Genomic DNA, 115343 nt, shown 5'->3' with positions numbered 1-115343 from the left:
AAGAAATCAACCATACTGTGAACGGCGGTTTCACTTTGACCAACACCAACCGTTTCAATGATGATGGTATCAAATCCGGCAGCTTCACAAAGAATAATAGTTTCACGGGTTTTTCTGGCAACGCCGCCCAACGTTTCTCCAGAAGCAGAAGGTCGAATGTAGGCGTTTTTATCTTTTACCAATTCTTCCATGCGGGTTTTGTCGCCCAAAATACTTCCGTGAGAAATAGTACTACTTGGGTCAACAGCCAAAACGGCTACTTTTTTTCCTAACGAAGTTAAGTGTTTTCCGAAAGCTTCAATAAACGTACTTTTTCCGACGCCTGGAACACCTGTAATTCCGATGCGAATGGATTTATTTGCGTGTGGTAAACATGCATTTATCACTTCATTCGCTTTAGCTAAATGTTCGGGATTTGTGCTTTCCACTAAGGTGATGGCACGGCTTAAATCAGAAATATTACCTTTTAAAATTCCATCAATTAACTCATTTGAAGAAGGTTGCACTTTTCGAAATTGCTTGATGTTTTTCACAACCAAATCACTAATGAATTCCGGTTGAGGAACACCTTCTTTTTCATTTAAAGCAGATTTATTTGGTTTTGATTTTTTCACAACACTTATTTCAAGTAGTAAAAGTAAGTAAAATCAATAAGAGTTTCAAGACAATAAAATAGAGGTTAAAAATAAATCGATAATTTTATATTGGTATTTTTGCACTCTATTTTCTATTATGGATAACATCATCTTAATTTTTCTTTGCTTAGCAATTGGTTTTGGATTGCAATTTCTCAAAAGTTTTCCCAAAAACGGATATGTGGCACTTAATCATTTTGTGATTTATATTTCATTGCCGGCGTTGGCTTTGTATTATATTCCAAAAATTGAAATTTCTTCAAAATTGTTGTTTCCAATCGGTGTGGCATGGCTCGGATTTGGGTTGTCATTTTTGTTTTTTTATAGCTTAGGAAAATGGCTCGGTTGGTCCAAAAAATTAATGGGATGTTTAATAATTACAGGGGGATTAGGAAATACTTCGTTTGTTGGATTTCCCGTAATTGAAGCGTTGTATGGTCAAGATGGATTGCAGACCGCAATCATTGTCGATCAGCCAGGTTCGTTTGTCGTGTTGGCTACTTTAGGGATAATTGTTGCTTCAGTTTTTTCAAAAGGAGAAGTTGATTCAAAACTAATCGTAAAGAAGATTTTGTTTTTTCCACCGTTTATTTCTTTTGTTATAGCTTGTTTACTGAATATTTTTAAAATTGATTTTCCTGAAATGATGCAATCTGTTTTTTATAAAGTGGGTGGAACTGTTTCAACAATTGCTTTGGTTTCTGTTGGATTACAATTAAAAATTGATAAAAGAAGTCAGCATTGGAATTTTTTAGCGTTAGGTTTGTTTTTTAAATTGATGTTAACACCATTGTTTTTCCTGATTTTATACAAGTTTATTTTTAAAGGTGAAGGTTTAGTGGTTGATGTTTCTATTATGGAATCGGCAATGGCTCCCATGATAACCGGAGCAATTTTGGCCTCAACCTATGGATTAAAACCAAAATTAAGCAGCATGATGATTGGTATCGGAATTCCGCTTTCATTTTTAACCTTAGCTTTTTGGTATTGGATACTTTCGTTGGTATAATTTTTTTACCTTTATTGGTTTAAAAATAAAGTATGCAGCTCAATTCTGAAATTCTTATTCAATTAGAAAATATCGTTGGTCAATCATTTGTTTTTACCGATGAAGAAACCCGAAATCACTACGGTCACGACGAAACCGAAGCGTATGTTTTTCCGCCAAATGTTGTAGTAAAACCATCCTCCGCTTTAGAAATTTCTGAAATTTTAAAAATTGCCAATCAATATAAAATTCCTGTAGTTCCAATTGGTGGAAGAACAGGTTTGAGTGGCGGAGCATTATCCGTTCAAGGTGGAATCGGACTTTCAATGGAACGATTTAATAAAATTTTATCCATAGACGAACAAAATTTGCAGGTGATTACCGAACCCGGTGTGATTACGCAAGTTTTACGTGAAGCCGTTTCTGAAAAAGGTCTTTTCTATCCGGTCGATCCAAGCAGTATGGGAAGTTGTTTTATCGGTGGAAATGTTGCCGAAAATTCAGGAGGTGCAAGAGCCGTAAAATATGGCGTAACCAAAGATTATGTTTTGAATTTAGAAGTGGTTTTGCCTACCGGAGATATTATTTGGACCGGAGCCAATACATTAAAAAATTCAACAGGATACAACTTGACACAATTGATGGTTGGGAGCGAAGGAACGTTGGGAATCGTTACAAAAATTGTTTTAAAATTACTTTCGAAAAACACACATAACGTATTGATGTTGGTTCCGTTTTACAAAGCCAATGAAGCTTGTGAAGCCGTTTCAGCCATTTTTAGAGCTGGAATTGTTCCGAGTGCGTTGGAATTTATGGAACGCGATGCCATTGATTGGGCTTTAGAATACATTGATGGATTGAATGTTCAAGTGAAAAATGAAATTCAAGCTCATTTATTAATTGAAGTGGATGGAAATTATCCCGAAATTTTGATGGCTGATGCCGAAAAAATCATGACAGTGGTAGAACAATTTCAAATAGATGACATCCTTTTTGCAGATACCGAAGACGAAAAAAATGCCTTATGGAAAATGCGTCGCAGCATAGCCGAAGCGGTGAAAGCCAATTCAATTTACAAAGAAGAAGATACTGTTGTTCCGCGATATGAATTGCCAACATTATTAGAAGGCATCAAATCAATTGGAAAAAAATATGGTTTTAAATCGGTTTGTTATGGTCACGCAGGCGATGGAAATTTACACGTCAATATTATCAAAGGAACACTTTCTGACTCAGAATGGAATACAGAAATTACCAAAGGAATTCGTGAAATTTTTGAATTAACCGTTTCTTTAAACGGAACTCTATCCGGCGAACACGGCATTGGCTATGTTCAAAAAGAATATATGGACATTGCTTTTTCTAAAACACATTTAGAATTAATGGAACGCATTAAGTTTGTGTTTGACCCGAATGGAATATTAAATCCTGGTAAAATTTTGCCTTAGGTAGATCTTTTGAAAGATTAATTTACTACTTTAGTGAAAACTTTTCGTGTTAAATGAATCTTAATGGAATTAGCGATTAAACGAATTCTAATTGATAATCAGCAAATTCTAATTACTAAGATAAATTTATTCGAAAAAATAATATATTTAAAGTTGATCCATCATTATGAAAAAATATCTACTCTTATTGTTTTTAGCTTCCTTTTCAGTAGAAGCTCAAATTGTAAACATTCCGGATGCAAATTTTAAAGCGAAGTTATTGCAGTCAAGTCCAAGCAATATTATAGCAGTTAATACAAGCAATCAAGCCTTTAAGATTGATGTTAATAATGATGGAGAGATTCAGGAAAGTGAAGCTGCCTTGGTTTATTCTTTGAACGTATCAAATTCCGGAATTTTAAGTTTAGAAGGAATTCAAAATTTTTCTAGTTTAAGAAATTTGAATTGTTCTAATAATTCAATTTCTGAGGTAAATGCAGTCATGTCCTTAAATTTAAGTAGTTTATTAGTGAATTCTAATAATATTAGTAATCTTGATTTTACTAATAACAATTTTCTGTCTGATAGCAGTTTTACTCTAGATTGTAGTAATAATCCATTGATTAATGTAAATCTGACAGGATTGATTTCTTTATCCTTTTTCGATATTAATAACACGACAGTAGAAGTGTTGGATTTTGGTAGTGTCAATAATATTGATTTTTTTCAATGCAATAATAATGATTCGTTAGCATTTTTAGATTTTGCAAATATAAATACAATATATGAATTTGAATGTAATGATAACGCATCATTACAATCGATAGATTTTGGCAGTGTAAATGAAATGTTTAATTTTCAATGTAAGAATAATAACTCATTAGAGGAAATTAATTTTCAGAATGTTTTTTTTGGTGGTGCAAGTAATGTTGATATAATTAACAATCCTAATTTAATAGGAATTAATATTAATATAGAGGATACTTCTTATCTAACTGTTGAAAACAACGGTTCTTTAATTAGTTTAACAGTAAATCTCTATAAAGATTTGAATACTTTTTATGTAGAAGATAACCAGAATTTGGAAAATATAACTATAAACAAGTTAGGTGAACAAGTTTTCTCTTTTTGTTGTTTAAATTTTTTTAATAACTTAAATTTAAATAATTTTTCAATTAACACAATTCCAAATGATAAACTTGAAATTGAATTTTTGAATCTGTGGGATGGTCAAATTCAATCATTGGATCTAAGTAATTTAGATTTTGGTTCACTTTCGATTTATGGATTTGGACAGTTAGAAACTTTAAATGTTAAAAATGGTAATACAAATGGATATTCATTTGCAGGTGTTCCAAATTTGAGATACATATGTGCAAATGAATGGGAGGTAGATTTTCTAAATAGTTACTTATACGACGAAGGAATATATGATGTAAATGTTAATTCCTACTGCTCCTTTAATCCTGGCGGAGAATTTTATATTATTCAAGGCAATTCTAAATTAGATTTATCCGGCACTGGTTGTGATGAAAGTGATATCGATTTTCCAAATATGAAGTTTAGTATCACCGATGGTACCATTTCAGGGAGTATTATTTCAAACACAAGTGGTGATTATTTTATTCCCGTTACTGAAGGAACTCACACCATAACTCCTGTTTTTGAAAACCCAACATATTTTAATATAAGTCCAGCTAATTTTGCTGTTACTTTTCCAACAGAAACTAGTCCGTTTACACAGAATTTTTGTATTACACCAAATGGCATTCATCAAGATGTTGAAGTGGTTATAGTGCCTTTAAATGCTGCAATTCCCGGTTTTGATGCGAGTTATAAATTAGTTTACAAAAACAAAGGGAATACAGTAGTTTCAGGATCATTATCATTAACTTTTACAGATAATGTAATGGATTTTGTTTCTTCCAATCCAATCCAATCAATGGTAGAACCCAATATTTTAAACTGGAATTACACCGATTTACAGCCATTTGAAACCAGAGAAATTGAAGTAGTTTTTAATTTAAATTCGCCACAAGAATCACCGGCTTTAAATAGTGGTGAAATTTTAGAATTTATTGCCATTATTGATCCACTGTCTGGAGATGAAATGCCATCCGATAATACATCAACTTTAAACCAAGAAGTCGTTAATTCCTACGATCCAAACGATAAAACGTGTTTAGAAGGTTCTGTTGTGAGTACTGAATTAATTGGTCAATACGTTCATTATGTCATCCGTTTTGAAAACACAGGAACTTTTTTCGCTCAAAATGTGGTGGTAAAAGATGAAATTGATTTATCCAAATTTGATTTGAACAGTTTGATTGTGCTAAATGCCAGTCACCAACAATGGACCAGAATCAACGGCAATAAAGTGGAATTTATTTTTGAAAATATCCAATTGCCTTTCCCGCCTTCAGAAGAAAGACATGGTTACATCGCTTTCAAAATCAAATTGAGAAATAACTTAGCTGTTGGCGACACTTTCTCCAATTTTGCGAGTATTTATTTTGATTATAATTTCCCAATTATAACCGAACCGGCAACTACTTCTATTGAAGCATTAAGTAATCCTGATTTTGAGTTTTCCAATTTTGTGAAATTGTATCCAAATCCGACGAATTCTATTTTGACTATTGAAAGTCAGTCAATCATCAATTTAAAATCGGTTGAGATTTTCAATAGTTTGGGTCAATTGATACAAGCAATTCCAAATGAAAATAATCAATTGAATGTTGATGTGTCTAACTTACAAGTCGGAACTTATTTTATAAAAGTATATTCGGATAAAGGAGTAGGGGTTTCAAAGTTTGTGAAACAATAAAATAGAAAAAGGGATTAAAAAATTAATCCCTTTTGTTTTTCTTCTCGCGTTTCTCTTCTTTTTTCTCTTTTGCCGTTTTTAAAGGCTCTTTCTTCACGTTTTTCTTTGCGTCCTGACTCTTTGCCATAATTTTTTGGTAATGCCATTAGAAGCATTAGAGTAAAGATAGTATTAATTTTTTAAATTATTGTAAACCCAATTGTTTTACGACATTTTCTCCTAAAACCATGTTTAGTAATTGTGGTTGACTTTTATCGTAATTAATCAATTTCCATTTGTTTTGGGTCGCTTCTTCCGAAACGGCAATCATGATATCTTTTCCATCGATATAAAATGCATTTCTATCTTTTTCAAACGTAATTTTTTTGGATGTCATTGTTGTTTTCAAAGATTCTTCCAAAGCATTTTTTTCTTCTTCAGAAAGTGGATTTTCAAATATCATTCGCATGGCTTGCGGATATTCTACCACACAAATTTTCTTTCCGTCAATTTCTTTAACTTCTGAAAAAGTAAACGTTGTTTTTGGATGAACTAACCGAATTCGCAATTTATCATTTTGAAAAGTTTCATCCAACACGGTTAGCATGGTTTCTTTATCAACTATATCAAAAACTTTCGGATGTGTGTAATCTAAAATTTTTTCAAAATCCATGTTGTATGTTGCATCATACATTTTTGCACAATCAGATTTTAATGTTTCAATGGATTGAGAAAAACTTAAATAATTTATCAGAAGAAAAAGGAATGTCAATTTAGATTTCATACGTATTTTTTTATCAAAAATATAAATCTTTCAGATATCTAAAATTAGTTTTTCTTCTTTTTTGCTTCTTCAGCTTTTCGTTCTTCTTCTTTTCTGATTTTTTCTCTTTTCTCTTCCGCTTTTTTCTTGGCCTTTAATTCTGCTTTTTCTTTTCGGTTAAAATAACCTCTCAATAGAAAATTTTCTTTAGCGGCTTCCATATTTTCGTTCAAACCTTTAGAACTTCGTTTAAGATTAACCATTGTCTGACTTAAATTTTCAGCAATAACCGTATCTTTAATTAATCTACCAAGCGTTCCTTCACCACTATTGATATTAATCATAATGTCTGCCAATTCATCTGAAATTATTTCCGCATTATCCGCTGTAGATTGTAAACTAGCCATAATTGCATCAATTTCAACCGGTTCAACAGATTTTAAATATTGACCGTCTTTTGCATACGAAGCATTGTAGGTTCCTTGGGTGATTTGAAGCATTTTATCACCAATTAATCCTTCTGAAGCAATGGCAACTTCGCTATTGGTTTTAATGAATTTCTGAACCTCTTTTCGGATAAATAGATTCACTTTAACGGTAGAATCATTTATAATTTGAATATTATCAACCGTTCCTACATCAATTCCTGAAAAACGAATTTTATTTCCAACTTGCAATCCGCTCACATTATAAAAAGTGGTGGTAAGAGAATATACCGGATTGAATAAGTTCTTTTGCTTTCCAATAATAAATATTGCAAAAACAAATAATGCTATACCTCCGGCTACGAATATCCCGAGTCTAATTTTGAAATTTTGAGAATGAGTTTCCATATTTTTTTAATTAAAAAATGATTGTAATGTTGTATCTGTTGATGTTTCGAATTCTTCTAAACTTCCTTCTTTATAAATTAATCCTTCGTCTAACATAATAATCCGGTTGGCTGTTTTTTGAGCACATTTGATATCGTGTGTAATAATGATAGATGATGTTTTATATTTTTTTTGAATTTCTAAAATAAGTAAACTAATTTCATTTGATGTAATCGGATCAAGTCCGGTTGTTGGTTCATCGTATAACATTATTTTGGGATCAATCACAAGTGTGCGAGCCAAACTGATTCTTTTTCGCATTCCACCCGAAAGCTCAGAAGGCATTTTGTCAATTGAATCGGCTAAGCCAACATTTTCCAAAACTTCTTTTACTTTTTCATCAATTTGTTGTTCGGTTAGGTCTTTTTTTATCCGTCGTAGCGGAAATTCAATGTTTTGTCTCACCGTCATCGAATCATACAAAGCTCCACTTTGAAAAAGAAATCCCATTTTTTCTCTGATAGAAGCTAATTCTTTTCCCGAAGCAGCTGTCATGTTTTCATCAAAAACCGAAATTGTTCCGCTGTCTGTTGGCAATAATCCCACCAAGCATTTAATTAAAACCGATTTTCCTGTACCGGATTTTCCCAGAACAACTAAATTTTCTCCTTCGAATAACGATAAAGTAACATCTTTTAAAATCACCTGATTGCCAAATGATTTTTTAAGATTGGTTATCTCAACCACTTTTTTTCTATTTGTTTGATCGGTCATCATATAAACATATCTGTAATTTGAACTGCAATCATATCGATTATAATCACTAATAATGAAGCTAAAACTACTGCAGAATTAGCTGCTTTTCCAACACTTTCCGTTCCTCTTCCGGCATGAAAACCTTTATAACAACCAACTAATCCAATAGCTGCTCCAAAAAAGAAAGTTTTGATTAAAGCTGGGAAAAAGTCAATAAATTCAACTGGTTTGAAAGCTTGTGAAAAGAATAGCACAAACGAAACATCACCTTTAATATTTGCTCCCATCCAACTGCCTAGAATCCCTAAACCATCTGCATATAAAACCAGTATTGGTATCATTAATGTTGTTGCCAATACACGAGTAACAATCAAAAATCGTATCGGGTTGGTAGATGAAACTTCCATGGCATCAATTTGCTCGGTTACTTTCATCGAACCTAATTCTGCTCCAATTCCTGAACCAATTTTTCCGGCACAAATTAATGCGGTGATGACCGGACCCATTTCCCTAATTATGGAAAGAGCAACCATACTGGGTAACATTGTTTCTGCACCAAATTTTATCAAAACAGGTCGTGATTGGATTGTAAGAACCAATCCCATAATAGTACCAGTAATCGAAATCAGCGGCAACGTTTTATAGCCAATTTGATAACATTGTTTCAAAAATTCTCTGAACTCAAAATCCCGAGAAAATGTTTCTTTGAAAATTTGTGTAATGAACAACGTTACATCAGCAGTTTTTGTTAAAAACGAATTTGCCTCTTCTTTCTTATGAAGTGTTTTATCACTCAATTTGATGATTTGTTCTTTGGTTTTATTAACCGACGGTATAATTTTTAAATTGGAGAATTTTTTCATAATAAATTAACCGGTTAATTATTTAGAGTATTGCTATTGTTCTTTCGTAAAAGAAAAGTAAGGTAGAACAATTTTCCTTATAATCTACAAATTTCTATTTTTGAGAAAAAATTATGTTATACAACTATCGCAAAACGTTATATAATTCACACATGAAAATATTTATAAAATAAAAAAATCCTCAAAAGTTTTATACTAATGAGGATTTAAATTTATTTATTTATGATTTCTAATGAACCAAAACCCATTCGCCGCTTGCAATCATGCTTTCGGCTTTTTTGTATTTCATTGTTTCTGTTTTTCCGCTCATTACATGTTTTAATGTAACGGTGTCATTTCGATTGATTTTTGGAGTTTCACGAACAATCGTTTCCGTAATTGGTTGACGTTGCGTTTGTCCCGCTTCACGATTTTGAGCTGTTAATGAATCACTGTTTGGAATTTCATCTTTCGAAGTTTTATAATTTTCTTTCTGACGAACTTCTTTTGCTTCCTGAATATTGGCAGTATTTTGATTTGGTAAATCACCTTTGAAAAGGAATGAAATCACTTCTTTATTCACTTTGTCCAACATCGCTCTGAACAAGTTAAACGCTTCAAATTTATAAATTAATAACGGATCTTTTTGCTCGTGAACAGCCAATTGAACCGATTGTTTCAATTCGTCCATTTTACGAAGGTGTTTCTTCCAAGCTTCATCAACAATAGCTAACGTGATGTTTTTTTCAAAATCGGCAACCAATTGTTTTCCTTCTGTTTCGTATGCTTTTTTAAGATTCGTAACCACATTCAATGTTTTTTGACCATCACTAAACGGAACGACGATTCGCTCATATTGGTTATTCGGATTTTCAAAAACATCTTTTATGATTGGGAAAGCTTCTCTGGCATCTCTGGCATTTTTTTCGTGATAATACGCTAAAGCTGCTTTGTAGATTTTTCCGGTAATTTCCATTTCCGTGAGTTTGTTAAACTCACTTTCGGTAATTGGAGAAGTAATTGAAAAATAACGAATTAATTCAAATTCAAAATTTTTGAAATTAACTACGGCTTTATTTTCGTTAGTGATGTTTTCACACGTATCATAAAGCATATTCGCAATATCCACTTTCAAACGTTCACCGTGTAAAGCGTGTCTTCTACGTTTGTATACCACTTCACGTTGCGAATTCATAACATCATCATATTCCAACAAACGTTTACGAACACCAAAGTTATTTTCCTCTACTTTTTTCTGAGCTCTTTCGATGGATTTGGTCATCATAGAATGTTGAATCACTTCACCTTCTTTCAATCCCATTCTATCCATTACTTTGGCCACTCTTTCCGAACCAAATAAACGCATTAAATTATCTTCCAACGAAACATAAAACTGCGAACTTCCCGGATCTCCTTGACGACCGGCACGACCTCGCAACTGTCTGTCAACACGACGAGAATCGTGACGTTCTGTTCCGATGATTGCTAAACCTCCTGCGGCTTTTACTTCCGGACTAAGTTTAATATCCGTTCCACGACCGGCCATATTGGTTGCAATGGTTACGATTCCGGCTTTTCCTGCTTCGGCAACAATCTCAGCTTCTCTTTTATGCATTTTTGCATTCAAAACGTTGTGTGGAATGTTTCTCATCTTCAACATTCTACTCAATAATTCTGAAATTTCAACTGAAGTTGTTCCAATCAAAACCGGTCTTCCGGCTAAGGATAATTTGGTTACATCTTCAATGACCGCATTAAATTTTTCTCGGGTAGTTTTATAAATTAAATCTTCTTGATCTTTTCTTGCCATCGGACGATTGGTTGGAATTTCCACCACATCCAATTTATAAATTTGCCAAAGTTCACCCGCTTCTGTTACAGCCGTTCCCGTCATACCCGCTAATTTGCTGTACATACGGAAATAATTTTGAAGTGTAACCGTTGCAAAAGTTTGCGTTGCTGCTTCAATTTTTACATTTTCTTTGGCTTCAATCGCTTGGTGTAATCCGTCAGAATAACGACGACCATCCATAATACGACCGGTTTGCTCATCTACAATCATGATTTTATCTTCCATGATTACATATTCCACATCTTTTTCAAAAAGGGTATAGGCTTTCAATAATTGAGTCAAGGTGTGAATACGTTCCGATTTAATCGAAAAATCCTGAAACAATTTCTCTTTTTCTTCGGCTTCAGCATCTTTAGCCAAATTCATTTTTTCAATTCGGGCAATTTCATAACCAATATCCGGCAAAACGAAGAAATTTTCATCGGTATCTTGTGATAAAAATTTCACACCATTATCGGTTAATTCAACTTGATTGTTTTTTTCTTCGATAACAAAATACAACGCTTCATCCACTTTTGGCATTTCGCGGTTGTTGTCTTGCATATATTGATTCTCCGTTTTTTGAAGTAATTGTTTGATACCTTCTTCACTCAAAAATTTAATCAATGCTTTATTTTTCGGCATCGAACGGTAAGCTCTCAACAATTGAAATCCGCCGTCTTTGGTGTTTCCTTCTTTGATTAAACGTTTAGCTTCGGTTAAAAATCCGGTAGCTAAATTTCGTTGTAAATTAACTAAATTATCAACTTTAGGCTTCAATTCATTAAACTCGTGTCTGTCACCTTGCGGAACCGGACCTGAAATAATTAATGGTGTTCTTGCATCATCAATCAAAACCGAATCGACCTCATCCACAATAGCAAAATTGTGTTTACGTTGCACCAAATCATTTGGCGAATGAGCCATGTTATCTCTCAAATAATCAAAACCAAATTCGTTATTTGTACCATATGTAATATCTGCTTCGTACGCTTTTCTTCTCGCATCCGTGTTTGGTTGATGATTATCAATACAATCAACAGTTATACCGTGAAATTCAAATAAAGGAGCTTTCCAAGTGCTGTCACGTTTTGCCAAGTAATCATTCACAGTAACCAAATGCACGCCGTTTCCTGTTAACGCATTCAAATAGAGAGGAAGAGTAGCCACCAACGTTTTTCCTTCACCGGTTTGCATCTCAGCAATTTTTCCTTGATGCAATACAACTCCACCAATCAACTGAACGTCGTAGTGAATCATATCCCAAGTGATTTCTTTTCCGGCAGCATTCCAAGAATTTGCCCAGATAGCATTATCACCTTCAATAGAAATATAGGATTTTGTAGCCGAAAGTTCAATGTCTTTCGGTGTTGCTTTTACCTTAATGTTGGTATTGTCTTTAAAACGTCTTGCTGTTTCTTTTACCACAGCAAACGCTTCAGGAAGAATATCATTTAATGTTTTTTCTGAAATTTCATAAGCTTCTTTCTCCAAAGCATCGATAGAAAGATAAATGTCTTCTCTTTTATCAATATCCGAAATTTGATCCACTTCAGCTTTTAGTGTAGCAATTTTTGCATCTTTTTCTGCACGAGCTTGCTTTATTTTTTCTTTGAAATAAGCAGTTTTAGCACGCAATTCATCATTGGAAAGAGATGAAAGACTGCTTTCAAACGATTTTACTTTAGTAATAAGAGGTTGTATTGCTTTGACATCTTTTTCGGATTTGTCGCCCACAAATGCTTTAAGAATACTATTAATGAAACTCATAATGGTTGTTTTTTTAAATGTGCAAATTTACACAAAAAAAAAGCCTCGTGTGAGACTTCTTTCTGGTGTTTTTTATTTTTGATTAATATTCGTCCTCGTTCCAAAGATAATCTTCGTCTGTAGGATAATCCGGCCAAATTTCCTCCATCGATTCGTAAATTTCGCCTTCGTCTTCTATAGATTGAAGGTTTTCCACTACTTCGAGGGGAGCTCCCGTTCTGATGGCATAGTCAATAAGCTCATCTTTGGTGGCTGGCCACGGTGCATCGCTTAAATAGGATGCTAATTCTAATGTCCAATACATCTTCTATCGATTTAATTTTATGCAAAAATAAATTTTCTACAGACATAGTCAAGTAAAAAGTGATTTATTTTACCAAAAAGTATTTTTTTTACTTTTTTAAAGGTAAGAACGTGGTTAAAATAGTGTTCAGTATTCAGTTTTTAAAGCTCAGTATTCAACAGAAAACTGACAACCGACAACTTCTTACTACTTCCTCGGAATCCATTTTACTTCATCCGCTTGCAGGTCAAATGACAACTTTCGTGCCAGCACAAAAAGGTAGTCAGAAAGTCGGTTTAAGTATTTTAAAACCTGCTCATCTGTCGGTTCTAACTCGTGAAGATGCACCGATAGACGTTCTGCTCTTCGACAAACACAACGAGCAATATGACAATATGACACAGTAGTGTGTCCGCCCGGAAGTACAAAATGAGTCATCGGAGGCAACGCATCGTTCATTGTATCAATTTCATTTTCCAATAATTGAATGTCTTCTTCCGAAATTCGATTAATGTTTAAACGCGGTTGACCATTTTTTAAAACTTCTTTTTCCGGAGGCGTGGCTAAAATGGCTCCAACAGTAAAAAGTCGGTCTTGCACTTCAATTAAAACATTTTTGTATAATTGATTGATGTTTTGGTCTCGAATTAATCCGATGTGCGAATTCAATTCGTCCACCGTTCCGTAACTTTCAATACGAATGTGGTGTTTGGGAACGCGTGTTCCGCCAAAAAGTGCTGTGGTTCCGCTGTCGCCGGTTTTTGTGTATATTTTCATTTTTGAGTAGCTGAGGTTCTGAGTTGCTAAGTAACTGAGTTTTTATTTTGCTAATTTACGAAGTTTTTTTTACTCAGTCGCTCAGTATTTCAGCGACTCAGTAACTCTTAAAAAAGCTTCAACAAATCTCTCTCTTGCTCCATCGGCCAAATCAAAATACAAATCGGGTTCAATTAGTTCGATTTCCATTAAATGAAGTTTATTATCGATGACAATTCCATCAACTCGAGCATAAAGCAATTTTTCAGGAATTTTTGATAAAACTAATTCAGCTTGTTGCAATAAATCATCGTTGGGTTGAATTAAAGTATATTTTCCACCGTATTGAATTTGAACTCTAAAGTCATTTTCGACTGGTTTTTTGTTGACAGCGTGTGAAAATTTTCCATCAAAAAAGATGAAGGATGTTTCGCCCAATTCTTTTATTTCCGGACGAAATTCTTGTAAAAGAAAATCTTTGGTTTCAAAATGTTGTTTGAATTCTGTTTGGATGGATTCTAATTCACTTAAGTCAATTAATTTCGTCAAATAACTTCCGGCTGAAAATGCAGGTTTAATGACAATTTTCTCCCAACTTTCAGGAATTAAATCTCGTAAATTTGAAGTTGAATTTTTTTCTAAAAAGATTGTCGGAAGTATTGAAATTCCTTCTTTTTCTAATTCTTTTAAATAAAATTTATGCTTGTTTTTTTTGATGATAGAAATCGGATTGAGTGTTTTAATACCTAACGATTCAATTTTATCCAACCATAAATTAAACGCAATTTCTTTTTGATAATAATCCCATGTATTTCTGAAAATAAGGTAATCAAATTCAGTCCAATCAACTAATTCATCATCCCAAATCACGGCTTTTGCATGAATAGAATGTTGAGCAAAAAGCGGAATTAATTTTTGATCCGATTCTAAAAGTTCAGGTAATCGGGTACAGGTAAGTATTCCAATTTTCATCAGATTATTTTTTCTTTTTGGAATAATAATTGGTTTTGAAGCTTCGATTTCTTCGATTTCCTCTTTGTTTGTTAGCCATTCTTGTGACAATAATAACGGCCACAAAAAGAATAATCATGACGATAATAAGGGTTTTCATATTTGTAAAACTTATAGAACAAAGTTACAAATTGTTTATTTTATCCGCTCGTCTTTCTCAATAATTCCGTCTCGCAAACGAATAATTCGGTGTGCATAGGCTGCAATTTCTTCTTCGTGCGTTACTAAAATTACAGTGTTTCCGTTTTTATGAATTTCGCCAAACAAAGCCATGATTTCTTCGGATGTTTTGGAATCTAAATTTCCGGTTGGCTCATCCGCCAAAATTATAGAAGGTTTGTTTACCAATGCTCTTCCAACTGCCACACGTTGACGTTGACCACCCGAAAGTTCGTTGGGTTTATGATCCATTCTATCGGCTAATCCCACTTGCGTGAGCACTTCTGTTGCTCGTACATTTCGTTCCGATTTTGAGTAACCAGCGTAAACCATTGGTAAAGCTACATTGTCCAAAGCAGTCGTTCTCGGCATTAAATTGAACGTTTGAAATACGAATCCAATTTCTTTATTTCTGATTTCGGCTAACTCATCATCGTGCATTTGACTTACGTCTTTTCCATTCAAAATATACGTTCCGGATGTTGGCGTATCCAAACAACCCAAAAGGTTCATCAAAGTTGATTTTCCTGATCCCGACGGACCCATCAAAGCCACATATTCACCTTTATTAATTTCTAAATCGATACCTTTTAGAACATAAATGGTTTCACTTCCTAAAATAAAATTTCGTTTTAGATCGGTTATTTTGATTAATGGATTTGCCATAGTTAATTGAGAATTTAGAAATCGGATATTGTAATTTTCTTATAAGTAGAAAAAAAACGGACTTTGTTACAAATTAAATCCTAATTCGTTCAAAAATATACGAACTGATGTTTTTATTTGGATTGATGATGAAATGTTCTTTCTCTTGTTCTTTTCTGAAAAAAACGATTCCCCATTGAAAAGTATCAATCGTAACGGTCACTTTTGAATGGTTTTTAATTATTTCCCAAGCTTCTTCCATATCTTTTGACCAATGAATATCATCAAAAATCCAAACCGAATTGTTTGAAATGGTTGGTAATAAAAGTTCAAAGTAGGTTAAAGTTGCTTTTTTAGAATGATTTCCGTCAAAGTAAATTAGTTGCGGGTTGCGAGTTGCGGGTTGAAGGTTTTTGAGGTAATTTGAAAATTCGGTATTTATAAATTCAATGTTTTCGTGATTCAACTTGAAACTTGAAACTTGAAACTTATTTTTTGCTATTGATAATGTGTTTGGACATCCTTCTAACGTAATTATTTTCGAATTTTTACTTCCTAATGAAAGAGCAATTGTAGCCAATCCCAACGAAGTTCCGATTTCTAAAATACTTTCCGGTTGAAAATAGTTCGTAATTCTAAATAACAATTCCGCTCTTTTTGGAGAAATTCCGGCATTTTTTGCAATAGCAGAAATTTTTCTTTGATTGGATTTAAAAACTCTTGAACCGGCACCAAAATCGGTTACTTCAATCGTATTTTTATTTTCTAAAAGAGATTTTCGGTATTCTTTTAAAATGGAATATTCAGGATATTTAGTTTTATCATAAAAACATTTTGTCACCAAATCAAATACAAATGGAGAGTGAACTCCGTGTTGGTTTTTGGAGTTCCATAGGAAATTAAGGTATGATTTTATAATTTGGATCATTTCTCGCAAAGTCGCAAAGACGCAGTTTTTCTTGGCGACTCTGCGTCTTTGCGAGCTAAATTACTCAATTTTCGAAGAAAGTTCAAACCACCGTTCTTCCTTTTCTTCCAATTTCTTTATAATCACTTGCAACTCATTCGCTTTTTTCTCAATAGCATCATCAGTTACTTTACCATCAGCAAATAATTGTTCGATTTGTTTTTTCTCAAATTCCAAATCTTTGATTTCACGTTCAATTTTTTGAAATTCTTTTTGTTCGTTAAACGATAAATTTCCGACCGGATTATTTTGTTTCCACGCTTTTTTATCGGCTTTGTTTTCTTCTTTTAAAGCCACATCAGCACTGTCTTCATACGCTCTAAAATCGGAATAATTACCCGGAAAATCTTCAATTTCACCTTCGCCTCTAAATACAAATAAGTGATCTACAATTTTATCCATAAAATAACGATCGTGGGAAACCACTAACAAACATCCGGGAAAATCTAATAAAAAGCTTTCCAAAACATTCAACGTTACAATATCTAAATCATTCGTAGGCTCATCCAAAATCAAAAAGTTCGGATTCTGAATCAAAACCGTACATAAATACAAGCGTTTCAATTCGCCACCACTTAATTTTTCTACAAAATCATATTGCTTTTTTGCATCAAAGAGAAAACGTTCCAGCAATTGCGAAGCCGAAATAATTTTCCCTTTCGTGAGCGGAATATATTCACCGTACTCCTTAATAATATCAATTACTTTCTGACCGGGTTTTGGGTTGATGCCGCTTTGCGTATAATAACCTACTTTAATCGTTTCACCAATCACAACTTTTCCGGCATCGGGCGACATCGTTTTGGTCAAAATATTCAAAAAAGTCGATTTTCCTGTTCCGTTTTTTCCGATAATTCCAATGCGTTCGCCACGCTGAAAATCATACGAAAAATTGTCAAGAATCACTCTGTCTTTGAATTTTTTATACAGTTTATGAAGCTCAATAATCTTGCTTCCCATTCTTTCCATATTGATTTCCAATTCCACCACATTTTCTTTTCGGCGACTTTCGGCTTTTTCCTTAATCACATAAAAATCATCCTGACGAGATTTCGATTTGGTCGTTCTCGCTTTCGGTTGGCGACGCATCCACGCCAATTCTTTCACAAAAAGATTCTGAGCTTTGTCGATACTCGCATTTTCAGAAGCGATTCTCTCTTCCTTTTTTTGCAAATAATACGAGTAGTTTCCTTTATATTGATATAATTTTCCGTTGTCCAATTCGATGATTTCATTGCAAACACGTTCCAAAAAGAAACGGTCGTGCGTTACCATAAACAACGTGATATTTTCTTTGGCAAAATAACTTTCCAACCATTCAATCATCTCTAAATCCAAGTGGTTAGTTGGCTCATCCAAAATCAATAAATCCGGACGGTTAATCAAAATTATCGCTAACGAAAGTCGCTTTTTTTGTCCACCCGAAAGACTTTTGACTTTCAATTTAAAATCTTCCAACTTCAATTTAAACAAAATTTGCTTGAATTGCGTTTCAAAATCCCACGCATTGTGCTGGTCCATCAAATCAAACGCTTTTTGATACGCTTCTTCATTTTCAGGGTTTTCCAACGCTTTTTCATATTGCTCAATCACTTTCAGCGTTTCATTATCACTGGCAAAAATGCTTTCTTCGATCGTCAATTCATCTTGCAATTCATTTTTTTGCGATAAAAAAGCCATTCGGATATTTTTTCGAACCACCACTTGACCCGTATCCGGTTCGTCAAAACCATTAATAATGTTCATAATGGTCGTTTTACCCGAACCATTTTTGGCAATAAAAGCAATTTTCTGGTCTTTGTTAATACCAAACGAAATGTTGTCAAACAACACGCGTTCGCCGAAGGATTTAGATATATTTTCTACTGAAAGATAGTTCATTTTTTAAATTTAGAATTCTGAAATTAGAATTTAGAAGTGCAAAAGTAATGCTTTATTTTTTCTGAAACGAATGGCTTGGTCTTTATCGGTTATTCATGTTCCCGCTTTTCATTGCAATCTGTCATTGCGAGGGACTAAACAATCTCCGAAACAAAATTTGAAGTCGCAATGCCAGGATTTCCATTGCAATCGGGGTTAGAAGGGAAATGTAATTGGGTTTTGCATTTCAAAAAAAATCCTTATATTTATTCTTTAATTTAATGTTATGAGCAAAAAGAACCCAAGCCACGAAAAAAAAGACATGAACAAAGTTGAAGAACCAATTACTGATTATAATTTAGATACAAAAGTCGTTCAAGAAGAAGAATTGCATCCAATTTTAGTTAAACTTCTGGAAAAATCGATTCAAGAAGCTAATGAAGGAAAATTAATTCCTCACGAAGAAGCGATGAGAAGAATAAAGGAAAGATATCCATTTCTAAAATGAGTTATCAAATAGATTGGACTTTTTCTGCACTAAATTCATATTATGAAGAAATTGAGTTCATTTACTTAAAATGGAATCAAAAAGAAGTTTTGAAATTTGAGAAATTAGTGGAAAAGGAATTAGAAAGACTTTCTAAAAATCCAACTTTAGGAAAAATAAATTTTAAAAATAATTACTCATTTATAATTTCAAAACAAACAACTTTACTTTATAGAATTAATGATAAAGCTAAATCAATTGAACTTCTTTTATTTTGGAACAATTCAAAAAATCCGGAAAATTTAAGTAAATTACTTTAATCAAAATCAAACGCCATATTATGCCAAAAAAATCAAACCCGAGCAACGAAAACAAACACATCAACAAAGTTGAAGAACCAATTATTGAATATAATGTAGAGAAAAATGTTGTTCAAGAAGAAGAATTGCATCCAATTTTGATTAAACTTTTGGAAAAATCGATTCAAGATTCTAAAGAAGGAAAAGGTATTTCGCACGAAGAAATGCAAAAAAGAATTAAGCTAAAATATCCTTTTTTGAAATGACATATAAGATAATTTGGCAGCCAAATTCTGAAATATCTTATTATGATGAAATCGATTTTATTTTCCGTAAATGGAACCATAAAGAGGTTCAAAAATTTCAGGATTTAGTATTCGAAAACTTGAACAGACTTTCAGAAAATCCATTAATTGGAAATTATGATAGTTCAAAAAAAATTTATACAATAATTATTTCTAAGCAAACTAAGCTTTTTTATAGTATTGATATGAAAAATAAAGTAATTGATTTGCTTTTATTTTGGAACAATCTAAAAAATCCGGAAGATTTAAATAAGTTGCTGTAAATTTGCCCTATGCAACTATCCGTCATCATCCTTAATTATAACGTTCGCTATTTTCTCGAACAATGTGTGCTCAGTGTGCAAGCCGCTTTGCAACATATTGACGGCGAAATAATTGTGATAGACAATAATTCATCCGACGATAGTTGTCAAATGATGAAAACCCGTTTTCCTCATATCAAACTCATTGAAAACAAAGAAAACACCGGTTTCCCAAAAGGAAATAACATTGGAGTCGCCGAAGCAAAAGGTGAATACCTCTGCATTCTCAATCCCGATACGGTTGTGGCAGAAGATACTTTCACAAAACTTCTGAACTCGCAACCCGCAACCCGCAACCCGCAACTCGGAATAATCGGTTGCAAACTCATCGACGGAACCGGAAATTTCCTCCCCGAAAGTAAACGTGGCATTCCAACACCTTGGGTGGCGTTTACAAAAATCTTTGGGTTGTATAAAATTTTTCCGAAAGTTCGACTTTTCAACCAATATTATGCTCAACATCTAACCGAAAGTCAATCCGGAAATACCGAAATTTTAGTAGGAGCGTTTATGCTAATGCAACGTAATTTATACAATGAAGTAGGCGGATTCGACGAAAATTGTTTTATGTATTCCGACGATATCGACTTGAGTTATACGGTTTTGAAAAAAGGAAAAATCAATTTTTATTTTGCCGAAACTACCGTCATTCATTACAAAGGTGAAAGTACAGTAAAAGACGGAACGTATATGAAACGTTTTCAAGAAGCAATGGATTATTTTTATTCCAAACATTTCAAAAAATCAGCCTTTTTTAGTGTTTTTATGAAAGTCGGGAGTTTCTTTTTTGCTTTTTTAAAGAAAAATAAAACAGCAATTTCTAATAGAAAAATCGACAATTATATTTTAATTTCTGAAAATGAGTTATTAAAAGAAAAACTCGAAAAATTGTTAGGAAAAAATGTAAAACGACTTTCAACTTCTTTTAAAAATGAATTACCTTCGCTTTTAAAAGGAATAAATTCAAACATTGAAATAGTTTTTGATCAGAACGATTTAACTTTTTCAACCATCATTTCCGCAATGGAATTGTATAAAAATGAAAAAGTAACATTCAAAATCATTCCCAATCAATGTGATTTTATGATTGGAAGCAACAGCAGTAACGACAGAGGAGAAGTTGTGATGATTAAAGATTGATGAATTTTGATTTTTGAAGTTTTAGAAGCTCTGTGGAATTTTTAATCCGTGTTAAATAAAATTATTGATAATTGCAAAAACCAATCCTTTTTTTAGTAATTTCGCAAACTGAAACAAAAAATAAACCGTTAGGTTAAAGATATGGCAAAATTTGAATTAAAATTGCCCAAAATGGGAGAAAGCGTTGCCGAAGCAACAATTACCAATTGGCTTAAAAAAGTTGGAGAAAAAATCGAAGCCGATGAAGCGGTCTTGGAAATCGCTACCGATAAAGTAGATAGCGAAGTTCCATCTGAAGTTTCAGGAACGCTAACCGAAATTCTTTTCAACGTTGACGATGTCGTTAAAGTGGGTCAAACCATCGCAATCATCGACACCGAAGGTGGAAGTGCTCCCGCAGAAAAACCTAATGAAGAAATTGCTCCAGCCATCGTTGAACTTGAAAAATCCATCGAAGTAGCACAAGAAGTTGTTCATTCTGCTACTCCGGTAGAGGTTGATTTTTCTACTTCAGAAAAATTCTTTTCACCATTAGTCAAAAATATTGCTAAAGAAGAAGGTGTTTCCATCTCCGAATTAGAAAAAATAAACGGTTCCGGCAAAGAAGGTCGTGTGACCAAAGATGATATTTTGTCTTACGTAAAAGACAGAGCAAACAAGCCTGCCGTTGCAGAAACTCCAAAAGCAGCTCAGGTTGTTGCAGAAACTCCAAAAACTGAAGTAAAAGTTGAAGTTCCAAAAGCAGAAACTCCAAAAGCAGAATCAACTCCAGAGAAAAAAATCCCTGTTTCCGTAAACGGTCAAGATGAAATCATCGAAATGGATCGTATGCGAAAACTGATTTCCGGATATATGACCACTTCCAAACAAACATCGGCTCACGTACAGTCGTTTATTGAAGTGGATGTAACTAATATCGTGAATTGGAGAAATAAAGTAAAAGATGCTTTTGAAAAAAGAGAAGGTGAGAAGCTAACGTTTACACCAATATTTATGGAAGCTGTGGCAAAAGCCATCAAAGACTTCCCGATGATCAACATTTCTGTAGAAGGTGATTACATCATCAAAAAGAAAAACATCAATTTAGGAATGGCCGCTGCATTACCAAACGGAAACTTAATTGTTCCCGTTATCAAAAATGCAGATATGCTTAACTTAGTCGGATTAACAAAAACTGTTAACGATTTAGCCAACCGTGCTCGAAATAATCAATTAAAACCAGACGAAATTCAAGGAGGAACTTACACAGTGACCAATGTGGGAACTTTCGGAAGCGTTTTCGGAACACCAATTATTAATCAACCGCAAGTAGCCATTTTAGCATTAGGAGCCATCAGAAAAGTTCCTGCTGTTATCGAAGCTCCAACCGGAGATTACATCGGAATTCGCCACAAAATGTTCTTATCGCACAGTTATGATCATAGAGTGGTAGATGGTTCATTAGGCGGACAATTCGTAAAACGAGTAGCTGATTATCTTGAAGGTTTCAGCGAAAACAGAGAATTCTAAAATTAAAAATTATTATAATTTCAACCCTTTCAGTCATCAAAAACTGAAAGGGTTTTTTGTTTTCAAATTTCAAAAATTTAGCCACGAATTACACGAATTTCCACAAATTAATTCGTGCCAATCCGTGTAATTCGTGGTAAAAATATCCGTAAACAGACTTTAGTCTGCAAAAATCAAATTATCTGCTTTTGTCCAAAAGAGTTTACTTTAAAACCTTAAAATACTACTAAAAAAACCACTTTCATCGTTAAAAGGTTATTTCAAACTCTTATCTTTGTTATCTAAAATTTTAAAATGGAACTCAAATTAAATCGTCCAATTTGCTTTTTCGACCTCGAAACAACCGGAGTAGATGTGGCAAAAGACCGAATTGTGGAAATCTCAATCTTCAAAGTTTATCCAAACGGAAATAAAGAAAGTAAAACGTGGTTGGTAAATCCGGAAATGAAAATCCCGTTTTTATCCACACAAGTTCACGGAATTACAGATGAAAAAGTAGCCAATGAACCCACTTTCAAAGAACTTTCCGGTCAGGTTTACAATATGATTAAAGATTCAGATTTAGCCGGATTTAATTCAGACCGATTTGATATTCCATTATTAGCCGAAGAATTATTGCGTGCCGGAGTAGATTTTGACATGAAAAACAGAGTTTCAGTTGATGTGCAAACCATTTTTCATAAAATGGAAGAACGAACATTGAGTGCGGCTTTCAAATTCTATTGCGGACAATCACTTGAAAATGCTCACTCCGCCGAAGCCGATACAATGGCAACGTACGAAATACTCAAAGCTCAACTAGAACGTTATCCCGAATTAGAAAACGATATGAAATCGCTCTCCGAATTCACAACCCGAAAAAAATCCGTCGATTTTGCCGGATTTATTGCGTTGAATGACAAAGGTGAAGAAATCTTTTCCTTCGGAAAACACAAAGGCGTTTTAGTCGAAAAAGTGCTAGAAGAAGAACCAGGCTATTTCGGTTGGATTCAAAATGCTGATTTTCCTTTATACACCAAAAAAGTCCTAACCGCCATCAAACTCAGAAAATTAAACAATAAATTAACTTAGATTCTCAGCAACTCAGCAACTCAGCAACTCAAAAAAAATGAAAATAATCTGCATCGGAAGAAATTACACCAAACACATCGAAGAACTCCAAAACGAGCGACCCGATGAACCGGTCGTTTTTCTAAAACCCGACAGTGCGGTTTTGCTAAAACAACACCCGTTTGTGATTCCCGAATTTAGCGACGACATTCACCACGAAGTCGAAATTTTAGTCAGAATCAACAAAGTTGGCAAATACATCGATGCCAAATTTGCTCCAAATTATTATGACGAAATCGGTCTCGGAATCGATTTTACCGCACGCGATTTGCAAGCAAAACTAAAAGAAAAAGGTTTGCCATGGGAAAAAGCCAAGGCTTTTGACGGTTCAGCGGTTATTGGTAGCTTTTTATCGAAAAAAGATTTCAGTTCCACAGAAAATATTAATTTTGAGCTGAAATCCAACGGAAATACCGTTCAAAAGGGGAATACCAGCCATATGTTGTGGAAAATTGACGAACTTATAGCCTATGTTTCTCAATACTTTACACTCAAAATTGGCGACATTATTTTTACCGGAACACCCGAGGGTGTGGCAAAAGTAAAACCGAACGACATCCTCGAAGGATTTATAGAAGACAAAAAACTATTCCGAATTCAAGTAAAATAAAAAAATGGCATTAAACTATAACTTAGCCAAAGTCTATGCACTTTCAGACAACGATCCCGAGTTCGTTCTCCAAATAATTACCCTTTTTGTGAGCGAAATTCCGGAGGATTTAAAGTTTGTGAAACAAGGCATCGAAGAAAAAGACCACAAATTGGCCTACAGCTATGCACACAAAATAAAACCCACGCTTGATTTATTGGGAATGAATGTGGCCTACGAAGAAATTCTTCAAGTAGAAGCTTGGACAAAACGCGAAGGAAAACGCAAAGAAATAAAAGAGATTTTCAAAAGTATCGAAGATCAAGTAGAAAAAGCCGTAAAAGAAATCAATAAAGATTTCGAATTATAAGAAGCTATTCCGGCTATCCGCTTCAACTCCTCGGTCTTCAAGCTATTTTTCTAATGCTTTATTCTAGCTTCCGTTGGTCGCCCCAAAAAGCAAAGAAAAATTAGCTTTCAGCCCTGTGGGGTTTCCGCTACTATCCGGGCTAGGGAATTCTGCTTCAAATGAACTAATTTCACACCATCCAAAAATCCAACAATCGATAAATCGAACAATCCAACAATCGAACCATCCAATTGAAAGCAACCATCATCACTATTGGCGACGAAATTCTCATCGGACAAATCACCGATACCAATTCCGGTTTCATTGCCAAAGCATTGAACAAAATCGGGGTAGAAGTACACGAAATGATTTCCATCAGTGATGATAAAACGCATATTCTAGAAACCTTCACCAAAGTGCAAAACCTAGTCGATTTTGTCATTATTACCGGCGGTTTAGGACCAACAAAAGACGACATCACCAAAATCACTTTTTGCGATTATTTCGAAGACACTTTACAACGAAATCAAGCCGTTGAAAATCACATCGTAGAATTATTTACAAAAATGAATTTTGTGGTTTCGCAAGTCAATCGCGACCAAGCGTTGGTTCCATCCAAATGCATCGTTTTGCAAAACAACTTCGGAACCGCTCCCGGAATGTGGATGCAAAAAGAAAATACCGTTTTTGTTTCGTTACCCGGTGTTCCCTATGAAATGAAAGCTATCGTAACCGACGAATTAATTCCCAAAATAGTAAACGAATATAAGCGACCATACATTTTACACAAAACCATTTTGACCTACGGTCAAGGCGAAAGCATCGTTGCAGAACGCATCGAAGAATGGGAAAATAATTTACCACCATTTGTAAAATTAGCCTATTTACCAAGTCCGGGACGCGTGCGTTTGCGACTATCTGCTCGTGGTTTAGACGAACAGTTTTTAAAAACCACAATAAGCGAATTAGTTGCTCAATTGCAAGAAATCATCAACGACATCATTGTTGGATTTGAAGAAGACGAAAGCATAGAATTCGTTTTAGGGAAATCATTAACCCAAAAGAAATTAACCCTTTCCACAGCTGAAAGTTGCACGGGAGGAAAAATAGCAGAAACAATTTCAGCAATTGCAGGTTCATCTTCCTATTTTCGTGGAGGAGTTGTAACTTATGCAACAGATACAAAAGTTTCTATACTAAAAGTAAATCAATCAACCATTGATAACTATTCGGTTGTGAGCAAAGAAGTAGCCGAAGAAATGGCTCTGGGAGCTCAGAAATTGCTTCAAACCGATTTTGCCATAGCAACCACAGGAAATGCCGGTCCAACCAAAGGCGATGCCGATGCAACGGTTGGAACAGTTTGTTTTGCGATTGCTACACCAAAAGGAGTTTTTTCAGAAGAGTTTAATTTTGGTCAACCGCGTCAAAAAGTGATAGACAGAGCAGTAAATAAAGGGCTTGAGCTGCTTTTAAAAGAAATTTTAAAAAACTACTAAAATTTGTTTGTGTAATACATTAGTTTTTTGTTTCTTTGCACCCTGATTTTGAATAACGATAAAAGATAAGCATAATGTCAAGAGTTTGTGACCTTACAGGTAAAAGAGCGATGGTAGGAAACAATGTTTCTCACGCGATGAACAAAACTAAGAGAAAGTTTTCTGTAAACTTAGTTAAAAAACGTTTCTATCTTGCTGAAGAAGACAGATGGATTTCGCTTAGAGTAGCAGCGTCTACTATTAAAACAATTAATAAAAAAGGGTTAGCCGCTGTATTGAAAGATGCAAAAGCTAAAGGATTTATTTCTTAATTCCACCTTATTAAATATACAGAAAAATGGCAAAGAAAGGCAATAGAATCCAAGTAATTTTAGAGTGTACAGAGCACAAAACTTCAGGTGTACCTGGAACGTCTCGTTATATCACAACTAAAAACAAAAAAAATACTCCAGATAGATTAGAGATTAAAAAATTTAATCCAATCTTGAAAAAAGTAACTGTTCATAAAGAAATTAAATAAGATAAGAAATGGCAAAGAAAACCGTAGCAACGTTACAAACAGCGTCAAAAAGATTAACTAAAGCCATTAAAATGGTAAAATCTCCAAAAACCGGAGCTTATACTTTTGTTGAATCTGTAATGGCTCCTGAACTAGTAGACAATTTCTTAACTAAGAAATAATTTACTTTACCGTATTATAGTTAAAGCTACTTTCATTGAGAGTAGCTTTTTTATTTTATCTTTGTACCCATAATATAGTATCAAAAATAATAAACCAGAATATGAGTTTTTTCAAACGAATATTTTCATCCGAAAAAAAAGAAACGTTAGACAAAGGTTTAGAACAAACCAAAACCTCTTTTTTTGCTAAGTTAACCAAAGCCGTTGCCGGAAAATCAACTGTTGACGAAGACGTTTTGGATAATTTAGAAGAAGTATTAGTTTCTTCTGATGTGGGTGTAAAAACCACATTAAAAATCATTGACCGAATCGAGGAACGTGTTGCCAAAGATAAATACCTTGGAACAGAAGAACTCAACAAAATTCTTCGCGAGGAAATTGCCGGACTTTTATCTGAAACTAATACAGGCGAAGCAACCGAATTTGATATTCCGGCCAACAAAAAACCGTATGTAATTATGGTTGTGGGTGTAAATGGTGTTGGTAAAACAACCACCATCGGAAAATTAGCGTATCAATTTAAAAAATCCGGACATAAAGTTGTTTTAGGTGCTGGCGATACTTTTAGAGCGGCTGCGATTGATCAATTGCAAATTTGGGCTGATCGAGTAGGTGTGCCAATCGTAAAACAACAAATGGGAAGTGATCCTGCATCCGTAGCGTTTGATACATTGCAAAGTGCCGTAACGCAAGGTGCCGATGTTGTGATTATTGATACTGCGGGCCGACTTCATAATAAAGTTAATTTGATGAACGAGCTAACCAAAGTAAAACGCGTAATGCAAAAAGTCGTTGGCGATGCTCCTCACGATGTATTGTTGGTTTTAGATGGATCAACCGGACAAAACGCATTCGAACAAGCCAGAGAGTTTACAGCCGCCACAGAAGTTTCTTGTTTAGCCGTAACCAAATTAGACGGAACTGCAAAAGGTGGTGTGGTCATCGGAATTTCAGATCAGTTTCAAATACCTGTAAAATATATCGGAGTTGGAGAAGGAATCGAAGACTTACAAGTTTTCAATAAATATGAATTTGTAGATTCGTTTTTTAAATAATGGAAGAACCAAAAGTTTTTAATAAATACCTTGTATCCTTAACCAAAATTGTTTCGGTTTACTGCTTCTTTTTTGTACTTCTTAAATCAATAGCCATTTTTCGTGGTGCTTGGATGATTCCAAATATTATCTTAGCAATCCCATTCATTTGTATGGGAATTTTGACGGCTTACACAGTTCTTTATAAAAAATATTCTTGGATTATCACAATCATTACAGTTGTGCTTATCATTGCAGTTCGTTATTATGAAGTAGATTTGGTTTATTTTTTGCAGAATAAGTACGGGAGTTAATCATTCTACGCAATCTTAAATTGTATAAAAATGAAAAGCAAACTTTCTCCTATTATTCAAGTTTCAGAATTAAAAGAGCTTCACAAAAAGAATGATTTAATTATTCTCGATGTAAGTAATGGAAAAGAGGCTCAATCCAATTACAAACAAAAACATTTAGACGGAGCAATTTTTGTTGATTTAAATACACAACTTGTAGAAATAAACGAAGATGTATCAAAAGGAGGAAGACATCCTTTACCAACCACAGAAAATTTTTCTAAGTTACTTTCAACTTTAGGAATTACTCCAAAAACACACATTATTCTTTACGACGATAAAATTGGTGCAAATGCTGCAGCTCGAATGTGGTGGATGTTAAAATCTGTTGGACACGAAAAAGTTCAAGTTTTGGATGGAGGTTTTCAAGAAGCAGAAAAACAAAATTTCCCAATCAATTCGAATCCTGTAAATTCTACACCGACAGAAGAATATAAAATCGAAAATTGGAAATTACCATTAGCCACATTAATTGAAGTAGAAAAAGCTTCAAAAAATATTTCAAACTTAATTATTGACGTTCGTGAAAGTGCAAGATACAATGGAGAAATCGAACCAATAGATTTAATTTCCGGTCATATTCCAAACGCAATCAATATTCCATTTTCTACAAATTTAGATGAGAACGGACTTTTTCTTTCACCGGAAATATTAAGAGAGAAATATAAAAATATCTTCAAGAATAATGCACCAAACGAAATTATAGTTCATTGTGGTTCAGGTGTAACGGCTTGCCATACACTTTTAGCGATGGATTATGCCGGATTTGAAATTCCAAAATTGTATGTTGGTTCATGGAGCGAATGGAGTAGAAATAACAAACCAATAGCAGTTGGTAACTCTTTATTCAATTAATCATACATTAATCTTTCACTATAACTGATTTGTCGCAATGATTTATTGTAAAATTTAATTGCATAAAGACCGTTTTTTCCTTTACACTAACGTAAACCTACTTAACAAAATAAGCGGAAAATTGTTCCTCGTAACTTACGATTTTAAGTCAACTTAGACTCAATATTTTTAAAAAGGTTTAATCAAATTTACTTTTTATTCCCTCAAAATAATTGTAATTTTAAACTTTATTTTAAAACGATGAAATCACTTTTTTATTCCTTACTTTTTTCAATTGTATTGATTTCTTGTCAAGAAAAGGTTTCACCCGATTCCATTTCAAAAATAAACGGGTATTGGGAGATTCAGAAAGTGCAATTGCCTGATGGTCAAGAAAAAGAATATAAAATTAACGAAACTGTTGATTATATCGAATGGAATAGCAAAACCGGTTTCAGAAAAAAAGTAAAGCCTCAATTTGATGGTAAATACCTAACCAATGATGAGTTGGAAACCATTCAAATCAAAGACAGTTCCGGCATCTTTCAAATTCATTACAAAACCGATTTTGCCCAATGGAGCGAAGAAATTTTATCGTTGACCGATAGCATTTTAGTCCTCAAAAACAAGCAAAATTTAGAATATCATTACAAACGATTTAAACCCATTTCTATCCAATAATGGCCAAACGATTAAACAACGAAAGCCCAATTTCCGATGTACTCAAAGCGTTTATTGAAAACAATAAACTCCAATCCGGTATGGACAAAATCGACGTCGAAAAAGCGTGGAAAGACCTTATGGGAAATGGCGTAAATACCTATACCAAAGAAGTTATCCTCAAAGGAACAACACTCTATGTCACGCTAACTTCTGCCGTTTTGCGAGAAGAACTCAGCCACGGAAAACAAAAAATCATCACGATGCTCAATGACGAATTGCGAAAAGATGTGGTGAAGGAGTTGGTTTTGAGGTAGTTTTCAGTCGCAGTCACAGTCACAGTTTTCAGTTTTAGTGCTGCTCTTACTATAAATTAAAACATAAAAAATCCCTTTTTACTTAAAAAAAAGGGATTTTCTGTATGTTGTGAACTGCGACCGATAACCGACAACTGCTACCTAAAACATCTCTCTTCCTGCAAAATGAAAAGCACCTTCAATCGCTGCATTTTCATCCGAATCCGAACCGTGAACCGCATTTTCGCCCATTGAAGTAGCATATTTTTTACGAATAGTTCCTTCAGCAGCATTTGCTGGATTTGTTGCACCAATTAAAGTTCTAAAGTCCTCAACAGCGTTTTCTTTTTCCAAAATAGCCGCAACGATAGGACCACGAGTCATAAATTCGACCAATTCACCATAAAAAGGTCTTTCAGCGTGAACAGCATAAAATGCCTTTGCATCAGCCACCGTCAATTGCGTTAATTTCATTGCTACGATACGAAAACCACCTTCTGTAATCATATTCAAAATCCCACCGATGTGTCCGTTTTCAACACCATCCGGCTTAATCATTGTAAAAGTTCTATTTGTTGCCATAGTAATTTGCTTGTTTTAATTCGGGTGCAAAGGTACGATTTTAGTTTGAAGTTTCAAGTTTCAGGTTTTAAGTTTTTTTAGAAGCGAATGGCTCGGGCTTTTTCAGGAATCCATTTTCCCGCTTTCCGCTATATCTTTTGCTCCGCAAGCTCCACAAAAGGATATCGCTTCAATCGGGGCTAGGAGGGAAGCTGTTTACAGATACAGTTCTATAAAACCACCACCTTAAATTCCATTTGCAAAGGTTTCAATTCCTTCAATAATTTTTCTATCAATTCTTCACCAAACTCCACATAAAACTCAGCAAAATTTACTTTTCGTTCCTGCAAACTTTGGTTCGGAAATAATTCATTTTGCAATGAAATAATTCGGTTTAAATGTTCTTGGTGAACTCGTTTTTCAGCTTTCAATAAGCGTTTTTCTAAATTTTCTAAACCTTTAATCTGCTTAGTTTCTTGAGCTTTTACAGCTCCTAAAAACGATTTGTCGGTAGCTTCAGCAATTTTATGTAAATCTTCAAATTGCTTTTTCAATGCTTCTTTTTGAGCAGAAAAATCAATCGTAAAACCAGAAAGTAGTTTTGTTTTTTGAGTAAATAATTCTTGCTGATTCAAAAATAAATCTCCCCAAGTCAATTGTAATTTATCCGCTTTTGTCGCTTGTTTTTCCGTCGCCAACAAAACTGAATTACGCAGTAACAAAATCGGGAAAGTCACATGCTGACTTTCGAAAAACGATTTCAATTCCAACCAATACGCCAATTCGCCGCCGCCGCCGATGTAGCACAAATTAGGCAAAATAACTTCTTGATACAAAGGTCGCAACAAAACATTCGGACTAAATTTCTCTGGATGGTTGTCCACTTCTTTCAAAATTTCTTCTTCCAAAAAAGTCATTTTTGTGTTCAAAACGGCATAACTTCCGTTTTCAAAAACAATTCGCTCACGCAAATGATCTTCAATATAAAACAAATTAATTCTCCTCGGATTCACTTGAACTGAATACGATTCCAACAAAGGAATTGTTTCATTCACTTCAGCAAAAGACGTTTGATGCAACAATTCATTTTTGATGTAAGGAATAAACGATTTTTTCAAATCAGCATCATCACCATCAATAATAACCAAACCTTCATTGGCAAACAATTCGTTCGCTAAAAAACGGGTTGCATCAGCTAAATTTGTATGTTCCAAATAAGCTTTTTTGAATAAATTTTTCAGATATTCTGCATTTTTACCTAAACCAATTTCCGATTCAAAAACAGCCAAAACATCTTCTAAACCGTCGATTGATAATCGTCCAACCGGACCAAAACTTTCCCGATTCCAACTGATTTTTTTATGTTTAAAATTAAAATAATTGATTTCTTCAAAATCGTGATCTTCGGTTGCCATCCAATAAATAGGAACGAAATCGTGTACAGGAAATTCACTTTTTAATTCTTTGCATAAATTAATTGTCGAAACAATTTTATACAAAAAATACAGCGGACCTGTAAACAAATTCAACTGATGTCCGGTTGTAACCGTAAATGTTTTTGGATTAATTAAATTTCGGATGTTCTGCTTCGTTTCTTTAGAAATTTCAATTGATTCATATTGCTTTTCCAAAACAGAAACCAAGATTTTCCTCTTGAAATTGTCATTGTCATTGAAATTTCTTCCTTTCTCCTCCAACTGTAACTTAAAATTTTCCAAGTTCGGAAAACGATGATACAACGCTTTCAACTCCGGTTTTTCATTCAGATAATCGTTGATTAACGAAGAGAAATATCCGGATTCTTGATAGCTGATACAGTCGTTTGGCATAGTTTTAAAGTTTTCGTAAAAATAACGAAAATAAAAGTAGTGAAAAGGGGTTTAACAAATGGTTAGGAAATGATAACTTTTGATACTGTATTTAAATTTGATATGCTTTTTTCGTTAAATTTGTAAGTAAACTAGTTCCTTATGAAAAAACTTTACCTTCTTGCATTATTAATTTCGGTTCATTCTTTTAGCCAAAGTTTGGTTAGAATTGAACCGGAAAATTTTTCAACTGTTTACTTTTTTGGAGGTATTGCCAGCTTTAATGATAGTGAAATAGCGGTTTCAGGTCGAGATGCAATGCCACCGAATGGTATAGCTAAATTATATCTTTTTAATACAGATTCATCCGGAATTACGCCGAATGTTATTATGGATTCACCGGAAGCTAACCAATTTTTTGGCGGTGGAATTGAAATGACAGATAATTATTTGTTTGCAGGTTCAACTACAAATAGTACAAATGTTGCCAACGGTGGTGCAGTTTATGTTTATAAAAAAGTAGATGATGTTTGGGAATATTTGTTAAAAATTCAGCCTTCAACCCAACATGTGAATGACTACTTTGGTTCAAATGTAAAAGTTCACAACGGACAATTATTTATTACAGCATCAGGTTATGATGAAAATGGAGATTCTGTAACAAACCATGGTGCAGTTTATGTTTACAATCAAATGGGTGATGCTTTTTCGTTACAGCAAATTCTGATTGGAACTCCCGAAAATTCAGAATTCGGGTCGTTATTGGATATTGAAAATCAAATGATGGTAACAACTTCAACAACTTCAACCGAAGATTTAATTCATATGTACAAGATAGAGAACTCCAATTGGGAATTGCTAAACACCACTCCAATGCCTACTATCTATTTTGAATCAAATCCGGATATTTATATTCCACATTATGATAGAATTAGTTTTTCAAATCTTAAATTGTATATGTATGATATTGTAGATACAGAATTTGACAATTTAGGACAAAAAATGATTAAAATTTATGATTGGTCTGAAAATACAGAAGAATGGAATTTTACGGAAGATTTTATATTTCAAGAAGGAGATTATTATGAGTATAAAGTAAAAGTAAGTGGCAATAATATGTTTATAATTCCAATAGGGTTTTATATTTTACAAATGGAAAGAAAAAATCCTGCTTTTCATTTTGTTAATGAAAATGGTAGTTGGACTTATAATAATGCTTATGGTGGCATGAGTAGTTATACAAATGATAATTTTGGTCATTTTACATTAATAAAAGAAGATAAGGTTTTATTTGGAAATTCTAATGAATATTGGTCACATCCTTTGATGGCGGCGAATGGCGGTGCCTATATGCTTGACGTTACTTTAGGTCTTAACGAGTTTGAAAGTAATAATTTCGCGGTTTATCCAAATCCAACAGATGGAAAAGTAACTCTTCATTCTCAAAACAGTTAAGTTGCTTCCGTCGTAATTTATGATGGTATTGGTAAAAAAGTATTCGAAACAAAGGCAAATGTTCAAGAATTTGATATTTCAGGGTTAAATGCCGGAATCTATTTTTGTAAAATAACTAATTCTGATAATAGTATCAAGTTTCAAAAAATTATTAAAAAATAAACTATTAGATTAATTTAAATAAGTCTGAATTTAACCATATTTTATAAATCTTAAAAAAATGTTAACAAAAATTTGGATTATTAAAAATAATTTCTGAAAATTTGTGCAATTAAAAATAACTCTTAAAAAAAACGAAGAAATGCAAGTATTTAAATCTTTACCTCAAAGCAATGCGTCAGTTGGAACTGGTGCGGCTTTTCTTCGTGGCTTAACACAATCATAGTAATTATAAAAAATAAATATGAAAAGCCCGAAGACAATTAGTTTCGGGTTTTTTTGTGCTTAATAATTACGACAAACTTTCCTGAAATTTTCTGAAATGCTATTTATTCAAATTTGAATAAAAGGTTGGCAATTGATTTTTTCCGTTTTGGAAAAAGCTATTTCATTGCCTTAAAACAAAAAATTTAAAATAATCATGGGAAATAAACTCTCCGGGAAAGACCTAATTAAATTGGGCTTCCCAAAAAATAATTCAATAAATATAGCCTTAGGGCAAATAAACAGATACAGAAAAAAAGAGAAAAAGGAAAGTATTTTAACCGAAGCAAAGGAAGTGTTGTTGTTCCCTGAAAAATTCAAAGGGCATGGCACTTGGGGCAAGGTGGCGGAAGGTTTGGTAAATCCTGTTCAAGTAAAGTTCAATCAATTGAAAACTACTAGAGCACCTTTTTCAATTTTTGGAGAAAATGAAATTGACGAACAGGCAAAGTTTCAATTGTATGATGCATTAAAACTGCCAATCGCTGTAAAAGGTGCTTTGATGCCCGATGCTCACTCCGGTTACGGATTGCCAATTGGCGGGGTTTTAGCCACTGATAATGCAGTAATTCCGTATGGAGTTGGGGTTGATATCGGATGTCGAATGAGCTTGTCGGTTTTTGATTTACCTGCTTCTTATTTAAAAGGAAAAGATCATCAATTAATGGCGGTTTTGAAAGACAATACAAAGTTTGGGATGAGTGAAACACATCAAATCAAAGCAGATCATGAAGTGTTTTACAAAGATGAATTTCAAAACATTCCGTTGTTGAAGCAATTGTTGGACAAGGCATATAAGCAATTAGGCACTTCCGGTGGCGGAAATCATTTTGTGGAATTTGGTGTCGTTAAATTCAATGAAACCTTACCTGAATGGAAACTCGAAGCAAAAGAGTATTTGGCGGTTTTGTCACACAGTGGATCACGTGGTTTGGGAGCAAACATTGCTAAACATTATACGTATTTAGCAACAAAGCAGTGTCCGTTACCAAAAAACGTGCAGCATTTGGCTTGGCTTGATTTGAATTCGCATGACGGTCAGGAATATTGGTTGGCTATGAATTTAGCCGGAGAATATGCCAAAGCTTGTCACGACGACATTCATCGGCGAATAGCCAAAGCATTGGGCAAAAGAATTGCTTTAACCATTGAAAATCATCACAATTTTGCTTGGAAAGAAATGGTTGACGGTAAAGAATGCATCGTTCATCGAAAAGGAGCAACACCGGCAGAAAAAGGAAAGTTAGGAATCATTCCAGGCTCGATGACTGCACCCGGATTTATTGTTCGCGGTAAAGGAAACGAAGAAAGTTTGAATTCTGCTTCTCACGGTGCAGGCCGACTTTTTTCGAGAGCGAAATGCAAAGCGAAATTCACGCAAAGTGAAATTAAAAAAGTGCTCAAAGAGCATGATGTACAATTGATTGGAGGTGGCATTGACGAAGCCCCGATGGCTTACAAAAACATCAATACGGTAATGAATTTGCAAACCGAATTGGTAGAAGTATTGGGAACTTTTACACCAAAAATCGTTAGAATGGATAAATAATATGGAAAAAATAATTCAAATTACCGCCGGAAGAGGTCCGGCGGAATGTACTTGGGTAGTTGCTCAAGTACTAAAAAAAATGTTGGACGAAGCGAAAGAATTCAACCTTAAATGCTTAGTTATTGAGCGAGAGCAAGGTGTTGAAAACGGAACATTGGAATCGGCTATCATAAAGTTGGAAGGAAAAACAATACATGAGTTTGTTAATTTATGGATTGGAACGATTCAATGGATTGGACAAAGTCAATTTAGAAAATTCCACAAGAGGAAAAATTGGTTTATTGGCGTTTTTGAAATTCCTCCTATAAGTGAAAGTCAAATTAATGAGTCGGATATTCACTATCAAGCGATGCGAAGTTCGGGAGCTGGCGGACAACATGTAAACAAAGTGAGTTCGGCAATTCGTGCGACACATATTCCTACCGGAATTTCTACAGTTTGTATGGATTCGAGGTCACAGCATCAAAACAAAAAGACAGCGAGAGAGCGATTATTGTTAAAATTAGAAGAGGAAGAAATTAAAAAATTGAAAAGTCAATTTCAAACAACTTGGATGAATCAAACACAAGTTCAACGTGGAAATCCGATAAGAGTTTTTGAAAGTTCCGATTTTAAAAAACAAAAAGTAGTCGCTTCTTACAAAACAAAAAGAGAACAATTAAAAAAAGAATTAAAAAATGAAATCAGTAGATAAATATCTTTTTCAAGCCTTGGATAATTATCCGTATTGGTTAGAAGGCACTATTGAATCGTTGGATTATGCGTTGTCGTATGATGATAAAAATACGACAGCTTTATGTTTATACGGACGAATTCATGCCGAACAATTGCAGGATTATGAAGGAGCTAAGAACTATTTTCAACAAGCAATTTCGATTGATATTCATGCTTTGGAAGTATATCCGCATTACATCGAAACCTTGCTTTTGAATGAAGATTTTGAAGAAGCTCGGAAGTTAATCGATTTTGCCTTAACCATCAAAGGAGTTAAGAAAGTGGAAATTAAATTAAAGTTAGTTTCACTATTAGAAAGACAACTAGCTTTTAAAAAAGCGTTAAAATTACTTAAGAAAGTAAAACTGGAATTAATCGTGTCTGATCATAATTACCAAATTGAGGAAACAGAAAAGCGATTAAATTCTAAATTGGAAACGAATTCCAAAAAGAAAAAGAAAAAGTAGGAGAAAGGCACAGTGATGTGTCTTTTTTGTTTTTATTAAGTCTAGATAATTACCTTTTCAAAGAAAAATGTCCACGGTATTCTTTACCATTTTCACGAGTTACAACAAACCAATAATCACTAGATGGAAGATGGTTTCCAACAAATGTTCCATCCCAACCTTCAGAATTTGCAACTAATTGTTTGATGAATTTTCCATATCGGTCAAAAATTGTAACTGTCATATTTGGTTCAATTTCAGAAAATTTAATTTTCCATTTGTCATTATAACCATCACCATTTGGTGTGAAAAATAGTGGATACATCAGCAAATAAACCTCTTGATCAATAGTGCCACAATCATTTTTATCACGAACAAAAACGGTATATTCTCCACTTGGTAAATTGGTAAAAAGATTAGAATCCTGAAAATTTATATTATCCAAAGAGTATTCATAATTACCTAATCCAGAGGCTGCAATCTGAATAATGTTTTCACTGGTTGTCCAGTCTTTGGTTTCAATATTAGTAATTGTGGCAGGATTTGATAAAACTACTGTGAAGTTTTTTGTAGATGAACAAATCAAAGGTCCATGTATTTTGCTAACTGTAACATCATAATTTCCGGGTTGAGAAACGATGATGGAAGGAGTTGTTTCACCAGTTGACCAATTGTAGTTATCAAAACCAATTCCGGCATTGATTGTAATTTCATTGCCATCACAAATAGGCATGATGGCATTAATTTCGATTATGGGTTTGTTGTAAAGTGTTAAATCCAATTCTACAATTTGAAAACAGGTATTTGGCGAATCAATTCGCACATAGATAATTCTATTTCCGGTTAAAAGTTCAAAGTTGGTAGTGTTTGCAATTTCGTCTGAGGGAATTTGATTTTCAGCACCATTCAGTGAATGGTAATAGTTGAAAATATTTCCAGTTGAAGCAATTAACTCTGAATTATAACTTGTCAAATCAATAAATTCTTTTCCATCATTCAAATCATCGCAAATAGATTCAGAATAATTCGTTGCGTTTAAGGTGTTGATTAAGTTTATTGTAACAGCCAACCTAGTTGTGCTTTCACAACCATTGAGCGTTTGTGTAGCATAATAAGTCGTGTTGTCAATCAATATAGTAGAATTAGGAAGTGGTGTTGTGCTTGTATTGCTTTCATACCATTGAATATCTGTACCGTTGACAAGAATTGATTGTAAAGTGGCGTTTTCTGTACTACAGAAATTTTGGTTTGTTGTCCCAGTAACTGGTGGTGTATTGTTGATAACGACCGCTATTTCTATTCGATCACTTTCACATCCGTTGATTGTTTGAGAAGCATAATAGTTGGTTGCGTTTTGTAAAGTAGTATTGTTGGGCAAATTATTTCCATTTAATTGACTGTCATACCAAGTGATATTTTGTCCAGTAATCAAAATGTCATTTAAAGTAGCATTTTCTTGGATGCAAAATGTTTGTTGAGCAGTCCCAGTTGGAAGTGCTACCGAGCTAATAACAATATTTTGAATTTGAGTGCTAGTATTACCATTTCCGTCATTATAGTTCCAAGTAATACTGTAATTTCCTGAATCTGAAAAATTTAGAGAAGAGGTTGTAGTAGCGATAATAGTTCCCGAGCAATTGTCATTCGCAGTTGGAATGTTTGTAATTACTGTATTGCAATCACCGTTTATGACTGGTAAATTAGAAAGATTGGGTATTGGAGCTAGAGTATCTCCAACAAGAACATCAATGGTTATTGTATTATCACAATCTCCAGTACCAGTAATTTCACAACTATATTGACCGCTATGACTTGAATTTACATTCGTTATGATTGGATTTTGTAACGTAGAGGTAAACCCATTTGGACCATTCCAAAGATAATTAGTACCACCTGTTGCATTAAGTTCGAGGTTGCTACCAATACAAGTTGGAGTATTGCTGGTTGCATTTGTAGTTGATTGACAGTCTCTAAATTTAGCTAAATATATGTCAAATAAATTATCTATATTTGGTTGATGTGCTCCTGATGTAGCTATTCCAGAGTTACTGTAGGTCATACCAAACAAATAAATATCACTATTGAGGTCTAATTTAATCAATGCGGACTGTTCATTACTATTGCCACCATAATATGTACCCCAAATTCTTTGACCAAATGAATTTAATTTCACAAGATAAGATTTACGAGTATTATTTGTTGTTGATAAATATGCATCAGGTGTTGTTATACCATTATTTACTCTTGTATGACCAGAAAAATATACTTCATCACTATTATTTGTGTCTATTGATACTACAAGATCAAAAAAATAACTTCCCCAATTTTTTTGTTGTGTAGCAACATTGAAACTAACAATATAACCTCTTTCAACATCTGAAAGAGTTGAGCCTGGTTCTAGCGATTCTGGATAGGTGTCAATAAATGTATCTGAAGATGCAATTCCAGTTGATGATGGTGTTCTTCCACCAAAATATAAATTATTATCTTTCAATTTGCAGGTGACCATGTAGCTCTTATCGCACAAATAGGTTCCCCAAACTCTTTGTCCAGACAATGTGAATTTTACAATCATATTACTGTTGTTCAATGGGTTTGTTGTTTGATAAGAATTTGGAGTAGCAATATTCTCATTACTTCTACTGTTGCCACAGACATACAAAAAACCATCATTTGAAACGAAAACACCTATGAAATAATCGCTAAGTGAACCACCATAAAATGTTCCCCAAATTCTGTTGCCATTTGTGTCAAATTTAGCAATGAAACCATCATATAAATTAGTACTTGAAGTAGAATTGTTTGATGTTTGATGTGCACCAGGAGTAGCAAAAACATCTGTGCTTGAGGTAGATCCAGCTATATAGATGGAATTAGTATCATCAATATATATAGATGATCTTGATTTTTCCTCATTACCATTCCCTCCATAATAGGTAGCCCATTCTCTTATACCAAAATCATTTAGTTTAGCTAAAATTAAATCATGATAAGCATTTTTTGTTGGCTGGAAGGAGCCTGCGGTGGCTACATTTGAATTATACAATTCGTTACATAAAAAATATAAATTGTTATTTGAATCTACTTCTATAGTTGGTAGAGAAGAATTAAAAATACCGTTGTCAATTAAAAAATATGTGCCCCATAAACGGTTTCCATATGTATCAAATTTTGTGAAAAATAGATTTGAATTTCCTATTAGAGAAGATAAATGAGTCCCAGCTGTAGCAATGTTGTTAGAACTCATAGTAGCACCGGAGATATAAACATCATTATCTTTGTTAATAGTAATGTCTCCCAAAAAATCATCACCTGCACCACCATAATAAGTTCCCCATAACCTTATCGGTACAGGGTCTATAATTATTGTTTTGTCACTTGTTTCAAAACTTGAATTAAATCCAAATGTATTTTTTCCTATTTGTTTATAATTTACAGATATTTCTTCTTTCTGACTGTGGTTTTCTTTCCAACTTAATGGAATTGTCTCTTCCATTTGTCCAAATCGAACATTGAATCTAATTTTATTATCAATTAGTTTAGTTTTGGTTCCATTAAATTTCATATTTATATCTGAAATTTTCCCGCCAGGTTTGATTATAAAATTGTATTCAACAGGTTTTTCTTTATCATTAGGAATAAAAAAGATTACATCAATGTTATTGTATATATTTTCATACTTTATCGATTGATATTTATGAATTTTAGTTATTCCATTTTTTTGAGAGGAATTAGTATAATAGTTATCATAATCGGAAGATTTTCCTGTAGCAACTATTTTAGTAATCGGGTTGGAATTTAAAAAATCAACATCTACACGATGAAAAATATATTTACTATCATTTTTATATTTATTAAAATTATCTAATTCAAAACCTGTTACAGGAGTAAAATTAGATTTTTCTTTTTTTGCAGCAACTTTCTCAACCTCATAAACATCATACGAAAATCCATTTTCTCTCAATTGAACATTCAAACCATTTGTATTTAAAAGATACTTTACAGCTGGATTAGGTCTTCCTTTTTGATCAACAATTTGTCCTTTGTTTTCAATAAAACCTATTGAAGAAGATTTATTTTGGCCTAAAACAAAACTTGAAACTAATAATAGAATGGTATAAATTAATACTTTCATTAGAAAAAAAATAGAAATAATTACAAATATACTTATTTTCTTATTAAAGAAACGTTATGAAAACTATATGTAAAAAAAATCTATTTTTGTAAAAAAATCCCTTTGAAAAACCTCCTCCTCATCACACCTCCTTTCACACAACTGAATACACCGTATCCGGCCACAGCCTATTTGAAAGGTTTTTTAAACACCAAAAACATTTCCTCTTTTCAGATGGATTTAGGTATCGAAGTGATTTTGGAAATTTTTTCAAAAAAAGGGTTAGAAAAAGTGTTTCAAGTTTCAAGTTTGAAGTTTCAAGTTGATGAGAATTGTGAAAGAATTTATGCTTTACAAAATGATTATATCCAAACAATCGATGTTGTCATTACTTTTCTTCAAGGAAAAAATCCAACCATAGCTCGTCAAATTTGTTCCGGAAATTTTCTTCCCGAAGCTTCTCGTTTTGAGCAGTTGGATGACATGGAATATGCGTTCGGAACAATGGGAATGCAAGACAAAGCTAAACATTTGGCTACCTTATACCTCGAAGATTTATCCGATTATATTGTGGCTTGTGTCGATGAAAATTTCGGTTTCAGTCGTTATGCCGAACGATTAGGGCGAAGTGCCAATTCCTTTGACGAATTATACCATCAATTAAATCAAAAACCAACATATATTGATGAAATTACGCTTTCCATTTTAAATCAAAAACTAACTGAAGTTCAACCTAAATTGGTATGTCTTTCGGTTCCGTTTCCGGGAAATTTATACAGTGCTTTTCGATGTGCACAATTTATTAAGACCAATTTTCCCAACATAAAAACGTCGATGGGAGGCGGATTTCCCAACACAGAATTACGTGATTTAAAAGACAAACGTGTCTTTGAATTTTTCGATTTTATTACGTTGGATGATGGAGAATTGCCCATTGAACTTTTACATCGCTCAGTTTGTCATTCTGACGAAGGAGGAGTCTCATCAAGTGAATTTAAACGTACTTTCCTTCTCGAAAACAACGAAGTCATCTACAAAAACAATTCAACCCAACCTGATTACAAACAATCCGAAGTCGGCACACCCGATTATTCAGATTTGCAATTGGATAACTATATTTCCGTTATTGAAATTGCCAATCCAATGCACAGTTTATGGAGCGATGGTCGTTGGAATAAACTCACGATGGCTCACGGTTGCTATTGGGGAAAGTGCACTTTTTGTGATATTTCACTCGATTATATTAAATTGTATGAACCCATTACTGCCAAATTACTGGTAGATCGAATGGAAGAACTCATTGCTCAAACCGGCGAAAACGGCTTCCATTTTGTGGATGAAGCAGCTCCTCCTGCTTTAATGCGTGAAGTCGCATTAGAAATTCTCCGACGAAAATTAACGGTAAGTTGGTGGACAAACATTCGCTTTGAAAAAAGTTTTTCATCCGATTTGTGTCAGCTACTAAAAGCATCAGGTTGTATTGCAGTTTCCGGCGGATTGGAAGTGGCTTCAGACAGATTATTAGAACTCATCAAAAAGGGAGTAACCGTTGAACAAGTGGCTCAAGTCACCCGAAATTTTACCGAATCCGGCATTATGGTGCACGCGTATTTGATGTACGGCTATCCCACACAAACCATTCAAGAAACTGTCGATAGTCTCGAAATGGTGCGTCAACTGTTTGAATTAGGCATTTTGCAATCGGGTTTTTGGCATCAATTTGCGATGACGGCTCACAGTCCGGTTGGAATGTTTCCCGAAGAATTTGGTGTTATTCCACAACAAAACGAAGTTACTTTTGCCAACAACGATATTCAGTTTACAGACAAAACCGGAATTAATCATGACAAATTCAGCTTCGGATTAAAGAAATCACTCTTTAATTATATGCACGGAATTTGTTTTGATTATGAGTTGCAAGAATGGTTCGATTTTAAAATTCCAAAAACAAAAATCGCTCCTGATTATATTATTTCTTGTTTGGAAAAAGAAGATACTTTCAACACTAAACCAACTTCAAAAATTGTTTGGATAGGAGGAAAGCCATCCGCTGAAAAATTTACAAAATCAAAAAAAGGACAATCGTGGGAAATGACGAAATTGACTTTTCATACCAAAATTGAAACAGTTGAAATTTCATTAGAAAAAGAAAAAGCAATTTGGTTGATGGAAATTCTCGAAAAAATTTCAATCTCTAATTCTAAAACTTTTACTTTTTCACATCTAAAAGAAGATTTTGAAACTCATTTTGAAGATTTCGAATTATTTTGGTATAGTAAATCTATTAAACCTCTTCGAAATGCCGGTTTATTAGTTTTATGAGTTATAATCTTAATGAACCTTAATTTCTTAATAGTTTAAAAAAAGTAAATGTTTAATTTTTGTTGTTGACTATACTAAATTAGCGAAATTCTCAACATTATCCTTTACGAAAACGTTATAAATGTGTATTTTTACCTCATTCAAAAATACACGTATGAATCAAAAATTCAGACTTTCAGTCAATCAAAGTGCGACCTTTGAAAAAACAGAGCAAGATCTTTCTCAACTAGATGCAATAAGTACATCACCATCAGAATTTCACATTCTTCATAATCACAAACCTTTTTCTGTAAAAATTTCAGAAGCAGATTTTCTTAAAAAAACATACACAGTAGAAGTTAACCAAAATTCTTATACCGTTGTAATTGAAAATCCATTGGATATTTTAATCAAAGAAATGGGATTTGAAGTTGGTAAATCAAAACAAATCAATGCTATCAAAGCTCCTATGCCGGGATTAATTTTGGAAATCAATGTTTCGGTTGGCCAAGAAGTGAAAGAAGGCGACAACCTAATCATTTTAGAAGCCATGAAAATGGAAAATAGTTTTGCTTCACCACGCGATGGAATTATCAAATCGATTACAGTTTCCAAGGGAGATGCGGTGGATAAGGGACAATTGTTGATAGAGTTTGAATAGCTTCATATATTAATAGCGTCTAGCTTCAGCTGGATGGAAAAATTAGTAAAATAATGATAAAAAAAATAACAAAAATATTGGTTGCGAATAGAGGAGAAATTGCCATTCGAGTAATGAAAACCGCTCAAAAAATGGGAATTAAAACCGTAGCAGTTTATTCTACAATTGATCGAAATGCTCCTCACGTAAAATTTGCCGATGAAGCGGTTTGGATTGGCGAATCACCATCCAATCAATCCTATTTATTGGGTAATAAAATCATCGAAGTTGCAAAATCCTTGGGTGCGGATGCCATTCATCCCGGCTATGGATTTTTAAGTGAAAATGCTGCTTTTGCTGAAGAAGCTGAGAAAAATAACATCATTTTCATCGGACCAAAATCCAAAGCTATTCACATTATGGGTAGCAAATTAGCCGCCAAAGATGCAGTGAAAGCCTACGATATTCCGATGGTTCCCGGTTATGATCAAGCCATAACCGATGTTGAAAAAGCAAAGCAAGTGGCAACGCAAATCGGATTTCCCATCTTAATCAAAGCATCTGCCGGAGGTGGTGGAAAAGGAATGCGAGTAGTTGAAAAAGAAGCCGATTTTGAATCGCAAATGAACCGTGCTATTAGTGAAGCAACTTCTGCCTTTGGTGATGGTTCTGTGTTTATTGAAAAGTATGTTGCTTCGCCAAGACATATTGAAATTCAAGTCATGGCGGATGCTCACGGAAATATTTTGTATTTATTTGAAAGAGAATGTAGCATTCAACGTCGTCATCAAAAAGTGGTGGAAGAAGCACCTTCATCTGTACTAACTCCAGAATTAAGAAAAAAAATGGGCGAAGCAGCTGTTTTAGTTGCTAAATCGTGTGATTATCTTGGAGCAGGAACGGTTGAATTTCTATTGGATGAAAATCTTAACTTCTACTTTCTCGAAATGAATACACGTTTGCAAGTGGAGCATCCGGTAACAGAAATGATTACAGGTGTTGATTTGGTTGAAATGCAAATTCTTGTGGCTAGGGGAGAAGTCTTATCAATTAAACAAGAGGATTTACAAATTAAAGGTCATTCATTGGAATTGCGTGTTTATGCTGAAGATCCACTGAACGATTTTCTTCCTAGTGTTGGATATTTAGAGGTTTATCAATTGCCTGAAGGCGAAGGAATTCGAGTTGACAATGGTTTTGAACAAGGAATGGATGTGCCAATTTACTATGATCCGATGTTGGCTAAATTGATAACATATGGCAAAACACGAGCAGAAGCAATTCAATTGATGAGTAATGCGATTGATCATTATAAAATCAAAGGAGTTCAAACCACACTACCTTTTGGAAAGTTTGTTTGCGAACACGAAGCGTTTCGTTCAGGAAATTTTGATACTCATTTTGTCAAAAATTATTATGATGCCGAAAAGCTCAAATCACAACACAGCGAAGAAGCGGAAATAGCCGGATTAATTGCCTTAAAGCAATACCTTGAAGATCAAAAAATTGTTAGATTACCAATTCAATAAGCATGGAAAATAAGATAAAAGCATTACAAGATAAATTAGCAGAAGCCCAATTAGGTGGTGGAAAAAAGAGAATTGAAACGCAACATGCTAAGAAAAAATTAACCGCTCGTGAACGCGTAAATTATTTAATGGACGAAGGATCTTTTGAAGAAATTGATGCCTTAGTCACACACCGAACCACCGATTTCGGAATGCAAGAAGAATTAATTTATGGCGATGGAGTAATAACCGGCTACGGAACAGTTAACGGAAGATTAGTTTTTGTTTTTGCTCAAGATTTTACTGTTTTTGGCGGGGCTTTGTCTGAAACTCATGCCGAAAAAATCTGCAAAGTGATGGACATGGCACTCAAAACCGGAGCACCGATGATTGGCTTAAATGATTCCGGAGGTGCAAGAATTCAAGAAGGTGTTCGTTCGCTTGGCGGTTATGCTGATATATTTTTTCGTAATGTAAAGTCTAGTGGAATCATTCCGCAAATTTCAGCCATTATGGGGCCTTGTGCCGGTGGAGCGGTTTATTCTCCTGCGATGACCGATTTTACGATGATGGTTGAAAACACGAGTTATATGTTTGTTACCGGACCAAATGTGGTAAAAACAGTCACGAACGAAACGGTAACTTCTGAGGAACTTGGGGGAGCAAGTACGCATTCAACCAAATCAGGAGTAGCTCATACTACATCAACGAATGATGTAGAATGTTTGGAGGATGTGAAAAAGTTATTGAGGTATCTACCTCAAAGTAATAAAGAAAAAGCTCCTAAAATTCCTTATGTTTTGAATGATGAAAATCGGGAGCAATTGATGACTGTTATTCCTGATAATCCGAACAAACCTTATGATATGCATGAAGTGATTCAGGGTATAATTGATGAAAATTCTTTCTTTGAAATTCATAAAAATTATGCTGAAAATATCATAGTTGGTTTTGCTCGTTTAGGCGGAAGAAGTATTGGAATTGTTGCTAATCAACCGTTGTATTTAGCGGGTGTTTTAGATGTGAATAGTTCAATCAAAGCTGCACGATTTACCCGTTTTTGCGATTGTTTTAATATTCCGTTACTAGTCTTGGTTGATGTGCCCGGATTTTTACCGGGAACTGATCAGGAGTGGAATGGAATCATTGTTCACGGAGCCAAGTTATTATATGCTTTAAGCGAAGCAACTGTGCCAAGAGTAACTGTTATCACCAGAAAAGCATATGGTGGTGCGTATGATGTAATGAATTCAAAACACATTGGTGCCGATATGAATTTTGCTTGGCCAACTGCAGAAATTGCCGTTATGGGAGCGAAAGGAGCCAGTGAAATTATATTTAAAAAAGAAATAGCCGAAGCTCAAGATCCGGCTGCCAAATTGATTGAGAAAGAGTTAGAATATGCCGAAAAATTTGCTACACCTTACAGAGCAGCTCAACGTGGTTTTATTGATGAAGTAATTTTACCGAATGAAACCAGAAAAAAATTATTGAAAGCATTTAGTATGCTTGAGCACAAAGAAGTAGAACTTCCCAAACGCAAGCACGGTAATATTCCTTTGTAATTGTAAATTAAGCATAAAAAAGTCAGGAAGATTTTTATTTTCTTCCTGACTTTTTTTAGTTTTTTTGTAAAAAAGAATAAATTTCATCTTTCAAAAAAACACGATCTTTTCGTTTGTGGGTCAATACATCATCATTGAGAGGAATTTCACCTTTTTCAATTTCAAAAATTTCATTATCTAATGAATGATAAGAAGCTAATAAAACCTGAAATTCATTATTGCGATGATATAAATCTTTAATTTTTTCAGAATATTCAGGAAACTCTTGCAGTATAGGATGTTTGCTAATCATAAGTAAAAGTTTTAGGTATTAATTTATACCTCTAAATTACTTAGTAAAATACAATTATTAAATGACATTTGTCAGTTCATAAAAAAAGAGGAATTAATTTTCCTCTTCTTTTTTCTTTTTCTTTTTTGATTTCTTTTTTTCTTTTAATTCCTCAAAAATTTTTATCTGATCAGGGTTTAAAATTCCAATAATTTTTTCATCGAAATCTTTTACGGCTTCTTCAAATTTTAATTTTTTTTCATCATTTGTAATATCACTATTGTGAATTTTCTCAGCACTTGTTTGGTTTTCTGTGAGATAAACTTTAACTGCTGCCTCCTGAAATGAATCTAAAGAAAGTTGTTCTTTTAGGTAGGTTATAGTCAACTCTACAGGATCTTTTTTCTCCACTTTGGGCTTTTCTCTATGGTACTGTGGAGTTCTTCCAACAGCTCTGTTAACTTGAGCATAAACATTGTTTAAACTCAAAAATAGAATGAATATTAAACTTATTTTTTTCATTTTCTACATATTTATAGGTTCACCATATAAATCAAATTCTGTGGCATCAGTAATTTTTATCATACTAAAATCGCCTACTTTCAAATAAAATTTTGAAGCATCAATTAACACTTCATTATCCACATCAGGACTGTCAAACTCTGTTCTTCCTACAAAATAAGGACCTTCTTTTCTATCTATAACACATTTGAATATTTGACCAATTTTTTCCTGATTCAAATCCCATGAAATTTGAGATTGAATATCCATTATTTCAGCAGCACGTTGTTGTTTCACTTCGGCAGGTACATCGTCTTCCAACAAATAAGCATGCGTGTTTTCTTCATGGGAATAAGCAAAACATCCTAAACGTTCAAATCGCATTTCTTCTACCCAATTTTTCAGGATTTGAAAATCTTCTTCGGTTTCACCCGGATATCCAACAATTAATGTAGTTCTGATAGCCATTCCGGGAACAGCTTTTCTGAATTCTTTTAAAAGTTTGGTTGTTTTTTCTTGTGTAGTTCCGCGACGCATCGACTTCAGTACATTATCTGAGATATGTTGCAACGGGATATCAATATAATTACAAATTTTTGGTTCGTTTTTCATCAACTCTAACACATCCATTGGGAATCCGGTAGGGAAGGCGTAGTGTAATCGAATCCATTCAATTCCGTCAATTTTAACCAAGTTTTCTAAAAGTTCGGCTAAATTTCGTTTTTTATATAAATCTAAACCGTAATATGTTAAATCCTGAGCAATTAAAATTAATTCTTTAACGCCATTCTTTGCTAAACCTTCCGCTTCTTTCACTAACTTTTCAATCGGTTGAGAAACATGCTTTCCACGCATTAATGGAATGGCACAAAAACTACATGGACGGTCGCAACCTTCGGCAATTTTTAGATAAGCAAAGTTTTTTGGTGTTGTTGTTAATCGTTCACCTAATAATTCGTGTTTATAATCGGCTCCTAATGCTTTTAGTAAAATAGGTAAATCTGTTGTTCCAAAATATTGATCTACGTTCGGAATTTCTTTTTCTAAATCCGGCTTATATCGTTCGGATAAACAACCTGTTACAAAAACTTTATCTACCGTTCCTTGATTTTTCTTTTCAACGTATTCCAAAATCGTGTTGACCGATTCAGCTTTTGCATTGTCAATAAAACCACATGTGTTAATTACCACAATATTTCCTTCTTGCTCATGAACAACATCTTTTCCGCTGGCTTTTAGTTGACCCATCAGTACTTCACTGTCATACACGTTTTTAGAACATCCTAAGGTGATAACGTTGATTTTATTTTTCTTTAACGATTTGGTTCTCATTGTTTTATTCTCTTTTTTAATCTTAAAAGGGATGCAAAATTACGGTTTTATTTGTGATTAATCGAATTAAATAAAAAAACCATTCACAATAAGTAAATGGTTTATGGTAACTTTATCATTTCATTTTAGAATTTTATCGTATAACTTAATGTAACATTGTTATTGATAGCTGTTAATCTTGATGAATCATTCAATCCGGAACTAATTAGGTCAAAATTCATTTTTCTTCTGCTATACGCATAGGCTACATCTAACCTTGAAATTCCAAAATCAAAACCAATACCTCCAGAGTATCCTGTTAAATCGCCCATCGCTAAGTCAACTTTGTATGGACTTTCTTCAAAACGGTATCCGCCTCTAAAACTCCATTTTTTGTGTTTAATTTCACCACCCACTCTAATTTCTGCAGCGGTATCTAAATTATCAGTCATAAAAGTATTCAATGATTCTAGTCCAACATCATTTCTTGGTCTAAAGGTTGTGTTACTGTAATCTTTCATTGCATAATCTATACTAATTAATCCTTTTTCGCCAAAAACATAGGCAAAACTTCCGGTTAATTTACTTGGTGTTTGTAATTTATAAGCTGCATATTCAATAGGTAAATCATGTTCAAAAACAAGTGGATTGAACGATCCACAATCAGGACAATAAGCAATAACTCGCTGTCTTTGTTGATCTGTTAGACGATACCAAGTTGGAGATTCGTAGGAAACACCTAATCGTAAACTTTCAGTAATTTTTCCGATTGCACCAACACTAAATGAAAACCCGGAACCAAAAGTATAGGTTTCTGTATCAAATTGAACTGATTGTAGACCAGTTGATGGATCTATATCATATTCTTCATATACGGAAATAATATTGGTTAAATCGGTGAAATGCGTGTTTAAATTTAATCCAATAAATAGTCTGTCTTTAAAAGATGTTGCAATATTTCCGGTTAATTTTCCATTATACCCTGTTGCTACAGTATAGTTTTCTTGATAATAGTTACCTTCTGTTGGAACATTGGAAACATATGCTGAATTATTTGGATTATCTTCAACCGGATTAAACATATAAGCATTATAACCCAAAAGAGCTTGTTGGTCAATAAAACTTAATTGATCTAAAAATGCAGTATCAAGAACATCTAAAAATATACCGCCTTCATTAGGTAATCCGTTAGCAAATCGTAAAAAATAACTATCAATTGAATTGTTAGGATTTACACCGCGTGTATAAAACTGATTGTCAAAATTAGAATTGTTTTCATAATTCAGTGCTAAACTAAACTTGTTCCATCCGCTTGACGAATTATTGTTTTTAAAAACAAAAACAACACCCGCTTGATTTATATCTAAATCATGATCGTTTTCAATAGTTCTAGTTCCAAAATAGGTAGAGCTATTTCTAATGTTGTAGTTGCTAAGTGAAATGGTTGCTTGATTAAAATTAAAAATAGCCGAACCAGCAGGATTCACATTTATAGCAGATAAATCTCCACCAACAGCTCCAAAAGCTCCACTCATTGCTCTAAATCTTGCAGAACCTGTTAAGTTATCCATTGCATAACGCAATGCTTCGTTTGGTGTTATTTCCTGTGAAAAGGAAACAAAACTCGCAAATAGTAAACTGGAAGTAATAAAAATCTTTTTCATGTTTTTTTATTTTTTTTCATAAAAATACCCATGCAAACCGGTTTGATTAAGCATAGGTATTTTGATTATTTTTTAGATTAACCTCTGCCACGTCCGCCTCCGCCACCAGATGAACGACCTCCGCCGCCACCTCCTGATGAGCGACCACCACCAAATGAGCCACCTGAACTTGATCTAGAGCCTGAATAAGTTGGTGTAGATGAACTTCTAGTTGGCGTATTATTTCTAACACTTGGTGCAGTACTAGAAGATCTGGTAGAATTTCTATTCCCTACATTTGAAGAATTATTTCTTGTTCCAACATTATTAGAATTATATTCTCGCGTTCCACCTGAATTTCTCGTAGAAAATTGACTGCTACGGGTTGAAGAACTTCTTGTTCTTGTACCAAAATTATCTCTTGTAGATGATCTACCACTTGTTGTGTAAGAAGTTCTACTGTTATATCTTCCTTGTGTATTTCTATTTCCGTAATATCCACCGGTTCTTCTTCCACGATTATAGGCATAGTTATTCCCATACAATCCATTATTCCATCCATTTCCATACCAACCATATCCCCATCCCGGACCGTACCAATTGTTCCATCCCCAGCCCCATCCCGGACCATACCAATTGTTCCATCCCCAGCCAACATTCCATCCCCAGCCTCCGCCGTACCATGAATTCCAACCCCAACCCCATCCTGGGCCATACCAATTGTTCCAATAATTCCATCCCCAGCTATTGTCATAGACATTAACGGTAACAGAGGAAGGATTAGAGCCCCATGCTGCATTAGAATCATAATTTCTCTCAGAAGTTACAGTTGAATCATCTACTGAGGAATAACTTTCAACGTCGGTAAAAACTTCTTCTTCGGCATTTAATTGCTTTGATTTAAAATAATTTTGATAAGCTTGATTGGTGTTGTTTTGTTCTGTATTGTTGGATGCAACTTCTCTGTTTCCGTTAGAACTCCTGTACACACCATCATTGTCATAATAAGAGGAATTTTGATAAGAACCACAAGAAACTAACAACATTCCCGAAAAGAATAAAACTAAGCGGGTAATATTTTTTGAGTTGAGGTAAAAATTAGTTTTCATAATCGTAGCATTTTTATTGTTGTTATTACAAAAATAGTTAGTTTTGCCGAACTATTTAGTTAAAATAAGTTAAACAATTTTTATGCCAATTTATTCAAAATGAGCAAAAACCTTACGAAAAGATCCGAAGATTATTCAAAATGGTACAATGAACTCGTGGTTAAGGCCGATTTAGCTGAAAACTCGGGAGTTAGAGGTTGTATGGTTATCAAGCCTTATGGTTATGCGATATGGGAAAAAATGCAGGCTGAATTAGATAGAATGTTCAAAGAAACAGGACATTCAAATGCTTATTTCCCTCTTTTTGTGCCCAAAAGTATGTTTGAAGCAGAGGAAAAAAATGCTGAAGGTTTTGCCAAAGAATGTGCCATTGTGACACATTATCGATTAAAAAATGATCCGGATAACAAAGGAAAATTGATGGTTGACCCTAATGCAAAATTGGAAGAAGAACTCATTGTTCGTCCAACCAGTGAAGCAATTATTTGGAGTACCTATAAAAATTGGATTCAGTCCTACAGAGATTTACCGCTATTGATAAATCAATGGGCAAATGTGGTGAGATGGGAAATGAGAACTCGTTTGTTTTTAAGAACAGCTGAGTTTTTATGGCAAGAAGGTCATACTGCACATGCAACACAAGCTGAAGCGATTGAAGAATCTGTAAAAATGATGAATGTTTATGCCGAATTTGCAGAAAATTTTATGGCTATTCCGGTTGTAAAAGGTGTGAAAACTGAATCAGAACGATTTGCAGGTGCTGTTGAAACCTATTGTATTGAAGCGTTGATGCAAGATGGTAAAGCACTTCAAGCCGGAACTTCACATTTTCTTGGTCAAAATTTTGCAAAAGCATTTGATGTGAAATTTGCTACTTCTGAAGGGAAGCAAGAACATGTTTGGGGAACATCTTGGGGAGTTTCAACACGTTTAATGGGTGCTTTGGTAATGACGCACTCAGATGATAATGGTTTGGTTTTACCTCCAAATTTAGCTCCAATTCAAGTAGTAATTGTTCCTATTTATAAAAATGATGAACAACTTGAGGCAATCACAGTTGAAGTTGATAAATTAGTTTCTGCTTTACGCAAACTTAAAATTTCTGTCAAATTTGATAATAGAACGACGCATAAACCCGGATTTAAATTTAATGAATACGAATTGAAAGGTGTGCCTGTTCGAATTGCGATTGGTCCAAATGATTTGGAAAATGGTACTTTTGAAGTCGCTAGAAGAGATACATTGACGAAAGAAATTGTTGCAAAGGAAGGGATTGAAAGTCATATTCAAAATTTATTGCACACAATACAGAATGACATGTTTTCCAAGGCATTAGAGTATAGAAATAGTCATATTACAGAGGTAAATAGTTTTGAAGAATTTAAAGAATTATTAGATTCTAAAGCAGGTTTTTTTGCGGCTCATTGGGATGGAACTTCAGAAACTGAAGAAAAAATAAAAGAATTGACTAAAGCAACAATTCGTTGTATTCCTTTTGATAGAGTTGAAGAGGCGGGAGAGTGCATGTTCACTGGGAAACCGTCTGCAGGAAGAGTGCTTTTTGCAAAAGCATATTAAAAAAAATGAAAAAAATAAATTGTAACTATTGCGAGAATAAAAAATAGTTGTATTTTTGCACTCGCAATTAGCAATTGGCCCGTTCGTCTATCGGTTAGGACGCCAGGTTTTCATCCTGGTAAGGGGGGTTCGATTCCCCCACGGGCTACAAGTTCAAAATTCAGATTGAAAGCTTAAAACTAGAGGAATCAATGGTCCGTTCGTCTAGGGGTTAGGACGCCAGGTTTTCATCCTGGTAACAGGGGTTCGATTCCCCTACGGACTACAAATTAGTTGTAAATTAGTTTTATAAAATACAAATTGGTGTCTCGATTTTTATTTTATTAGTTAAAACCAAAGTGTTCGCCTAGGCGAATGTGGGAGGTTTTTCTTTTTTAACTAGTATTTATAAATTATTACATCTAAAATTAAAAGAAAATGGCAAATCATAAGTCAGCTTTAAAAAGAATCAGAAGCAACGAAAAGAAAAGAGTACTAAACAGATATCAGCATAAAACTACTCGTAATGCAATCAAAGCATTGAGATTATCAACTGATAAATCTGATGCAGCCGGAAAATTAACTGCTGTAATCTCTATGATTGATAAATTAGCTAAGAAAAATATCATTCATGATAATAAAGCTTCAAACTTAAAATCAAAATTAACAAAGCACGTTGCCAAGTTATAATTTATTTCAAGGTTATATATCATAAAAAAGCTTTCCATTTGGAAAGCTTTTTTTGTTTTAAGAATATATCGGTTTAAGATTTTCAAGCATCTCAACGGTAATTGGTTTGGATAAAAAGTGAGAAACAACATCGTATTGTTTTGCTTTATTGTAATCCGCGGGATCTATTGTAGAAGACAAGATGATAACTTTTGTTTGTGAAAGTTCATTTGAAGTACTATCTTTAAATAAATCAAGAAATTCCCAGCCATTCATCACGGGCATATTCAAATCTAAAAAAATTAGCTGAGGTAGCTGAATTTCTTTGTCTTTTTGTTTTTGACTAACTAATGATTGAAATAATTCATAAGCTTCTTGACCATTGTTAGCAAACATAACATTTTCACTAAATTCAGCTTTTTTAATCACTTTTTGACAGAGCATTAAAGTGATTGGGTCATCATCTACGCACAGTATAGTTTTCAACATTATTCTTTTTTAAATGTTAGTGTAAATTGTGTTCCTTTTCCAACCTGACTTTCAACTTCAATTGAACCACCCATGGCTTCAATTTGTGATTTCACAAGATATAATCCTAATCCTTTACTATCCGGATAGTTATGAAATCGTTGATAGAGACCAAATATTTTATCTCCGTTTTTATCCAAGTCAATTCCGATTCCATTATCTTTAATAATCAAATTTACGAAATTTTCTCTTTCCACAGCTTTTATTGAGATTTTTGGTACTTTATCTTTCGAGCGGTATTTTATAGCATTAGACATCAAGTTTAATACGATGCTTTCCATGTAGGCTTTATTGATATGAATTAAAAGCGTGTCCTCAATATCAAATTTAATAGTTGGTTTATAGAGATTAATTTGATTGTTGAGTTGGAAGAAGACATTTTCAAAAATTTCCTTGATAGAAATATCTTCTTTTAGTATCGATGGATTGTCTTTAATAATCACCACTTTTACTAAATCCTCAATTGTTTCATTTAAAAGATGGGTAGAGCGTTTAAATCCGTTTAAAATTTCTTGAAGTTCCTCATTTTCTATTGGAACATCTTCTAGTAAATGTAAAAGTCCTGTTAAGTTTGAAAGTGGAGCTCTGAAGTTATGTGAAGTGATATATGAAAATTGTTTTAAATCTTTGTTATTCTGAGTCAATTCTCGAATAAGCTGCTCACGTTCGCGTTCCTGATTTTTCTCTTTTGTAACATCCCGTTGAATTGAAATCCAATGCGAATGTTCTCCTTCTTTGTTTGTTACTGGAATCATGGAAAAATTTACCCAATATTCTTCACCATTCTTTTTGTAGCTGAGCGTTTCAATAAAACATTCTTTATAATTTTTAATAGCGGTGGAAAGTTTTTCCAATTCACCTATATCTGATTTTGATCCGGTGAACATAACCGGCGACTTTCCAATTACCTCTTTAGGTTTATATCCTGTCATTTTTGTGAAAGCAGGATTAACGAAAATAATATTCGGAATCGGATTGTTTGAAATATCGGTATCTGTGATAACCACAGCTTCTTTGGTTTGAGTAATTACCGTTTCTAAAAGTTTCAGACGTTGTTCTTCCTCTTTTTGCTTAGTCACGTCTTGAATCGCTCCAATCATTCGGATGGCCTTTCCATCTGTATCTTTTACTAAAAATCCTCGGTCAAAAACATATTTGTAACTTCCGTCAGCACATTTAAAACGGTATTCATCCTGCCACCGTTCTGTTTTTTGTTCTAAAAAAGAGTAGAGCTTTACAGACATTTTTAAACTATCTTCGGGGTGAATTCGATCAAACCACCAGCTTGAAGTTGTACCTACATCTTCCTTCTTATAACCAAATATTCCATTAATTCCTTTGTTCCATACAAACTCATCTTCCTGAATTTTCCAATCCCAAATCGTATCACTTGTAGCTTTTGCAACAATGTCATATCGTTCATTAGAGTCTTTTATTTCGGTGTTAATGGTTTGTAGTTGCTCTAAAATTGAGATGTTTCTTTTGTCATTTCGAGCAATTACAAAGCGAAGAAGTAAACCCGCAGCAATTATAAAACTTACGTCTTTAATAAAATGAAAAGTAATTAAGCTTTGAAAATCGTTTTTAAAACTTCCTCTTAATACCAAATGCATGATGATAGCTAAAAAAAGTGAAGCAATAATAAAAACAAAAGAGATGATATTTGATTTACTTTTCATTACCCAAATATAAAAAAATTATTTTCTTTTTTACATTAAAGGGGTTATGGAGTTTTGGTGATTGAATTTGAATCATAATATTGTGGTATTTTGTTGTTTTGGAATCTGGATCAAGTTAAAAAATTTTTCAAATCCTCGTAGGATTTGATTTTTACGCTCTTTTTTTCTTTGTTTAAAACACTTTCTATCTGTTTAGGAATAGGTAATTTTAACTCTAAAGTTGTTTCAACAATATCAGAAAATTTAATGGGATGTGCTGTTTCTAAAAATATTCCGATGTGATTTGGCTTGTTGGCTAATTCTTTCTTTAGCCCCAAATAACCTACAGCTCCGTGGGGTTCTGCAACGTAATTATAATGTTTATGTATTTCTTTTAAGCTTGAAACAGTTTCTTCATCTGAAAAATGATACGATGAAAAATCATTTTTAAAAGCTTCGATGTCATTTTGATATAATTCCTGAATACGAATGAAATTACTTGGATTTCCAACATCCATGGCATTAGATAAAGTAGCTTTGGAAGCTTTTGGAGTATATATTCCGGTTGTCATAAAACGAGGAACTGTATCATTTTCATTCGTTGAAGCAACAAAATGCTGAATTGGTAAGCCTAATTTTTTTGCTAATATACCGGCACATATATTGCCGAAATTCCCGCTTGGAACAGAAACAATAAGTGGTTTATTATGTTTTTTTAATTCTTTATAAGCAAAGAAAAAGTAAAACATTTGAGGTAGCCATCTGGCAACATTGATTGAATTGGCAGAGGTTAGATTTTTATGAGCTAAATCTTCATCTAAGAAGGCTTTTTTCACCATTTCTTGACAATCATCAAAAACACCATCAACTTCTAATGCGGTAATATTTTGACCAAGCGTAGTTAATTGGCGTTCTTGAATGTCGCTTACTTTTCCGCTGGGATACAAAATAACGACTTCAACATTATTTACACCCAAAAAACCGCTCGCAACTGCACCACCTGTATCACCTGATGTGGCAACTAAAATCGTATTTTTTTGTTCTGGATTTTTTTGGTTAAAATAGGCAAGACATCTCGCCATGAAGCGTGCACCAACATCTTTAAAAGCCATTGTTGGACCGTGGTATAATTCTAATGAAAATATATTTTCTTCAATTTTGGTTAAAGGAAAATCAAAATTTAAAGTTTCTGATAGGATTTGTTTTAAATCGTTTTCAGGAATTTCGTTTCCAACAAATTGTTTTATCGCTTCAAATGCAATTTCAACGTTTGTCAATGTTTCAATATTATTAAAAAAAGAAGAAGGAAGTTCATTTATTTCTTCAGGAAAATATAAACCTTTATCAGGAGCAAGTCCTAAAATAACGGCATTTTCAAAAGAAACATTTGGAGCAAGTTTGTTTAAACTTTTATACTGCATCGAATTGATTAGTTTTTTATGGTAAATTTATTAAAAACATATTCGTAAAAGTAAAATAAAACTTTTAAAGTTCACAGAAAGTTATAAAATTTACGACAAAAGGATAAATATAAAATTTTGTAACTTTGTTAAAATTAAATTTTATGAGTCTTAAAACAAAAGCGTTTCTATTTCAATTGATTTCTTTTGCAATTTTTTTTATTCCATTACGTATTGCAATTGATTATTTTACAACTTTGGAAAGATTTTGGCCTCCATTTTTTGCATTTATTATTACGCTTTTTTTAGCCCCGAAGTTTCAAGTGGCTAAAACAAAAGATGGTGAGCAATTATTTATGAAATGGATTTTTTTAAAAGGAGTTAGGTCAATTTAATTACTTTTTAATTTCTTCTGTTTTGGGTTGGATTTTCTTTTTGTAGATTGGTATAAAGTAAGAAAGAGTATAATTGAATCCTACACCAAAATTTCCTTCATATTTTTTATTGAAACCAGGAATATAAAGATTAGCAAATTCCGAAGATTCTTTGTTTCCAATTAGATAATTTATTCTAAAATTGAAACCTGCATAAAAATTAGAAAACAATTCTGCTTTAACTCCGGCAACAATTTCTACCCATTGAGCTGATAAACCATCAAATTTTTGTCCTGAAACAATGGTTGGCGATTCACCAAAATAAGGATTTGGATTGTAAACCCGATAGGTATTTAGTTCCTGACTGAATGTGCTTGCTCCAAAACGCATACCAACATAAATCAGGTTTTCCATGTCTAACCAGTTTTCATACGAATTATAATCAAAACCCACTTTAAAATAGGTTCCGGATGTTGTAAAATTCACACGATCTTCATCAATTGTTCTTTTTTCATTACCAATTTCACCGGCTAAATAATATTTTTTTGTTAAACGATAATCACCAATAATTTCCAGACCTCTGTAATCATCTTCATAAAGGCTTCGGGCTAATTTAAAGGCATCAATACCAACTCGAAGTCCGTAACGTTCTGTTTTTATGGGTATGATAATGCTGTCGTTTTGTGTTTGCTGAGCTAAAATAGTTTGAGTAAACACGAACAGTAAAAAACTAAAAATACATTTTGATATGGACATCTTCTTCTGTTTCAACGTTACTTTTTACTATTTCAAAATTTTCTATCCAAAAGAAAGTGTCTCCAGATGGATTTTCTTTAACCACACCATTCGCTAAGTTTATATTAAAAAAACTTTTAAATCCGCAAGCTCTCGACACATAAATATCGTTTACACTATAATTAAACCGGATTAAATCGGTGTTGTTAACATTTGTACTCGCAGTAGAATTGATATTAAAACTATAGTTTGTAAAATTTTCATTGGTTTTAAGAGGTAATTCAATCGTGTCAACTTGATTAAAATTTAAAGTTGTAGTAGCACCTTCTCCTTGTATTTTTAAATTGGCAACCAATTTTCTTACAGTACTGTTGTCTTTACTATAAAATTCAATAATCAACCGAGGAGTTGTGGGCGTTCCTTCAGCACAAATATCATCTTTTTCACAACCCGAAAAAAAGCAAGTTATGAGAAGTAAAAAGAAAATTTTCAAATTGTTTTTCATTTTTTTTTTTCTAAAAGTACAACATTTTCAACATGATGTGTTTGAGGAAACATGTCGACAGGTCGAACGCGAGTGACTTTATACAAGGAATCCATCAAAGCTAAATCACGAGCTTGTGTAGCAGAATTGCAGCTAACATAAACCACTTTTTCAGGTGCAATTTTCATGATTTGTTCAACAACTGCAGCGTGCATTCCGTCTCGTGGCGGATCGGTGATAATGACATTGGGTTTTCCGTGTTTTGAAATAAAGTCAGCGTTAAAAACTTCTTTCATATCACCCACAAAAAATTCGCAGTTGGTAATGTTGTTGCGTTTTGCATTTTCTTTTGCATCTGCAATGGCTTCAGGAACAGCTTCAACACCTATTACTTTTTTAGCCTTTTTAGAGACAAATTGAGCAATTGTTCCGGTTCCGGTATATAAATCATACACCAATTCATTTCCGGTTAATCCTGCAAATTCGCGGGTAATTTTGTAAAGCTCATACGCCTGTTCCGAATTGGTTTGATAAAATGATTTTGCATTAATAGAGAATTGCAATCCTTCCATTTCCTCCAAAATGTATTCTCTTCCTTTGAATAATTTTATTTCTTGATCGTATAAAGTGTCGTTTGCTTTTCCATTAATCACATAAAGTAAAGAGGTGATTTCAGGAAATTTTTCCGAAAGAAAATTCAACACCAATTCACGTTGCGTTTTGTTTTCTTTAAAAAACTGAATCAGCACCATGATTTCTCCGGTGGAGGTTGTACGAATCATCAAAGTTCGTAATAAACCTTCATGGTTACGAGCATTAAAAAACGGAATGTTATTTTGTGTGGCGAATTCTTTTATAGCATTTCGAATGGCATTGGAAGGATCTTGTTGCAAATGACATTTCTGTATATCCAAAATTTTATCCCACATTTTCGGAATGTGAAATCCTAAAGCATTTCTGTCGTTAATTTCGTTATCATTTTGAATTTCATTTTCGGTTAGCCATCGACTGTCTGAAAATGAAAATTCCATTTTATTTCGATAGAAAAATTGTTTTTTGGAACCTAATATTTTTTCAAATTCAGGAAGTTCAATTTTTCCAATTCGTTTTAGATTATTAAAAACCTCGTTATTTTTATAAAATAATTGTTGGCTGTACTTCATATTTTGCCATTTACATCCACCGCAAACACCAAAATGCTGACATTCCGGTTCCACTCGATGTTCTGAAAGTTTGTGAAAATGAATTGCTTTTCCTTCAAAATAAGATTTTCTTTTTTTGAATGTTTGCACATCCACCACATCGCCTGGCACTACATTTGGAATAAATATAACTCTTCCGTCTTCGGCTTTGGCAACAGAAACACCTTTTGCTCCGGCATCCAAAACGGGTACTTCCGTAAATATAATTTTGTCTGTATTCTTTCTTCCCATGGAGCAAAAATAAGTTATTAGATAGTAAAATTTTAAGGTGTTGTGAATTTTTTACAATAAAAAAACGCCTTTGAGAAAAAGACGTTTAATTTATATTGTTTTTTGGGTTATTGGTAAATAATGTCGAATGATCCATCGGTAATGACTATAGTTCCTGAAGCATTATTTAAACTACCGTAAAAAGTTCCTTTATATCTACCGTTAGAATTTTCGGTTACATTTGAATTAGTGAAATTTTCATCATTTTCATAATATGTTTCATCTGTAGTGTAATACATTCCCCAAATAATATCACCGGTAACGTTATATTCAGATTTTAGAACAAATATTTTTGTAGCATCGCTATTCATTGTAGCTGTAACAATTATGTCTTTATAAGTATAATTAGTTTCAGGATCTGTCATCTCGGGAGTCACAACAACATTAATAATATTGAATTTCTGTTCAACACCATCAAATTTTGCACGGATAAAATTCACATCACTCTTATCATCATCTGATGAACAGGAATAAATTCCGAGCAAAGCAAAACTTAAAATAAGTAATAGTTTATTTTTCATGTTAGTTACTGTTTGTTAACACAAATATAATCTATTATTGTGAATTGTTTAACACGATTCAAATAAAAAATGCTATCAATGATCTACGTCAAAAGCTCCGCTGTTAACAGTGATGGTTTGCCCATTATTTGGTTCTGTTAAAACTCCAGAAAAAGTACCTTTTAACTTGTTTTCTGTACTTTCTGTAACTAAAGTTGTAAAGGCACTGTTGTCTTGCACGTACGTAAAACCGTTAATAGTAATGTTGAAACGCCATATCGATTCTGCTCCCAATAAACCTTCTTCAGCAATAAATTCAATTGCGTTTAAAGTATCTTCATTATTATAACCTAAAACACGAATATCTGTCCACTCGAAATTGGTTTCGTCATTAGTGTAAGGTTGTTTAGTGATTACAAGGTTTTCAAACTTAATAACTTCACCATCAATTGTTGCAGTAATAGTGTTTGATTCAGTTACTACAGGAATATCATCGTCATTGTCAGAGCAAGATGATAGAAAAAAAAGTATGCAAATAGGAATTATAAGTATAATATTTCTCATGTTTTTATTGGTTTTTATAAAACTACCAAAAAAGATGATTACACTAAAAACTAATCGATGAACTGCATATAAAAGTCGCTGTTTGGTTTATTCTTTAATTCTTATGTGATTAGGGCATAGAGTAAAGTCCAAGAAATTATTAATATCGGACCTACCAATCCTATAAATATTCCTCCAATCCTAAACTCTTTTTGTTCGATTAAACCTGTGCTGTAAGCAATTGCATTAGGTGGAGTAGAAACAGGCAGCAACAAAGCACAAGATGCACTTAGACCAATTACAAACGGCAATACCATTGGATCTACACCTTTTGTAATACTCATTAATGAGATTGCAACCGGAATTAAAATAGTGGTTGCAGCAGTGTTGCTCATAAAGTTGGATAATGTTACGGTGGTTATTGAAAAAATAAAGAGCAATAAATAAAAGTTTATATCAACTGAACTTATTTTGGAAATAAAATAATCGGCTAATCCTTGTTCTTGAATTGCTAATCCTAAAGCTAAACCTCCGGCAACAAGCATTAATGTATCCCATGGAAGCGACCTAACATCATCTGCGTCAATAATACCTAACATGGTCAAGGCAACAATTGGGATGCCTGATACAGCTGCTACCGGTATCCCTGTCCATTGTGATGTTAACCAAAGCGATAATGTTGAAATCAAAACAATTAAAACTATTCTTTTTCTAATTTTATCTTCTTCAGTATATTCTTCATCTTGAGGAATTTCTTGTTGTAAGAAATCTAAGGAAAGTGTTTCTTTTTTAATTTTATATTTTACTAGTAAAATCTTCCAAAACATAAAAAGTAAAAGAAAAGCAACAGGTACGCCAATAATCATCCATTCTATAAATGTGATTTTTATTCCAATACCTTCTAAAGCTCCCACAGCAATTGCGTTTGGAGCAGAACCTATAATTGTGCCCATACCACCAATTGCAGCGGCGGTAGGAATTCCTAAAACCAACACTTTTGAAATGTTAGAGTCTTTTCCCAATTGAGTAAACAAAGGCGTTACAGTTGCAATCATCATGGCAGTGGTAGCAGTATTACTCATCAACATTGAGATAACGGCGGTGGTCATCATTAAACCCAAAATAATGTATTGAGCTTGTGATCCAAATTTCGGGGCAGCTATTTTGAGTAAAAGAAAGTCTAATTTTGTTTTTTTCATTCCTTCTGCTAAAAAAAATCCGCCTAGAAATAACCAAATTACACCATCTGACCAGGTTTGAACATAGCGTTTGGCATCCATAGTGTTTTCTTGTCCCATCGTGAACACTAGAAAACCAACAATCAAAATACCAACAGCAAAAGGGGGAATTGCCTCTGTAATCCATAATCCTATAGAGAAAAATAGTAAAAAAAGAACATAATCTTGAGTTGGTGTAAAAAGCGGATCTCTCAGAAGTAAGACTAAAAGAATAGAAGTGACAGCAGAAAAAAGAAACATAATCGTTCTGCTTTGTCGTGCAACTTTTAATTGAATTTTTGTAAGTTGCTTTATCGAATAATTTCTCGAATCGGCCATGATTTATAAATTTTAGAGTAAAAGTAGTGACATTCTTGAATAACTAAACTGACTAATGTCATTTTATTTTAACTGTTCACGCAAACGTTTTCAGAGAATATTGCTTATTTTTGTTACTTATTTGGATGATTTCTCTCCATCAAGTAGGAATTGATATGTATCGCATTTAAAATTTATTACAATGTCAGTTTTAGAAAAAATCAATTCAGAAGAATTAATTGCTTTAGAAGATAAGCACGGAGCTCATAATTATCATCCGTTACCGGTTGTGTTAAGCAAAGGAAAAGGGGTTTATGTTTGGGATGTCGAAGGAAAAAAGTATTATGACTTTCTTTCAGCCTATTCAGCGGTTAATCAAGGCCATTGTCATCCAAAAATTGTGAATGCTTTGATGGAACAAGCACAAACATTAACCTTGACATCAAGAGCATTTTATAATGATAAGCTGGGTAAATATGAAAAATTCATCACCGATTTATTTGGTTTTGATAAAGTTTTACCCATGAATACAGGTGCAGAAGCTGTTGAAACTGCACTTAAAATCTGCCGTAAATGGGCTTATGAAAAGAAAGGTATCGATGAGCATCAAGCCGAGATAATAGTTTGTGAAAACAACTTTCACGGAAGAACTACCACTATTATTTCTTTTTCAAATGATGAAAATGCACGCAAAAACTTCGGACCTTACACCGAAGGATTTATAAAAATTCCTTACGACAATTTAGATGCTCTAAAGAGTGTTTTAGAAAATAATAAAAATATAGCCGGATTTTTAGTTGAACCAATTCAAGGAGAAGCCGGAGTTTATGTTCCGTCTGAAGATTTTATTTCAACAGCCAAAGCATTGTGTGCAAAGCACAACGTGTTATTCATTGCCGATGAAGTTCAAACCGGAGTTGCAAGAACAGGTTCTTTATTGTCGGTTTGTGGTGATTGTGGATGTGAAAGCAAATGTGAAAGAAATCCGGAAACCTATTCAAAACCTGATATTTTGATTCTTGGAAAAGCAATTTCAGGTGGAGTCTATCCTGTTTCTGCTGTTTTGGCTGACAATGAGATTATGAACGTTATTAAACCCGGCCAGCACGGATCAACATTTGGTGGAAACCCGTTAGCAGCAGCAGTAGCAACAGCAGCGTTAGAAGTGATTCAAGACGAGCAATTAATTCAAAACGCACGTAGATTAGGAAAACTTTTTAGAAGTGAATTAGGCAAATACATTCAAAACAGTAACATTGTTACTTTGGTAAGAGGAAAAGGTCTTTTAAATGCTATTGTGATTAATGATTCCGAAGAAAGTTCAACCGCTTGGGATATTTGTATGAAATTGGCCGAAAATGGTCTTTTAGCAAAACCAACACATGGAAATATTATTCGCTTTGCACCCCCTTTAGTGATGACTGAAGAGCAATTGCTCGATTGTGTTTCGATAATTATTAAAACGCTTAAAGAGTTTGAAAGATAAAAAAAAAGGGTGAAAATTTAATTTCACCCTTTTTTAATTTATTAAACTCCAAATAATTCTCTCATTTTTTCCTGCATTAATTCTTGGTCTTGCATTCCTTCAAAACCAAATGTAGCAATCATCCAAATCATTAGTAAAAGATAAATAAAACTTAATGCAAGTCCTATGTAAGCTAGGATTTTACCGGTTTTAATATTTGAATAATTTGAATACAATTCCGGGTTTTCTAAATAAAGTTGTGTGTCTTTTTTAGCTAAAACCAAAGCAATAATACCCAAAATAATTCCAAGAACGCCATAACAACAGCAGGTTACAATTGATAAAATTCCCAAAATAATAACCGCCGTAGCATTAGGTAATTTTTGTTTTTCCATAATGTAATGTTTAATTTGTTGATTGATTAATAATTTAAAAGTTTATAAAAATAAGAAAATACCATTATAAATGCTGTAATGATTCCTAAAAAAACAATTAGTTTGTGATAGCTTCGTGATTTATCAATTAAACTGATGCCAATTAATACAAAAAATAAAATCATTGAATAGATTGCCGGATACATGTAAAAGGCAGCCTCAAATTCACCATTTAACAATAATGCTAACGAACGTTGAATGCCGCATCCAAAGCAATCCACGCCAAATAATTTTTTTGATAAACAGGGAAGCATATAGTCTTCCATAGATTTATAATTTTAAGAATACAATTTTACAAAAAAAAGAGATTAATTTATCATTGTTCTGTTTTTAATTTTAATCTTTACCTTTGAAATCTAAATTTTATTTGATGAAAAAAGTATTTATACTTATCGTTTTAATTGCTGCTTTTTTTGCGTTTTATACTCCAAAAGAGAGTAATTATTCTATTTATATTAAAGTTGCAGCTATTGTAATTGTGATGATAGGAGTGATGAAGTTAATGCAAAAAGTACCGAGTAGAAATCAAGAAAATAAAGAAGATGAAATTTAATATTGGAGATAAAGTAGCAGCGTTGGACGAGGCTGTTTCAGGAGTAGTAGTTTCAATTAAAAACGATCAAATTGAAGTAGAAACTTTGGATGGATTCTTGATGACATATTTTGTCAATGAATTAATTAAAGAAAACAATTCCAATGAGTTAAAAGGATTTATTTCAAGAGAAAAAGTAAGTCATGCTATCAAAGAAAAAGTTGAGTCAATTAAGCGGAATTTCACCAAAGAAAAGAAGTCAAAGAAGGATGAATTTGTGTTGGAAGTAGATTTGCACATCGAAAAATTAGTTCCTTCCAAACGCGGAATGAATAATTATGACATCTTAAATATTCAAATGGAAACTGCCAAACGACAACTCGAATTTGCTCAAAAAAACCGTATGCCTAGAGTCGTTTTTATCCACGGTGTTGGCGAAGGAGTTTTAAAAGCAGAACTCGATTTTTTATTAGGCAGATACGATAATATCACTTTTCAAGATGCCAATTATCAAAAATACGGCTTAGGGGCAACTGAGGTTTATTTTATTCAAAAGAAAATGTTGTGAATTAGAGTAAAATTACAAACTCTCCAAATTCGTATACATCACCAAAATTAAAAGAAACTTCTAATTCAGGTGAAGAAGAAACTTTTGTCATCGTTACATTTTTCAAAGTAATTTTATGACGATGACCAATAACCGGACTTTGATTATCAGTCGGAATTTCGTATTCAATTGTTGTTCTTACTTCAATAATTCCACTTAAATCCGTAACGCCATTTTCAGCATTAAATTCTTCAATTGGAATTGGAAAAGTTGGTGTTTCACTCGCACATAAAAACTCATTGCTAATAATTCCGTTATAATAAATAAGTTTAAGCAAGTTAGTACTGCCATCCATCAATCTTACTCTCGGATCATCTTCCGCAGTTACTTCAGCAATAAACAAACTTGGGTCAACACGTAAAGTCATTGCCTGTGGAAGAACATTGGCAGGGGTAGAAGAACCTATAACCGGAATTTTAAATAAGTATGAATTATCATTATTACATTTAGAGATATTCACATCAAAATCTCCTTGACGAAAAGACGAAGTAACATAGTCGCCAAAAACTAATTCTGTAAACAATTGTTGGTTTCCGTTTCCGGTATCAAAATTCACATTACGTAAAACAATCGTATGTGTATAACCCGTTATTTCAGATGCATTGGTTGTTTCATTAACTTGTTTATTCACAAAAGTTGAAATTTCTATATTCCCGGAAAGTGCAACCCATTCTGTTGAAACTGTAGGAGTGGCAGGCGGAATGGTATTACAGATCACATTAGAATTTAAAGTGCCATTATATAATCTGTAAAACACTTTATTAGTGCTTGATATATTGATAATTCTGGGTACATCAGGTGGTGTTATAGTATTTACAAAACTTGCTTCTGGAATTTGAAGAATCAAGGCTTCGTTATCATTAATTTTATAAACAAAAAAGCCGGTTTCACCATTGTTGCATGAATTGGTAGAAGCATCCGTAAAATCAAATGATTCAATGTTAAAATCGCCGTCATCGCAGGCATTTAATGAAAATAAAAGCACTAAAATTCCAAGTATTTTTTTCATATCAATTTTAAAATAATAAACAAAAATAGGATTTTTAATTTCTCTAAAAAGCATTTCACTTTAATTAGTATGATTTTAACCATAATTCTTATCTTTGATATCTTCATAAAAATTTTAAAAATGAAAAATTCCATTGCCTTTTTTTGTCTGATGTTTGTTGGATTTACGTATGGTCAAGAATTGAAATCACCTAATAATCAGTTACAAATGATTTTTGAATTGAATCAATCAGGAAAACCATCCTATCAATTAAAATATAAAAATAAAAGTGTCATTCAATCAAGTCATTTGGGATTGATGTTGAAGAATAATGAAAATTTAGTAGATGGTTTTGAAGTGATAAATACTAAAGCCACTTCATTTTCAGATAAATGGAAGCCTGTTTTAGGTGAGGAAAAAGAAATTCTCGACGAACACAATCAATTGATTGTAGAACTTTTGCAAAAAGCAACCGGTAGAAAAATGAATTTAGTTTTTCGTTTATTCAATGAAGGATTGGCATTTAGATATGAAATTCCTGCTCAAGAAAAGTTGAATTATTTTGTGATTTCGGATGAAATGACGCAATTTTCATTAACAGGAGATCACAAAGCATTTTGGATTCCGGGTGATTATGATAGTCAAGAATACAGCTATAATGAGACAAAATTGTCGCAAATTGATGTTGATAAATTGGAGATGAATAATGGTATAGGGATGAAAGGACCCATGACAAAATCCAGAATTCAATCGCCGGTTATGATGAAATCTTCCGATGGATTATACCTAAATGTTTTTGAAGCTGCGGTTGTCAATTATCCAATTATGCATTTGGATGTGAATACAAAATCATTTTTAATGCAATCGCATTTGGTTCCGAATGCAATTGGTGATAAAGCGTATTTACAAGCTCCTGCGAATACACCTTGGCGAACAATTATGGTGAGTGATGATGCTCGAACTATTTTGGCATCCAAAATGGTTCTAAATTTAAATGAACCCTCAAAAATTGAAGATACTTCTTGGATTAAACCAATGAAATATGTTGGAATTTGGTGGGAAATGCACGTTGGAAAAGCTACTTGGGATTATGCCGGTTCACAAAATGCACAAATGGCTCAGGACGCCGAATTAAAACCAACCGGAAAACACGGAGCAACTACCGAAAACACAAAAAAATACATTGACTTTGCAGCAAAGTACGGTTTTGATGGTGTTTTAGTAGAAGGATGGAATGTAGGTTGGGAAGACTGGTTTGGCAATTGGAAAGAAAATGTATTCGATTTTGTGACTTCGTATCCTGATTTTAATGTGGAAGAAGTTCAAAAATATGCCGAATCTAAAGGTGTTAAAATGATTATGCACCACGAAACATCGGGTTCAGTGTCAAATTATGAAAGAAGATTAGACAGAGCATTTTCCTTTATGAAAAAACATAATTATGATGCTGTAAAGAGTGGCTACGTAGGCAAAATAATCCCAAGAGGAGAGTGGCATGACGGACAAGCGATGGTAAATCATTTTAATTATGCTGTGGAAAGAGCGGCTGAATATAAAATTATGGTGAATTCCCACGAATCATCTAGACCAACCGGTTACCATAGAACGTATCCAAACTACATCGCAGCAGAAGCAGCTCGTGGTAACGAATTCAATGCGTGGAGTGTTGGAAATCCGCCTGCTCATGAAACGATTTTACCGTTTACGCGTTTTCTTGGCGGTCCGATGGATTATACACCGGGTATTTTTGAAATTAAGATGAGTCATTACGATGCTACTAAAAAGGAACAAGTTCATACGACGTTAGCAAAACAATTGGCGTTGTATGTAACGATTTACAGTCCGTTGCAAATGGCGGCCGATTTACCGGAAAATTACGAACGTTATCCAGATGCTTTTCAATTTATTAAAGATGTGGAAGTAGATTGGGACAAAACCGAAATTTTAGAAGCTGAGCCCGGAGATTATGTTACCATCGCAAGGAAAACAAAAGGAAAAGAATCGTGGTTTTTGGGAGCAATTACCGATGAAAATCCGAGAAGCAGTCAAATTTCGCTGAGCTTTCTAACTCCCGGAAAAAAATACAAAGCCACAATTTATCAAGATGGAAAAGATGCTCATTGGGAAAAAAATCCGAAATCCTATTCCATCAAAACCATCGAAGTAACGTCTAAATCCAAATTAAAATTAAATTTAGCAGCGGGTGGTGGAACAGCGATTAGTTTTCTTCCTCTGAATTAATTTTTTGTCATTCCGAAAGATGACGAAGTCGAAATAGGAATCTCCTGCGAAGCAGGGAAAAAATTAAGGAAGAGAATCTTATAAATAAATACTTTTTAATTACAAGGATATTCTTTCAATGAACAAAATATACCTCGATAACGCCTCAACAACCCCCATCCGTCCCGAAGTAATTCAGGAAATGGCCAATGTGATGCAAACTGAATTCGGAAATCCATCTTCCACACATAGTTTTGGTCGTGGTGCAAAAGTGATATTGGAATCGGCCCGAAAAAGTATTGCTAAACAATTAAACTGTACGGCACAAGAAATCATTTTCACCTCTTCCGGAACAGAAGCAAATAATTGGATTTTGCGAAATGCAGTTACAAAAATAGGGGTTCGACGAATCATTTCAACCAAAATTGAACATCACGCAGTTTTATATCCCATCTTAGAATTACAAAAAGAATTTGGAATTGAAGTTGAATTTTTAACCATCATGTCCAACGGACAAATTGATTATTTGCAATTAGCCACTTTGTTAGAAGATCCAAAACCCACGTTAGTAAGTTTAATGCACGTGAACAATGAAACCGGAGTAGTGGTCGATTTGAATCGGGTAGGAGAGTTATGTAAAACACTCGATGCCTATTTTCATTCAGATACAGTGCAATCAATCGGAAAAACGGAAATTGATTTGCAGGATATTCAAGTTGATTTTTTAGTAGCGAGTGCTCACAAATTTCACGGACCAAAAGGAATTGGCTTTGCTTACGTAAAGAAAAATACAATGATTTCACCCATGATTTTTGGTGGCGAGCAAGAAAAAGGTCTTCGTGCCGGAACAGAAGCCGTTCATCAAATAGCCGGAATGGCGAAAGCATTAGAAATTGCTTATCAAAATTTGGATGAGGAAAGAAATGCTATTTTTGAGTTGAAAAAATTTACGATTGAAAAATTAGTGCATCAGTTTCCTTCGATTAAATTCAATGGTGGATATGAAACTTTTTATTCAATTCTAAATGTCCAATTACCATTAGCTCCTGAAAAAACAGCGATGATTTTATTTGAATTGGATATGAAAGGAATAGCCGTTTCACGAGGAAGTGCTTGTCAATCGGGAAGTATCAAACCTTCGCACGTGTTGGCCGAAATTTTATCGGAAGAAGAACTCAAAAAACCGAGTCTTCGCATTTCATTCAATCATCAAAATACCAGAGAAGAAATTGACTATTTTATTTCCTGTTTGGCAGCGATGTAAGTCAGAATGATTATTTTTGCCCAACAACACAACTACCATGTATAAACTACTTATTCGACCGATTTTATTTTGTTTCGATCCGGAACAAGTGCACCATTTTACGTTTTCATTGATTCGGTTTTTGAATAAAATTCCGGGTTTTGGAAATCTTTTTCAATCGATTTATGAAGTTAAAAATCCGAAATTAGAACGCGAAGTTTTTGGTTTGAAGTTTAAAAATCCGGTTGGTTTAGCCGCCGGTTTTGATAAAGATGCCAAATTGTATCAAGAATTGTCGAATTTTGGTTTTGGTTTTATTGAAATTGGAACCTTAACTCCAAAACCGCAAGAAGGAAATCCTAAAAAGCGACTGTTTCGATTAAAAGAAGATTCAGCAATCATTAACCGAATGGGTTTCAACAATGGCGGCGTTTTGGAAGCGGTTGAACGATTGAAAAAAAATAATGGTGTTTTAATTGGAGGAAATATTGGTAAAAATAAAAACACACCAAACGAAGAAGCTACTTCCGATTACGAAATTTGTTTTGAAGCTTTATTTCTACACGTGGATTATTTTGTGGTGAATGTAAGTTCGCCCAACACACCCAATTTAAGAGCTTTACAAGACAAAGAACCGTTGACAAACTTATTGCAAACCCTTCAAAATTTGAATTTACAAAAACCGAAACAAAAACCAATTTTACTCAAGATTGCACCTGATTTGACCAATGAACAATTATTTGATATTATCGATATCATCAATGAAACCAAAATAGCCGGAGTAATTGCCACAAATACAACTCTTTCCCGTGAAGGATTACAATCTGAAAATAGAGCAGAAATGGGCGGACTTAGCGGAAAGCCATTAACCAACCGTTCTACAGAAGTGATTCGTTTTTTAAGTGAAAATAGTAACAAATCCTTTCCAATTATTGGCGTTGGCGGAATTCACTCTGCCGATGATGCGATTGAAAAATTGAATGCCGGAGCAAGTTTAGTGCAACTTTATACGGGTTTTATTTATGAAGGACCGGGGTTGATTAAGGAGATTAATGAACGGATTTTGAAAGGAATTTAACCACAAAGTTCACAAAGAATTTCGCAAAGGGCACAAAGTCAGAATCATATAATTTTATACAAATTTACCTACGGTTATGATTTTTTATTCAATGTTAACAATCCGCAAAACCGATAACTGACAACCAACAACCAACAACTAAAAAATGCTCACTTTCCTCCTCGCATCCATCGCCTTAACACTTTCTCCCGGGCCGGATATTTTATATGTCTTGACTCAAAGCATTTCCAATGGAAAAAAGTTTGGAATCGCCACAGCTGCAGGTTTGGTTTCTGGTATTTTAGTGCATACCACGTTAATTGCATTAGGAGTTTCGGCAATCATCAAACAATCTGAGCTAATTTTTACCGGAATAAAAATTGTTGGAGCGTGTTATTTACTTTGGATAGCGTTTCAAGTATACAAAGCTCCGGCTTCCATTGATTTGAATGCAGATAGTAAACCTAAGAAATCGCCAATTTCATTATACAAGCAAGGTTTTATAATGAATGTGCTCAACCCGAAAGTGACTTTATTTTTTTTGGCATTCTTTCCCGGTTTTATCGATGAAAAATTAGGCAATGTAACGCAGCAAATCTATCTACTTGGCTTTTTATTCATGCTACAAGCTTTTGTGATTTTTTCTTTGGTAAGTATTTTAGCGGATAAGCTTACTGTTTTCATTCGAAATAATATCGCATTTTCCATCTTTTTGAAATGGTTTCAAATTGCAGTTTTCATCGCAATTGCCGTGTTGATTTTAATTTAAATTTAAATAAAAAATCCTTTCCCGATAAATCAGAAAAGGAAATTTCACAAACAAATAACTATACTATTACTAAATTGCTCTTTTAATCACATCAAGCCATTTTTCGGCTAATTGATTATCTCTAAAATGTGTGATTTGAATTGGTTTTTCATATTCAAAATCATAGAATTTAAAAGGAACTCTGGTTTTATCAGATTTTTTTTCTAATACAACTTCAACTTTAGTAACCAATTCTTTTTTGGTTGCTGTTTGCGATTGTTCAACTTTTCGGTGAATTTCACAGTGACCAATTTCTTTTAAATCGGCAAAAGTCACAACTTCCGGTTTTGCATTCAAATCAATTAAGACTAACTTTTTATTTTGTTCGTCAAAGGCAACAATTTTATTGTTAATGGTGTCTCGCACGTTGAAAGCTTTTGCGTTTCCTTGACTATATTGTTTTAAAATGTTTTCAATTTTTGATTTATTAATGTGTTGATTTCTCAACAAAAGTGCGATTGGTAAAATAGTGATTAATACTAATCCCAACCCAATTAATGTGGTGGATGTTTCCATTTTTTTTGATTTTTTAAATTATTGAATGATAAAAAAGTGTGCTAAACAAATAAGGTAAAGCAGCTGAAATTAAACTGATAAAACAGTTTTAATCACCAAAAAAAATGATAGGGAAACAAGAGTTTTGAAACTTTCTCACAACGATTGTGGTCTTGTCTCGATAGAAAAGAAGTAAATTTTGAAAGGAAAAACGTTTTACTTTCCTCAAGAACAAAAGGTAAAAACGAAATTAAAAAAGTAGAACTTTCTTTAACAACGTTTTGAAACTGATGTTCTGCAATGGTTTGTTTAGTGCCAACAACTTTAACAGTTTCAATAGAACGAACAGATTGCGTTGTTGAGGTGTTACTTTCTACAAAAAAAGTATTGTCTTTTGCACCCCAAACAAAGAGCATCAAAAGACTGGCTAACGCAACACTATTTTTAAACCATTTCACGATGCAAATGTATAATTAAGTTTGATACGTTTGTAGTTTATCAATAAAAAAAAACCATCCTAATATAGAATGGTTTTATTTGCTAAAATTTTAAGTTTATTCTGTTGATAAATTTCGCAATTGTTTCAACTTATCTTTCCAAGTTTGCAATTCATCTTTGTGTTTTTCGATGTTTTTGAAAACTTCTTTTACAAGTGGATTATCTTTTTTGGCATGTGTGAAAAATTGTATATTATTTTCCAACTGAAAAATTTCTGATTGAACCTCTTCAATTTTACGAATAATAAATATTTTTTCACCTTCCAGTTTTCTGCTGTCATCCGATCCGGCTAATTGTTCTAATTTGTTAGAAAAACGCATCATATCACCGTCTTTCTTACTCAAACTTAGTTTTTCAAACAACGCATCCAGAATTTTATTGAATTTTCCTTCAATATGTCTTCTTGAAAACGGAACTTTCCCAAACGATTTCCATTGCTCAATGTGAGCTTTAATTGCATCTAAATCGGTTTTATGATCGCCAACCAATTCAAAATCTTTCATCGAATCCAAATACGCTTTTTTCTTGTCAAAGGCTTCAATTTCTTCCGAATTTGCATCATTTCTTGTCGCTTTCATTCGGTCAAAATACTCATTACAAGCATCTTTAAACTCTTTCCAAACCTTATCAGAATATTTTCTCGGAACATGACCAATTTGTTTCCATTCCTCCTGAATTTGCTTCATAAGCGGAGTAGTGGCAGCAAAATCTTCACTTGCACTCATGGCTTTTGCCTTTTCAACCAAAGCCATTTTTTTATTCAAATTATCGCTTTGTTCCTTTTTAATGTCTTTGTAAAAAGAATTTTTGTGCGTATTGAAATTGCGAACAGCGGTTTTAAATTCGGCCCACGTTTCCTCATTTATTTCACTAGGAACTCTACCGGCAGAAAAGAAAGAATTGCGTAACGCTTCTACTTTTTCAATATAGCCTTGCCATTGCGAGTGTGCCGTAACTTCTACTTTGGCCAACTCTTCAATTTCAGCAATAATGGCTTTTTTTCGCTCTAAATTAGCAACTTCTTTTTCACGTTGATTAGCAAATAAACCTTCACGTTTATCGTGCATTTGCTTCGTTAAAGCACTAAATTGATTCCAAATTTCTTCACGGTGTTCTCTGTCAACCGGTCCGATTTCTTCTTTCCAAATGCGGTGCAAATCTTGTAATTCTCTGAAAGCTTTTGTTACATCTTCTTCGTTAACCAACTCTTCTACACGAGCAATAATTTTTTGCTTTAGTTCCAAATTGTGTTTAAAATCTAAATCTCTCGCTTCACGGTCCAAATGCAAATAATCATAAAAATTTTCTACATGAAAATGATAATTATTCCACACATGGTTATATTTATCTCTCGGAATTGGACCAATATTTCGCCATTCTTCACGCAATTCATTAAAGTGCTTCAATGTGTCTTTAATGTTTTCTTGCGGATTAATGAGGTTTTTAATTTCCTCTACAATTGCCAATCTTCTATTTAAATTAGCCTGTAAATTGTTTTGCAAACTTTTAAAATGAGCATTTTGCTTTCCTTTAATTAGTTTGTATAACGAATCAAATTTTGGTTTCAAAGGTAAATGATACTCAAAATCCTCTGTAGAATCGGGATTTTCAGCTATAAATTCATCCTTTTTTTCATCAATAAAATGATTGTATTTCGATAAAAATTCTTTTTTAATTTCCTCAACATGTTCCTTAATAGACATGACTTTTTCAACCGTAGAAAGCTTTTCCAGTTCATCAACCAAAGCTTCCATCGACATCGAGTGATAATCCAATAGCGGAATATCATGACGATCTTTCAACGTTTCATCTTCGCTTTCTTCCGCATTCGAATCATCAATAGCATTCAACGCTTTTTGGTGCTCACTTTCTGTTTCCGGACTATCATCAGCCAATTCTTCGGCAGAAATTTCCACAACAACTTCTTCCTCAATCGGAGCAGTATTTTCTGTTTCAACTTCATCCGAAACCATATCAACAGTCTCTTCCACTTCGTTTTTCAAAACGTTTTCTTGATTTCCATCTGTCTCATTTTCAATCGGCGACAGGTTATCATTCTTTTCTTCTAACATCGAACAAATGTTTAAGGTTCATATAATAAAGGCGAAAGATAATAAAGTGTGAGCAAAATTCAAAGAAATCAACAGATTTAAAACTTTTTAAGATTCAGGAGCGAATGGTTCGGGCATTTTCAGCCAACCATTTTCCCGCAATCCGCTCTATCCCGCCGAGGCGGGGATGCCGCTCCTTTCGGGGCTAGGAGGGAAATATAGTTGGGTTTGGAGTTTGAGGTTTCAAGTTTCAGGTTTCAAGTTCCAGGTTTGAGATTTGTTCAAAAGAAAATGTTCTCAAAGCGAATCCCTGAAAATCCATTATAGCAAAGCTATCAAAATCTGTGAAAATCAGTTTTATCCGTTAGATCCGTGTGCTAATAAAGAAGCGAAGCGATTTTTCAATTTTGAGGCTAAACAACTTGAAACCTGAAACCTGAAACAAAAACTAACCCTCCTTATTCCAAATCTTCCAACCCTTTTCCGCCTGCAAAACCAACATTTCATAACCGTTTTTGGTTACAGAGTTTTTAGCTTTGGCTCGTTTCAGGAATTCAGTTTCTTCAGGATTGTAGATTAAATCAAATGCAATATGTTCTCCGGTAAAGAACTCATACGGAATTGGCGGACATTCATCAATATTGGGATGAGTTCCGAGTGGAGTACAATTGATGATAATCTGAAAATTATCAAATGTAGTTGCATTAATGTATTTGTAATCCAACGCATTTTCTTTTTTGCTTCGAGAAACAAAAGTGTACAAAATGCCCAATTCTTCCAATGCGAATGCCACCGCTTTAGAAGCTCCACCGGTTCCTAAAATCAAGGCTTTTTGATGATGCGGTTTCAACAACGGTTCTAATGATTTTTTAAAACCGTAATAGTCCGTATTGTAGCCTTTTAGCTTACCTTTTTTAGTAATTTTTATGCAATTGACAGCACCAATTTTAGTCGCCTTTCCATTCAATTTATCCAAATACGGGATGATTTTTTCTTTGTAAGGAATGGTGACATTTAAACCTTTCAAATTCGGATTTTCACGAATCAATTTTGGAAATTGGGAAATAGCTTGCAGATCAAAATTTTCATACGAATAACCAACAAGTTCTTCCTTTTCAAATTTATCGCTAAAATATTTTTTTGAAAATGAATAACTTATATTTTTTCCAATCAAACCAAATCGTCTATTTTTTTCGTGTTCTTGCTCCATACCATTCTAATCCTAATACAAGTAAAATTCCAACTAAAATATAAAATATAGCCCATAAAGTATCGGCAGACATTTCGGGTAAATAACGTTTGTAAGTAGCTACAATCTGGTTGCCGTTTCGATCTAGAATAAATTCTCCGTTAGAAGTTGAATAAACTTTATGTTTCCATGGCCAAACTACTCCCAAAGAACCGATTATAAAACCTAGAATAGAGGCATAAGTTACTTTTTTAAAATGCTTAATTAAATAACTTAACAAATTAGAAAAAGTGACTAAACCCGTCAATGAACCGAGAGTAAAAGAAACTAAAACTTTGAGCAAATGAATTCGAGATGGATTATCAACAAAACTAAAATCACCCACCAAAATATCGGCAATCGTATCATATAACGAATTGACTGAGTCAACCAAAAGCAATACATAATTACCCATCAACATCATAATAAATGAACCGGAAAGACCAGGTAATGTCATTCCGGAAACACTGATGATTCCGCAAAGAAAGACAAAAATCAGATTGGAATTTTCAGTAGCAGGGTCAAAAAAGCTGATGCCAATTCCGAGAAGAGCACCAACAATTAAAGCAGTTCGAGCCGTTTTTGTCCAAGCTCCTTCAAAATCTTTATTTATATAATAAATGGAGCCGATAATCATCCCAAAAAAACAAGCCCAAACTTGAATTTCATAACGCGTAAGCAAAAAATCCAAAATTTTAGATACACTAAAAAAACTGATTATGATACCTAAAATTAATAACGATAAAAACGGTCCGTTAATGTATCGATAAAAGCTCTTGAATCTTCCCGCGATTAAGAACTTAAAAGCAGTTTTATTGACTCGTTTAAACGAATAAATAAATTCTTCATAAAAACCCGCTACAAAAGCCACAACTCCACCGGAAACACCGGGGATTTTGTTGGCCAATCCCATTGCAATCCCTTTTAGGACAAGAAAAATTTTATCGGAAAAGGAACGTTGGACTTGCATTTATTTAGAGAATTTTACTGCTACTTTTTCAAGAATAAATATAGTCAAAAATCCGAAAACCATCAACACAATTGCCATAATTAGGTGATTTTCTCCCTCAAAATATTGTGGAAGAATGCTTTTTTCCATAAAAGGAACTTCGTTTCCATGTGAGTCAATTCGGGTTGAAATAACCTTTTTCCAAGGCCAAACTTTGTTGAGTGAGCCTAACATAAATCCGGTTAGCAAAGCTAAGGTAGCATTTCGTTGATTATCGAACATCCAATGCAACACTTTTGAAAACAACTTTAGCCCTAAAATGGCACCAATAGCAAATGTGCCTAATTTCAAAATAGCTTGTCCTAAAAGTTGCAAGTTCATTCCTAAAATAGCCTCTCTGAATGAATTAATAGTTCCAATAACTACTGTATATGAGCCCATTAATAATAAAATGAAAGCTCCTGAAATTCCCGGTAAAATCATTGCAATAATGGCAATAAATCCTGAAATAAATAGGTAAAAATAACTATCGGGTGATGCAAACGGTTCTGCAATTGTGATGTAGTAGGAGAGAGCAGTTCCCATAATCAAAGCTAACCAAGAGGGTACATTAAATTTTGTAATTTGTTTTCCCACAAAAAAAATACTGGCAATTACTAATCCAAAGAAAAATGACCAAACTAAAATGGGTTGAGTTGCCAAAAGATGTGTAATCACTTTGGAAAGCGATAAAATGCTTATGGCAATTCCGGTTACAAGAGCGAGCAAAAAACTACCATTAATTTGTTGCCAAGCGATTTTGAATCCGTTCTTTTTCCATGATGAAAAAAAAGACAAATCTACCTTGTTGATTGTATCAATAAGTTCTTGATATATACCTGAAATAAAAGCGATTGTTCCACCGGAAACACCAGGAACCACATCGGCAGCTCCCATCGCTAAACCTTTTAGGGTTATTACAAAATAATCGGGAAAAAGTTTTCTCATAAAAAAATGCGTTCCGCTATTGAAACGGAACGCAAATTAGGTATTTTTTTTATAATTATATTCTAAATTATACTAAGATTTCAAATGTTTTGTAATTACATTTTGCACGATTTTTTTATCCCAAACCACGGGAAATAATTCTTCCATTAAAGTTATGTTGTTGGCATTTAAACGCAGACCGTTGGTTAGGTGAAACTTACCTTTGTCATTTTGTCGCAACATATAATACATTCCTGCCAATCGGTATTCTACTTGATAATCGTCCGGGAAAAACTCAGAAGCTTGCAATAAAGTTTGAATAGCACTGTCAAATTCGCCCAAAAACTGAAGAATATCCACCCAAAATAACCACGTATCTAATTGAGCATCACCAAATTCTACTGCTTTTCGGTAGCCAAATTCAGCTTCTTCATAAAAATTCATGTGGCGATTTATTGTGGCATATCGTTTCCAATACAATTGATTCTCGTTATCAATAGCTAACGCTTTATTTACATAATACAACGCTTTTTGAAAACTTTTCATTCGAATGTAAAAGTCGGTAATCGCTATCCAACCTTTATCCAACAACGGATCTTCGTGAACAGTTTGGTTGTAGAATTTAATCGCTTCGGCTTTATTACCTAACTTTTCGTGACATTTTCCAATTCGAAGCAATGCGTAAGATGTTGGATCTTCTAATTCTATGGTACGTTCGTAGGCTTCAATTGCTTCTTCAAAACGTTTAAGTTTTTCAAGCGATTTACCTTTTTCCATGAAAGCACCAATAAATTCATCGTCAATAAGGGTTGCATAATCAAAACAACGCAAAGCATTTTGGTAGTTTTTGATGCTGTAACTCAATCTTCCTTGTTGGTGCCAAGCGATTTCACTATATGGATTTTTTTCGATATAATTTTCTAAATAGACAATAGCGTCTTTTTGTTGGTCAAGAAATTCAAAACAATAAACCACATTATACAACGCAGCTTGGTCTTCGACATCTACTTCTAAACATCGGATAAAATTGAATTTTGCCAATTCTAAATTGTCCATAAAGAGATATTCCATTCCCATTAAATTATACACATCGGCGTAATCATCGGTAAATTTTAATGCTTTTTCTAATTCTTCAATCGCTTTTTCGTGTTGGTCACGTTTAGAATAGATGTTTGCTTTCTGAATGTAAATCTCCTCATTGTGGGGTTCAATGGCATACAACTCGTTGAGCATTTTTTCGGCTACATCAAGTTTGTCGTCATAAATCAACATTTCAATTTGAACCAGTTTTAATCCGGTCGATCTTGGATGTTGTTCGAGAGCTAATTTCAGGGCTTTTTTGGCCAGAGATGCTTTACCCATATCAAGATAGTGAAGAATAATTTCTTCAAATTCCTCGGAATCGAAAAAGAAAACTTTATTGGTTTTCAACATCGATTCAAATCTCGATAAGGATACGTTGTAATCGTCTTCTTCGTGACTTAAATGCATACTCGATTGTTTTAAAATTATCCTTCTCTAAATTAGGAAAGGAATGCTCTGATTCTATTTTTTTGTTGAATTGTTGTAAACAATTTAATTAACAGCTTTTGAGGAAGGGTAATTGGTGAAAGGTAAAGGGTAAAAGGTGATTGGTTTGTAAAGGATTAAAACCTATTAGCCATTACCAATAACCCATAGCCATTTTATAACACTTCATTTAAAGCTTCCAAAATAATAGCACAACCTTCTCTAATTTCCTCTTCAGAAATTGTTAATGGAGGTGTGATTCGGATTGCTCTTCCTTCAAAAAGCAACCAAAAAAGAATTAATCCTTTGTCTTGGCATTTAAAAATTACTTCGTTTGTAATTTCCGGTGATTCTACCATTGCTGCCAACATTAATCCTTTTCCTCTTATTTCTTTTATCAAAGGATGTACCAAAAGTTGTCTAAATAGCTTTTCTTTTTCTAACGTTTGAGCCATTAGGTCGGTTTCAGTGACTTCCCGAAGGGTAGCCAAGCAAGCAGCGGCTATGACAGGATGTCCGCCAAAAGTGGTAATATGGCCTAATTTTGGGTCGTGACTCAATAAATCCATGTATTCCGCTTTGGCAGTAAAAGCACCAACCGGCATTCCGCCACCCATTCCTTTTCCCATAATAACTACGTCGGGAACAACATTATAGTTTTCAAAACCGAACATTTTGCCTGTTCTTCCGAAGCCGGGTTGAATCTCGTCGATAATTAACAAGGCACCAACTTCCTCACAACGTTGTTTGATTTTGGTTAAAAACCCATTTTCAGGTTGAATGAAACCGGCTCCACCTTGAATACTTTCAACTATAATACCAGCCGTCTTGGTTGTTATTTTTTGAATATCTTCTTCATTATTAAACGTAATAAATTCAACATCAGGAATTAACGGACGAAAAATTTGTTTGCGTTCTTCAAATCCCATCACACTCATTGATCCCATCGTGTTGCCATGATAAGCATTGAAACAAGAAATGAGCTGACTTCTTCCGGTTACTCTTCGGGCGAGTTTTAATGCACCTTCGGTGGCTTCGGTACCGGAGTTGACAAGATAGGTTTTGTTGAGTGGTTCCGGCATATTTTCTGCCAGTAATTTACAAAATTCAACGGCTGGGTGTTGGGCATATTCGCCATACACCATCACGTGTGAATATTTGTCTAATTGATCTTTTATCGCTTGATTTACTCTCGGATGCTGATGTCCTAAACTGCACGCTGACACACCTGCTACAAAATCTAAGTATTTTTTGTTGTTGGTGTCATAGATGTAACTTCCCTTTGCATACGAAACTTCCATCGCAAGCGGATAGGGAGAAGTTTGAGCTTGGTATTTGAAGAAATCTTGTTTCATAAAGGTAATAGGGGATTGGTGATTGGTAATGGGTGCTTTCAACCCGTAACTCGCAACTTTTCAACCCGCAACATTCTAACTGTCTTTTTTCTTTTTTTTATCTTCTTCCGTTTCTTTGCCTTCTAACGTTTCTTTCCGAACTTCCATCGGAACCGATTCAATAGCATCTTCTGCAGCTTTTTCGATTTTCATTTGTTCGTCATATTCATTTTCTTCGGGAGGAAAAATATCTTCTTTGGTTTTTATTCGTTCATCGCCACGCCAAACGAATCCCCTTAGCTTTCGGGCATTTTCTGGCAGTTCTGCTTCGGGATAAATTTCGCCTTCAATTTGTTTAATGAATGTTAAGGTATCAATTTGATTACCATCAAGTGTCATGTTGATGCTACTACTTTTACTTTTATTGATTCCAATGAGTTCTTGATTTTCATTTCGCATATAGTAAATCACTTCGGTGTTTTTAACTACATCAACTTCATATAATTTATTATCCCTGAATTTACCATAGAGATTTAAACCTTTCACCTGATTATAACCTGTGCCAATGGTGTCTTTTGAAGCAATGAACGTATTATTCAGAACCTTTAACGAGTCAAGTTTTTCGGTTTCTTTATTGGAAATCAAGTGCATGATATCGCCTGTCATTTGGTTATCGAAATTCCACATTACCGGATTTTTTATCAGTTTTGTTATGCCTGTTTTTTCATCGGAATGAAGCGAATCACATTTTCCACTCATGTCAATTTTGAAAAAACGAACGTTGTTAAATGCTCTTACGACCCGGTTTTGAGGTTTTCCGGTCACGATTAATTTTTTTCCATGAATGTATAAAGTGTCTTGTTCAACCAAAGTCATTGCCACAGCTCTTTTGGTCATCATTAATGAATCTTTAAGTTTATAAACCTCTCCGTAATGACCTTTTACGATACTGTTATTAATGGAATCGGTCACTTTTACATTTCGGGTGGCGGAGGCAAATTCGCGGTTTCGATCGTAATACAAACTGTCTCCTTCAATTAATCGATTATTGTATTTGATATAGGAATTCTTTACAAAATGAGAAAAGTTTTTCTTAGTATCATAAAACCCTTTTTCGGTGTAAATATAATTTGCTTCGCTGGTAATTGTTGATGGACCAAACAAGTAGGCGTGACCTACATTTTCATAATAATCTAAATGGTTGGTTTTGATGATATATTTTGGATTAGTTATTGTCACCGCATTTCTGAATTGATACATTTTTCGCTGAATCATATACGTACCTGCTTGACTAACCAACGTATTTTCTTTATCAGTAATGGTTCCGCCGGTTTTATAAAAAGCTTGTTGAGCGTTTCGATCAAAATTAAGTACTTCAGTTTTAAGGGTTGAACTAGGCGAACTCATTACCACATTTCCGGAAGCATACGCTTGCTTGTTTTCACCATTATATTCGGCATATGTGCTGGTCATAGTGATGGTATCACCTTGAATCATTCGAACATCGCCAAAAGCTTTGATATAATTTTCTTTTTTAAATAAATAGGCTTTGTTGCAGAACATCACCGCTCCGTCATGACTAACGCGAACATTGCCGGTTAGCAAAATAGCATCAGGGTATAAATCTTCATCTACATCAAAAAATTCGGAATATTCCACAAAGATTTCTTTGCTTTTTTGTGACCAACTTTGTTGAAAGCATATCAAACAGAAAACGATAAAAAGAATAGTTCTCAAAAGTATATTTTTGCCAAAATTACTAAAAATGAAGTAAGGACAAGATGTGTTAAGAATTATTTAGGGAGAAAATGCCATTTTTTCTATTTATAAATCCTGCTTTATAGTAAAAAAAGTTATTTTTGAATGAAGAATCAACTTTTGAGGCTATGCTTAGTTTACTTTTTATTTATTTTTTAGGGAAATCTTTCTATACACTTGCACAAAAACATAAACAAAACGAATGGCTTTATGCATTTTTTGGTGTTCTATCTTATTATGTAGCAACTTTTCTATTTGCATTTATTCTACTAGGATTAGATTTGCTTTTTTCTCTTGGGATTGAAGAGTATTCAGATAGAGCTTTTGGTTTTATCACGATTCCGTTTGGATTATTAGGATGTTGGGGGTTTTATAAACTTTTGGAACACAAATGGAAAAAAATGATTCAAGTGGAAATTGAAACTATTGATGAAATTGGAAGGAATCAGGAATGAGAATTTTTTTTAATTTTTTTTTATAAATAAATTAAGTACTACTTAAATCACCTCGACTTTATTTTAACTACAAGCGGAAGGAAGTTGCAAAATTGAACTAGTTAATGAACTAGTTACTGCCTTGAGTTTAGTATTTATAGAAGACTTTATCTTCAAAAACACTTTTTTACCCGACGATTAACGGAATTACTTCTTCTGATTTAAGGCCTGTGTATAAGCAAAACTCTTCAATGGAAACCAATTGGTGTTCTTGTTTATTGAAGTGTTTTTTTACTTCTAACATCAGCAGTCTTGAACTTCTGTAACTTTTACCAGTAATTCTTTGAACGTCTTTTGGGTATATGCAAACTCTTTTTTGTTCTGTTTTCATACACTCTTGGTACTTTATCCCTACTTGAACTATGCAGATGAAGGGTCGTGAACCTTTTTTACAACAACTAAGGTCAAAAATACACTTTTTTAATGCATTCTACAATGCAAAAATAGGCAAAAAAGGTCGTTTTGGTCAATTTGATTCATGTAAGGTCAAGCGTATTTTGAGCACAAAAATTAATTCCGAAATATTTGTCTGTAAATCATTTCAAGATGCATCGAAAATGGGTTTATTCAGGCTGAAGGAATGAGCCTAAGAATCATTCCGCAATTTTTAATTTTTAAAGTACAGAAATTATGGCAAAACAGAAAGGCATAATTAAATTGAAAGGTACAATCGGTGATATTACCTTTTATAAGTCTAAAGACGGGTACGTAGCCCGTGAGAAAGGGGGCGTGGATGCTAACCGCATTGCCACAGACCCAGCTTTTCAACGCACCAGAGAAAATGGTGCTGAATTTGGCAGAGCGGGAAAAGCCGGTAGAGTTTTACGCACCTCTTTTAGAGCATTGCTTTTAAATGCTTCGGATAGTAGAATGGTAGGACGGCTAACGCAACGCATGATGAAGGTTATTCAGGCTGATGCAGTGAATGAGCGTGGATTACGCAATGTTATTGACGGTGAGGCTGAATTATTGGCCGGTTTTGAGTTTAACATTCGCGGAAAATTGGGAACCAGTTTATATGCACCTTTTCAAACGGCAATTGATCGTGTTACCGGAGCTTTAACAGTTGACATTCCCTCTTTTATTCCTTCGAATATGGTAGTGGCTCCGAGCGGAACTACACATTTTAAAATCATTTCCGGCGGAGCTGAGATTGATTTTGAAGCGGAAACGTTTGTTATTGAAAACTCAGAAACTGCTATTTTGCCTTGGGATGCGACTCCAACAGCGGTGATTAACCAGGTTAATACGGTGACTGCCAATAGTACGAAACCACTCTTTTTGGCCGTAGGTGTTGAGTTTTATCAACAAGTAAACGGTCAGATGTATCCGTTGAAGAACGGTGCTTATAATCCATTGGCATTAGTGCAAGTGAGCGGATTGTAATTGACGGTTAAGATTTATAAATCAGAATTTAAAAGTATGATTTTAGTTTTAACAAGAACTTATTTCCCCGATGGAACTAATGGGAAACTGGAAAGTAATGGAACATTCATTTGCTACACTATTGAGTTACCTTGGAAAAACAACCAAGTTGGCTTTTCCTGTATTCCTGAGGGGAACTATTTTATCAGAAAGCGATACAGTGCCAAATACAAGTGGCATTTGGAAGTGATTAATGTACAGGATAGAAAGTACATTCTTTTTCATCCAGCAAACTTTGCACTTAGCGAATTGCGAGGTTGTATTGCACCAGTTTTAACGCTTTCCGGTGCTGGCATAGGATTACAATCCAAGTTAGCTTTTGAAAAATTGAAAGCACTTGTTTATACATCCTTGGACTCCGGAAATTGCGTTGAATTAATTATTAACTCTTAACTGTTTTATTATGACTATTTTAGATAGAGCGAAAGCTCCTACTCCCAAATTTTTTAAAGTACTTCGAACGATTGGGTTGGTTATCGCTGCTGTAGGCGGAACTATTTTGACCGCACCTATTTCCTTGCCAGCGGTTGTTGTTTCGATTGGTGGTTATATGGCTGTGGCCGGCGGTGTTATGTCGGCAGTTAGTCAAGTAGCGAAAGAAGATTCACCAAAAGATGAACACGATGAATCATCCTAATTCGGTTTCGATTGGTACGGCAGGAGGGACATTTTTGAGTATTGCACCCGTAATCAGTTCGACTGATGTTGTAAAGACCATTCTTTTGGCGGCTATTGGAGCTACGGTCAGCTGTTTGGTTTCGATACTTATTAGGTGTCTTTTTAGGAAGTATAAAAAGTAATTTTTTACCCCGACTTTATGGTTGGGGTTTTTTTTGGGGTTTCTGTTGGCGGTTGACGGTTGTCTGTTGTCTGTTGATCGATTATCGCTGTAAATTTAACCTTTGAGGGAACAAGGGACGCTTCGCTTTTTTTTAATGGGACACGGATTGGAATAATTTAACAGGTTTACACTGATTTTGATCGCTTCGCTCTGTTTGGATTTTGATGGATTTTTAGGTGCTCTATTGGTGCTATTTATTATTGTTTTTTTTGAACCGCAAAGAACGCAAAGGAGTTCGCTAAGGTCACAAAGGACGCTTCGCTTTTTTTTAATGGGACACGGATTGGAAGGATTTAACAGGTTCACACTGATTTTGATCGCTTCGCTCTGTTTGGATTTTGATGGATTTGTAGGTGCTCTATTGGTACTATTTATTATTTTTTTTAACCGCAAAGAACGCAAAGGAGTTCGCGGAGTGCACAAGGGACGCTTCGCTTTTTTTTAATGGGACACGGATTGGAAGGATTTAACAGGTTTACACTGATTTTGATCGCTTCGCTCTGTTTGGATTTTGATGGATTTTTAGGTGCTCTATTCGTTTCTTTTTTAACCACGAGGGGCACAAAGGAGGTCGCAGAGGGCACGGAGATAGGTGCTGAGAGGCTGAGTTGCTGAGTTTTTTTGGTTGGGTTTCAGCGTTTGTCGATTGAGTCTTTGTTATAGGAGATGAGGTTAAACATTTGCCTCATCCGGGAGCGTACACGGTCGCCGTAACAGGTTTCGAGTTCTGAGGCGGAGAGGTTGGTGGTGATGTGGGTGATCGTTTTATTGTTGATGAAGTTGTCGTATCGGGTGAGTAGAATTTCTGCCATGACATTGCATTCGTTGCCGAAGTACTTTATTTGTTTTTCAGTTCCCAAATCATCAAAACAGATGTTGTTCATTTTGGTCTGTTTGTCCTCTTTTTTTGTGAATGGTAGCAAGGCTTCATATCCTTTTGTTGCGAAGTTGAATGCGATATCTCGGCATGGTATTATTTTGTAGTTGTGCATTTGGTTTGTGAAAAAGTTACAAAGGAACATCATCGAGCTTTTGCCACATCCGACTGGTCCAGAGAGAATGATTCCTTTGGTAATGTCTATGTTCATTTCTTTTGCTGTGATTTCATCTTTAATGGCATATATAATCAGTTTCATTATTACCATTTTATCGTTCTCATGTATTTTGAATTGATTACCGTAGTAATACCGACCCAGTTTTTCTAGAGTAGTGAGGCACTTTGCAAAATCATAGACTTTGAAACCGTCTTTGATTTGAAATGTTTTTTGAATTTCATTATAAGGGTTCATCGTATTTGTTTTCGTTAGACGTTTTTAAGTTTCCCGGTACCGGATTAGCAATTGCGTTTGTTACTGATGACGTATTTTGTGTGTTGAGTATCCAACTGTTGGCGGCTGCTTTCCAATTGACCATTGGTGTTTTGCCGCCTACCAGCCAACCTATACTTTCAAAATAATTATAAAATTTGTGGGCTTCTGCGTTCGGGTACTTTTGCTCCATGAAAAAGGCGATTGTTTCCTCGAGTTTTGGTTCTGTAAACTCTTTCTTTTTTGAGGGTATCTTTTCTTTACTCTCTTCCTTTTTATGAAAATCACTTGTTGTTTTTTTTATTTTTTCAATTTTGTTTTCACTGTTTTTAACATTTGTATTGTTTGTATTGTTTACTGAAGGTACTAGTACTTGTTCATTACTAGTTTCGATATTGGTATGCTCCATTGTTAAAGGCTCTCTATGAGCTATTTCATTATCTTGTTCAGAAAATGGTTTAGTTGTGATTGGATTACCTTGTGTTTGTTCTTGTTCGAAATTGAATAAAATAACATGACTTCCGCGAAATGGGTTGAAAGAGGGTTGGTAGTTGATGTATCCCAACGAATGCAGGTTTTTTAGACATTTGTGGTAGGTGGCTTTGGAACTTATTTTACTGATTTGCATGATTTCGTCGCGGTTGATGCTGATGGGGTTTCGGAATCGGTTGCAGTTCCAACACTGAAATAATGCTATGTAGAGGCTTATGTGTGTTGGATTTAGCGAGTTTTCTTGGACTACTTTGTCGAAGAAGCCTGTGAGGTGTTTGATGTAGTTCATTTTTATTGAGTTGCTGAGTTGCTGAGGTTTTTGTTTAAGGGTTTAAAGGTTTAAGAGTTTAAGGGTTTAAGAGTTTAAGGGTTTAAGGGTTTAAAAGTTTAAGAGTTTAAAAGTTTAGGGGTTAAAAAGTTTAGGGGGGAGCGGGAAATAGGGATGTGACCATAACTTGTTTATTTAGTATTATGGTGCAAAAGTGTTGGGTTTGTTTGGAATTATTTCAGAAGTGAATCAGAAGGGGAAAACAAAAAAGTTTAATTCAGATAATGAAATTTTAATTATTGTCAATAAAATCAATGGTTTAAGGAGATAATTATTTTTAAATTATTTTACCATATAAGTCGTATAAGTTTACTTTTTCAAAGAAAGTTCAATTAAGTATTTTGAAATTTGGAGTCGTTAGGATTGGATTATTTTTTTTACCATACAAGGTATGTAAGTTTTACTTTTTTGAAGAAAGTTCAATTGAGTTTTTTGATGTTCTTTGCGGTTACTGTTGATTATTTTGTTGGGTTTGGTTTGCCGATTTTAGTTGTTGGATGAAGGAAGTGGGTGACATTCCGATTTTGTTTTTAAAGCAGAGTGTGAAGATTTGGGATGAGCCGAAACCGGCTTCGTCGGAAAGGGCTTTGTTGGTTTAGTTTCTGAATTTGTTATTGCTGATTAATAACACGACAATGTAATCGATTTTAAGGTCGTAGAAACGTACTTATGGAAACCCGAAGGTTGACCCGCGAAGCCACGTGTTTTTGGTAGCTGGGTTGTGCGAGGAAAGCTGCCAAAAAAGTGTGGCTGGAACGGGGCACTTGAGCGTGGGGTGAGCGGCTTTTTTACATAATGTTATTATAGGGCAATGCACTATCATGTTTTGGAGCACTATTTTCATTATTGCCCTATAATGCCACATTATGTAAAGAAGCTTTGGGAAAAATTTTTGTTGCCCAACACGATTTTGTTGCGGAGGGGTGTAATTATGGCATACAAAAACTTTTGGGGTATGGGAAGCGAGGGAAAAAGGCAAACATCTAGAACATGCAGATTATTTCTATTAGTTGCCATAAAAAAAGCTACCTATTAAGAGAAGAAGAAATTTGTAACTTCTTATTCTTTAGCTAGCAAAGCAAATAAAGATAATTAAATTAATATTGACTAAATTTAACTGAAACTGGGAATCTGTTTAATTTTACTTATATGATGACTGCTGTTTACTAAACACTCTTTTTGTAATTTTAATAAAGTTTTAGTGGAAGCCGGTAGTGAAGCGGATCTAATTTTCTGTATTCTTATATCAGGATAAATTCTATTTCGGTTAACTCTCTATTTACTACAGCACCTGAAATTCCACCTGTGGCTACAGGATAGGATACAGAAATGTTTTATAGAAACAATTCAGCCACCATATTGTATTTAATGGTTCATTGTTCGTTGTTTTCTCATTTAGAACTAGATTGTCATTTGAAATAAACTAACTGTTGCGTTATCATAATGTGCCGGCAATCCATCTGTGTTTTTAAGTTTCACTAATCCCAAAAAGTCAAAACCACATTTTGTATGATAATTAATTAGGTCAGGATTGTCGTCAACAGTGTCCATTCTAACAAACTGTTTTTTATTTTCTTTGGCGTAAAGTTTAACCCATTCTACGATTTGTCCAACTAAATTTCGTCCACGAAAATCGGGGTTTGATGCAATTCGGTGAATGTAAACAGATGGGGCTTCATTTCTTTCTTCCCAAATTTGAGGGTCATTAAAAGTTGTCGCCCAAACACAAGCAATTTTGTCGTTTGCAACTATTTTCCATTGTCTGTTTTCCGCAATTTCAGTTTCAATTAACGTTCTGTTAAATTCGGGCCAATGCACAGTGAACCTTGTTTTTTGAAAATCTGTTGCGATTTTATATAAACTAAAAATATCCTCCGTATCATCAATGTTACTATTTTGTATTTGAAATTTCATTTGTAAATGGTTTATGTTTTGTTATGTAGGATGCCGATTTACAATGATAGCCAACGTTTTGATAGTAATAATCCTTAATATTTTGGTTAATCACTATATTTCAAACACAAAAACTATCATTGCATTAAGCCTGATTCCCAGCTACTGCTTACTACCTGTTGGCAACTAGTTTTATAATTTAATTGTTAGATAGTATTCTGTTATTCTCAATATTACAAAACAAAAAAAAGCAAAAACTAATTTGATTATATTTATATTTCGTTTGCTGCGATTTATTGAAATTTATTAAATCCTTTATGCTTTGAATAACTTTATCTTTATTTAACCATAAAATTATTAGAATTAACCATTGGTATAGTATTGCTGCTTTTAGAGCTCCACTATTCACATCGAAATATATGTCTTGTAAAATCACATTTACAAGTATAGTAGATGTGAACAAACAGCCAATGATTCTAGTTTGTTTTATCAAAATCAATGTTCCTCCAATTATTTCAAAAATACCTAAAGTTATTGCATAAGATTTTGAGTAACCATAAAAAGCCCACATCAATTCCATTCCAGTTATTTCTGCAACAGTTTTGTCAATTTCAGAAGCGTCATCAAATTGAAATATTTTACTTCCACCATAGATAAATATTGCAAATACTACTATCCAACTCAGTGCATTTTCAAAAATTTCTATTTTATCTTTTCTGTCGAGTTTCATTCTTCGTGTTTTTCTTTTAGCATGTTGCCAACTTATCGCTAATCGCTGCAACCTTAGTGTATATAACTCGTTTTGGAAATATAACCGAAGGTGTATCTCTTTTAAAAACTAAATATATCCTTTTTCCCTTTCATTTAAAAGTAGATTGATTTGATTTTTTAAAAATCACTTGGTGAAAATGGAAGGATAATTTGCTTTGAAGTCTTGAGACTTCGAAGATCTGGTGTAGGTAGGATTAAGTAAACTTCGGACAGCCGGGGTGATTAACTATTGGCATACAAAAATTTTTAGAGCGTTGGGAGGGGAAGGTTAATTGACGAATATTTATTCGTTTGGTTTTGACGAGGTTATTTTTTGCTATTTTCAGGATGTAAAACAGGTCCATTTCCAAGCATACCGAATAATCAGACAAAGAACGAAGACTTCGATAACAGCACCTAACACCATGTGCATCCAAGCCTCTCCTGCCAGATTAAACAATGAATAGGGAATATATACCGTTGCAATAATAATATTTGTCCAGCGATTTACTTTAGCCGACAAGGCGACAGAAAGGAAAATCATCAGTGCCGGAATGGTCACTGAAGCAAGTGCCACTAGAAGAAATTCTTGCGTAATTTCGAACACATACACTTTACTTTTCGAAATATCTTCTATCTTATCGGGCATATAAAGGGCGAAATAGTCAACGTAGATGTAAAGAAACATAAAACTCGCCCACAGCGTTGCAAGTTTCGTTTTCACATTTACTTTGATGTTTTCCAGTTCATATTGTGGATTCATAAATAATCAATTAAAAATTATATCCAATATTAAACAAATAGAAGTCCCGACAAACCAGCGTTTATATACACTATCTTGTAGGGCATCTTGTGCTTGTACTTGCAGAGCACTTGTCATCATTAACACAAGACAGATGAAAAAAATTTTCTGTTGCATATTTTTTTATTAGTGCTACAAAAGTAGGTTCGGTTGATTGCAGATGTCGTTCACTTAAGTTAAGAAATACAACTGAGTTCTTTTTTTAAAAATTTAGTCTAAATAAGGTTAAAGCTTGACGAATAAACATTTAGCTAAGTGGTGGTTTGGAACATGCAGAGCATTCTATTTTGTTTCTTAAGTTGTTCCAATGTACCTTGGTGGCTTTTATACTTGTGAAAATATGAATAAAAGCCAATACGATTGCACCTGGCAATAAGTTTATAGCAACGAAATGAAAAAGTTCAAAATTTTTCTGATTAGAAAGGTCTTTAATTATTTCAAATCCATTTTCGGTGAAAGTTAATTTGATAGCCAAAAACACAGCAATTGAGGCAAAATGAAATCCATTTACAAATAAATGTAGTATGTATTCCCACCTTGGAAGGCCACCCATAAAACTTCTGCTGTCTTTTTCAACATAAGCATCAATTCCAAGCACCACTAAGTCTATTACAATAAACAAAACACCTAAATAGAAACTTATTAAACAGTTTTGATTAACAAATAAAAAAAAGACAATAAGGGGAAATAAAATTGCCCTGATGGTATGTGTTAAATGTTCAAATTTACTCTCCATATGATTGAAAAGTTGGTACTTAATAATATGAAGGTAGAAACCATCAATTACAGCTAATAAAGCAAATGCTAAAAGCAAAATTGTAGAGATTAAAAAAAACATATGAAAGTATTTACAGATTAGACCAGATTATTTATTGGTCTACAAAAGTAGATTTTCGAAATACCATCATTCGTTCACTTAAGTTAAGAAATGATTTTACACTTTACTTCTTTTGTAAAACCCTTGCTCTTAATCTGCTTAATGACTGAGGCTTAATGCCTAAGTAGCTTGCTAACTGATGTTGAGGAACGCGTTGGATTAGGTCGGGTCTTTTTTGCAATAGGTTTAAGTAACGTTGTTCCGGAGAAGAAGTTTTAAACTCGTCAAAATCAATTCTTTCTTTAGCTAATAATTCTTCCGATAATTTTCTGCACATAATTTCAAATTTTGGAAATTTATTGTTTACTTCTTCTTCCATATGAGCATTCGAAATGACAAGTAATGTATCTTCAATAGAACTTAAATAGTATTCAGCGTGTGTTTTGCTTACTGCACATGGAGGCGTAAAAGCTTCCATCTCGGTATAGAATGCAGTTGTTTTCTCTTCACCATCTATAATATAATATTTTCGTATGCACCCTTTTAGAACAAAGTAATTGCAATCTAATTTTTGTCCTTCTTTAAGTAATATAGTTCCTTTTTTTAGAGAATGAAATAAATCTAATGCAATTAATGCCCTCTTCTCTTCATCAGTCAGGATAATGTATTTGGATATAAAGTCAAAAAGTATGTCTTGCATTGTTTTAGTATTGTCGTCTTTATATATACCACCAACTTACACGGTGAAATCACTAAAATATATCTTTTTTTAAAACCAAATGTATAGTTTTTTCCGATGATTTGAAAGAAACTTTATGATTTAACTATAATGTTAATTTATGAAATAGGAAGGTTTAATTTGTCAAAGTTATATAACATCTTTAGATGAAATTTTTGTTTGGATGAAAAGTATTTTAAAGTTTACGAAAATTCCATAACTCATTCATAAAACCTTTTTTTGCTATTAGACTCAATTGCGAACTACGGAAAGAAGTGATGGGTAAGTCGCTAAAAGCGATAGTTCTGCATTTTGGCTGAATGTTTTAACTAATTTAAACAATTTTATCTTATGTGTTAAAAAAGGCTCAGATTATAAAAATCCAAGCCATCATTTACTAACTAACACACTTTGTAGGATAGTGTTAACCTTTACCTTTTATTCTTTGATAAATCGAATAGACTCTGATTTTCCATTTTCAAGGATTACATTTAAAATATAGAGCCCGGATGGTAACTCTGAAATGTCAATCTCGTTTACCGAAGGTTGCACGGTCTTTATTTTTTTACCCAGAGCATCATGTATTTTTATTTCTATTAAAGATTCATTTGATTCTAAGAATAAATTGTTTTTGCTTGGATTCGGATAAACAATTATAGTAGGGGATGTTTCAAAATCTGGTGAATTAAGATTTTCAAGTATTACATTGTATTTTATAATTCCAATGTCTGAAGTTGCCGCGTAAATTTCAAAGCTATTCGATATAAAATTAAACATAACTTTGCTTACAAAAGGATTATATAGTAAATCATTGGAGACACTATTCCAATTTTCTCCCATGTTAGTGGTGTAAAACACATTAAAAACCGAATAGTCTCTTGTTAGGGAGGCAGCAATAATTACTCCGTCGTTAAAAGGTGAATGTATTATCTGTTCTACTAAATTAGTGGAGATTTGTACCCAATTATCCCCATTATCGTAACTTGTAAAAATTCCCTGGGATGTGGCAACTGATAATTGATTTTGGTTCAACGGATTTGCAACAATTTTAAAAATAATATCGTTATCCAAACTCAAAGCATTTTCTAATCCGTTACTACTTATTTGCCACGACTGACCATTGTTTGTAGTTTTGTATATTCTTGATCCTAAAGCAATCATTTTAGTGTTGTAGTTATTAGGGTAAATATAAATAGAGGGAACAGGTTTAAAAGCAGGTATAGCAATTTGAGATGACAATATATTGTTGGGGTCTGTAAAATCTATTTCATAAATTGCACCTCCTTCATTTCCTTGTAGATCTCCGTCCAATAACGATACCCAAACTTTGTTTGGAGTAGCTATTTCCGAGGCAACTGTAAAAGTATATTGATTTGGAATTGGAATATTTATATTGGTTGTGCCATGGTCTTCACTTATATATAAAGAACTACCGAAAAAAGAACTAAATAAATTATAGACTCTCCCATTAAAATTTAAATCAATAAAGGTTTGATTTTGTACATTTGAAACTAAATTAAGTGGTAAAATATTGTAATTATTACTGTTATTGGTATCTAAATCCTTATGTACATAACCAAATTGTACGCTATAATACAAGTGTTTTTTTATATTATTTTGTTTAAATAATTGCACATCGTTTGATACAAAAAACGGATTTTCAATTTTATTAAATGTAGTTCCATTATCGGTTGACCGCAGTGGATGATAGTTTCCACTCACCACTATTTCATTCGAGTTCAAAGGATTAAACGATGCGTTGAGGCCATAAAAATAATCGTTCGGTTCTTCTTCAAAAGTAAGGTTTGTATGTGTTTGAAAGTTATCGTCGGTGTAAATTACTTGATTTTCCTCTAAAACTATTATGGACTGCGGGTTTTGAGGATTAAAAGAAATATGTACAATACTGTCCATAACGTAGTCCTCCCAGGTTAATGGGATTGATTGCCAAGTTAAGCCGCCATCATTGGAACGGTAAAGGTTTTCAGAATCGGTAGTTGCATCTGTACCAATTAGAATGTCGTTGGCGTTTTGTGGATTTATAGCAATTGGATCTAAGGGTATTCCCACTAATTTCTCTGTCCAGCTTTGACCGCCATTAGTTGATATTAGTAAGCCGCCATACGTTGTATCAGGCCCGTTTCCTCTGGCGATAAAAACTTTTTGTGAATTATCATGACTAATGGCAACACTGTTAACTGAAATATTACTATTGTCAATGCTTGAGTAAATAGTACTCCAAGTAATTCCACTATCAGTCGTATAATAGACTCTATAAAAACTAAACGATCCGATTCTATAACCTTGTGAAACTATTGCAATACTGGTATTTTGGTGATGAATAGCATAATCAGTTATCCATGTCCTGGCAGCATTTTCCGGGATTGGTAATACAAAAGTTTGAACAATTTGAGTGGTATTTATATCTAAAATATTGAGATGATTATCAAATAAACCAAACTTTAGGTTGAAGCTTAATCTATTTCCATCTAGAAACTTTAAATTTTCAATATGATGAGAGATTGTGGGATGGGAATAAAATACATCCCAACTCAATCCATTGTCTTTTGAGGACACAATGTGATTTCCAAGTGTAACCGCATATAGGTCATTTGGATCTGTTGGATGATAAGTAACGTCAAATATTCTTCCAAATTCTGTGGAACCCTCGAAAGTAACTTGGGCAAACGCGTTTAGATTTGCCATAATAATTGCAAATAAGAATGTAAATTTTTTCATAGCTTTTTTTTTTAAAACAAAGTTTAAAAATAATTTCATTTTTTGAAATACCTGAAATCAGGGCTTCTGTCATTTTCATTTAATTTAAACTCTTTGAGGTGATATAAAATAATAGAAAAGGTTGCTTAAGATTTAAAAAAAAGATTATTTGAGATTAAATCCAATTTACAATAAGAATTCAACGAAGGTGAGCCATAAGGAAGTTTACTATTCCATTTTCGTTATATTTGATTATCGATCTGCAGTCAGCTTTTTTGATTCATGATTTTTATTTATTGTGAGTAAAGTGTAAAAGCAGGAGATCAATACGATACTATATTCTATTCCATTACTTCCATGCCCTACAACAAACCACCCGTGATGACGGTGTACTAATGCAATCCCCATCAGCAGTATAAAAATAAACCAATAGCTTGCGTGCTTGATACATGTATTAAAAATCAATAAAATTCCAAAAAACAAATCTAATAGTGTGATTATCCAAGCGAGATAAAAACCATATAACAATCCATTTGATTCCAAAAAGTTTCCAAATGCATAAATGGAAGCATAGAAAAGCCTTGCTATGCCATGTGACATCATGGTAATACCTACTATTATTCGTAATAAGTTTGTTGAGTTTGTAAAATAGCGTTTTATCATAGTCGTTTCATCTAAAATAATACAATTGTAAATAAAAATAGCTCCTAAAATTTTGTATATTCTCTGCTTAATAATTTCAAATCTTTAATGTTTCGAGCAAAGTGTTCCTTTTAAATTGTTTTTGTATCGTAATTGCTCGATCAATGCAACTTACTTTTCGTTTTACGTGCCCCAACTGCGAATTAAATTTTATATGCTTATTTTTAACCAAATATAATTTTAATCCCTGCATAATTAAAATATGGTTATCACCTATATGTTTTTTTGCTTCACTTTCAATCTAATTCAATATGCAGTTCAATGTTAATTATGATGCCATTATTTGCAGTAGATGATATTTCAAAATTCCCATCTAAAATTTCCACTCGTTTTTTTATATTAGTTAGCCCCATCCCATTTTTATTACCAGACTCATTATGCATTCCTATACCATTATCTTCTACTGTAATAAGAAACAATTTGTCATTCTGACTACACTGTACAAATACATGATTTGCATACGAATGTTTAATAGCATTGTTTATTAATTCCTGTACGATTCTATAAATACTTATTTGGTGTGACATCTTTATTTCTTTACAAATATCAAAGGAATTGTATTCAATGATAAATTCTTTGGTGGAATTCATCATGCAGTAATCTTTTATTGCAGCATCTAAACCCAAACTATTCAAAGTTTCGGGAATTAAGTTGTAAGCAATCTGTCTTAATTCTTTAATTGTTTTAGTTAAGTGTTGTTTTGCCTCTTGAACTAAGTTCTTTTCGGTGGGGTGTTGGTCATAATATTCAAGTTTCATTTTTATAGAAGTTAAACTGCTGCCAATACCGTCATGTAAGTCTCTTGAAATTCTTTTCTTCTCTGCTTCTTCACCTTCAATCATTGCATACATTATTTCAATTTCTTTTTGATTTTTCAAACTCTGAATTTTTTGATGATGGATGATGTCTTTTTGAGAATTTATTTTTCTTAAATTCTTTAAGTTTTTTAAAAGAAATAAAAATGAAATCATGCCGATTAAAATTAATGAAAAAAGAATACTGTAGAGGGTTTGATTTTTTTGTAATTCGATTTCTTTAATTTGATTCTCTTTTTCAAGATTTAGTATTTTATTTTCATTCTCTATCGTATTGTATTTAGCCTCTAATTCAATAAAATGAATTCTCTTGCTTTCATTGTCAATACTATCTTTCACTCGAATATATTCTTTATTAACAAAATGGGCAGCTTTAAAATCATTAAGACTTTCAAAATTACGAGAATATAAATTTAAAAAGTTTAATTTATATAACGTAGGCACTTTAGGTTCAATTTCCTTTAGATATACCATTGCTTCCTCAAATCTATTTAATTCCATTAAGGCTTCAGAAAGGGATATTTTTATTTGAATTTCGGTTCTATAACTGTTTGTTGGTTTTAAACTTTGCAGTCCCAGAAGGTAAAACTTCACTGCTTCATTAAATTTTTTTTCATAGTAGGAATAATGACCACATACGTAATAATAATGAGAATAGGCGTTTGAAAGTGTATTGTCTTTTAGTTGAGCTAATGCATAATTTAAATTTAGTTTTGCCTGATCTAAATCATCAAGTAAAATTAGGTTATTTGCCATATATACATAACACATTATAAGATCATCTTTATTGGTAGATGATTTTTTATAAGATTGTAAAGCTTTTGAATAATAAATATTAGACTTATTATATTCATTTATATTAAAAAATGACCTACCAATACTTTCATAAAATAGAGCCAATAAAGTGTTGTTTTTGCTTTTTTTAGCTAGATTAATACCCTCGTCTGTTAATATTTGAATAGAGTTTTTATAGTCATTGTTATTTTGATAATAGGTACTAAGATTTTGGGTTATTATGAGTTGTAACTCTGTGCTTTTTTCATTGTTAAATTTTTTCAGATTTTTTTGAATTTTTTTTATCTCTTGTATAAACAAATCAATCTCTCGATCATTAAGGTGTTTAAGAGACAAAAAGTATTTTGTATATTCAGTCAAAAATGGACTTTTCAGAGCATATTTTTTACCTAATTTTGAATATTTTAAAAATTCATCAGTCTGACCGTTTGATTTATACATCCCAGCAATTTTAAGTGCATAAAGACACTTACTGCTATCTGTAGCCGATTTTTTTAATTCAAGTTTTAAACTATCAATAATGTTCGAATAATTGTCTATAGTTCGAACCTCTTGTGTAAAAACGCTACTGGAAAACAGTAAAATTAATAGGTATAAAAAATTCTTCATTTTGGAGTAAAATTAGTTGTCATTAGCCCTTTGTTCTTTTTGATTTTATCTATTTAAAAAATGAAAATAGAATTAATCTACTTAGATTCAAAAAAAAATCAGAACTAACTTATGTTAAATTCTGAATTTTTGTAAAACTAAACTAAAACTATTTCTTTTTTTAGAATAAAAATAGTTGAAAAGGAAACTATTAATTTAATGGATGCTGAGCTATTGCAGACAATGCGGTTCCGATACTTGTTCCTTCTTTTTTCAAAACACCATTTACATAAATTTGTACTTTTAAAGTTGATGCAGGATTGCTACCCATTGCATTCATACTAATAGCGGCAACGTTTGCACTTGAAGGAGCTGTAATAGTAGGGCTTGTCCAAGTTGTACCACCAATAGATGAAACTGTTGATATTGTAGAATCATATCCGTAGGAAGATGCATTAAGAGTACAGCCAGCAGAAGCTTCCGCTTTAAAAACTATTTCGTAAGTTGATGGAGAATTAGAGCCACCATCGTCATCTTTTGAACATCCAACAAGAAGAAAGATTGCAAAAACTGAAAGCACAAAACGAGTAATTTTAAAATTTGATTTTTTCATTAATAAAGATTTGAAATTAAACTAAAATATTAGACAAAAATTATTGTTGAAATTTTGTTTGCTAATAATGTACATTCTAACCAAAAAATCAACTCAGCAAATAAAAATAAAAATGGTAAATTCTAAAATACCTATTTTCAGGTAATTTTTTAAAATACCTTTTAGCTAACTTCAAACAAGTATAGGTTTGGATATTTATTACTCTTTTGAAAACTAATACAATAGTCTAAAATTACCTCAAATCAGGTATTTTTTTTTGCTTCTTGAATAATTAGTTTTACACCAAAAAAGCTATGAAAATTAATAATCTCTTAATTGCTATTGCATTAATGCAGTTAGTTCAATTAACCACCTATGCACAAAATTGGTCCTACTATAAGGATTATCCTTTGAATGTATCCCCATGGGATGCTGATTCTGATAATTTAGGGAATCTATACATGTTAACTTCTAGCCGAGAAGTTTGGAAAAAAAATGGTTTGGGTACTTGGAGTAAATTTCCTAATTATTCGGTTGAAAATTACTATGATATCATGGTTAGAGAAAATACCGGAACTGTTTTTCTGGCTGATGAATTATGGGGTTTGGTATATACTTCTAATGAAGGAGCCCCTTGGCAACAAGCATCATTAGAAACTAATCCTAATTCAGGTCACCACGAGTCTATTTATGCACTTTCAAACATTAATACTTCGAATGTTTTTTTTGGCGGAGGGCTGAGTGTTATATTTCCATTTCCTCCGGCAATATATAAATATACATTGAGTGGTAATTCAGTATCAAACATTCAACAAATACTATTTGATTCAGTTTTAAATTATGATAATATTCCTGAATGTGTTTATCAAACATTAAATGGTAATACAATAATAATTGGAACTCAAGCCAATGGAATTTTTACTTCTCTAAATGGTGGACAAAGTTTTCAAAATACTTTAGGAGGCGAACAAGTTTATAAAATTGTAGAAGGTCCCAATAATACTTTTTATGCACTTTCTAAAAATTTACAAACTAATCAAAATAAAATTCTAAAATCTACAAATGGAATCAACTGGATATCATATCATTTAAATAGCAATCCCAATAGTCGTTACACTACTTTATTTTATGATAGCCAATTGTTGGAACTTTGGGTAGGAACTGAAAATACGATATACAAAATTTCAAATTTAAATCAGGAAACTCCGGTATTTGTAAATCAAAATTTAAATAATTCTCAACAACGTGTTGTTTCCATTGTAAAATCTAATGGGGTAATTCATCAATTTTCGAGTGAATTTATTGCACAGAAACTAGAAAATAATTCTTGGATTTCAGAAACAAATGGTTTTATAGGTTCTACTTCTCAAATTTTATTTGATTCAAACAACGCATTATATTCGTTAGATTTTAATTCTTCTATGATTTCTAAATCTACTACTTCTGGAGCTGGATGGATGAATTTTTATATACCGGGTCATATTCAGGCAGGTTTAGAATATCTTAATAAAGATGGCAATGGTAATGTGTTTTTTACAAAGCTGAATAAATTATATAAAATGAACTCTGCAAATAATTTGCAAGAAATAAATGTACCTAACCCTAATGCAGTTTCTATTTTAAGACTGTATGTGGCACCTAATGGGAATATTTATTTAACTCACCATAATGAATCAAACAAACTCTACAGGTCAACAAATATGGGTCAAACATGGCAAATGATTTTGCAAGGGGAACAACCTTTTTCCAGTATTTGTGAAAATAATCAAGGCGTAATTTTTTGCACGTTTCAATCTAACCAAGCTGAATTATACTATTCAACCAATAATGGGCAAAACTGGAATGTTTTTACTTATGATTTTAATTCCGATTTTGAATGTGGATCGGCAACTGAAAGTTTTATATACGGTTCTGGGGATTCTATTTTTTTAAATGTATGCCTTAAGACTTTTTTACTCCAATTAAATGAATCAGTTGTTGTAACTACAGAAATTGGTTTCCCAAATAATTCATTTCCTGGATATATTCTTTCAACTCAAAATGGTTTTTATACAGTTTCAGGTGATGAAGTTGTTTATAAAAGTTCTAACAATGGTCAGTCTTGGCAAAGCATGGGAAAACCTTTAGCATTGGAGCCTTATTCTAATAGTGTTTATTCACTTTTATACTCAAACTCTGCAAACGAAGTCTTTGTTCAAACCTCTCCATTTGCGGTAAATTTTCCGGAGAGTTTAAGAGGGTTGTATAAACTTACTGAAACGTTAAGTTTGCCAGAACATAACAATGAAAGTGATATGTTTATTTATCCAAATCCTTCAAATGGCATTATACATATAAGTTCAAAAATAGATATAGATTTTGTTCAACTTTATGATATACAAGGGAAAAATATTAGTTTAAATCCAATAACAAGTAATATACTTGATATTTCTCATCTAGAAGCAGGTGTTTATCTTTTAAAAGTTGCTGCAATCAACGGCGAATTAAATACTTTAAGAATAATAAAAAAATAATTATCAATATAATGAAAATACTATTTAAAAGCTTAAATCTTATGAACAAATTTCTTCATATTCAATTTTTAATTTTTATCTTTTTTTCTAATGAAATTATAAGTCAAGACTATCTAATAGGTGGAGCTAATCAATTTAAAGGTTATGATTTGTCAATAAAGCATGGTATTGTTTCAAACTTAAATGGAACGAATGTTATGAATCAAACAATTAAAGAAAATGAAGTTAGTTCATTATTAGCAAATAACCTTACTTATGATTTTCACGGTAAAATTGGTAATTCAATCAATATACCGCGTGCACAGTGTAGTGATAGTAATGGGAATATTTATATTACAGGAAGTAGTGGAAACGAAAGCACCAAATCAGGAGATATTACAACTATAAAAGTTAATTCAAGCGGTGTTATAGAGTGGACTCTGAGAATTCCTTCGCCAGAGTTTACAGTTAATTCAGGAACAGCGATTACAATTGATTCAAATGGGTTTTTATATTTAGTAGGTTATCTTTGGAATCAAACTAGTATGGATGTTTTTTGTGCTAAAATTAGTAATGAGGGACAATTAATTTGGCAAATTATATATGGTAATTCAAGTAATTTTGAAATACCAAACTCTTTGGTTCTGTCAAATTCAGGTGAACTCTATGTGTCTGGTATAACTCATAGTAATTCAAAAGTAACCTATTATATTTCAAAAGTTTCTTCGCTAGGTCAATTGCTTTGGGAACATGTTGATACTACTTTTCCAAGTCAAACATGGAATGAACCTAAAATTTTACGTTTGGATAATTTAGGAAATCTTTTAGTTTGTGGTTATGGATATGAAGATAATGAAGAAGGTTCTGCGAGTAAGACGGTAACTATTAAATTTAATTCTGCCGGAGTTCAATTATGGAAAAAATACAAAAGTACCCAAATTACAATTGATAATAATCTTTATTTTGTTGACAGTTGGCCTACGGATTTTACATTAGATACTAATAATAGTATTTATGTAGTAAAGAATTATAATGATGAATTTTTTACCAAGTCGGCAACAATTAAGTATGATCATGCTGGGGAGGAGTTGTGGTTAATAAATCAGTATTTTGATGATGAAAGTAGTACTTTACTAAAAAGTATTTTGTTTCATGAAAATAAACTTTTTGTAGGGGGATATAAAAATGGAAATCCAGATGAAGGCGATGGGTTTGTTTTACATTCTTTAAATCTTGATGGAAGTAGTAATTGGTCTCAACATTCATCAGATCAGTACGTGCCCTCTGATTTTTTTATGTCACTGATTTCAAGTACAATTTGTTTAAATTCAAGGTTTATGGATAGTGATACTTTTGAAAGTGTTATCAATTCCTCAACCTATTCAATTGCAAACGGTAGTTTACAGTCTTCAAATGAATTTTATTTAAATCAGGCATCTAATGGTATCACAGTAGGTGCTTTTTTGGGTGTTACATTTAATTCAAATTCTAAAAGTTTTATTCTTAATTCTACTTATTCAACACATGGAACTGTTTATGAAGTATTACAATTTGATGCAGCTAACTCTTTAATTTGGAATACGAAATATGTATCTCAGAATTCAATCAGAGTTAATGTTTTGGAAACTGTTGCTGATTCTAGCAGTAATACCTTTTCTTTAATTAGTAGTTTTTATGTAAATGAACAAGATGCTGAGCAGATAAGTCAAAAAAGTTATATAATTAAATATAATAGCATAGGACAGTTTGTTTCCAGTTATATGATTTCTGATACTGTTGGAACTTCTAGTTTAAGGCTCTTTGTTACTAATAATAATGAATTAGTTGTTTTGTCAAAAGATTTTGGTTCAATTAGTACAACACTTACAAAGTTTACAAATAATCTGGAACAAGTATGGAGTCAAAATTTTAGTTTAAACAGTATGCAAAATGAAATAATTGTAATTGATAATTTGAATAATATTTTTATGATTACTGCTGTTGATTCTCAGAATAATTTTGAATCATCTTTGATAAATGTTATTAAGTTTAATTCAAATGGAGTTCAAGAATTTTCAAACTTATATATTCCAACTAACTCGGCATTGAATTTTAGTTTTGCAACAAGTGCATTATTTGATGGCTCTAATTCTATTCTAATTGGAGGAGTATCATCAGATGATTTTTCTTCCATTTTTTACCCAATAGTTCTTAATATTTCTATCAATGGAACTCAGAATTATTTTAATGATTATCATTTGAATGATAGTTTTTCGTCAAAAATTGTTGAACTAAGTATTAACGATAATGAAATTTTTATGGCAGTGAATGGGTTAAATAACCAAACATTTATGCATGGAAATTATATTATAAAAATTAACAATTTAGGTCAATTAATATGGCAAATACCTAACTTTATGAATGATGCGGAATTGTTTATGGATAAATTTTTATTATCAAGTAATTTGAATAAGCTCTACATTGTTAGTTCTAAAGTTGGAAGTATAGCTAATATTCATATTGACTGTTGGGATTTGCTTGGAAATTTTCAAGGTTCATATGATATTGATTCTAATAACTATTATCAAGATGCATTTTTAGATAATGATAGTATTTATGTTTTGAGTCAAAATCAGAGTTCTTACAATTTCCCTTATAGATTACTCAATTGGAATGGACCATTTATTTCGTCTCAAATTTCAAAATTTAGTTCTGACCTTGTTTTAAATGAAACTATTAATTTTTTTGGTCCTGAATACTCATTATTCGAACCCAAGCAGTTAATACCCTTAGACAACTCTAATCTATTAATTTCAGGGAGACTTTTTCACGAAGAATTGTTTTTTGAAGGGTTGAAGTTTTTTAGTATTCCATACGAGCCAACATTAAATATTCCCGAGGTACCGGTTTCACAAAAAAATATTTTTTATTGTTTTCCAAACCCATCCTCTCATGGTCATACAAATGTTTACTTTTCTTTAGAACACCCTCACAATGCGAAGCTAAGTATTCTTGATTTGAATGGTAGATTAGTAGATTCTTTCGATATGAATGATTTACAAGAAGAAAGAAACTTAATCAATTACAATACTCAGAATTTAAAACACGGTGTATATATTTTAAAGCTTGATAGTAATGACATAAGTTTAACTACAAAGTTAATTATTCAATAGTAAATGGTTAGGTTAAAACAACTTTAATAATAGAGCACTTAACAATTTAATTCAAAGCAATCATTGAATTTAATACCAAAGATTAAAGTAAGTACACTAATTTAAATTTCAACCTTAAAAACAGAAAATCTAATACATAATAATAAAACCAATAAAAACAACTTTCAAATATGTTATAATTATGATTTCAAAACAACTTTTTTTAACCACATTATTCTTAGTGTTAACTACACATATTTTTGCAACGGATAGAATAGTTCAAGAAAATGGACCTGCTGGAACGTTTAACACAATTTCAGAAGCAATAACGGCTTCAATTGATGGGGATAGAATTGTCATTTATCCAAAAATTGGAGATAGTCCTTATGTAGAAAACATTAACATAAATAAGGCTCTTGAATTCGTAACAGCTCAAGACGGTGTTCGTTATAAAATTCAAGGCAATATAACTATCGAGGCATCAGATAATAGGAAAGTTACAATAATAGGAGCACATTTGGTTTCTGGAAATATAGAAGGAACTACATCAGGCTGGAGAACAAATGTCAATATAATGGGGTGTTTTTTAGAGGGTGGTAATATTACCTTCAATAATCAATATTATGTCAGTATTGTTTCAAACATCCTACAAAATGGAAATATTAGCCTTTCTCACGGTAATGTAATTGGTAATGATTTAGTAACTGAATTACGAACTATTTCGATTGCAAATTCAACTTCTATTCAAGAAGATTCAATGAATATAATTGCAAATAAAGTAACCCAAATTATATGTACATCAAATATAACTTTAAATATTTATAACAATTTTATCAAGAGATCTTTATCAACTACTTCAAATTTTTCATCTATTTCTTATAGTTATACATCAGTAGATACTAAATTATATGTACTAAATAATACAATAGTAAATCCAGCCTCGTCTACAAGTGGCAGCTTCAATTACTATGTATCATCATCTTCTAGAGCATTGATTTCAAATAATCAATTCCTCAGAGTAGTTACTCCTAGTTCTCTTGTTGGAAATCACTCTTTTTTCTCTTTACCAAATGGATTTTCAGGTACTTATAATTATTATTATAATACAACAACTAAGCTTAATCAAATTCCAACTGAAGTATCAGATAATCTGGGAAGCATTAATTTATTAACGGGGAGTACCATTTTCCCTGCCTTATCGCAAAATGGTGCAAATCCGAGTTTTGAGTTTTACGATTTAGATTTATCTCCCGGAGACGCAGGTTGTTATGGTGGGAGCTATTCTTTAGATAATTATTTTCCAATTACGGGTAGTTCTCGTGTGTATTGGATAGATACTCCATTTGGTATAACAACAACTGGTGCTCCTCTTCAAATTAAAGCAGAAGGTTTTGATCGTTAATAAATAAAAAATGAGTAAAATAAAAATAGCGTTCGTTATCTTACTATCCCAATTTTCTATGGGACAAGTTATCTTGGAAGCAGAGTATTTTTGGGATACAGATCCCGGAATGGGAAATGGTTTTCCTTTGCAAGCTTTTGATGGAAATTTTAACCAAGCTTTTGAAACTGTTTTTTCAAACAATGCCTCCTCACCCAATGTTGGGGATCATGTATTGCATGTTAGGGTAAAGGGTCAAGACAATATTTGGAGTCCGGCTTTCAGAAAAGTATTTAGAGTCGCTGCCAATACTAATACCAATTTGGAAGTTAAAATAACTCAAGCAGAATATTTTTGGGATACAGATCCTGGAATGGGAAATGGTTTTCCTCTGCTAGCTTTTGATGGAAATTTTAACCAAGCATTTGAAACTGTTTTTTCAAACAATGCCGCCTTACCCGCAGTGGGGGATCACGTATTGCATGTTAGGGTAAAGGGTCAAGATAATGTTTGGAGTCCGGCTTTCAGAAAAGTATTTAGAGTATCTGCCAATACAAATACCAATCTGGAAGTTACAATATCACAAGCAGAGTATTTTTGGGATACAGATCCCGGAATGGGAAATGGCTTCCCTCTGTTAGCTTTTGATGGAAATTTTAACCAAGCTTTAGAAACTTTATCAAACACATTACAAGTCACTGTGCCCTCAGGACTCCATGTACTACATACAAGAATTTTAGCCAACGATGGAAATTGGAGTCCAATTTACCGTAAAGTTATAGGAGTTAATGTAGCTTACGATCAAAAAGTGCTTCTTAATTCTCCGGAGAACCAATCAGTTAATATCAATTTATCTCCAACCTTAATATGGAGTCAACTCAATGAACTAGAGGATTATGAATTTGAAGTTTCTTTGAGTCCAACCTTTGAAGACTTGGTAACATCTGGTATTACTTCAAATAACTTTTCTACACAAATTCCTAATCTTAGCCCTAATACTTTATACTATTGGAGAGTAAGGGTAAATGAGAATGGTCAAGTTAGTTTGTGGTCAGATACTTGGAGTTTTACAACAAATAACACTTTGAATTTAACTGAAAATGATATGTTAAAGCAAATTGTTGTATATCCAAATCCTGCAAATTCTTTTCTAAATGTAGATTACAATATCTTAATGGGTGAACTTATGTTTGAAATTTATGATACAGCAGGTAAGCTAATTTTTAAAGGTAATTTAGAAAATCAAATTATTAGTGTTCAAGATTTAAGTGAAGGAATTTACATTTTAAACATTGTATCTAAAAATCAATCTAAGTTTTCTACACAATTTATAAAAGTAAATTAATTCAAGAGTGACTATTATATTTACGTATATCAAGAAATATTATGACATAAAATACATTTAATAAAAAAGCTATAAAAAAATTGTATTCTGTCTTCTCTTTTTTGATTTACATATTCACTTTAGTTAACTAAATAAGTTGAACGTAAAAACCTTAAATAAGTTTTGGTTTCTAAGTATTCATTTTGTTAAATTAAATTTAATGAAGTTTGAATTAATGATTCTAATTTAGATTTCAAAGTTTAATAAAATCAATGAAATTAATCAATGCAAAAAAAAAACGATATGAATAAAATAAGTTATCTAAAACTTTCACTCTTTTTTGTATTCCTATTTATCTTGGCCGTTGCAGGGTTTTGGAATTCTTATTTTTCACTTTTTATAAATGATTTTAAAGATATACAATACTTAATTCATATACATGCATTATTTGCAAGTCTCTGGATTATCATACTTATAATTCAACCCTACTTACTATTTATGAATAAAATTAAACTGCATAAAACATATGGTAATTTCTCGAAATTAATATTTATTTTATTGACAGCTTCAATTGTAGTTATCATTTTATTAAAACTCCATTTCAATCAGTATAATTTGGACATATCTATTTTTGTCCCCTTCAAAGATATAATTTTACTTTTTGTAGGTGCTGGTATTGGTTATTCAAATACATCCAACTTAGTAGTTCATAGAAAAGGTATGATTTTAACAGCAATTGCTATGATAGAACCTGCTCTGATAAGATTGTTGTTTACTAGTAAAATTGTACCTAACCACCACGTCTTTTTAACCACAATTATAATAATATACACTTTACTATTATACTTGATTCTTACTGATACCGATAAATCAAGATTTAATGTTTTATATCCATTAACATTAATTTATTTAATTATATCCCATGTTATTATTGTTTACTACACATTGTGAATTAAATTATAATCTATCATATAAAATAAATTTTTGCATCTTTTTTATTTTAAAATTATGAAGTCTTCTCTTATTGGTATATTGTTTCTAGTGGCTTTCATTGTTTTTGGTTTTGGAGAGTATTACTTAAACTCACAGTGGATAAGTCAAAAAATTATCGGTAGTATATTAATTACTCTAAATTCAATTATAGTTTTTGCAATTGGTGTTTTAATTTCAGCTATATTAATTGATTACAACAAACTAGTGAGTAGAGTCTATCTGGTAACAAGGAGCATTGAGGCGTTGTTTTTATTTTTCATGATTTTTTCATCTTTTGGGGTATTTAAAAATATTGGAAATCAAATTTTTTACAACATTGCTATGTTAACTTTAGGTTTAGGAAGTATCCCAATGTGTTGGTTATTATGGAAGAACAAAATTATTCCATCGTGGTTGTCAGTATGGGGTTTGATTGGGTATACAATATTCAGTATTGGCTCTTTATTTGTTTTTGTTGAGATTTCAAATAATATACTTTTTTTACTTCCAGGAGGTTTATGGGAATTGTTTTTTGGATTTTGGCTAATTATAAAAAATAGAATAAATGTTTAATAAAATATTAAAATCTTCAAAAGAACAAGCAAAGTTAATTGGATATTCATTGATTGTTATGGCAGTCATAGCTGGATTTTCATTAGGATATGCTTTCCCATTTTTTATTGATGAAAGTAAAAAGGTTTTTATTGCAGAAATTGTTTTACAAGAACAATTACTATATATATTAATGTTGATAGGAGTTTTATTAGTTATTGCATTAGACTTTCTGGTATCAATATTATTATATCTATTTTTTAAACAAAGTAATAAGATTATTGCTCTTTTTTCATGTGCTTTAAGAATTGCATACTCATTCATTTTTTTAATGAGTTTCTTCTTTCTAATTATTAATGTTGGAGAAAATGAAAACATTTTAATAATCAATAATTTAAATCTATTTGAAAAAACATGGAATATTGGATTAATTGTTTTTGGGATTCATCTATTTCTTTTGGGTTTGTTAATGAAATTTGACAAGTTTATACCCGATGCATTAAGCTACATAACTGTTTTTGCTGGTGTTTCCTATTTTATTCTTCATTTGCTTAAAGTGTTAAGTGGCGGCTATCCGGAGTTATTGTTTACATTGGAGAAAATCCTTGTAATGCCAATGGTATTAGGTGAACTTGGGCTTGCTTTTTGGTTATTATTTAAATTTAAAAATAATAATGAAGAGTAGTAAAACATATTTAAATATAAGATTATGCAAAACAGTAGAATATTTATTTAGTTTAGTAGTGCTCTTTTTAGGTTGTGGTAAAAAATCATTTAATCAGAGAATTATTAATAATGAAAAAACAGATACTCTAAATTTAGAGAGGTATAATAAAGTGCACAGAGAGAACATAATTGAATTATTTAAAAATTATAAAAAATGATTAACTATATGAAATATACTTTTAATAAATTTTTAATTTTTATAACATCATTATACTTTATAACAGGATGTTCGAACGATAACAATAATATATCATCTGGAATTCATAAAACCGATTTGATTAAAATTGAAGATGCTATTCTTCATTCTAATGCTGATTTTGTAAATTTGGTTAATAGTATCAGAGGTAGTGTTGGAGCAAGTGGTCCCGGAAGTAAAGTAGTTTGGAGTAGAAAAAATGATTATAGTTTAGGATTATTTGTTTCTGCAAATCACGTTTACGGGATAAACCTTTGGTCTTCATTAAATGAAGAGTATATAGATATAGCCTCTATTAATAATGGTTTATTTTCAGGGTCTAAAATTCCTCAAGTTGATGGATCTCCAATTTTAACGAGTGAACTTATAGCTAGTTTTGGATTATATCATCCAAATATTCCATCAGGAGCTACAAACAGTACAATTCTTCCAGAAAATGATTTTTATATAGGTGTTGTTGATAATCAAAGGGTGGTCGATAATGGTTTTGCTATTTATCCGGAATTAGTTCAAACTCACACTCCTTTACAGATTTTTGATCCGACAAGCAGAACATTATCTGTCTCAACGTGGGCATCTCCTATTTCAAATGAAATAGTTGTTGCTATTGGCTATCCTCAAGATAAGACTGCATACCCCAATGGTGCTGTTTCAACAGGTAAAGTATATTCCGATGAAGAAGCTCAAAATATTATTCAATCTTTGAATCAAATTAATGATGTTGAAGGAGATATACCTTATAATCCCCATGCAGAATTCTTAGCTAATTTTCATGCTATTTCAGGCATGAGTGGAGGTGGCGTATTCAACGCTGAGGGCCAATTGTTAGGTATTATGGTTAGAGCTACTGAATTGAACGGTAAACCGGTAACACGGGTTATTAGAATGAGTTATATAGTTGATAAACTGAATAACTTTTATGATACATTATCTGTAACTGATAAAAATAAATTAAGACCTTTTATTAGTGGAGAATTAAATTAGAGTCTTCGTTTTAGAATTGGTAATGTGTAAGAAACTTGTTTTCACTTAACAAAATTAACAGCCTTTTAATTGTTTAAATGATAAAATTGTGTCCAATTATCTTAGAGGTACTACAACATATTAAGAAAGGAATGATTTGATTGCACTATATAGAGTTAGTATATTATTAAAAATTAAAAAAAATAAACATTTGATTACTAGAAAAATACATTGTTTGTCGGGATTCATCATAAGCATTTTTATTGCTCTTCACTTATTTAATCATACTATAAGTATTGTTGGTGTAGAACAACATATTGCTTTTATGAATAAGATGAGATATTACTATCGGAATACCGTGACAGAATCATTTTTGTTACTAGCGTTCTTCTTGCAAATATTTACAGGATTGCAACTATTTTTTAAACAAAGAAAGTTAGTCAGAACTAAATTTGAAAAGTTGCATTTATGGACAGGTCTTTATTTAGTTTTTTTTCTCATATTTCATATCGGTGCTGTTATGCTAGGAAGATATGTTTTTAATTTAGATACAAATTTTTATTTTGGGGTAGCGGGTATGAATATTTTTCCATTAAGTTTATTTTTTATTCCCTATTACGGATTAGCCATTTTTTCATTTTTTTTTCATTTAGCTTCTGCTCAATATAAAAATAGTAAAAGTTTGACCGCTAGACTTTCTAGTAAAAAAAAGGCAATAATTATTATTACAATAGGCATATTGTTAGCCTTTATTATTCTCTTCGGAGCAACTAATGGTTTTCGAGGATTTGAAATACCTAAAGAATATAATGTGCTAGAAATCGAAAAATAATCATTTAAAAGCAACATTTCTCAACAACGGAAAAATAAAATAATAAGGAATATAAATTTAAATAATCATGAAAAATATAATTTTAGTTTTAGTATTCCTTTTAGGAATAAAAGTAGTTGGACAAAATCAGACAAGAAAGGTTTTGTTCTTAGGAAATAGTTATACTTACGTTAACAATTTACCCCAAATAGTTTCTCAATTAGCCACTAATACTGGCGATGTTTTAATTTATGATAGTAACTTAATAGGTGGTTATACTTTACAAGATCATTATTCAAGTTCAGTATCCCTTAATAAAATTTTATCAAATGATTGGGATTATATAGTGTTACAAGAACAAAGTCAGCGACCATCCTTTCCTGTCGCATCTTCATTTGTGAATGCATTTTTTACTCTGAAAACTCATATTAAACAAAATAAACCTTGTGCTCAAGTCACTTCATTTATGACATGGGGTCATGAAAATGGAGATATTCAAAATTGTCCAACAAATCCAGCTGTTTGTACTTACGTGGGAATGCAAAATCTTTTGACTGAAAGGTATATGGATGTTTCAGATTTGAGTGAGTCAGAAGTTACCCCAGTTGGTGTTGTTTGGAAGTTTATAAGAGAAAACTATCCTTCAATCAACCTATATCAATCCGATGGAAGTCATCCTTCGGTGGCAGGTTCTTATCTTGCAGCTTGTTGTTTTTACACTTCTTTGTTTAGAAAAAACCCAACATTAATAAGCGATAATTATGGACTTGATGCTACTACAGCTTCAATTTTGAGAAATGCTGTTAAAACTTTAGTGTATGATGAAATGCAGGATTGGTATATTGGAAAATACACTCCAAATTCAAATTTTACTTATGCCATTGGAAACGGAACAAATGAGATTGTTATTAATACAAATACATCAAAATATCAAGACTCATATCTATGGGATTTTGGAGATGGAGCAACATCAACAGCGGTACTACCGACACATAGTTATGCTGCGGATGGTACTTATACTATTAAACTTACCACTTACAAATGTTATTTAGGCCAAAACCTACAGTCAATTTTTGAACGAACTGTCAATTTTTGTTCGCACACTAATACTATTTTTCCTGATAATTTGATTTTATGTCCTGACGAAACAGGCATGCTTTGGACACAACCAGCAGATGCTTATCAATGGTTAGATTATTTAGGTAATCCTATAATTGGAGAAACTAACCAATCAATACAAGTAGTTCCTTCAAGTTCATATAGTGTTTTAACTACAATTAATGGATGTACAGAAATATCGCCACAAGTTTTTGTTGATGGATATGCAGTTATAGGTCCAGGTGATGATCCTTGTAGTTTAAATACAATTGATTTTGATAAAGATTTTGAAGTAACTGTTTTTCCAAACCCAACTCAAAATATTCTAAACATTAATTCAGAACAAATAATAAAGGCAATTTCTGTTTATGATTTGATGGGTAAGAAAGTTAATATATATCAAGTTTCGAATAGTAAAGTTGATGTTTCTAATCTTGCCAAAGGAATTTATGTTTTAAAAATAATATCAGAAAACAATGATATAAAAATCATAAAATTTATCAAAGAGTAGCCATGTAAAAGCATCAACTTAAAACTGTAAAACTCAAGAAGAAATACCTGTAATCAGGTATTTCTTCTTGAGTTTTATTGAGATAAATTTGGAAGTTTAAATTAATTATCTTTATAATGAGAAATAACTACTTAAAAACCATTATTGTTTTAGCGTTATTATTTATATCAAATCTCACTTTTTCTCAAACAACACTTTTTGTTGATGCAACAAGACCAGATAATTCTTCTGCTGGAACTTCTTGGAATACTGCAAAAAGAGATTTACAAGCTGCAATTAATAGTGCAGTGTCAGGTGATCAAATATGGGTTAAAGCGGGAATCTACTTGCCAACACAAGACCCATATGGTAACTCGTCACCTGCAAATAATCGTGACAAGACTTTTCTTCTCAAAAGTGGAGTTAAGATTTATGGAGGGTTTTCAGGAACAGAAACATTGTTAAATCAGAGAAACTGGATAGTAAATACAACCATATTAAGTGGAGATTTAGGTACACCCAATGTGCTAACAGACAATGCTTATCACGTTGTACTTAGTGTTAATCTTAACAATACTACTTTATTGGATGGAGTTACTATAACAAAAGGGTATGGTACTGCACCCGGAAACTCAACAATTAATGTAGGTGGTCGAACTATTGAAAGGTATCACGGAGGGGGCATCTTCAATTCGCATTCAGCAACAAGTTTTAGTAATTGTACGGTTTCTTTTAATAGTGCCGATTGTACTGATACTGATAATGATGCAGTAGGAGCTGGAGTCAATAATTTTATTTCTACCTCCACATTCACAAACTGTATTATCGATAATAACTCATTTCTTATCGGAGGTGCAAGTTTTGGTGTTTTTGGTGCTGGTATGGCAATAAATGGAGGGAATTGTTCCATTATTAAATGTGTGTTTTCAAATAATTCAAGTGGCTCGGGATTTCTAGATGCATCTCGGGGAGGTGCTTTATATATAGGTAGTACAGCAACAATTGAAAATTCAGTATTCTATAATAATTCTAGCCAAAATGGGGCTGCATTCTCTTTTGGTGGTGGTGGTTTTAATCTTTCTACAATTACTAATTGTACCATCACTAACAATACTTCATCTTTCGCAGGAACAGGATATCAAGGCTTTTCTAAAGCAACATTTAGAAATTCTATTTTTTGGAATAATCCACCTACCTCTAGCAACGTAAGCGGACGAAATGAAATTTATAGTAATGAAACAAATACTGTAAATCAACCAACATTCATTAACTGTATTATCAGAGATGCTCTAGGCTCACCATTGGCTATTACTAATACTAATGTAACTAATTGTATTACATCTAATCCTCTTTTCAACAACAGTTCTGATGGTAATGGTGTTGATAATTTATGGGGAACTGTTGATGATGGTCTGATGATACAAAGTTCAAGTCCAGCACGAAATTTTGGTATATCGGGTAGCGGTGTACCGACAACAGACATAACAGGAAATAGTAGAGATAATCAACCTGACTTGGGAGCATATGAATTTCAAAATCCATGTGTAGTGCCTACAGTTTACAATGTGAGTGGTGGTGGAGTTTATTGTTTAGGTGGAGATGGATTAGCGGTGACGCTATCAGACTCAGAGGTTGGAGTGAGTTACCAACTTAAAAATAATGGAAACAATATTGGGTTGCCTATTAATGGAACTGGAAATGCTCTAAATTTTGGAAACCAAACTACAGCAGGAACTTATTCAGTTACAGCAACAAGAACTGTCGGAGGTTGTTTATCGACGATGAATGGAACAGCATCCATTACTGTAAATCCGAACATCACACCTACATTCACTGCTGTAAGTCCTATTTGTTCA

The 115343-nt window shown here is 33.0% G+C and carries 109 protein-coding genes, 2 tRNA genes and 1 pseudogene (1 of these 112 running past the window's edge); 56 read left to right on the top strand and 56 right to left on the bottom strand.

What is annotated here, in order from left to right; genetic code table 11:
* A protein-coding gene (meaB, locus tag B4N66_RS11145; protein ID WP_291094826.1) for a methylmalonyl Co-A mutase-associated GTPase MeaB crosses the window boundary here: on the bottom strand, positions 1–614 show its 5' portion. 478 nt of this gene lie to the left of the window's left edge; 614 of the gene's 1092 nt are visible here — the first part of the coding sequence; its start codon is at positions 612–614; its stop codon lies off the left edge, out of view.
* A 118-nt stretch (positions 615–732) separates the two neighbouring features.
* On the opposite strand from meaB, the gene B4N66_RS11140 reads away from it, so the two are divergent.
* The 3 genes from B4N66_RS11140 to B4N66_RS11130 all read left to right on the top strand — a co-directional run bounded on the left by B4N66_RS11140 (position 733) and on the right by B4N66_RS11130 (position 5877).
* Entirely contained in the window at positions 733–1644 is a 912-nt protein-coding gene (locus B4N66_RS11140; RefSeq protein ID WP_291094824.1) for an AEC family transporter, read from the top strand.
* A gap of 32 nt (positions 1645–1676) precedes the next feature.
* Positions 1677–3071, top strand: a complete 1395-nt coding sequence (locus B4N66_RS11135; RefSeq protein WP_291094823.1) for an FAD-binding oxidoreductase — start codon at positions 1677–1679, stop codon at positions 3069–3071.
* 166 nt (positions 3072–3237) lie between these two features.
* Positions 3238–5877, top strand: a complete 2640-nt coding sequence (locus tag B4N66_RS11130) for a DUF7619 domain-containing protein (protein ID WP_291094822.1) — start codon at positions 3238–3240, stop codon at positions 5875–5877.
* Between the two features lie 14 nt (positions 5878–5891).
* Here the strand turns inward: B4N66_RS11130 and B4N66_RS11125 are convergent, their stop codons facing one another.
* The 13 genes from B4N66_RS11125 to B4N66_RS11065 form a co-directional block, all read right to left on the bottom strand.
* Positions 5892–6023 carry a hypothetical protein gene (locus B4N66_RS11125; protein ID WP_291094820.1) on the bottom strand — a complete coding sequence of 44 codons (132 nt, stop codon included), beginning with the start codon at positions 6021–6023 and terminating at the stop codon, positions 5892–5894.
* Between the two features lie 38 nt (positions 6024–6061).
* The gene (locus tag B4N66_RS11120) at positions 6062–6640 is read right to left on the bottom strand and encodes a hypothetical protein (RefSeq protein WP_291094819.1); all 579 of its coding nucleotides are present in this window, start codon (positions 6638–6640) and stop codon (positions 6062–6064) included.
* Positions 6641–6684: 44 nt separating this feature from the next.
* Entirely contained in the window at positions 6685–7452 is a 768-nt protein-coding gene (locus tag B4N66_RS11115; RefSeq protein WP_291094818.1) for an MlaD family protein, read from the bottom strand.
* A gap of 6 nt (positions 7453–7458) precedes the next feature.
* Positions 7459–8208 carry an ABC transporter ATP-binding protein gene (locus tag B4N66_RS11110; protein WP_291094817.1) on the bottom strand — a complete coding sequence of 250 codons (750 nt, stop codon included), beginning with the start codon at positions 8206–8208 and terminating at the stop codon, positions 7459–7461.
* A complete protein-coding gene (locus B4N66_RS11105; protein WP_291094816.1) occupies positions 8205–9050 on the bottom strand; it encodes an MlaE family ABC transporter permease in 846 nt (281 codons plus the stop codon). The genes B4N66_RS11110 and B4N66_RS11105 overlap by 4 nt, the downstream gene beginning before the upstream one ends.
* Positions 9051–9279: 229 nt before the next feature.
* Positions 9280–12630: a preprotein translocase subunit SecA gene (gene secA / locus B4N66_RS11100; RefSeq protein ID WP_291094814.1), complete on the bottom strand. Its 3351-nt coding sequence runs from the start codon at positions 12628–12630 to the stop codon at positions 9280–9282.
* Between the two features lie 82 nt (positions 12631–12712).
* Positions 12713–12934, bottom strand: coding sequence for a DUF2795 domain-containing protein (locus B4N66_RS11095; RefSeq protein ID WP_002986941.1), 222 nt, complete (start codon positions 12932–12934; stop codon positions 12713–12715).
* 186 nt (positions 12935–13120) lie between these two features.
* The gene (locus B4N66_RS11090; protein WP_291094812.1) at positions 13121–13690 is read right to left on the bottom strand and encodes a cob(I)yrinic acid a,c-diamide adenosyltransferase; all 570 of its coding nucleotides are present in this window, start codon (positions 13688–13690) and stop codon (positions 13121–13123) included.
* Between the two features lie 81 nt (positions 13691–13771).
* Positions 13772–14641 (bottom strand): ATP-grasp domain-containing protein, encoded by an 870-nt coding sequence (locus tag B4N66_RS11085; protein ID WP_291094809.1) that lies wholly within the window; start codon positions 14639–14641, stop codon positions 13772–13774.
* A gap of 4 nt (positions 14642–14645) precedes the next feature.
* Positions 14646–14780, bottom strand: a complete 135-nt coding sequence (locus B4N66_RS11080) for a hypothetical protein (protein ID WP_291094808.1) — start codon at positions 14778–14780, stop codon at positions 14646–14648.
* Between the two features lie 35 nt (positions 14781–14815).
* Positions 14816–15505, bottom strand: a complete 690-nt coding sequence (locus B4N66_RS11075) for an ABC transporter ATP-binding protein (RefSeq protein WP_291094807.1) — start codon at positions 15503–15505, stop codon at positions 14816–14818.
* Positions 15506–15578: 73 nt separating this feature from the next.
* Positions 15579–16412, bottom strand: a complete 834-nt coding sequence (locus B4N66_RS11070; protein ID WP_291094805.1) for an O-methyltransferase — start codon at positions 16410–16412, stop codon at positions 15579–15581.
* Between the two features lie 60 nt (positions 16413–16472).
* Positions 16473–18332 (bottom strand): ABC-F family ATP-binding cassette domain-containing protein, encoded by a 1860-nt coding sequence (locus tag B4N66_RS11065; protein ID WP_291094804.1) that lies wholly within the window; start codon positions 18330–18332, stop codon positions 16473–16475.
* Between the two features lie 265 nt (positions 18333–18597).
* Here B4N66_RS11065 and B4N66_RS11060 point away from each other — a divergent pair, with 265 nt between their 5' ends.
* From B4N66_RS11060 to B4N66_RS10975, 18 genes are all read left to right on the top strand, one after another.
* A complete protein-coding gene (locus tag B4N66_RS11060; protein ID WP_291094803.1) occupies positions 18598–18819 on the top strand; it encodes a hypothetical protein in 222 nt (73 codons plus the stop codon).
* Positions 18816–19118: a type II toxin-antitoxin system RelE/ParE family toxin gene (locus B4N66_RS11055; RefSeq protein WP_291094802.1), complete on the top strand. Its 303-nt coding sequence runs from the start codon at positions 18816–18818 to the stop codon at positions 19116–19118. Before B4N66_RS11060 ends, B4N66_RS11055 begins: the two co-directional genes overlap by 4 nt.
* Positions 19119–19138: 20 nt before the next feature.
* Positions 19139–19363 (top strand): hypothetical protein, encoded by a 225-nt coding sequence (locus B4N66_RS11050; protein WP_291094800.1) that lies wholly within the window; start codon positions 19139–19141, stop codon positions 19361–19363.
* Entirely contained in the window at positions 19360–19665 is a 306-nt protein-coding gene (locus B4N66_RS11045) for a type II toxin-antitoxin system RelE/ParE family toxin (RefSeq protein WP_291094798.1), read from the top strand. Before B4N66_RS11050 ends, B4N66_RS11045 begins: the two co-directional genes overlap by 4 nt.
* A gap of 9 nt (positions 19666–19674) precedes the next feature.
* Positions 19675–20844 carry a glycosyltransferase family 2 protein gene (locus B4N66_RS11040; RefSeq protein WP_291094796.1) on the top strand — a complete coding sequence of 390 codons (1170 nt, stop codon included), beginning with the start codon at positions 19675–19677 and terminating at the stop codon, positions 20842–20844.
* Between the two features lie 141 nt (positions 20845–20985).
* On the top strand, positions 20986–22353 hold the full coding sequence (locus B4N66_RS11035; RefSeq protein WP_291094794.1) for a dihydrolipoamide acetyltransferase family protein: 1368 nt from the start codon (positions 20986–20988) through the stop codon (positions 22351–22353).
* Between the two features lie 294 nt (positions 22354–22647).
* Positions 22648–23424 carry a 3'-5' exonuclease gene (locus tag B4N66_RS11030; RefSeq protein ID WP_291094792.1) on the top strand — a complete coding sequence of 259 codons (777 nt, stop codon included), beginning with the start codon at positions 22648–22650 and terminating at the stop codon, positions 23422–23424.
* Positions 23425–23461: 37 nt separating this feature from the next.
* Positions 23462–24073, top strand: a complete 612-nt coding sequence (locus B4N66_RS11025; protein ID WP_291094790.1) for a fumarylacetoacetate hydrolase family protein — start codon at positions 23462–23464, stop codon at positions 24071–24073.
* Between the two features lie 4 nt (positions 24074–24077).
* A complete protein-coding gene (locus tag B4N66_RS11020; RefSeq protein WP_291094788.1) occupies positions 24078–24422 on the top strand; it encodes an Hpt domain-containing protein in 345 nt (114 codons plus the stop codon).
* Between the two features lie 230 nt (positions 24423–24652).
* Positions 24653–25900 carry a CinA family nicotinamide mononucleotide deamidase-related protein gene (locus B4N66_RS11015; protein ID WP_291094785.1) on the top strand — a complete coding sequence of 416 codons (1248 nt, stop codon included), beginning with the start codon at positions 24653–24655 and terminating at the stop codon, positions 25898–25900.
* Between the two features lie 74 nt (positions 25901–25974).
* A complete protein-coding gene (gene rpmB / locus B4N66_RS11010) occupies positions 25975–26211 on the top strand; it encodes a 50S ribosomal protein L28 (protein WP_112087259.1) in 237 nt (78 codons plus the stop codon).
* Between the two features lie 26 nt (positions 26212–26237).
* Complete coding sequence (gene rpmG, locus B4N66_RS11005; protein WP_112087260.1) at positions 26238–26420, top strand: 50S ribosomal protein L33; 183 nt, start codon at positions 26238–26240, stop codon at positions 26418–26420.
* A gap of 8 nt (positions 26421–26428) precedes the next feature.
* Positions 26429–26581: a DUF4295 domain-containing protein gene (locus tag B4N66_RS11000; protein ID WP_112087261.1), complete on the top strand. Its 153-nt coding sequence runs from the start codon at positions 26429–26431 to the stop codon at positions 26579–26581.
* A 101-nt stretch (positions 26582–26682) separates the two neighbouring features.
* Positions 26683–27636, top strand: a complete 954-nt coding sequence (ftsY, locus tag B4N66_RS10995) for a signal recognition particle-docking protein FtsY (protein ID WP_291094781.1) — start codon at positions 26683–26685, stop codon at positions 27634–27636.
* The gene (locus tag B4N66_RS10990; protein ID WP_248434780.1) at positions 27636–27929 is read left to right on the top strand and encodes a hypothetical protein; all 294 of its coding nucleotides are present in this window, start codon (positions 27636–27638) and stop codon (positions 27927–27929) included. The genes ftsY and B4N66_RS10990 overlap by 1 nt, the downstream gene beginning before the upstream one ends.
* A 30-nt stretch (positions 27930–27959) precedes the next feature.
* On the top strand, positions 27960–28823 hold the full coding sequence (locus tag B4N66_RS10985) for a sulfurtransferase (protein ID WP_291094779.1): 864 nt from the start codon (positions 27960–27962) through the stop codon (positions 28821–28823).
* A gap of 240 nt (positions 28824–29063) precedes the next feature.
* Positions 29064–29483, top strand: coding sequence for a lipocalin family protein (locus tag B4N66_RS10980; RefSeq protein WP_291094777.1), 420 nt, complete (start codon positions 29064–29066; stop codon positions 29481–29483).
* Positions 29483–29779: a DUF721 domain-containing protein gene (locus tag B4N66_RS10975; RefSeq protein WP_291094776.1), complete on the top strand. Its 297-nt coding sequence runs from the start codon at positions 29483–29485 to the stop codon at positions 29777–29779. The genes B4N66_RS10980 and B4N66_RS10975 overlap by 1 nt, the downstream gene beginning before the upstream one ends.
* 141 nt (positions 29780–29920) lie before the next feature.
* On the opposite strand, the gene B4N66_RS10970 is transcribed toward B4N66_RS10975, so the two are convergent.
* Positions 29921–30340 (bottom strand): nucleoside-diphosphate kinase, encoded by a 420-nt coding sequence (locus B4N66_RS10970; protein WP_248433142.1) that lies wholly within the window; start codon positions 30338–30340, stop codon positions 29921–29923.
* Positions 30341–30549: 209 nt separating this feature from the next.
* Positions 30550–32148 carry a bacillithiol biosynthesis cysteine-adding enzyme BshC gene (gene bshC / locus B4N66_RS10965; RefSeq protein WP_291094775.1) on the bottom strand — a complete coding sequence of 533 codons (1599 nt, stop codon included), beginning with the start codon at positions 32146–32148 and terminating at the stop codon, positions 30550–30552.
* Positions 32149–32289: 141 nt separating this feature from the next.
* Between bshC and B4N66_RS10960 the strand changes: the two genes are divergently transcribed.
* The 5 genes from B4N66_RS10960 (at position 32290) to B4N66_RS10945 (ending at position 36735) form a co-directional block, all read left to right on the top strand.
* Positions 32290–33582 carry a hypothetical protein gene (locus tag B4N66_RS10960; RefSeq protein WP_291094774.1) on the top strand — a complete coding sequence of 431 codons (1293 nt, stop codon included), beginning with the start codon at positions 32290–32292 and terminating at the stop codon, positions 33580–33582.
* A 15-nt stretch (positions 33583–33597) separates the two neighbouring features.
* Entirely contained in the window at positions 33598–33744 is a 147-nt protein-coding gene (locus tag B4N66_RS16390; protein WP_366518027.1) for a T9SS type A sorting domain-containing protein, read from the top strand.
* Between the two features lie 418 nt (positions 33745–34162).
* Positions 34163–35554 (top strand): RtcB family protein, encoded by a 1392-nt coding sequence (locus B4N66_RS10955; protein ID WP_291094773.1) that lies wholly within the window; start codon positions 34163–34165, stop codon positions 35552–35554.
* A gap of 1 nt (position 35555) precedes the next feature.
* Complete coding sequence (gene prfH, locus B4N66_RS10950; protein ID WP_291094772.1) at positions 35556–36248, top strand: peptide chain release factor H; 693 nt, start codon at positions 35556–35558, stop codon at positions 36246–36248.
* Entirely contained in the window at positions 36232–36735 is a 504-nt protein-coding gene (locus B4N66_RS10945; RefSeq protein ID WP_291094770.1) for a tetratricopeptide repeat protein, read from the top strand. The genes prfH and B4N66_RS10945 overlap by 17 nt, the downstream gene beginning before the upstream one ends.
* A 49-nt stretch (positions 36736–36784) precedes the next feature.
* On the opposite strand, the gene B4N66_RS10940 is transcribed toward B4N66_RS10945, so the two are convergent.
* Positions 36785–40849 (bottom strand): T9SS type B sorting domain-containing protein, encoded by a 4065-nt coding sequence (locus tag B4N66_RS10940; RefSeq protein ID WP_291094768.1) that lies wholly within the window; start codon positions 40847–40849, stop codon positions 36785–36787.
* A gap of 102 nt (positions 40850–40951) precedes the next feature.
* Between B4N66_RS10940 and B4N66_RS10935 the strand changes: the two genes are divergently transcribed.
* From B4N66_RS10935 to B4N66_RS10920, 4 genes are all read left to right on the top strand, one after another.
* Positions 40952–43150, top strand: coding sequence for a B12-binding domain-containing radical SAM protein (locus tag B4N66_RS10935; protein ID WP_291094766.1), 2199 nt, complete (start codon positions 40952–40954; stop codon positions 43148–43150).
* A gap of 154 nt (positions 43151–43304) precedes the next feature.
* Entirely contained in the window at positions 43305–43790 is a 486-nt protein-coding gene (locus B4N66_RS10930) for an acetyl-CoA carboxylase biotin carboxyl carrier protein subunit (protein ID WP_291094764.1), read from the top strand.
* Positions 43791–43855: 65 nt separating this feature from the next.
* Positions 43856–45298: an acetyl-CoA carboxylase biotin carboxylase subunit gene (gene accC, locus B4N66_RS10925; protein ID WP_291094916.1), complete on the top strand. Its 1443-nt coding sequence runs from the start codon at positions 43856–43858 to the stop codon at positions 45296–45298.
* Between the two features lie 2 nt (positions 45299–45300).
* Positions 45301–46842, top strand: a complete 1542-nt coding sequence (locus B4N66_RS10920) for an acyl-CoA carboxylase subunit beta (RefSeq protein ID WP_291094762.1) — start codon at positions 45301–45303, stop codon at positions 46840–46842.
* A gap of 55 nt (positions 46843–46897) precedes the next feature.
* Here the strand turns inward: B4N66_RS10920 and B4N66_RS10915 are convergent, their stop codons facing one another.
* The 5 genes from B4N66_RS10915 to B4N66_RS10895 all read right to left on the bottom strand — a co-directional run bounded on the left by B4N66_RS10915 (position 46898) and on the right by B4N66_RS10895 (position 51677).
* Positions 46898–47134, bottom strand: a complete 237-nt coding sequence (locus B4N66_RS10915) for a YdcH family protein (protein WP_291094760.1) — start codon at positions 47132–47134, stop codon at positions 46898–46900.
* A 93-nt stretch (positions 47135–47227) separates the two neighbouring features.
* Positions 47228–47635: a hypothetical protein gene (locus tag B4N66_RS10910; RefSeq protein ID WP_291094757.1), complete on the bottom strand. Its 408-nt coding sequence runs from the start codon at positions 47633–47635 to the stop codon at positions 47228–47230.
* Between the two features lie 3 nt (positions 47636–47638).
* Positions 47639–48946, bottom strand: a complete 1308-nt coding sequence (rimO, locus tag B4N66_RS10905; RefSeq protein WP_291094754.1) for a 30S ribosomal protein S12 methylthiotransferase RimO — start codon at positions 48944–48946, stop codon at positions 47639–47641.
* A gap of 125 nt (positions 48947–49071) precedes the next feature.
* Entirely contained in the window at positions 49072–50589 is a 1518-nt protein-coding gene (locus B4N66_RS10900; RefSeq protein WP_291094752.1) for an OmpP1/FadL family transporter, read from the bottom strand.
* A gap of 77 nt (positions 50590–50666) precedes the next feature.
* Positions 50667–51677, bottom strand: a complete 1011-nt coding sequence (locus B4N66_RS10895) for a hypothetical protein (RefSeq protein WP_291094750.1) — start codon at positions 51675–51677, stop codon at positions 50667–50669.
* A gap of 99 nt (positions 51678–51776) precedes the next feature.
* On the opposite strand from B4N66_RS10895, the gene proS reads away from it, so the two are divergent.
* The 4 genes from proS (at position 51777) to rpsT (ending at position 53924) form a co-directional block, all read left to right on the top strand.
* Positions 51777–53255 carry a proline--tRNA ligase gene (gene proS / locus B4N66_RS10890; protein WP_291094748.1) on the top strand — a complete coding sequence of 493 codons (1479 nt, stop codon included), beginning with the start codon at positions 51777–51779 and terminating at the stop codon, positions 53253–53255.
* A 76-nt stretch (positions 53256–53331) separates the two neighbouring features.
* Positions 53332–53403, top strand: a tRNA-Glu gene (locus B4N66_RS10885).
* A gap of 45 nt (positions 53404–53448) precedes the next feature.
* Positions 53449–53520 (top strand) — tRNA-Glu (locus B4N66_RS10880).
* Positions 53521–53672: 152 nt separating this feature from the next.
* On the top strand, positions 53673–53924 hold the full coding sequence (rpsT, locus tag B4N66_RS10875; protein ID WP_291094745.1) for a 30S ribosomal protein S20: 252 nt from the start codon (positions 53673–53675) through the stop codon (positions 53922–53924).
* A gap of 57 nt (positions 53925–53981) precedes the next feature.
* Here rpsT and B4N66_RS10870 read toward each other — a convergent pair whose 3' ends face one another.
* The 3 genes from B4N66_RS10870 to thrC form a co-directional block, all read right to left on the bottom strand.
* Positions 53982–54392 (bottom strand): response regulator, encoded by a 411-nt coding sequence (locus tag B4N66_RS10870; protein WP_291094742.1) that lies wholly within the window; start codon positions 54390–54392, stop codon positions 53982–53984.
* Positions 54392–56110: a PAS domain-containing sensor histidine kinase gene (locus B4N66_RS10865; RefSeq protein ID WP_291094740.1), complete on the bottom strand. Its 1719-nt coding sequence runs from the start codon at positions 56108–56110 to the stop codon at positions 54392–54394. Before B4N66_RS10865 ends, B4N66_RS10870 begins: the two co-directional genes overlap by 1 nt.
* Before the next feature lie 110 nt (positions 56111–56220).
* Positions 56221–57510 carry a threonine synthase gene (gene thrC, locus B4N66_RS10860; protein ID WP_291094738.1) on the bottom strand — a complete coding sequence of 430 codons (1290 nt, stop codon included), beginning with the start codon at positions 57508–57510 and terminating at the stop codon, positions 56221–56223.
* A 125-nt stretch (positions 57511–57635) separates the two neighbouring features.
* On the opposite strand from thrC, the gene B4N66_RS10855 reads away from it, so the two are divergent.
* Positions 57636–57884: a hypothetical protein gene (locus tag B4N66_RS10855; protein ID WP_291094735.1), complete on the top strand. Its 249-nt coding sequence runs from the start codon at positions 57636–57638 to the stop codon at positions 57882–57884.
* On the opposite strand, the gene B4N66_RS10850 is transcribed toward B4N66_RS10855, so the two are convergent.
* The 6 genes from B4N66_RS10850 to B4N66_RS10825 all read right to left on the bottom strand — a co-directional run bounded on the left by B4N66_RS10850 (position 57885) and on the right by B4N66_RS10825 (position 63153).
* A complete protein-coding gene (locus B4N66_RS10850) occupies positions 57885–58619 on the bottom strand; it encodes a DUF6048 family protein (protein ID WP_291094733.1) in 735 nt (244 codons plus the stop codon).
* Complete coding sequence (locus B4N66_RS10845) at positions 58594–59103, bottom strand: DUF6452 family protein (RefSeq protein ID WP_291094731.1); 510 nt, start codon at positions 59101–59103, stop codon at positions 58594–58596. The genes B4N66_RS10850 and B4N66_RS10845 overlap by 26 nt, the downstream gene beginning before the upstream one ends.
* Complete coding sequence (gene rlmD / locus B4N66_RS10840; protein WP_291094729.1) at positions 59100–60515, bottom strand: 23S rRNA (uracil(1939)-C(5))-methyltransferase RlmD; 1416 nt, start codon at positions 60513–60515, stop codon at positions 59100–59102. Before rlmD ends, B4N66_RS10845 begins: the two co-directional genes overlap by 4 nt.
* A 107-nt stretch (positions 60516–60622) precedes the next feature.
* Positions 60623–61075 (bottom strand): hypothetical protein, encoded by a 453-nt coding sequence (locus tag B4N66_RS10835; RefSeq protein WP_291094727.1) that lies wholly within the window; start codon positions 61073–61075, stop codon positions 60623–60625.
* 75 nt (positions 61076–61150) lie between these two features.
* Entirely contained in the window at positions 61151–61618 is a 468-nt protein-coding gene (locus tag B4N66_RS10830; RefSeq protein ID WP_291094726.1) for a hypothetical protein, read from the bottom strand.
* Positions 61619–61719: 101 nt separating this feature from the next.
* On the bottom strand, positions 61720–63153 hold the full coding sequence (locus tag B4N66_RS10825; RefSeq protein WP_291094724.1) for an SLC13 family permease: 1434 nt from the start codon (positions 63151–63153) through the stop codon (positions 61720–61722).
* 181 nt (positions 63154–63334) lie between these two features.
* Here B4N66_RS10825 and rocD point away from each other — a divergent pair, with 181 nt between their 5' ends.
* Entirely contained in the window at positions 63335–64618 is a 1284-nt protein-coding gene (rocD, locus tag B4N66_RS10820; RefSeq protein ID WP_291094721.1) for an ornithine--oxo-acid transaminase, read from the top strand.
* 41 nt (positions 64619–64659) lie between these two features.
* Here rocD and B4N66_RS10815 read toward each other — a convergent pair whose 3' ends face one another.
* Positions 64660–64992 (bottom strand): CCC motif membrane protein, encoded by a 333-nt coding sequence (locus B4N66_RS10815; protein WP_291094719.1) that lies wholly within the window; start codon positions 64990–64992, stop codon positions 64660–64662.
* Between the two features lie 26 nt (positions 64993–65018).
* Positions 65019–65297 (bottom strand): DUF2752 domain-containing protein, encoded by a 279-nt coding sequence (locus tag B4N66_RS10810; protein WP_291094717.1) that lies wholly within the window; start codon positions 65295–65297, stop codon positions 65019–65021.
* Between the two features lie 104 nt (positions 65298–65401).
* Between B4N66_RS10810 and B4N66_RS10805 the strand changes: the two genes are divergently transcribed.
* Positions 65402–65584, top strand: coding sequence for a hypothetical protein (locus B4N66_RS10805; protein ID WP_291094714.1), 183 nt, complete (start codon positions 65402–65404; stop codon positions 65582–65584).
* Complete coding sequence (locus tag B4N66_RS10800) at positions 65574–66131, top strand: Smr/MutS family protein (protein WP_291094711.1); 558 nt, start codon at positions 65574–65576, stop codon at positions 66129–66131. Before B4N66_RS10805 ends, B4N66_RS10800 begins: the two co-directional genes overlap by 11 nt.
* A gap of 1 nt (position 66132) precedes the next feature.
* Here the strand turns inward: B4N66_RS10800 and B4N66_RS10795 are convergent, their stop codons facing one another.
* Positions 66133–67179 carry a hypothetical protein gene (locus B4N66_RS10795; RefSeq protein WP_291094710.1) on the bottom strand — a complete coding sequence of 349 codons (1047 nt, stop codon included), beginning with the start codon at positions 67177–67179 and terminating at the stop codon, positions 66133–66135.
* A gap of 120 nt (positions 67180–67299) precedes the next feature.
* On the opposite strand from B4N66_RS10795, the gene B4N66_RS10790 reads away from it, so the two are divergent.
* The 4 genes from B4N66_RS10790 (at position 67300) to B4N66_RS10775 (ending at position 72447) form a co-directional block, all read left to right on the top strand.
* Positions 67300–69399, top strand: coding sequence for a glycoside hydrolase family 97 protein (locus B4N66_RS10790; protein WP_291094708.1), 2100 nt, complete (start codon positions 67300–67302; stop codon positions 69397–69399).
* Between the two features lie 118 nt (positions 69400–69517).
* The gene (locus B4N66_RS10785; RefSeq protein WP_291094707.1) at positions 69518–70642 is read left to right on the top strand and encodes a cysteine desulfurase family protein; all 1125 of its coding nucleotides are present in this window, start codon (positions 69518–69520) and stop codon (positions 70640–70642) included.
* A 37-nt stretch (positions 70643–70679) separates the two neighbouring features.
* Positions 70680–71699, top strand: coding sequence for a quinone-dependent dihydroorotate dehydrogenase (locus B4N66_RS10780; protein WP_291094705.1), 1020 nt, complete (start codon positions 70680–70682; stop codon positions 71697–71699).
* A 145-nt stretch (positions 71700–71844) separates the two neighbouring features.
* Positions 71845–72447: a LysE family translocator gene (locus B4N66_RS10775; protein WP_291094704.1), complete on the top strand. Its 603-nt coding sequence runs from the start codon at positions 71845–71847 to the stop codon at positions 72445–72447.
* A 69-nt stretch (positions 72448–72516) separates the two neighbouring features.
* On the opposite strand, the gene B4N66_RS10770 is transcribed toward B4N66_RS10775, so the two are convergent.
* From B4N66_RS10770 to B4N66_RS10730, 9 genes are all read right to left on the bottom strand, one after another.
* Positions 72517–73002 carry a hypothetical protein gene (locus tag B4N66_RS10770; protein ID WP_291094702.1) on the bottom strand — a complete coding sequence of 162 codons (486 nt, stop codon included), beginning with the start codon at positions 73000–73002 and terminating at the stop codon, positions 72517–72519.
* 92 nt (positions 73003–73094) lie between these two features.
* Complete coding sequence (locus B4N66_RS10765; RefSeq protein WP_291094701.1) at positions 73095–73439, bottom strand: hypothetical protein; 345 nt, start codon at positions 73437–73439, stop codon at positions 73095–73097.
* A gap of 96 nt (positions 73440–73535) precedes the next feature.
* Entirely contained in the window at positions 73536–75551 is a 2016-nt protein-coding gene (locus B4N66_RS10760) for a DUF349 domain-containing protein (RefSeq protein ID WP_291094700.1), read from the bottom strand.
* A gap of 427 nt (positions 75552–75978) precedes the next feature.
* Positions 75979–76740, bottom strand: coding sequence for a shikimate dehydrogenase family protein (locus B4N66_RS10755; protein WP_291094699.1), 762 nt, complete (start codon positions 76738–76740; stop codon positions 75979–75981).
* On the bottom strand, positions 76715–77728 hold the full coding sequence (locus B4N66_RS10750; protein WP_291094697.1) for a DUF368 domain-containing protein: 1014 nt from the start codon (positions 77726–77728) through the stop codon (positions 76715–76717). Before B4N66_RS10750 ends, B4N66_RS10755 begins: the two co-directional genes overlap by 26 nt.
* On the bottom strand, positions 77729–78694 hold the full coding sequence (locus B4N66_RS10745; RefSeq protein ID WP_291094695.1) for a DUF368 domain-containing protein: 966 nt from the start codon (positions 78692–78694) through the stop codon (positions 77729–77731).
* Between the two features lie 72 nt (positions 78695–78766).
* On the bottom strand, positions 78767–80164 hold the full coding sequence (locus B4N66_RS10740; protein ID WP_291094693.1) for a tetratricopeptide repeat protein: 1398 nt from the start codon (positions 80162–80164) through the stop codon (positions 78767–78769).
* 194 nt (positions 80165–80358) lie between these two features.
* Complete coding sequence (locus B4N66_RS10735) at positions 80359–81537, bottom strand: aspartate aminotransferase family protein (RefSeq protein WP_291094692.1); 1179 nt, start codon at positions 81535–81537, stop codon at positions 80359–80361.
* 75 nt (positions 81538–81612) lie between these two features.
* Positions 81613–83253, bottom strand: a complete 1641-nt coding sequence (locus B4N66_RS10730; protein ID WP_414654128.1) for an OstA-like protein — start codon at positions 83251–83253, stop codon at positions 81613–81615.
* 122 nt (positions 83254–83375) lie between these two features.
* Between B4N66_RS10730 and B4N66_RS10725 the strand changes: the two genes are divergently transcribed.
* Positions 83376–83729 (top strand): hypothetical protein, encoded by a 354-nt coding sequence (locus tag B4N66_RS10725; RefSeq protein WP_291094690.1) that lies wholly within the window; start codon positions 83376–83378, stop codon positions 83727–83729.
* A gap of 166 nt (positions 83730–83895) precedes the next feature.
* Here B4N66_RS10725 and B4N66_RS10720 read toward each other — a convergent pair whose 3' ends face one another.
* Entirely contained in the window at positions 83896–84099 is a 204-nt protein-coding gene (locus B4N66_RS10720; RefSeq protein WP_291094688.1) for a hypothetical protein, read from the bottom strand.
* Positions 84100–84398: 299 nt separating this feature from the next.
* Here B4N66_RS10720 and B4N66_RS10715 point away from each other — a divergent pair, with 299 nt between their 5' ends.
* Genes B4N66_RS10715 through B4N66_RS10705 form a run of 3 tightly spaced genes read left to right on the top strand, consistent with a single transcriptional unit; the run spans position 84399 to position 85830 of the window.
* The gene (locus B4N66_RS10715) at positions 84399–85154 is read left to right on the top strand and encodes a hypothetical protein (RefSeq protein ID WP_291094686.1); all 756 of its coding nucleotides are present in this window, start codon (positions 84399–84401) and stop codon (positions 85152–85154) included.
* Between the two features lie 36 nt (positions 85155–85190).
* Positions 85191–85586: a DUF5675 family protein gene (locus tag B4N66_RS10710; protein WP_291094685.1), complete on the top strand. Its 396-nt coding sequence runs from the start codon at positions 85191–85193 to the stop codon at positions 85584–85586.
* A gap of 10 nt (positions 85587–85596) precedes the next feature.
* Positions 85597–85830: a hypothetical protein gene (locus B4N66_RS10705; RefSeq protein ID WP_291094684.1), complete on the top strand. Its 234-nt coding sequence runs from the start codon at positions 85597–85599 to the stop codon at positions 85828–85830.
* 836 nt (positions 85831–86666) lie between these two features.
* Here B4N66_RS10705 and B4N66_RS10700 read toward each other — a convergent pair.
* The 12 genes and pseudogenes from B4N66_RS10700 to B4N66_RS10650 all read right to left on the bottom strand — a co-directional run bounded on the left by B4N66_RS10700 (position 86667) and on the right by B4N66_RS10650 (position 99372).
* A complete protein-coding gene (locus B4N66_RS10700; RefSeq protein WP_324522758.1) occupies positions 86667–87170 on the bottom strand; it encodes an ATPase in 504 nt (167 codons plus the stop codon).
* A gap of 139 nt (positions 87171–87309) precedes the next feature.
* Positions 87310–88122, bottom strand: coding sequence for a transcriptional regulator (locus B4N66_RS10695; RefSeq protein WP_291094682.1), 813 nt, complete (start codon positions 88120–88122; stop codon positions 87310–87312).
* Between the two features lie 487 nt (positions 88123–88609).
* Positions 88610–88735: pseudogene (locus B4N66_RS16385) on the bottom strand (hypothetical protein); the annotation flags it as partial.
* Positions 88736–89562: 827 nt separating this feature from the next.
* Positions 89563–90075 (bottom strand): GNAT family N-acetyltransferase, encoded by a 513-nt coding sequence (locus B4N66_RS10690; protein WP_291094681.1) that lies wholly within the window; start codon positions 90073–90075, stop codon positions 89563–89565.
* 178 nt (positions 90076–90253) lie between these two features.
* Positions 90254–90784 carry a hypothetical protein gene (locus tag B4N66_RS10685; RefSeq protein WP_291094680.1) on the bottom strand — a complete coding sequence of 177 codons (531 nt, stop codon included), beginning with the start codon at positions 90782–90784 and terminating at the stop codon, positions 90254–90256.
* A 363-nt stretch (positions 90785–91147) separates the two neighbouring features.
* Entirely contained in the window at positions 91148–91567 is a 420-nt protein-coding gene (locus tag B4N66_RS10680; protein WP_291094679.1) for a DUF6326 family protein, read from the bottom strand.
* Positions 91568–91853: 286 nt separating this feature from the next.
* Positions 91854–92444 (bottom strand): hypothetical protein, encoded by a 591-nt coding sequence (locus B4N66_RS10675; RefSeq protein ID WP_291094678.1) that lies wholly within the window; start codon positions 92442–92444, stop codon positions 91854–91856.
* 103 nt (positions 92445–92547) lie between these two features.
* Complete coding sequence (locus B4N66_RS10670) at positions 92548–93123, bottom strand: Crp/Fnr family transcriptional regulator (RefSeq protein WP_291094676.1); 576 nt, start codon at positions 93121–93123, stop codon at positions 92548–92550.
* A gap of 456 nt (positions 93124–93579) precedes the next feature.
* Positions 93580–95880: a VPS10 domain-containing protein gene (locus B4N66_RS10665; RefSeq protein WP_291094675.1), complete on the bottom strand. Its 2301-nt coding sequence runs from the start codon at positions 95878–95880 to the stop codon at positions 93580–93582.
* A 231-nt stretch (positions 95881–96111) separates the two neighbouring features.
* Entirely contained in the window at positions 96112–96522 is a 411-nt protein-coding gene (locus B4N66_RS10660) for a DoxX family protein (RefSeq protein ID WP_291094674.1), read from the bottom strand.
* A gap of 275 nt (positions 96523–96797) precedes the next feature.
* Entirely contained in the window at positions 96798–98780 is a 1983-nt protein-coding gene (locus tag B4N66_RS10655) for a tetratricopeptide repeat-containing sensor histidine kinase (RefSeq protein ID WP_291094673.1), read from the bottom strand.
* Between the two features lie 190 nt (positions 98781–98970).
* A complete protein-coding gene (locus B4N66_RS10650) occupies positions 98971–99372 on the bottom strand; it encodes a hypothetical protein (protein WP_291094672.1) in 402 nt (133 codons plus the stop codon).
* Positions 99373–99665: 293 nt separating this feature from the next.
* Here B4N66_RS10650 and B4N66_RS10645 point away from each other — a divergent pair, with 293 nt between their 5' ends.
* From B4N66_RS10645 to B4N66_RS10600, 10 genes are all read left to right on the top strand, one after another.
* On the top strand, positions 99666–101864 hold the full coding sequence (locus B4N66_RS10645; protein WP_291094671.1) for a T9SS type A sorting domain-containing protein: 2199 nt from the start codon (positions 99666–99668) through the stop codon (positions 101862–101864).
* Positions 101865–101905: 41 nt separating this feature from the next.
* The gene (locus B4N66_RS10640) at positions 101906–104995 is read left to right on the top strand and encodes a T9SS type A sorting domain-containing protein (protein ID WP_291094670.1); all 3090 of its coding nucleotides are present in this window, start codon (positions 101906–101908) and stop codon (positions 104993–104995) included.
* A gap of 181 nt (positions 104996–105176) precedes the next feature.
* On the top strand, positions 105177–106376 hold the full coding sequence (locus tag B4N66_RS10635) for a hypothetical protein (RefSeq protein ID WP_291094668.1): 1200 nt from the start codon (positions 105177–105179) through the stop codon (positions 106374–106376).
* Positions 106377–106386: 10 nt separating this feature from the next.
* Positions 106387–107700 carry a T9SS type A sorting domain-containing protein gene (locus B4N66_RS10630; protein ID WP_291094667.1) on the top strand — a complete coding sequence of 438 codons (1314 nt, stop codon included), beginning with the start codon at positions 106387–106389 and terminating at the stop codon, positions 107698–107700.
* Between the two features lie 987 nt (positions 107701–108687).
* Positions 108688–109224 (top strand): DUF4386 domain-containing protein, encoded by a 537-nt coding sequence (locus tag B4N66_RS10625; protein WP_291094665.1) that lies wholly within the window; start codon positions 108688–108690, stop codon positions 109222–109224.
* Positions 109217–109888 (top strand): DUF4386 domain-containing protein, encoded by a 672-nt coding sequence (locus tag B4N66_RS10620; protein WP_291094662.1) that lies wholly within the window; start codon positions 109217–109219, stop codon positions 109886–109888. The genes B4N66_RS10625 and B4N66_RS10620 overlap by 8 nt, the downstream gene beginning before the upstream one ends.
* A gap of 207 nt (positions 109889–110095) precedes the next feature.
* Entirely contained in the window at positions 110096–111109 is a 1014-nt protein-coding gene (locus B4N66_RS10615) for a trypsin-like peptidase domain-containing protein (protein WP_291094660.1), read from the top strand.
* A 214-nt stretch (positions 111110–111323) separates the two neighbouring features.
* Positions 111324–111920: a hypothetical protein gene (locus B4N66_RS10610; protein ID WP_291094658.1), complete on the top strand. Its 597-nt coding sequence runs from the start codon at positions 111324–111326 to the stop codon at positions 111918–111920.
* Between the two features lie 67 nt (positions 111921–111987).
* Positions 111988–113508, top strand: coding sequence for a T9SS type A sorting domain-containing protein (locus B4N66_RS10605; protein ID WP_291094656.1), 1521 nt, complete (start codon positions 111988–111990; stop codon positions 113506–113508).
* Positions 113509–113624: 116 nt separating this feature from the next.
* A partial coding sequence (locus B4N66_RS10600) for a choice-of-anchor Q domain-containing protein (RefSeq protein ID WP_291094654.1) occupies positions 113625–115343 on the top strand: 1719 nt, incomplete at its 3' end.

This window comes from Flavobacterium sp. UBA2787 (genome assembly GCA_002352205.1).
GTDB lineage: Bacteria > Bacteroidota > Bacteroidia > Flavobacteriales > Flavobacteriaceae > Flavobacterium.
Note: the sequence above shows the minus strand (reverse complement) of the source record. Positions and strands in the feature narration are given on the sequence as shown.

Coding starts and splice junctions, on each gene's coding strand:
- B4N66_RS11140 (WP_291094824.1), top strand. CDS start 733: ATGGATAACATCATCTTAATTTTTCTTTGCTTAGCAATTGGTTTTGGA.
- B4N66_RS11135 (WP_291094823.1), top strand. CDS start 1,677: ATGCAGCTCAATTCTGAAATTCTTATTCAATTAGAAAATATCGTTGGT.
- B4N66_RS11130 (WP_291094822.1), top strand. CDS start 3,238: ATGAAAAAATATCTACTCTTATTGTTTTTAGCTTCCTTTTCAGTAGAA.
- B4N66_RS11125 (WP_291094820.1), bottom strand. CDS start 6,023: ATGGCATTACCAAAAAATTATGGCAAAGAGTCAGGACGCAAAGAAAAA.
- B4N66_RS11120 (WP_291094819.1), bottom strand. CDS start 6,640: ATGAAATCTAAATTGACATTCCTTTTTCTTCTGATAAATTATTTAAGT.
- B4N66_RS11115 (WP_291094818.1), bottom strand. CDS start 7,452: ATGGAAACTCATTCTCAAAATTTCAAAATTAGACTCGGGATATTCGTA.
- B4N66_RS11110 (WP_291094817.1), bottom strand. CDS start 8,208: ATGATGACCGATCAAACAAATAGAAAAAAAGTGGTTGAGATAACCAAT.
- B4N66_RS11105 (WP_291094816.1), bottom strand. CDS start 9,050: ATGAAAAAATTCTCCAATTTAAAAATTATACCGTCGGTTAATAAAACC.
- secA (WP_291094814.1), bottom strand. CDS start 12,630: ATGAGTTTCATTAATAGTATTCTTAAAGCATTTGTGGGCGACAAATCC.
- B4N66_RS11095 (WP_002986941.1), bottom strand. CDS start 12,934: ATGTATTGGACATTAGAATTAGCATCCTATTTAAGCGATGCACCGTGG.
- B4N66_RS11090 (WP_291094812.1), bottom strand. CDS start 13,690: ATGAAAATATACACAAAAACCGGCGACAGCGGAACCACAGCACTTTTT.
- B4N66_RS11085 (WP_291094809.1), bottom strand. CDS start 14,641: ATGAAAATTGGAATACTTACCTGTACCCGATTACCTGAACTTTTAGAA.
- B4N66_RS11080 (WP_291094808.1), bottom strand. CDS start 14,780: ATGAAAACCCTTATTATCGTCATGATTATTCTTTTTGTGGCCGTTATT.
- B4N66_RS11075 (WP_291094807.1), bottom strand. CDS start 15,505: ATGGCAAATCCATTAATCAAAATAACCGATCTAAAACGAAATTTTATT.
- B4N66_RS11070 (WP_291094805.1), bottom strand. CDS start 16,412: ATGATCCAAATTATAAAATCATACCTTAATTTCCTATGGAACTCCAAA.
- B4N66_RS11065 (WP_291094804.1), bottom strand. CDS start 18,332: ATGAACTATCTTTCAGTAGAAAATATATCTAAATCCTTCGGCGAACGC.
- B4N66_RS11060 (WP_291094803.1), top strand. CDS start 18,598: ATGAGCAAAAAGAACCCAAGCCACGAAAAAAAAGACATGAACAAAGTT.
- B4N66_RS11055 (WP_291094802.1), top strand. CDS start 18,816: ATGAGTTATCAAATAGATTGGACTTTTTCTGCACTAAATTCATATTAT.
- B4N66_RS11050 (WP_291094800.1), top strand. CDS start 19,139: ATGCCAAAAAAATCAAACCCGAGCAACGAAAACAAACACATCAACAAA.
- B4N66_RS11045 (WP_291094798.1), top strand. CDS start 19,360: ATGACATATAAGATAATTTGGCAGCCAAATTCTGAAATATCTTATTAT.
- B4N66_RS11040 (WP_291094796.1), top strand. CDS start 19,675: ATGCAACTATCCGTCATCATCCTTAATTATAACGTTCGCTATTTTCTC.
- B4N66_RS11035 (WP_291094794.1), top strand. CDS start 20,986: ATGGCAAAATTTGAATTAAAATTGCCCAAAATGGGAGAAAGCGTTGCC.
- B4N66_RS11030 (WP_291094792.1), top strand. CDS start 22,648: ATGGAACTCAAATTAAATCGTCCAATTTGCTTTTTCGACCTCGAAACA.
- B4N66_RS11025 (WP_291094790.1), top strand. CDS start 23,462: ATGAAAATAATCTGCATCGGAAGAAATTACACCAAACACATCGAAGAA.
- B4N66_RS11020 (WP_291094788.1), top strand. CDS start 24,078: ATGGCATTAAACTATAACTTAGCCAAAGTCTATGCACTTTCAGACAAC.
- rpmB (WP_112087259.1), top strand. CDS start 25,975: ATGTCAAGAGTTTGTGACCTTACAGGTAAAAGAGCGATGGTAGGAAAC.
- rpmG (WP_112087260.1), top strand. CDS start 26,238: ATGGCAAAGAAAGGCAATAGAATCCAAGTAATTTTAGAGTGTACAGAG.
- B4N66_RS11000 (WP_112087261.1), top strand. CDS start 26,429: ATGGCAAAGAAAACCGTAGCAACGTTACAAACAGCGTCAAAAAGATTA.
- ftsY (WP_291094781.1), top strand. CDS start 26,683: ATGAGTTTTTTCAAACGAATATTTTCATCCGAAAAAAAAGAAACGTTA.
- B4N66_RS10990 (WP_248434780.1), top strand. CDS start 27,636: ATGGAAGAACCAAAAGTTTTTAATAAATACCTTGTATCCTTAACCAAA.
- B4N66_RS10985 (WP_291094779.1), top strand. CDS start 27,960: ATGAAAAGCAAACTTTCTCCTATTATTCAAGTTTCAGAATTAAAAGAG.
- B4N66_RS10980 (WP_291094777.1), top strand. CDS start 29,064: ATGAAATCACTTTTTTATTCCTTACTTTTTTCAATTGTATTGATTTCT.
- B4N66_RS10975 (WP_291094776.1), top strand. CDS start 29,483: ATGGCCAAACGATTAAACAACGAAAGCCCAATTTCCGATGTACTCAAA.
- B4N66_RS10970 (WP_248433142.1), bottom strand. CDS start 30,340: ATGGCAACAAATAGAACTTTTACAATGATTAAGCCGGATGGTGTTGAA.
- bshC (WP_291094775.1), bottom strand. CDS start 32,148: ATGCCAAACGACTGTATCAGCTATCAAGAATCCGGATATTTCTCTTCG.
- B4N66_RS10960 (WP_291094774.1), top strand. CDS start 32,290: ATGAAAAAACTTTACCTTCTTGCATTATTAATTTCGGTTCATTCTTTT.
- B4N66_RS10955 (WP_291094773.1), top strand. CDS start 34,163: ATGGGAAATAAACTCTCCGGGAAAGACCTAATTAAATTGGGCTTCCCA.
- prfH (WP_291094772.1), top strand. CDS start 35,556: ATGGAAAAAATAATTCAAATTACCGCCGGAAGAGGTCCGGCGGAATGT.
- B4N66_RS10945 (WP_291094770.1), top strand. CDS start 36,232: ATGAAATCAGTAGATAAATATCTTTTTCAAGCCTTGGATAATTATCCG.
- B4N66_RS10940 (WP_291094768.1), bottom strand. CDS start 40,849: ATGAAAGTATTAATTTATACCATTCTATTATTAGTTTCAAGTTTTGTT.
- B4N66_RS10930 (WP_291094764.1), top strand. CDS start 43,305: ATGAATCAAAAATTCAGACTTTCAGTCAATCAAAGTGCGACCTTTGAA.
- B4N66_RS10920 (WP_291094762.1), top strand. CDS start 45,301: ATGGAAAATAAGATAAAAGCATTACAAGATAAATTAGCAGAAGCCCAA.
- B4N66_RS10915 (WP_291094760.1), bottom strand. CDS start 47,134: ATGATTAGCAAACATCCTATACTGCAAGAGTTTCCTGAATATTCTGAA.
- B4N66_RS10910 (WP_291094757.1), bottom strand. CDS start 47,635: ATGAAAAAAATAAGTTTAATATTCATTCTATTTTTGAGTTTAAACAAT.
- rimO (WP_291094754.1), bottom strand. CDS start 48,946: ATGAGAACCAAATCGTTAAAGAAAAATAAAATCAACGTTATCACCTTA.
- B4N66_RS10900 (WP_291094752.1), bottom strand. CDS start 50,589: ATGAAAAAGATTTTTATTACTTCCAGTTTACTATTTGCGAGTTTTGTT.
- B4N66_RS10895 (WP_291094750.1), bottom strand. CDS start 51,677: ATGAAAACTAATTTTTACCTCAACTCAAAAAATATTACCCGCTTAGTT.
- proS (WP_291094748.1), top strand. CDS start 51,777: ATGAGCAAAAACCTTACGAAAAGATCCGAAGATTATTCAAAATGGTAC.
- rpsT (WP_291094745.1), top strand. CDS start 53,673: ATGGCAAATCATAAGTCAGCTTTAAAAAGAATCAGAAGCAACGAAAAG.
- B4N66_RS10870 (WP_291094742.1), bottom strand. CDS start 54,392: ATGTTGAAAACTATACTGTGCGTAGATGATGACCCAATCACTTTAATG.
- B4N66_RS10865 (WP_291094740.1), bottom strand. CDS start 56,110: ATGAAAAGTAAATCAAATATCATCTCTTTTGTTTTTATTATTGCTTCA.
- thrC (WP_291094738.1), bottom strand. CDS start 57,510: ATGCAGTATAAAAGTTTAAACAAACTTGCTCCAAATGTTTCTTTTGAA.
- B4N66_RS10850 (WP_291094733.1), bottom strand. CDS start 58,619: ATGTCCATATCAAAATGTATTTTTAGTTTTTTACTGTTCGTGTTTACT.
- B4N66_RS10845 (WP_291094731.1), bottom strand. CDS start 59,103: ATGAAAAACAATTTGAAAATTTTCTTTTTACTTCTCATAACTTGCTTT.
- rlmD (WP_291094729.1), bottom strand. CDS start 60,515: ATGGGAAGAAAGAATACAGACAAAATTATATTTACGGAAGTACCCGTT.
- B4N66_RS10835 (WP_291094727.1), bottom strand. CDS start 61,075: ATGAAAAATAAACTATTACTTATTTTAAGTTTTGCTTTGCTCGGAATT.
- B4N66_RS10830 (WP_291094726.1), bottom strand. CDS start 61,618: ATGAGAAATATTATACTTATAATTCCTATTTGCATACTTTTTTTTCTA.
- B4N66_RS10825 (WP_291094724.1), bottom strand. CDS start 63,153: ATGGCCGATTCGAGAAATTATTCGATAAAGCAACTTACAAAAATTCAA.
- rocD (WP_291094721.1), top strand. CDS start 63,335: ATGTCAGTTTTAGAAAAAATCAATTCAGAAGAATTAATTGCTTTAGAA.
- B4N66_RS10815 (WP_291094719.1), bottom strand. CDS start 64,992: ATGGAAAAACAAAAATTACCTAATGCTACGGCGGTTATTATTTTGGGA.
- B4N66_RS10810 (WP_291094717.1), bottom strand. CDS start 65,297: ATGGAAGACTATATGCTTCCCTGTTTATCAAAAAAATTATTTGGCGTG.
- B4N66_RS10805 (WP_291094714.1), top strand. CDS start 65,402: ATGAAAAAAGTATTTATACTTATCGTTTTAATTGCTGCTTTTTTTGCG.
- B4N66_RS10800 (WP_291094711.1), top strand. CDS start 65,574: ATGAAATTTAATATTGGAGATAAAGTAGCAGCGTTGGACGAGGCTGTT.
- B4N66_RS10795 (WP_291094710.1), bottom strand. CDS start 67,179: ATGAAAAAAATACTTGGAATTTTAGTGCTTTTATTTTCATTAAATGCC.
- B4N66_RS10790 (WP_291094708.1), top strand. CDS start 67,300: ATGAAAAATTCCATTGCCTTTTTTTGTCTGATGTTTGTTGGATTTACG.
- B4N66_RS10785 (WP_291094707.1), top strand. CDS start 69,518: ATGAACAAAATATACCTCGATAACGCCTCAACAACCCCCATCCGTCCC.
- B4N66_RS10780 (WP_291094705.1), top strand. CDS start 70,680: ATGTATAAACTACTTATTCGACCGATTTTATTTTGTTTCGATCCGGAA.
- B4N66_RS10775 (WP_291094704.1), top strand. CDS start 71,845: ATGCTCACTTTCCTCCTCGCATCCATCGCCTTAACACTTTCTCCCGGG.
- B4N66_RS10770 (WP_291094702.1), bottom strand. CDS start 73,002: ATGGAAACATCCACCACATTAATTGGGTTGGGATTAGTATTAATCACT.
- B4N66_RS10760 (WP_291094700.1), bottom strand. CDS start 75,551: ATGTTAGAAGAAAAGAATGATAACCTGTCGCCGATTGAAAATGAGACA.
- B4N66_RS10755 (WP_291094699.1), bottom strand. CDS start 76,740: ATGGAGCAAGAACACGAAAAAAATAGACGATTTGGTTTGATTGGAAAA.
- B4N66_RS10750 (WP_291094697.1), bottom strand. CDS start 77,728: ATGCAAGTCCAACGTTCCTTTTCCGATAAAATTTTTCTTGTCCTAAAA.
- B4N66_RS10745 (WP_291094695.1), bottom strand. CDS start 78,694: ATGAGAAAACTTTTTCCCGATTATTTTGTAATAACCCTAAAAGGTTTA.
- B4N66_RS10740 (WP_291094693.1), bottom strand. CDS start 80,164: ATGCATTTAAGTCACGAAGAAGACGATTACAACGTATCCTTATCGAGA.
- B4N66_RS10735 (WP_291094692.1), bottom strand. CDS start 81,537: ATGAAACAAGATTTCTTCAAATACCAAGCTCAAACTTCTCCCTATCCG.
- B4N66_RS10720 (WP_291094688.1), bottom strand. CDS start 84,099: ATGAAAACAGAACAAAAAAGAGTTTGCATATACCCAAAAGACGTTCAA.
- B4N66_RS10715 (WP_291094686.1), top strand. CDS start 84,399: ATGGCAAAACAGAAAGGCATAATTAAATTGAAAGGTACAATCGGTGAT.
- B4N66_RS10710 (WP_291094685.1), top strand. CDS start 85,191: ATGATTTTAGTTTTAACAAGAACTTATTTCCCCGATGGAACTAATGGG.
- B4N66_RS10705 (WP_291094684.1), top strand. CDS start 85,597: ATGACTATTTTAGATAGAGCGAAAGCTCCTACTCCCAAATTTTTTAAA.
- B4N66_RS10700 (WP_324522758.1), bottom strand. CDS start 87,170: ATGAAACTGATTATATATGCCATTAAAGATGAAATCACAGCAAAAGAA.
- B4N66_RS10695 (WP_291094682.1), bottom strand. CDS start 88,122: ATGAACTACATCAAACACCTCACAGGCTTCTTCGACAAAGTAGTCCAA.
- B4N66_RS10690 (WP_291094681.1), bottom strand. CDS start 90,075: ATGAAATTTCAAATACAAAATAGTAACATTGATGATACGGAGGATATT.
- B4N66_RS10685 (WP_291094680.1), bottom strand. CDS start 90,784: ATGAAACTCGACAGAAAAGATAAAATAGAAATTTTTGAAAATGCACTG.
- B4N66_RS10680 (WP_291094679.1), bottom strand. CDS start 91,567: ATGAATCCACAATATGAACTGGAAAACATCAAAGTAAATGTGAAAACG.
- B4N66_RS10675 (WP_291094678.1), bottom strand. CDS start 92,444: ATGTTTTTTTTAATCTCTACAATTTTGCTTTTAGCATTTGCTTTATTA.
- B4N66_RS10670 (WP_291094676.1), bottom strand. CDS start 93,123: ATGCAAGACATACTTTTTGACTTTATATCCAAATACATTATCCTGACT.
- B4N66_RS10665 (WP_291094675.1), bottom strand. CDS start 95,880: ATGAAAAAATTTACATTCTTATTTGCAATTATTATGGCAAATCTAAAC.
- B4N66_RS10660 (WP_291094674.1), bottom strand. CDS start 96,522: ATGATAAAACGCTATTTTACAAACTCAACAAACTTATTACGAATAATA.
- B4N66_RS10655 (WP_291094673.1), bottom strand. CDS start 98,780: ATGAAGAATTTTTTATACCTATTAATTTTACTGTTTTCCAGTAGCGTT.
- B4N66_RS10650 (WP_291094672.1), bottom strand. CDS start 99,372: ATGAAAAAATCAAATTTTAAAATTACTCGTTTTGTGCTTTCAGTTTTT.
- B4N66_RS10645 (WP_291094671.1), top strand. CDS start 99,666: ATGAAAATTAATAATCTCTTAATTGCTATTGCATTAATGCAGTTAGTT.
- B4N66_RS10640 (WP_291094670.1), top strand. CDS start 101,906: ATGAACAAATTTCTTCATATTCAATTTTTAATTTTTATCTTTTTTTCT.
- B4N66_RS10635 (WP_291094668.1), top strand. CDS start 105,177: ATGATTTCAAAACAACTTTTTTTAACCACATTATTCTTAGTGTTAACT.
- B4N66_RS10630 (WP_291094667.1), top strand. CDS start 106,387: ATGAGTAAAATAAAAATAGCGTTCGTTATCTTACTATCCCAATTTTCT.
- B4N66_RS10625 (WP_291094665.1), top strand. CDS start 108,688: ATGAAGTCTTCTCTTATTGGTATATTGTTTCTAGTGGCTTTCATTGTT.
- B4N66_RS10620 (WP_291094662.1), top strand. CDS start 109,217: ATGTTTAATAAAATATTAAAATCTTCAAAAGAACAAGCAAAGTTAATT.
- B4N66_RS10615 (WP_291094660.1), top strand. CDS start 110,096: ATGAAATATACTTTTAATAAATTTTTAATTTTTATAACATCATTATAC.
- B4N66_RS10605 (WP_291094656.1), top strand. CDS start 111,988: ATGAAAAATATAATTTTAGTTTTAGTATTCCTTTTAGGAATAAAAGTA.